Origin of the sequence: Xanthomonas sp. 3793, from assembly GCF_024806835.1 — a bacterium.
GTDB lineage: Bacteria > Pseudomonadota > Gammaproteobacteria > Xanthomonadales > Xanthomonadaceae > Xanthomonas > Xanthomonas arboricola_F.
Map to the genome: position 1 here is coordinate 1,324,487 of NZ_JANTYU010000001.1, position 108,014 is coordinate 1,432,500.

The following is a 108,014-nucleotide window of genomic DNA, read 5'->3' on the forward strand; positions in this document are numbered from 1 at the left end:
GCGCGCATCGTTGAACAGGCACCCGAGTGCATCGGCATCGCGTCCTGCCGGCACTCCAGATCGTCCAGCACCACGCGCCCATCGAGCGCATTAGTCGAGTCAACAACGGCGAAGGCCCCGGCAATTTCCGAGCGCACAAAAAAGGCGCCATCGGCGCCATCTCCATCTGACCTGCTGAATTAAGTGGTGGGCCGTGATGGATTCGAACCATCGACCAAAAGATTAAAAGTCTTCTGCTCTACCGACTGAGCTAACGGCCCACTGACCCGACTGCGCGTCGGGGTCCGCATTCTACCCTACACAGGCGTCAAGACGAAATCGTGTAATGCGTGGGGTCCTGAACGCCGGCATCGGCGAAGCCAGCGGCGCGCAGCCGGCAGGCGTCGCAATGGCCGCAGGCGCGGCCGGCGGCGTCGGCGCGGTAGCAGGACACGGTCAGGCCGAAGTCCACGCCCAGGCGCACGCCTTCGCGCACGATGTCGGCCTTGCTGAGGAACTGCAGCGGCGCGTGCACGCGCAGCCCGGCGCCCTCCACGCCAGCCTTGGTGGCGAGGTTGGCCAGCACTTCGAAGGCGCGTACGAACTCGGGGCGGCAGTCGGGATAGCCGGAGTAATCCACCGCATTGACGCCGCAGAACAGGTCGTTGGCGCCGACCACTTCGGCCCAGCCCAGCGCTAGCGACAGCATGATGGTGTTGCGGGCCGGTACATAGGTGACCGGGATGCCATCGCCGCCTGCGTCCGGCACCTCGATGTCGTCGGTGAGCGCCGAGCCGCCGATGCTGCGCAAATCCACGTCGACCACCTTGTGCGCGACCACGCCCTGCGCTGCGGCAACGCGTGCGGCGGCATCCAGCTCGGAGGTATGACGTTGACCGTAGCGCACGCTCAGCGCGTACACGGCAAAGCCCTGCTCCTGCGCGAGCGCAATGACGGCGGCGGAGTCCATGCCTCCGGACAACAGAACGACAGCTTTTTTCATTTCAGAAAGGCATCGACAACATCAAGACGCAAAGGCTAGCAGGGTCGGCGCCAGGCCGCGACGGCGCCGTCCATTCGGCATGCACATCGGCACGCGAGGTGCCGGCTGTTTGCCGCCCTTAGCGGCCCGGCTCGTCGTCCCAGAGGATCTTGTGCAGCTGCATCTGAAAGCGCACCGGCAGGCGATCGGCGACGATCCAGTCGGCCAGCTCCCGAGGCGTGATCTCGCCCTTGCTGGGCGAAAACCACACCGTGCAACGACGCTCGAGCGCATGCGTCGCGACGATGGCGCGCGACCACTCGTAATCTGCGCGGCTGCAGATCACGAACTTGATCTGGTCGCGTGCGGTCAGCAATGCCAGGTTGTCCCAGCGGTTACGCTGTGCTTCGCCGGAGGCGGGGGTCTTGATGTCGACCACACGCGAGACGCGCGCATCGACCTCGGAGACATCCAGTGCGCCGGAGGTTTCCAGCGAGACATCGAAGCCGGCATCGCAGAGCTTCTGCAGCAGTACCAGGCAGCGCTTTTGCGCCAGCGGCTCACCGCCGGTCACGCAGACGTGCCGCACGCCATGGCTGGTGACTTCGGCCACGATCGCGTCGATGTCATGCCACTGGCCGCCATGGAAGGCGTAGGCGGTGTCGCAGTAGGTGCACCGCAACGGGCAGCCGGTCAGGCGCACGAACACGGTGGGCCAGCCAGCCGCCTCGGCTTCGCCTTGCAGGGACAGGAAAATTTCGGTGATCTTCAATCGCGGCAATGGCGACTGGACGATCTCGCTGGGGACGGCGGCGGCGTTCATGGGCAAAGTATGCGCCGCGCCAACGGGCGGCGGCGCGCGGGCTCAGCGCAGTTGCTGGCCTAGGCGGATGGACTGCAAGCGTTCCTGGGCCACACGTGCTGCATCGGAGCCGGGATACTGCGAGACGACCTGCTGCAAGGTTTGCTGGGCTTCGTTGTTCTTGCCTTCGCCGTACTGCGACAGGCCGAGCTTCAACAGACCGCCAGCGGCCTTGTCATGCGTGGGATAGCGGCTGACGAGATCGCGGAACTGCGCCTCGGCAAGCTGGAAATTGCGTGTGGCGTAATAACTCTCACCCAGCCAATACAGCGCATTGGGGGTGTAGACACCATTGGGATAGAGCTCGAGAAAGCTCAGGAACAGCTGCGACGCGTCGTCGTACTTGCCGTTCTTCAATGCATCGAACGCGACGTTGTAGGCGGTGCGCTCATCGTTGCTGATGGCCAGCGTACCTGCATCACCGTGCACGGACGGCGGCTTCTCGGAAGTGGCCGCCGCTGCAGGCCGCACGGCCGGAGCCGGGGCTGGGGTGACGCTGCCGGTGGCAGAAGGCAGTGGAGGCGTTGCGCCACCTGCACCTTCCAGCCGGTTCAGACGTCCGTCCAGGTCCAGATACTGGTCCTTGGACTGTTGCTTGAGTTGCTCGTTGTCGTGCTGCAGCTGTTCGACGGTCGCACGCAATGCCTGCAGGTCCGAACGCGCCTGCTGCAGCTGATTGAGGAGATCGTTGTTGGCCTGACTGTTAGCCTGCTGCTGCTCGAGCACCGCCACACGATCAGCGAGACTGGCTCGCTGGGCGTATGCCGGCGCGGCGACCACAAGGGCCGCCGCGACGAACAGAGATGTCACTCGAAAGCGCATCGTTTCTTACTGAGCCGTGTACACGATTTCGACGCGGCGGTTCTGCGACCAGCAGCTTTCGCTGGTTTCGGTGCAGACCGGACGCTCTTCACCGTAGCTGACGACGGTCAGCTGGCTGGCCGAACCACCGGCAGCCTGCAGCGACGACGACACAGCGTTGCCGCGGCGCTCGCCCAGGCCCATGTTGTACTCGCGCGAACCGCGCTCGTCAGCATTGCCCTGCAGGGTGATGCGCGAGGAAGGACGGTCGCGCAGGTACTTGGCGTGGCACGCCATGATGGCCTGGAATTCCGGCTTCAGGGAGTCCTGGTCCAGATCGAAGTAGACCACGCGCTGGCGCAGGCAGGCATCGGTATCCAGGTCGCCCGGGCCGTACAGGCCGGAGGTGGACGGGCCGGTGGGAACGGAGGAACCGGCGGTGGTATCGGTTGCGGGAGGCGGAGTTTCCTTCACCTTCTTCGAGCAACCAGCCAGCACGGCAACGGACAGCAGGGAGACAAGCAAGACGCGGGTGGACTTGTTCATGGGATACCTATGGAGGCTCTGGGCCAATGAGTGGTTTAACGCAGCGAAATATTAACATTAATGCGCGGTTCGGTAAGGCCCCCAAGCGGGTTCTCTCACATCACCATCGGCCAGAACCAGACGCTGGCGGACCCGAGCGTCGGCGGATACGGCGTAAAGCACACCCCGGCCACCCTCACGTGCGGCGTACAACACCATGCTGGCGTTGGGCGCGAAGCTCGGCGATTCGTCCAGCGAACCCGGCGACAGCGTGCTCCAGCTAGGCGAACCCAGGCTGCGATCCATCATCGCAATGCGGTAGCTGTTGCCGCTGCCCTGCGCAACAGCAATCTTCTTGCCGTCGAACGAGACACTGGCGGTCGCGTTGTAATTGCCCTGAAAGGTCACCCGGTTGGCGCTGCCGCCGCTGGCAGCCACCTGGTAGATCTGCGGACGGCCGCCACGATCGGAGGTGAAATAGATGCTGCCGCCATCCGGCGCCCAGGTCGGCTCGGTGTCGATGCCGAAGTGGTTGGTCAACTGGGTCAGCTGCTTGCTGCCCAGGTCCATCACGTAGATCTCGGGGTTGCCGCTGCGCGACAGCGCCAGGGCAAGCCGGCGACCGTCCGGCGAGAACGACGGTGCACCGTTGATGCCGCGGAAGCTGGACACCAGCTCACGTGCGCCGGTGGCGATGTCCTGCAGGTAGATCGATGAATTGCCGCGCTCGAAGCTCACATAGGCCAGCTTCTTGCCGTCCGGGCTCCAGTTCGGCGACAGCAAGGGCTCGGCCGAGCGCACGATGGTCTGCGGGTTGTAGCCGTCCGAATCGGCGACCATCAGCGCATAACGCATCGCGCCGCCCTTGCCGCTGGCGGTCACGTAGGCGATCCGGGTCCAGAACGCGCCACGCACGCCGGTGATCTTTTCGTAGATCGCATCGGCCATCTGGTGCGAGACGTCGCGCATCGCATTGGCGCGCGCGGTCATCGCCAGACCGAGCATGCGCTCGCCCTTGGCCACGTCGAACAATTCGTACTCGACGCGGTACGCGCCCTCGCCCGCATCCATCACGCGGCCGACGACGATGTAGTTCTGCTTGAGGGTGCGCCAGGTCTGGAACTGCACCTCCGTGCCGCGGGTCGGCTTTTCGACGATCTGCGCAACTGGCAACGTGCGGAATTGCCCGGAGCGATCCAGGTCGGCACCGACGACGGCCGACACATCCGTCTGCGGCGCGGTGCCCGAGCCTTGGTAGGGCATGGGGACAACGGTGATCGGCGTCGCCGAGGCGCTACCGCCCACGATGTCGATGGTGAGCCCTTGCTGTTGCGCGAGTGCGCTCAGCGGCAACAACAGGGCGGTCAGGGCAGCTAGCCAACGCAGCGGTTTTTTCATGGACGGCTCGGATCGGGCAGGAAAAGTGTGCAAGGGATACCAATCAGCGAGTGAACATACTCGCAATCATGAACGAGACAACGTGAAAATGGGGCGAGCGGTCGAGCGGCCGGGCAACTCGGCCAGGCCCGGAGCCGGTCGGGCGCTGCCCTGCCGCAATCGAAGCCGGCATGGGGAGAGAGCGCATCGCCCGATTGTCATCGGACGCATCGCCCGCCCCGCTGCAGCGCTCGCACGCTGCCGCAGCGCAATCCATCACCGCACTACTGATCCTGCGCAGTGAACACGAAGGTCAGATTGCGCTGGAACACCGACTCGAAGCCGCGATACGGCAATGGCTGTGCGCTCAACACCGCAGCCTCGATCGAACGCTGGCCGGCCTCGTCGTACGGGCAACCCGGCGCGACCTTGGCCTCCATCACGCTGCCACCGGGCAGCTGACGGATGTTGATGGTGCACTTCTGCCCCGGCGGCACCGATGGCGGGCGCACCCACTGCGCCAGCACCTTTTGCTGGATCGCGGCGGCGTACTTGGCCGACAGGTCGGTACTGGTGCCGCCCTGGCCTGCCGTGGGCTGCGCGCTGGTCGCCGCAGCGGCAGAGGCCTGCTGGGCGCGTGCGGCGGCGACCTGGCGCAGCTTCTGTTCGGCCAGCGCGGCTTCCTTGGTGGCCTGTTCGCGCTGCCGGCGGATATCGGCGATCTTCTTCTGGCGCTCGGCGTCTGCAGCCTGCTCGGCAGCAGCCTGCTTCTTCTTGGCGTCTGCTTCTTCCTGCTGCTTGGCCAGGCGCAGCTTCTGCTCGGCCTCTTCCTGGCGCTTGCGCTCGGTCAGGTCGATCTGCTCCTGGCGACGCTTGGCTTCCTGTTCCGCCTTGGCCTTTTCAGCGGAAATGGCCAATGCATCGACCTTGTCCTGGTCGACCTTGTCCGGCTGGGCCACGCGCTCCTGCGCCTGCGCCTGCTGCGGGGTGGGCGCATCCTGCGGGTGCGGCTCGGGAATCGGCTGCGGTGGCGGCACGCTGTCTTCCGGGGCGGGCTCGGGCAACGGTGCCGGCGGCGCTTCCACCGGGGTGGCCTTCAGCGCCTGACGGGCGACACGCGCCTCGGCGGCGGAGACGTCCAGCGAGGCTTCCATGCTCGGGTCGCCCGCGGCCGGTTCGACCGAGCGTTCGGGCGACCACAGCCAGCCGGCAATGAACACCAGCGCGACCAGAATATGCACGACCAAGGCCAGCATGACCGGTCGCAGCCAGCCATCCTCGCGCGCGCCCTGGGTGGGGAGTGCGTCAGCGTGCATCGCTGCCTGCGGTGCCGCCGGAGTCGGAGATCAGGCCGACCTTCTCGACCTTGGCCTGCTTGAGCACGTCGATGGCATCCATGATCTTTTGATACGGCGCGGCGCGATCGCCGGCCACGACCACGCGCGCATCCTTGTCCTGCGCCACGATGGCAGCCAGCTGCGCCTGCAACGCATTGACGTCCATGGCCTGCGGCTTGCCCTTTGGCAGCTGCAAGGCCAGTTGGCCATCGGCCGCGACCACCACCACGATCGGGTCCTGCTTGCTCTCCAGCGCCTTGGCGCGCGAGCTCGGCAGACTGACGTCGGTGCTCAGGGTCAACAGCGGCGCGGTCACCATGAAGATGATCAGCAGCACCAGCATCACGTCGATGTACGGCACGACGTTGATGTCGGATTTGAGCTTGCGCTTCTTGCGGCGGGAAATACCGGAGATCATCGCGAAACGTTCCTAATTAATCCTCGGCGCCGGGCGGCAGCGGAGTCGCGCGGCGCCCGGGTGAGGGACAGCCGCGCATGACGCTGTGCATCGACGCGACTGGCTCGCCCGGCCACGTCCCGCATCAAATCGTGCGGGTGCATGCCGGGAGCGCGCATCACTCGTCCGCGCCAGCCTGGCGCTGCAGGATGGAGCTGAACTCGTCGGCGAAGGTTTCGTAACGCACCGACAGCCGTTCCACACGGGTGGTGAAGCGGTTGTAGGCCCACACCGCCGGAATCGCCACGAACAGGCCGATGGCGGTGGCGAACAGCGCTTCGGAAATACCGGGTGCGACCGCGGCGATACCGGCCTGCTCGCCGCTGCTGACCATGTCGTGCATGGTCACCATGATGCCGAACACGGTGCCGACCAGGCCGACGTACGGCGCGGTGGAACCGATGTTGGCCAGCAATTCGAGATTGCGCTCCAGCTGATCGACCTCACGGGTGAAGGCGGTGCGCATGGCGCGCTGTGCACCTTCGAGCTGCACCCGCGCATCCAGGCGACGGCGATCGCGCAGCCGCGAGAACTCGCGGAACCCGCTTTCGAACATCGATTCCAACCCACCGACGGTGCGGTTGCGGTCGGTCGCCGAGGCGTACAGCTTGGCCAGATCGGCGCCGGACCAGAAGCGGTTTTCGAACTCGTCGGCCTCGCGGTTGGCCTGCTTGAACGCACGCGCCTTGCGGAAAATGATCACCCAGCTGATGAACGAGCCGATCAGCAGCAACAGCACGATGATCTTGACCGGGATGCTGGCCCTCAGGATCAGGTCCACATAGTTGATGCTGCTGTTGTGCGCCGCCGTGGCGGTTTGCGCCGCGGCCGCGGTGACTTCCTGCGGTAGTGCTTCCACTACCGTGTCCTGCAGGGCCAGGAGCAATGCAATCGACATCCGTTCGTTCCTCAGTAATCGGAATCTGGGGTTTCTAGAGCTTTCAACACGTCGTACAGCGCATCGTCCATGCCGCGCGGGCGAAAGTCGCTGGTGCCGAGTGCGGCAATGCGCACCTCGGCAGTCAACAGCACTTCGCCCTCGCGACGGACCGACTGCGCAAACAGCAGGCTGGCCCGCCTGCATTTCAGCAGGACCGCCGACACTGACAGCGCGTCGTCGAGCCGGGCCGGCTTGAGGAAATCCAGTTGCATCGAGCGGACCGCAAACACCAGACCGTGGTCCTGGCGCATCAGATCCTGCCCGTAGCCGGCCGCGCGCATCCACTCTGTGCGCGCGCGCTCCATGAAGGCAACGTAGCGCGCGTGGTAGACCACCCCGCCGGCGTCGGTATCTTCCCAGTACACGCGTGTCGGCCAACTGAATACAGGCGGGGATTCGGGATTCGGGAATCGTGATTCGGTGGTCATGGGCACGGAATGTCGGTCGGGACGGCCCGGGTGGGCGACCAATGGAGCACCATCAGAACAGCTCTCCCGGTTCGCCGATGCCTGCGGCGCGGTCGCGTGGCGGCTTCAGGCCCAGGTGCAGGTAGGCCTTGGGGGTGACCATGCGGCCGCGCGCGGTGCGGATCAGAAAACCCTGCTGGATCAGATAGGGCTCGATCACGTCTTCCAGCGTGCCGCGCTCTTCCGACAGCGAAGCGGCCAGGGATTCCACGCCCACCGGGCCGCCGTCGAAATGTTCGACGATGGTGCGCAGCATGCGGCGGTCGAGCTCGTCAAAGCCCTCCGGATCCACTTTCAGCATCTGCATGGCGGCCTGCGCCACCGGCAGATCGATGTGCCCCGCCGCCTTGACCTGCGCAAAGTCGCGCACGCGGCGCAGCAGCCGGTTGGCGATACGCGGGGTACCACGCGCGCGACGCGCGATCTCGGCCGCACCTTCGGGCGTGCAGTCGATCCCCAGGATCGCGGCCGAGCGGATCACGATGCGGGTGAGCTCTGCGGGCGAATAGAACTCCAGCCGCTGCACGATGCCGAAGCGGTCGCGCAGCGGCGCGGTCAGCAGGCCGGCACGGGTGGTGGCGCCGATCAGCGTGAACGGCGGCAAATCGATCTTGATCGAGCGTGCGGCCGGGCCGTCGCCGATCATGATGTCGATCTGGAAGTCTTCCATGGCCGGATACAGCACTTCTTCCACCACCGGCGAGAGGCGATGGATCTCGTCGATGAACAGCACATCGTGCGGTTGCAGGTTGGTCAGCAGCGCGGCCAGATCGCCGGCCTTTTCGATCACCGGTCCGGAGGTGGAGCGCAGATTGACGCCCAACTCGTTGGCGATGACGTGGCTGAGCGTGGTCTTGCCCAGGCCGGGCGGGCCGAAGATCAGCACGTGATCCATCGCTTCGCCGCGCGCCTTGGCGGCCTGGATGTAGATCTCCATCTGCTCGCGCACCGGCTGCTGGCCGAGATAATCGGCCAGGCGCTTGGGGCGGATGCTCGCATCGGCGGCATCGTCTTCGCGGGTGGCGCTGCTGGCGATGATGCGCTGTTCGGTCATCCCGCCATCTTCGCATGCCGCGCGCGGATGGCCCAGGGTCTAGAAATCAAGCTCGGCCTGCCGCAGCACGCTGAAGAACGCATCGAAGCTCGGCGCGCGCCAGGTGGGCACCAGTTGCTCCCAAAGCTCGAAATAGACCACCTCCGGCTCGCATTGCGGGCCGTGTGCGCGGTAGTCCAGGCACAACAGGCTATCCACGTTGTGGCACGACAGCACCAGGACCTGATCCAGACCGGCATGCAGGCACGCCGCAGCGCGGAAGTCGTCCGGGTCTTCGAACGCGGCAGCCAGATCCAGCACGCTGCCGATGCTCGCCAACGGCGTCAGGTAGCGATCCACCAGCACGCATTCCCAATCCACGTAATGCTCGGACGGAAAACGGGTACGCGGCACCCAGCACCAGCCGGTATCTCCGCCGTCCTGGACACCGTAGAGACGCTTGAACAATGCCGGCAGGCGCACGCCCAGGCGTGCTTGGGCGGCAGCGAAGGCATCGGCGTCCGCCGCGGCTCTGCCGTCGTCGCGGCCCCCGGCGCCGCTCCAGAACGTGGTCAACGCGGGCGGCTGCGGCTGCCACTGCACCACCTCTGCGTCGTGCCTGGCCTGCAATGCGGGCGACCAATAGTGGACATCGACCAACTGCGCCAGCAGCTCGTCCACGTTGGCGAACACCGCCAGCCGGCGATTGTCGCCTGCATCGACGTAGACCAGGGTGGGCTCGGCATCCGATGCCGAATAGTCCAGGCACAGCGCCCGGCTTGGCGAACGGTCATCGGCGGCGATGACGATCAGATGGCGATCATCGCCACCGGCAGCAAGACCGGCAAACGCGTCGTCGCGGTACTCCTCGCGGGCACGGACCTCGGCGAAAGAAAACAGCTGCGCGCTGCCAAGCAGGCGCGCACGCGGGATCAGCCATTCGGCCTTGAGCCAGTTGTCCGGCTCCTCAAGCGACTGACCACGCGCCATCTGCACCGCGCCGCCGTCGTAACGTGCGTACAACTCGCACAGCCAGGCTGGCAGGCGGACACCGAGCCGCGCTTGCGCCGCAGCGATCGCTGCATCGGTGGCCGGCACGCGCCCGAGGTTGAGCGCTTCATCCCAGAAGGTCTCCAGGCTCGGCGAGCGCCCGTAGACCATCCACTTGAGCGCGGCCACGCTCAGATCTCCACTTGCGCGCCCAACTCGACCAGGCGGTTACCGGGGATGCGGAAGAAGCCGGTCGCCGGAGCGGCATTGCGATGCATCAGCGCAAACAGCTTGTCGCGCCAGATCGGCATGCCGCGGTTGGCGCTGGCCACGATGGTCTCGCGGCTGGCGAAGAAGGTGGTGTCCATCGGGTCGAAATGGATGCCGCCCTGGTCGCAGGAACGCATCAGCGCCAGCGGCACGTCGGGCGTTTCCATGAAGCCGAAGCGCACGTAGACGCGGTAGAACTCGTCGCCGATCGATTCGATCTGCAGGCGCTTGTCCACCGGCGCGTACGGGATCGGCAAGGTATCGACGTTGAGGAAGATGTTGCGTTCGTGCAGCACCTTGTTGTGCTTGAGGTTGTGCATCAACGCATGCGGCACCACCATCGGGTCGGCGGTCAGGAACACCGCCATGCCCGGCACGCGCGCCGGCGGTGCCAGCATCAGGCCCGGCAGGAAGCTGTCGATGCGGATGCCGTCCTTGCGGATTTCCTCGCGCAGCAGCGCGCGGCCGCGGCGCCAGGTACGCATCAGGGTAAACACCACGATGCCCAGCGCCAGCGGGAACCATGCACCCTGCAGCAACTTGGCGCCGTTGGCGATCACGAACGCCAGCTCGATGATGAAGAACACCACGCACAACGGCAGCACCCAGTTGCGCCAGCGCGGCCACAGCGAGCGCGCCACCAGGGCCAACAGCAAGGTGTCGATCAGCATGGTCATCGACACCGAGATGCCGTAGGCCACGGCCAGATTGGTGGAGCTGCGGAAGATCAGCACCAGCGCGATCACCATCACCATCAACAGCCAGTTGATGCCGGGCACGTAGATCTGGCCGATGGTGGTGCGCGAGGTGTGCTTGATCAGCATGCGCGGGATGTAGCCCAGCTGCATGGCCTGGCGGGCCACCGAATAGGCGCCGGTAATGACTGCCTGCGACGCGATCACTGCCGCCAGCGTGGCCAGGATGATCATCGGATACAGCGCCCAGCCCGGCACCGCCTCGAAGAACGGGTTCTTCAGCGCGGAGGGATGGTTGAGCACCAGCGCGCCCTGCCCCAGGTAGTTGAGCAGCAGCATCGGCAGCACGAAGAAATACCAGCCATGGCGGATCGGCTTGGCGCCGAAATGGCCCATGTCCGCGTACAGCGCCTCGCCGCCGGTCACCGCCAGCACTACCGCGCCGAGGATGAACACCCCGTGCCAGCCGTGCTCGATGAAGAAGCGGATCGCCCACCATGGATTGAAGGCCTTCATCACCTCCGGCGCATCGACGATGTTCCAGGCACCGATCGCTCCCAGCGACAGGAACCACAGACAGGTGATCGGGCCGAACACCTTGCCGACCTTTTCGGTGCCGAAGCGCTGCACCATGAACACGATCAGCAATACCACCACGGTGATCGGCACGATGAAGGGGTGCAGGCTGGGCGCGGCGATTTCCAGGCCTTCCACCGCGCCCATCACCGAGATGGCCGGCGTGATCACGCCGTCGCCGAAGAACAGCGAAGCGCCGAAGATGCCGAGGATGCCCACCACATACGCCGAGCGCGAGCCCTGCTTGAGGGTACGCTGGGTCAGCGCCATCAGCGCCATGATGCCGCCTTCGCCCTCGTTGTCGGCCCGCATGATGATGGTGACGTACTTGAGCGTGACGGTGATCATCAGCGCCCAGAACGCCAGCGACAGCACGCCCAGCACGGTGTCGTGATCGCTGGTCAACCCGTAGTGCGGCGAGAACGCCTCCTTGAGGGTGTACAGCGGACTGGTGCCGATATCGCCGAAGACGACGCCGATGGCGCCGACGACCAAGGCCATATGGCTATTGGCAGGCGCGTGGCCGTGGCCAGCTGCGGGAGTGGAGGTCTGTGACATGAGTGGGCAGGGTATCGCCGAAGGACGTGAAGAATGAGAAAGGCCGAGCCCGCTTAACGCAGCGCGGCCTGGAGTGCCTTGCGAATGACCGTAGCGACTTCGTCGCCTTCTGCCCCGGCCTCGCGTGCCATGCGCGCGGCCTCGGCCGGCTTGTAACCCAGTTGCTGCAAGGCGACAGTGGCTTCGGATACCGCATCCGGACCCAACTGGCCGGTGATCGGCGCGCCACTGCTGAAGTCGGCCGCCCGGTCGCGCAGCTCCACCACCATGCGCTCGGCGGTCTTCTTGCCGATACCCGGAATGCGCGTGAGCGCGGTGATGTCGCCGCTGGTGATCAGGCGGGCGAATTCATCCACACTGACCCCGGACAGCACCGCCAGCGCGATCTTGGCGCCGATGCCGGTGACCTTTTGCACGTCGCGGAACAGCCGCCGCTCGCCCTCGCGCAGGAAGCCGTACAGCGCAACGCTGTCTTCCTTCTGCGCGTAATGGGTGAACAGGATGACGTCGCGGCCGACATCGGGCAGGTCGTAGAAGGTGCTCATCGGCGCCTCCAGCTCGTAGCCCACCCCGCCCACGTCGATCACCAGCCACGGCGGCTGCTTGTAGGCCAGGATCCCGCGCAGACGGCCGATCATTGGGCACCTCCAAGGAGGTGCCGGGATTGGGCATTGGGGATTGGGGATTGGTTACTTCCCGTGCGGCCGTTGGCGACTGCCGCGTACAGCCCGATCAGCTCAGCACAGGCGGACCCGCTTTTTCGAATCCCCAATCCCGACTCCCGAATCCCGATACTCATTTCTTGCGGCTCCAGGCCTGTTGGGTATTGACGCCCAGGCGCTGCGCGGTGGCGCGCACGTGGGCGTGGGTGATGGCGACCGCCAGTGCATCGGCGGCGTCGGCCTGCAGCTTGCCTTTCAGGTTGAGCATGATGCCGACCATGTGCTGCACCTGCACCTTGTCCGCCCCACCCTTGCCGACCAGCGCGAGCTTGATTTCGGTGGCAGCGTACTCGTGCACCGGCAGGTCGCGCATGACGACCGCGCAGATCGCCGCGCCGCGCGCGTGGCCGAGCTTGAGCGCCGAATCGGCGCTCTTGCCCATGAAGACCTTTTCGATCGCCACTTCGTCCGGCCGGTAGGTCTCGATCAACTCGCCCAGCCCGTGCAGCAGGCGCTTGAGTCGCTGGGCAAAATCGCCCTCACCCAGCAGCAGCAGCGGTGCGTGATGCACATGCCGGCTGCGACCGCCCTCGTCGACGTCGATGATGCCGACCCCGGTGCGCTGGGAGCCGGGATCGATGCCCAGGATGCGGGTCATTGAAAGGCCGGGATCGGGGATTGGGGATTCGGGATTGGTGACGCACCTGCAGTGCGGCGATCGCATTGCTGTTGCGAATCCCGAATCACCAATCCCGCCATCCCGGCCATCATCAGGCGCCGAGCGCCGCTTGATCGACGTTCGAATACACGTCCTGGACATCGTCCAGGTCTTCGAGCATGTCGAGCAGCTTGCGGACCTGCACGGCGGTGTCGCCGTCGACGGCGATGTCGTTTTCGGCACGGAAGGTGATTTCGGCGTGGGCCGGTTCCAGGCCGGCGGCGGTCAGGGCGTCCTTGACCTGGGCGAAGGCATCCGGGGCGGTCAGCACGTCGATGGCGCCGTCTTCCGGGTACACCACCACGTCGTCGGCGCCGGCTTCGATGGCCGCGTCGGTGAGGGTGTCTTCATCGCTACCGGCGGCAAAGCTGAGCACGCCCAGGCGCTTGAACATGAAAGCCACCGAGCCCTCGGTGCCCATGTTGCCGCCGCATTTGCTGAAGGCATGGCGCACGTCGGCCACGGTACGCACGCGGTTGTCGGTCAGGCAGTCCACGATCACCGCCACGCCGCCGGGCGCGTAGCCCTCGTAGCGGATTTCTTCGTATTCCACGCCTTCCAGCTCGCCGGTGGACTTCTTGATGGCGCGTTCGATCACGTCCTTGGACATGTTCGCCGACAGGCCCTTGTCCATGGCCGTGCGCAGGCGCGGATTGTTGGACGGATCGCCACCGCCGGCGCGCGCGGCAACGCTGATCTCGCGGATGATCTTGGTGAACATCTTGCCGCGTTTGGCGTCGGAGGCGTTCTTGCGGCCTTCGATCGAGGGGCCTCTACCCATGAGTGGTTCCGGACTGGCTTGGATGACAGGGCGCGGATTTTACCTGATTGCTTGCACTCACCGGGGCCGCACCATCCGCCAGCGGATGTTCAAGCCGCAAATCGGCCGTTGCGCAGGAACACCAGCGCCTGCCGGGCGGCCTCGGGCGAGCGCAACAGCCCGCTGTGGCTGGCTTGCACCACGCAGTGGTCGCGCAGCCCGGGCAGGCGGGTTTCGGCCAGCGCCACCGTGCCGTCCGAGTCGCCGTCCAGCGGCGCCAGCCAGCGACCGACGCCGCGCGGCACGCACCCGGCCACCTGGCCGATCTCCGCCTGCCCGTCCCAGCGCGCAAACCCTTGCTGCAGCAGGGTGGCACTGCGGCCCATCGCCCAGACGCCGCCGCGCCGCGCCAGCCCGCGCGCGGCGGCACTGCCGCACAGGGGCGAGCCCAGGCAGACCACGCGGCGCACCGGCAGGTCGGGGGCCTCGCACAAGGCCTGCAAGGCCATCAGCCCACCCAGGCTGTGGCAGACCAGCAGTTGCGCGCGGCTGGCGCGCAGGCGTTCGATCAGGCGCGGCACCGCCTGCGCCGGCCCGCCGAGCACGCTGGCATAGCCGAACAACGCGGGCGCCAGCCCGGCGGCGCGCATCCGGCGCGCAAGCGGCAACAGCCAGTGCGCGGTATTCCAGATGCCATGCACCAGCAGCACGTCGGCGGTGGCGGCGACCGCGCGCTTGCGCAGACGGCGCCGGGGCATGACCGGGATGGCGGACGATGGGCTGGACAAAGGCGTGGTTACCAGGAGGAGAGGCGGAGGTCAGGCGCGTGTCTGACGCGCGCACGGCATGCCGGAGAGTGGCTGGTGCCGATAGCGCGCATGCGCTGTGCCGATCTTGCGGCAAGCGCCACGCACCACGGGCACACCGCCGCATCAGCTCGTGCGGGCGCCGGGCTTAGTCGGCCGCAGCAATCGGCTTGCGGCGCAGGATGAACTCCCGGTCGACGATCTTGCCGACCGGGAAGTCGTATTCGCCGACCTTTTCGAAGCCGTAGCGGGCGTAGAAGCGCTGCGCGCCGAAATTCTCCGACCACACACCGATCCACAGCGTGCGTGGGCCGTTTCGTTCGAGCCATTCCAGTGTGGTTTCGAACAGCCGGCTGCCCCAGCCGCTGCTCTGATAGTCCTTCAGCAGATACAGGCGCTTGAGTTCCCCGTCGCCGGGGCGGACCTCAGCGTGCGGCAGGCCGCACGGGCCGGCAGCGGCGTGGCCGACCAGCAGGTTGTCCAGCTCCAGCAGCCAGATCGCGTACTCCGGATGCGCCAGCACGATGCGCGCGCGCTCCACCGCATAGGTCTCTTCCAGAAAGCCACGCAGGTCTTCTTCCGGATACAGATGCCCGAAGGTTTCGGTAAAGGTCTGCGCGGCCAGAAGCGACAGCGCTTCGGCATCGTCCGGCGTGGCGCGGCGGATGCGGGTCATGCGGGACTCTCGTGCCGGGTGGACGTGGCAGCTTCTCGCATGCGGCGGCGGTTCTGCAAGATCGGGATTGGGGATTGGGGATTGGGGATTGGGGATTGGGGATTGGGGAATCGGGAATCGGGAATCGGGAATCGGGAATCGGGAATCGGGAAAGCATCCGCGCTGCGTGGATTCTCCCCAGGAAGTCGTATTCGCCGATGTGGGCAGGAGTCGGCATGGGCGCTGACGGGTTCGACCACGCACGCACGACCGGCTCGCATGGCACCGCGCAGGAAAGATGAACACTGCGAGGTCTGGCTAGCTGCTGGCGGAGCTGGGCGCGCTTGGGACGGACCTGCAGGACGCACCGCCGCCGGTGATCGGCGGCGGTTGGACGGCGGTAACCCGTGCCCTGGCACTGACGGTTCCACCAAAACACGCAGCGCTGGCCGTCTTGTACAGATGACCACGCACACCGCATGGCCATCTGCCGGCGCAGGTCAGACCTGCTTGGGGCGCACCTGCACGTGTACTTCGGCCAGTTGATCGGCGGCGATCGGCGACGGAGCGTCGGTCATCAAATCCTGCGCGCCGGTGGTCTTGGGGAACGGGATCACGTCGCGGATCGAGTCGGTGCCGGCCATCAGCGCGGCGATCCGGTCGATGCCGAAGGCGATGCCGCCATGCGGCGGTGCGCCGTAGTTCAACGCATCCAGCAGGAAGCCGAACTTGGCGCGCGCTTCTTCTGCGCCGATGCCCAGCAACTCGAACACCGCGCTCTGCATGTCCGGGCGGTGGATACGGATCGAACCGCCGCCGATCTCGTTGCCGTTGAGCACCATGTCGTAACCGCGCGATACCGCGGTGCGGGCGTTGGCGCGCAGGTCGGCGATGTCGTCCACCGCCGGCGCGGTAAAGGGATGATGCAGGGCCACGTAGCGCTGCGCCTCCTCGTCCCATTCGAACATCGGGAAGTCGGTGACCCACAGCGGCGCCCAGCCATCGGCGATCAGCTTGAAGTCCTTGCCGGCCTTCAGGCGCAGCGCGCCCATGAAATCGGACACCTTGTTGTAGCCGCCGGCGCCGAAGAACACGATGTCGCCGTTGCCTGCACCCACGTGCTTGAGCAGCGCGGCAAAGGCTTCTTCGCTGAAGAACTTGGCGATCGGCGAGCTGACTTCGCCGGTCTCCGACAACTTGATGTAGGCCAGGCCCTTGGCGCCGTACTTGGCGGCGTGCGCTGCGTACTCGTCGATCTGCTTGCGGCTCAGCGTTGCGCCACCGGGGATGCGCAACGCGGCCACGCGGCCATCGGCATCGTTGGCGGCGGCGGTGAACACCGGGAATTCGCTGGTCTTGACCAGTTCGGCCACGTCGACCAGTTCCAGCGCGATACGCAGGTCCGGCTTGTCCGACCCATAGCGACGCATCGCCTCGGCCCAGGTCATGCGCGGGAACTGCGCGGCCAGCTGGACATCGACCACTTCCTTGAAGATGGCGCGGATCATGTCTTCGACAAAATCCTGCACGTCGCGCTCGCGCACGAAGGCAAATTCCATGTCGAGCTGAGTGAATTCCAGCTGGCGGTCGGCGCGCAGCGCTTCGTCGCGGAAGCAGCGCGCGATCTGGTAGTAGCGGTCGAAGCCGGCCACCATCAGGATCTGCTTGAACAGCTGCGGGCTCTGCGGCAAGGCGTAGAACTCGCCCGGATGCATGCGCGCCGGCACCAGGAAGTCGCGCGCGCCTTCCGGGGTGGCCTTGGTCAGGATCGGGGTTTCGATGTCCTGGAAATCGCGTGCGTCCAGATGCCGGCGCAGCGCCTGCACCAGCTTGATGCGGGTGCGCTGCATGCGCTGCATTTCCGGACGGCGCAAATCGAGATAGCGATACTTCAGGCGGGTTTCTTCGCCCGGGTTCTCGTGCGCATGGAAGGGCAGCGGCGCGGCCTTGTTGAGGATGCTGATGCGGGTGGCGATCACTTCGACCTTGCCGCTGCGCAGTTTGTCGTTGACCGCATGCCGCGCACGCACCACGCCTTCGACCTGCAGCACGTCTTCGTAGCCCAGGCTGGCGGCCACCGGGAACACCTCTGCGTTCTCCGGCTCCACCGTCACCTGCACGATGCCCTCGTGGTCGCGCAGGTCGATGAAGCACACGCCGCCCAGGTTGCGGGCCACGTCGGTCCAGCCGGCGAGAGTGACGGTTTGGCCGATCAAGGTCTCGTCGACCAGGCCGCAGAAGTGGGTACGCATCGAAAGCTCCGCTGAAAACCCGACGCAGGCAGCGCCGGAAAGCCGGATATTCTGGGGCCGGCGGCCGGCAGGAGCAAATGCGGCGACGGTCACCGGCGCTTAAGTCAGCGCCCGGCTGAATAGGCGCCATGCCCCTCCCGTCACCAAGGACGTCACGATGCTGCGCACCGCCCTGCTGATCTCCGGCTTCAGTCTTGCCGCCCTCGCGGGCGCCCTGGCCAGCCACCCCGCCGCCGCGCAGGACCGCGGTTTCAACGGCCCCAGCATCACCTGCTCCAGCAACGACAACCGCCGCCGTGAGTGCGACACCCCGTTCCGTGGGCGCGCGGCCCTGGTGGAAAACATCTCCGGCACGCGTTGCATCGAAGGCCGCAACTGGGGCAGCGACCGCGGCCGGGTCTGGGTGGACAACGGCTGCCGTGGCCGCTTTGTCGAGGCGCGCGGCGGCTGGGGCGGTGGTGGCTGGAATGGCGGCGACGACCGCCCCGGCAATGCAGCCGCCGGCACCGTGCGTTGCGAAAGCCGCGACCAGCGCCAGGCCATCTGCAACACCGGCTGGCGGCGCGCGACGATCGTGCGCCAGCTCTCCGGCACGCCCTGCGTGGAGGGCCGCAACTGGCACCAGGAAAATGGCCGGATCTGGGTGGATGACGGCTGCCGCGCCGACTTTGCGCAGGCCCGTGGTGGTGGCTGGGATCGCGATGACGGCTACGGCGGCCGCGACGATCGCCCGCGTGGCGACTATTCGGTGACCTGCAGCAGCGACGACCGCCGCATGCGCACCTGCGATTGGGACGTACGCGCAGGCCGCCCGGTATTGACCCGCCAGTTGTCGGACACCCGTTGCGAGGAAGGCCGCACCTGGGGATTCGACCCGCGCCGCTCCGCAGTCTGGGTCAACGACGGCTGCCGCGCACGGTTCGACGCGCGCTGAGCCGGTTCGACGCCTGGCCGCGCTGTCGCCGGGCCCCAGGCGCGCTGCCATGCACAGACACTCAGCGCCGCATTGCCGCACCACGGACATCTGCCCGGTCACGCGGCCGGACAGATGCACAAGGCCGCGACGAAACCGGCGCGCAGCTGCGCCGACGATCGCCAGCTACCGGTCATCTGGCGCAACCTGGACTGCTGTCGATTCGCGGCGCCCGACGCTGGAAAGGCATCGCCTGAGTCTCCGCCAGATAGGTTGGGGCACATGCCGTGCTCACTCTCTGCCCAGCCCCAGCCCCAGCCATCGGGCCACGGGCCGGACCGGCGACTGCCGCACCCAGTCTTTCTCACACCGCGTGGCGCCGCATCCAGCGAACGGGCCGCTGATTTCGCGGGGTGGAAACCCGGCCATCGCAGCGGGCGCCCGGCGCGCAGTGCTCAACCGCCCCACGGCGCGGGCGGCATTGCGACCGGCCGGGTGAGATCGAATGCCTCCCGAAACAGCCGCCCATCCGGACGACTGAGCTCGTACGCCACGCGCCGGCCTGGCTCGACCTCGATGGTCAAGGCGTTCTTCGACGAGGCCGTGCCACCCGATCGCTTGCACACTGCAATCGAGTCGGCATCCACCGGGAATTCCTGACGACTGGCGCTGCTTGCACGCGTGCTGTCGCCACCGTAGCTGGACAGTGCATCTGCGTTGCCGTCGGCATGCCGATGGTCGTGCCTGAGCCGCACGAAGCCGGCGGACGGGGCAGCCGCCATGTGCGCGCCTGGTTGTCGCCCACATGGAAGGGCACCCGCAATGCGCGCACCGGCCCCTCGTTACCGCGCATGCATCATCAGTGTCTTGCCGGCAAACAGACCAGGCGTTGCCGATGCGGGCGCATCGACCAGCACGCAACCGGCGAAGACCTGCCCGCAGGAGGCGGCGAGCGCGGCCGGAAAGCGATCGGCCGGCGCGCCCGTGTGGCGTGCAGGAACTCCGTCGCGGTGGCGCAGCCGCTAAACGCAGCGATCTTTAGCTACGGCCAGCGACGCAATTCCAGGCTGGCGACACGGCCAGGCCTGGCGGTGCTCACGCCTTGTCGGATGCCGGCTTGGCCGCGGCTGGTGCGGCCGGCTTGCCGTCACTGGCGGCCGCGGGCTTGGCGTCGCCGCTGCTGCTGGTTTCGGTGAGGTTCTTTTTCCTTTCTCCGGCCGACTTGAAATCGGTCTCGTACCAACCGTTGCCCGACAACCGGAACGACGGTGCGGTGACCTGGCGCTTGATGGCGTTGGCGCTGCAGGCGGGGCAGCTCTCCGGCACCGGGTCGGACATTTTCAGCAGCCGATCGAACTGGTGATCGCAGGCGGTGCACTGGAAGGCATAGATAGGCATGGCACATCAAAAGGAAGGAACGCGAGGGCGCAGATTCTAGAGCCAGTTCCACGCCGGCGCGCAGCATTGCGCGCCATCGGGTGAAACAGGCCACTGCAATCAAGCTGGTACAATTGCAAACGTGACCGACGCGCCTTTCTCCCCACGAGGGCCGCATACGTGTTGCGGTTGACTGCGCTGTTGCTCGGCGTGGCCTTGCTGCTGACCGGCAGCGGGCTGCTGGGCACCCTGCTCGCCGTACGCGGTGGCCAAGCCGGCTTCGATGCACGCGCATTGGGGTTGATCATGTCCGGCTACTTCGCCGGCTTCTTTCTGGGCACATTCTTCGCACCGCCGCTGATCCGCCGGATCGGGCATATCCGCGCGTTCGCGTTTTACGCCGCACTGGCCGCGATCGCGGTGCTGCTGCATCCGATCTGGCTCAACCCGTGGGGCTGGGGCCTGCTGCGGCTCGTCACCGGCGCTGCGCTGGTCGGCCTGTACACTGTGATCGAAAGCTGGCTCAACGCCGAGCCGGACGCGCGCCGCCGCAGCCGGGTGTTTTCGGTCTACATGGCGATCAACCTGTCGGCATTGGCCCTGGGCCAGGTGTTGCTCAGCGCCGGCGACGCCACCGCGCCAGCGATGTTCACGCTCACCGCGATCCTGATCTGCGCGGCGGTGATGCCGGTGGTGACCACGCGGCTGATTCCGCCGGAGGTACCGCACGTGTCGCGGCTGCGGCTGGTGACGCTGTATGCGCTGGCGCCAGTGGCGACGATTGGCGCCGGCCTTTCCGGCCTTGCGATGGGCGCGTTCTGGGGCCTGCTGCCGGTGTACGCCAACCGCATCGGGCTGGATGCCGACGGCGTGGCGATGTTCATGCTCACTGCCATCGTGGGCGGTGCGGTACTGCAGTGGCCGATCGGGCGCATCAGCGATGGCCACGACCGTCGCATCGGCCTGGTCGCGGTCAGTGTGCTGGCCGCCGGCATCGCCATCGCCGCCGCGCTGCCGATGGTGCAGGCGCAGACGCAGGTGCTGTTCCTGCTGTTCTTCGTGTATGGCGGACTGGCGTTTTCGCTGTATCCGTTCGCAGTGGCGCACATGCTCGATTACCTGCCGCGCGAGGAGTTGCTGTCCGGCTGTAGCAGCCTGCTGCTGGTACACGGCGTGGGCGCGGCGATCGGCCCGGCGCTGGCGGGCGGAGCCATGCAGAAGTTCGGCCCGGCTGCGTTGCCGGTCTATTTCGCGGTGATGTTGCTGGCGCTGGCCGGCTTCACGCTGGCGCGCCTGCTGCGCTTCGAGCGCCTGCGCACCCACCCCATTGCATTCCGTCCGATGCTGCGCACCACCCCCTCGGCGCTGGAACTGATGCCGGAAACCGATTCACCCTCCCCTCCCCAAAAGGAAGCACATTGATCGATCAAACACGACTCTCGAACACCTCATCCCTGACCCACCCCCGCCCGGATCCGGCCGTGATCCTGGCCACCGACCTGGACGGCACCTTCCTGGCCGGCTCCGCCGAACACCGTCACCAGTTGTATCGCCTGGTCGACCAGCATCCCGAGATCCGCCTGATCTTCATCACCGGGCGCGGACTCGAAGCGGTGATGCCCCTGCTCACCGACCCCACCATTCCCCGACCCGACTATGTGGTGTGCGACGTCGGCGCCACCGTGGTGGACGGGCACACGCTGCAACCGCTGCAGCCCCTGCAATCGATGATCGACGCGCATTGGCCCGGCGAGCAGGTGGTGGCGAAGGCGATGCGCGCATTCCCGCAGCTGCAGCGCCAGGACGTGCCGCAGGAACGCCGCTGTTCGTATTTCTGCGACCCGGCCACGCTGGCGCCGCTGCGCGCGCAGATCGAGCAGGCCGCACGCGCGCTGGGCTGCGATGTGCTGTATTCGGCCGACCGCTATCTGGACATCCTGCCGCCGGACACCGACAAGGGCCGCACCCTGGGCGCACTGGCGCGCCAGCTGGAACTGCCGCGCCAGCGCATCCTGGTGGCCGGCGACACCCTCAACGACCTGTCCATGTATCTGGCCGGTTTTCGCGGCGTCTGCGTGGGAGACTCGGAAGCGGCGTTGACGCAGGCAACCGCACACCTGGACGCCACCTATCACGCCAATGCGCCCGGCTGTGGCGGCATCCTGGAGGCGATTGCGCACTTCGGCCTGCTTGCCGACGACGACCCGCATGTGCCGGCAGCGCAGGTCCCGCGCAAGGGCGGCGCGGACCTGGTGATGGTCTACCACCGGCTGCCGTATGACGAAGTGGTCGAACACGGCGAGCTGGTACGCCGCGCGCCGCGCTCGCCCAACGGCATCATTCCCTCGCTGCTGAGCTTCTTCCAAGGCGGCCAACGCGGATCGTGGGTGGCCTGGAGCGTGGACGACCCCAAGCGCAGGCCCTTCCAGACCCATACCGAAGTGGATGCGCAGCGCTACCCCACCCTCACCGCCGCGCGCGTGCCGCTGAGCAAGAACGAGGTGGATATCTTCTACAAGCGCTTTTCCAAGGAAGCGTTCTGGCCGATGCTGCATGCGTTCTGGGAACGCGCGCGCTTCCGCGAGGACGACTGGCAGGTTTTTCTCGGCGTCAACCGCAAGTTCGCGCAAGCCACCTCGGCCGAGGCCGCGCAGGGCGCCACGGTGTGGATCCACGACTACAACCTGTGGATGGTGCCGGCGTACCTGCGGGAGTTGCGCCCGGATCTGAAGATCGCCTTCTTCCATCACACCTACTTCCCGTCGGCCGACGTGTTCAACGTGGTCCCGTGGCGACGCGAGATCATCGGCAGCCTGATGTGCTGCGACTACATCGGCTTCCATATTCCACGGCAGGTGGAGAACTTCGTCGACGTGGTGCGTGGGGTGATGCCGGTGGAGCGCCTGGCGCAGGAAAGCTGCGCGCCGCGCTTTCTGACCTACGGCTGTGCGGTGGGCCTGGACACCATGACGACCTGCCTGCGCGTGGCAGATCGCGATGTCGCGCTGGGCGCGCATCCGGTGGGCACCGACCTGCGCCGCATCCGCGCGGCGCTGGGCAAACCGGACGTGCGCAACGATATCTTCAAACTGCGCCGCGAGATCGGTGCGCGCAAGCTGGTGTTGTCGGTGGAGCGGCTGGATTACACCAAGGGCACGCTGGCAAAGCTGGAAGCGTTCGAGCGCCTGCTCGACAGCCAGCCACAGCTGCTTGGCAAGGTTACCTTGCTGATGGTGTGCGTGCCGGCCGCACGCGAGATGACGGTTTATCGCACCTTGCAGACGCAGATCGAGCAGGCGGTGGGCCGCATCAACGGACGGTTCTCGCGGCTGGACTGGACCCCGGTGCGCTTCTTCGCCCAGGCGCTGCCATTCGAGCAGGTAGTGGCGCATTACGCCGCGGCGCAGCTGATGTGGATCACTCCGCTGCGCGATGGGCTGAACCTGGTGGCCAAGGAATTCGTCGCGGTGCAAGGCATCGAAGGCGGCAGCGGCGTGCTGGTGCTGAGCGAATTTGCCGGTGCTGCGGCAGAACTCAAAGGCGCGGTGCTGACCAACCCGCACGACCCAGCCGATCTGGCGGCCGGCCTGTTGCAGGGGCTCTCGATGCCCGACGACGAGGCGGCCGGGCGCCTGCGCCAGCTGTACGACAGCGTGGAGTACTACACCATCGATCACTGGGGGCGCGACTTCCTGGCGGCGGTGGCACGCAGCCGTGGCGCGCATGCGCGCCTGCCCGCGGCAGCAGCCAGCGCAGTGGCCGAGCCGGTCGACTAGCCACGCGCCGTTACGCGTTCGGCAATACCCGTAGTCACACGCAAACGCCTGGGCTCTCCGGGCGTTTGTGTACTTTAGGACAAGCGTGACGCTGGCCCATCGACGGCGCGGTCATGATCACGCAACGCAAGCGCGGCAGGCTGGGCGCTCTTCATCCTGCCCATGGATCGCAATGAATTCGTTGTCCTGCTCGCGCGCGCGGCGCCCGGCCACGCTGGTCCTGCTGCTGATTCCGATCGCCCTGCCCGCCTACGCGCAGCAGAGACCAGACGGCGCAGCGCCCTCGGCGCCGGTTGCCGACGGCAATGGCCAAGATGCACAGGTCTCCACGCTGGGTCAGGTGCAGGTGGTCGGCCAGGCGATGACGTACTCCAAGACGACCGTGAGCAAGGAAATGCTCGACCGCCAGTTCGTGCTGGGCAGCGTCAACGACGCGCTCAACGAACTCCCGGGCGTCGTCGTGACCGAAGCCGATGCGTTCGGCTCGTCGGATTGGGGCACGCAGATCAGCATGCGTGGATTTGTCAGCAACCGCGATACCCAGCAGATCGGTACCACCGTCGATGGCGTGCCCAACGGTGGCTCGGCCTATGGCGGCGGCTCCAAGGCCAATCGTTTCATCGACATGCCGGATCTGGAAACGGTGGAGGTGAGCCAGGGCACCGCCGATATCGCCTCGCGCTCGAACGAAGCGTTGGGCGGCACCCTGAACTACCTCACCGGCGAGCCGCTGGAAGAGCAGCGCGTGCGCGTGATCGGCGGCATCGGCGACAACCAGGCGCGCAAGTATTACGCGCGCTACGACACCGGCCTGCTCGGCGGCAACACGCGCGCCTGGGTCAGCGGCTCGTCGGCGCGCAACGATGACTGGATCGACGGCAGCGGCCACACCAGCCGCGATCATCTGGCCGGCAAGTTCGTCAGTGCGTTGAACAAGTGGACGCTCAGCGGCTATGCGTCCTACGACGATGCCGACGAATCCGAATACACCAGCGTGACACCGGAACAGTTCGCGCGCGATCCCGAACACGATCTGCTGACCGGCACGCTCACGGGTATTCCGTATCTGGATCAGAACTACCGCTCAGGCTCGCGCGCGCTGCGCAAGAACACTTTCGGCTATCTGCGCGGCGCCTTCGATGGTGGCAATGGGTTCAAGGCCACGCTGACCGGCTACGCGCACCGCATGCAGGGCCGTGGCGACTGGATTCCGCCGTATCTGGTGGATGTCAGCAACGATGGCGCCGGCGCAGCGGAATCCGAAGCGCGTGGCGGCAACACCGTGTATGCCGGCAGCGACCTGGGCAAGCTGTATTACCTCACGCCCGGCGGCGCGGCCGCGACCATGCTGGCCGGCTGCGCCGGCAGCGATGCGGTGCCGGCCGAATCCAACCCGGCCTGCTATCCGGCAGGCTCGGTACCGGTGCAGTCGTATCGCCATAGCCACTACGACAACCACCGCGCCGGCGCGATGGCCGATGTGGAATGGCGCGCCGATCTCGGCGCCATCGACAATACCGTGCGCGCCGGCGCCTGGCTGGAGCGCTATGACCGCAGCGTCACCCGCGACTGGCATCGCCTGCTCAACGTCGGCACCAACATCGGCTTCGATCATCAGCCGTACTGGGTGCAGTTCAAGGACGACTACCAGACCGACGAGCAGATGTACTACGTCGAGGATGTGATGCGCTACGGCGCATTCGCCTGGCGCGTGGGCGTCAAGCAGTTCTTCGTCGACCAGACCCGCGACCGCCGCATCGGCGACGCGCAGCATGTGGAATCGGATTCGCATTCAGACCCATTGCTCTCGGCCGGCCTGACCTGGACCACCCCGGTGCAGGGCCTGGAAGCCTTTGCCGGGTATTCGCAGAACTTCGCGGCGATTCCCTCCGGCGTCCTGGGCGAAACCGACCCGGTCGCACTCAGCCGCGTGCAACCGGAGACCGCCGACAACGTCGAGCTCGGCCTGCGCATCAGCCGCTGGCCATTGACCGGCAGCGTGACCTTGTACGACATCCGCTTCGACAACCGCATCGTGTATGTGCCTGCCAACTTCGTCAGCGGCATCGACTATCTGGGCGAGACCGACGGCGTGTACGAAAACTTCGGCGGCGTGCATGCACGCGGCGTGGAGGCGGCGCTGGGCTACGGTTGGGACAATGGCTGGCGCATCAATGGCGCCTACACCTACAACAAGGCCGATTACCTGGGCAGCGGCGATGCCGCGCGCGACACCGCCCTGGACATCACTCCCGGCGCGCAGGTGATCGGCCAGCCGCGCAACACCCTGGTGGTCTCGGCCGACTGGCGCGGGCAGGCCTGGCGCTTCGGTGTGTCCGGTCGTTATCTGGGCAAGCGCTATCTGGATGCATCCAACCGCGCCGCGCTCGATGGCGTGACCACCTTCAACGCCAATCTGGGCGTGGAGCTGTCGCAACTGTCGTCGCAGCTCAAGGGCCTGCAGCTGGCGCTCAATGTCAGCAACCTCACCGACAAGCGCTATCTGGAAGGGGTGGACGGCAGCGATAGCGCGTTCATCGCCGCACCGCGCACGTTGGGGCTGACGCTGACGCTGGATCTGTAACGGCGACCTGCCATGCTATGCGACGCCCGCAGCGCACACCGGTGCGGGCATCCCTTTCGATGCGATGCGAGCCCCCATGATCGACCTGCCCCGCCGCCGTTTGCTGCAAGCCGGCCTCACCAGCGGCGCGGCCGCACTCTCGCCCAGCATCGCGCGTGCCGCAGCCATCGCACCGGACCGGCGCAACGGTACGCTGGAGGATCTGCAGCATGTGGTGATCCTGATGCAGGAAAACCGCGCGTTCGATCATTACTTCGGTGCGCTGCCCGGCGTGCGCGGGTTTGGCGATCGCTTTCCGATTCCGGCCCCGCCGCTGCCGGGCGCGCCCTCGCGCACGGTGTGGCTGCAGCCCAGCGAAGACGGCATGCAATGGCTCACCCCGTTCGCGCTGGATACCGCCGCGCAATTCGGCTTCATGCGCGTCAAGGGTACGCCGCATAGCTGGCCCGATGCACAGCAGGCCTGGGATCAGGGCCGGCTCGGGCACTGGGCGGCGGCCAAACACAATCATGCGCTGGGCTACTACGGACGCACGGATATTCCCTTCCAGTACGCGCTCGCCGATGCGTTCACCCTCTGCGATGCGTACCACGCCTCGATCCAGACCGGCACCAACTCCAATCGCGTGTTCCTGTGGACCGGCGGCAACGATCCGCAGGCGCGCAATGGCGGGCCGGTGATCGGCAACTCGCACGACAACTTTCCGGAACTGGGCGGCTTTGCCGAGCCGTATCGCTGGACCACCTATGTCGAACAGCTGCAGCGCGCAGGCGTGTCCTGGCAGATCTATCAGGACATGGCCGACAACTTCACCGACAACCCGCTGGCCGGGTTCGAAGCGTTTCGGCAGGCCTACCGCAATGCGCCTGACCACGATGCGCAGTTACGCGCGCGTGGCATCAGCACGCGGGGCGTTGAGCAACTGCGCGCGGACGTGGTGGCCGGTCGGCTGCCATCGGTAAGTTTCGTCATCGCCGATGCTGCCGGCAGCGAACATCCGGATCCCTCCAGCCCTGCGCAGGGCGCGGCCTACACCGCACGCGTGCTGGATGCGCTGACCGCCGATCCAAAGGTATGGAGCCGCACTGCATTGCTGCTGATGTTCGATGAGAACGACGGCTTTTTCGACCACATGCCGCCGCCGGCACCGCCATCGCCGGACCCGCGCGCCGCAGGCGGGTTTGCCGGCGCCTCCAGCATCCCCACCGACGACGATTACCATCGCCACCCGGCACCGGGCGAGCAGAAAGTGGATCTGCCCGAACTGCGCGGCCGTCCCTACGGCCTTGGTCCGCGCGTGCCGCTGTATGTGGTTTCGCCGTGGAGCCGTGGCGGCTGGGTGGATTCGCAGGTGTACGACCACACCTCGGTGTTGCGCCTGCTGGAACGCCGGTTTGGCGTGCCCGCACCGGAGATCACGCCATGGCGGCGTGCAGTGTGTGGCGACCTGACCAATGCGTTTGACTTCCGCAACGCCGATGCACGCCCATTCGTCGCCGCGTTGCCCGATGTGGGCGATGCGGCAACGCGTGCAGCAGCCTTGCGGGAGCACACGCTGCCGCCGCTGCCGGCCACCTTGCAGCCGCCCGTGCAACCGTTCGGCGTGCGCCGTTCGCGCACCGTGCCGTACCGCCCGAGCGTGCAACTGGCGCATGTGCCCGAGCGTGGCGAGGTGCGGCTACGCATGACCAACAGCGGCGCGGCGGCAGTACTGCATGTCTATGACCGCTACGACCTGGCGGCGATCCCGCGCCGCTACACGGTGGGCAACGGCGCCACACTGGACGCCGACTGGACCACCTACGACGGCCGTTACGATCTGTGGCTGGTCGGCCCCAACGGATTCCATCGTCACTACCGTGGCGACCTGAGCGCCCCGTTACTGGTGGCTGAGATCGCACAGGATCCGAACGACGCCACATCCGTGTTGCTATCGCTGCACAATGGCGGCGGCGCTGCCGTGCAGGCGGAGCTAAAACCGGGTGCCTATGCAGCCGCGCAGCCGCACGAGCGCCTCAGCATTGCGCCCGGTGCGACCGAGCAGCGCCGTTGGAAAGCGGCAGGAACCGGCGGCTGGTACGACCTGTGGGTGCACCACGACGGCGCGGCCCAGCGCCTGGCTGGTCGTATCGAAACCGGCGCCGACAGCGTCAGCGATCCCGCCATGGGTGGGCCGGCGCGACTGCAACAGGACAGACCTGTCGTGATCCGCGCGCTGGGTTGAGTGACCGTGCCAGGTTGAATGTTGCTCCTGGCCAGCGACAACCATCGCTTTGCATCACCGCCACTGCGTGGGAGAAAGTCGCAAACTCCGTCACCGCGCCTGCCGAATCGACATGCGCCGCTATCGCCACGTGTCGCTTCGGCAGGCTCACCTTCCAAACGATTCCCGCACCGCGACCGCCACCGCCTTCAACGCCGCATCGCGTGCAGCGTCGTCGACCTTGGCACCATTCAAGTACGTGGTCAGCAACAGTGGCGACCGGCCCTTCGGCGGCCAGAGGATGGCGATGTCGTTGCGGGTATCGGTGCCGTTGCTACCGGTCTTGTCGCCGATCTTCCAGCCGGCCGTGAGCCCCGCGCGCAGGCAATCGTCGCCGGTGCGGTTGTCGATCATCCAGTCGGTCAGCTGCGTGCGCGAGGCAGGCTGCAGGGCATCGCCAAGCAGCAGCGTGCGCAGCGTCGACGCCATGGCCGCCGGGGTGGTGGTGTCGCGCGGCTCGCCAGGGGCGAACCCGTTCATCTCCGGCTCGTAGCGGTCACTGCGGGTCTTGGCATCGCCGATGCTGCGCAGGAAGGCGGTCACGCCGGGCGGGCCGCCGACCAGCGGGAACAACAGGTTGGCGGCCGGGTTGTCGCTATAGATCATCGTGGCCCGGCACAGTTCGCCGACACTCAGCGTGCCGCCGACATGGCGCTCGGTGACCGGCGCATGCGACAGCATGTCCGAGGCACGGATGTTGACCGGTTGCGCCAACGACAGCTTGCCCCGGTCCACTTGCTGCAATACTGCGGCAGCCAATACAAATTTGAAGGTGCTGCACATCGGAAAGCGCTCGTTCTCGCGCTGCCCGAGACGCCAGCCGGTGGCGCTGTCGAGCAGGCTGATGCCCAGGCGACCACCGGTGCCACGTTCGATTTCCGCCCATTGTGCCCGTAGCAGATCGTCCATATTGACCGCCGGACTGAGGGCCAGTGCGGGTCTGGACGCCGCAAACAGCATGCCCGCGCCGGTTGCGCACAAGAACTCTCGCCGATTCAACATGTGTTTGCCTCCTTGAGGGAGCCCGCAGTATCGATGCGCACGGCGCAACCGACCATCGCGATGTTTCGATCACAGGCATGAATTGAACTAATCTCTCACGATGCCCCGCCCCCGCCTCCCGCTCAATGCCCTGCGCGCTTTCGAAGCGGCCGCGCGCCATCAAAATCTGACCCGGGCGGCGAACGAGCTGTGCGTGAGCCAGGCCGCGCTCAGCCACCAGATCAAGGCGCTGGAGCAACAGCTGGGCACCAGCCTGTTCCACCGTCTGCCACGCGGCGTGGCACTGACCGACGAGGGCGCGGCGTTGGCGCCAGTGCTGGGCGAGGCCTTCGACCGCATCGCCGCCACCCTGGAGCGCTTTGCCGACGGGCGCTATCGCGAGGTGCTCAACGTCGGCGTGGTGGGCACCTTCGCCACCGGCTGGCTGCTGCCGCGATTGCCGGCCTTTCATGCCGCGCATCCGGATATCGAATTGCGCCTGTCCACCCACAACAACCGGGTCGATCTGGCCGGCGAAGGGCTGGATCTGGCGATCCGGTTCGGCGATGGCGACTGGCAGGGCCAGATCGCGCATGCGCTGATGGAGGCGCCGTTTGCGCCGGTGTGCGCGCCCAGCATGGCGCGCGGCCTGCGCACGCCGGCCGATCTGGCGCAGCTGCCGTTATTGCGCTCCTACCGCCTGGACGAATGGCCGCAATGGTTTCGCGCGGCAGGCGTGGCCGAGGTTGCCGCGCGCGGGACGATGTTCGATTCGTCGTTGACGCTGGCCAGCGCGGCGGCGGCCGGTGCCGGCGTGGCGTTGTTGCCGTTGCCGATGTTTCGCCAGGATCTCGACGCAGGGCGGCTGGTGTGCCCCTTCCCGATACAGATCGATGCCGGACGCTATTGGCTCACCCGGCTGCGCTCGCGCCCGGAAGGCGATGCCGATGCGCGACTGCGCGACTGGCTGGTAGCGGAGCAACAGCGCTCCGGCTAAACGAGCGCGTTGCTGCGCTCAGCGGCGCGCGGACGCCGCGATCCCCTGCACCGCCACGCGGCGAAACGCCTCGTAGTGCGCCTGATCGGCGAACCAGTGCGGGGCGAACAGCTCGAACAAGCGGTCGTTGTGATACAGCAGCAGCACCCGCTCGTTCTCGCGGTAGCGGATGTAATCGGACCAGGGCCGGCGCAGTCGCCCGTCCGCCCAGGTGATTTCCAGCCCGGTCTCGTCCCATGCGAAGGTGTAGGTATGCCGCAGCGCGGCCTGCTGGGCGTGCAGGCGCCTGATCTTTCGTGGCAAGCCCCAGAGGTGCAGCACCGCCAGGCCGATCAAGCCGCCGCCCCCGGCGCCGATCAGCATCGGGCCGATGATTTCGCCGGCCCCAATCAGTTGAAGCAACCCCGCACCGATCAACAGCAGGACCACCAGGATCACGATCAACAGCTTGGCCGTCTGTCGCGCATGCAGGCGCTGCGCGGCCAGATGGTCTTCCAGACTGATGGTGGCGCTGATCATGTTCGCTACCTCCTTGTGCTCGGCCCGACGCGCATCGTAACGCCTGCGCGTTAAGCCCCGTCGATCAACTCCATCCACGCAGCTTCCGCTGCGGCCAGCTGCTGCGCCGTCGCCTCGCGGTCGCGGCCCAGCACCGCCATCTTATCGGTGTCGGCATAGTTCCCCGGGTTGGCCAGCTGGCGGTCGAGCTCTGCCAGCGCGGCTTCCAGTTCGCCGACGCGCTTTTCGGCGCTGGCCAGCTTGTGCGGGTTGACGGCCTTTTTCGGCGGCAGCGGCTTGGTCGGCGGTGGCGGGGTCGGTGCCACTTCGGCCATCTTCTGCTTGGTGCCCTGCGCGGCCGGGCGGCTGCGCAACCAGGCGGCGTATTCGTCCAGATCGCCATCGAACGGCTCGACCACGCCATCGGCGACGCGCCAGAAACTGTCGCAGACCAGGCCGATCAGATGGCGATCGTGCGAAACCATCACGATGGCGCCTTCGAAGTCGCTCAGCGCCTCGGCCAGCGCCTCGCGCATTTCCAGGTCCAGGTGATTGGTGGGTTCGTCGAGCAGCAGCACGTTCGGCTGCTGCCAGGCGATCAACGCCAATGCCAGGCGCGCGCGCTCGCCACCGGAGAAGCCGTCCACCACTTCGAATGCGCGGTCGCCGGCGAAATTCCATTTACCGAGGAAATCGCGGAACGCCTGATTGGAACCGTCCGGCGACAGATCGCGGAAGTGATCCATCGGCGACTGGCCCTCGTGCAACGATTCCACCGTGTGCTGGGCGAAATAGCCGATCCGCAGGTCCGGATGCGCACTGCGCTCGCCAGACAGCGGCGCCAGCTCGCCCACCAACGTCTTCACCAGGGTGGACTTACCCGCGCCATTGGGACCCAACAACCCGATGCGGTCGCCTGCTTCCAGGCCGAAACCGACATCGTGCAGGATGACCGTGGCAGCGTCTCCCCCATCCGCCCTTCGGGCACCTTCCCCCGCACGCGGGGGAAGGGAGGTCGGAGCCGGATAGCCGGCCTGTAGATGATTCAGCCGGATCAACGAAAACGGCAGCCGATTGGGCTGGGCGAACTGGATGCGGAACTCGCGCTCGGCGCGCACTGCCTCGGTGCCGGCCATCTTGGCCAGGCGCTTCATGCGGCTCTGCGCCTGGGTAGCCTTGCTGGCCTGCGCCTTGAAGCGGTCGATGAAGCTCTGCAGATGCGCGCGCTCGGCCTGTTCCTTGTCGTGCGCGATCTGCTGCTGGCGCAGGTGCTCGATGCGCTGGCGCTCGAAATCGGTATAGCCGCCGACGTACAGCTTGGCGGTGCCGCCGTGCAGATGCAGCGTGTGCGTGGCCACGTTGTCCAGGAACTCGCGGTCGTGCGAAATCAGCAGCAAGGTGCCCGGGTACTTGAGCAACCACTGCTCCAGCCACAGCACCGCATCCATGTCCAAATGGTTGGTCGGTTCGTCCAGCAGCAGCAGGTCGCTGGGCATCATCAGCGCGCGCGCCAGGTTCAGGCGCACCCGCCAGCCGCCGGAGAACGAGGACACCGCGCGGTGATGGGTGTCGGCCGGGAAGCCCAGGCCGTGCAGCAGCTTGCCGGCGCGCGCCTCGGCGTCGTAGGCGCCGAGTTCGGCCATCTTCTGGTGCGCGTTGGCGACCGCTTCCCAGTCCTCGCGCGCGGTGGCCGCGGCCTCTTCCTGCAGGATCGCCGAGACCTCGATGTCGCCGCCGAGCACGAACGACAGCGCCGGATCGGGCAGCGACGGGGTTTCCTGCGAGACGCTGGCGGTGCGCACCTTGCCGGGTAGATCCACGTCGCCCTTGTCGGCTTCCAGCTCGCCCTTCACCGCGGCGAACAGGCTGGACTTACCGGTACCGTTGCGACCCACCACGCCGACGCGGTAGCCAGCATGCATGGTCAGGTCGACGTTGGACAACAGCAGACGCTCGCCGCGTCGCATGGAGAAGTTGCGCAGGGAAATCATTGATGGACAGTCCGATAGAACGAAAAGGAATGAGCAGATGAGCAGCATTCCTGCGACGCCATTCTAGCGTTAACGAATAATTAGCGCCTTCAGGTTGGACGACACGTGCGCTTCGCACGGCCGTGATCGCCACCCGCCCAGTCTAGTTGGCCCCGCTCGGGCTGCCGTTTTCGGAGTTGTCATGAACATCCCCCTGTCCTGCCTTGCGACCGCCGTGGTCGCTGCACTGCTTGCCTCTCCCGCCCTGGCGCAGGATGCGGCGCCCGCCACCGCCAATACCCTGGATACGGTGATCGTCACCGGCACCCGCGTGTCCGACCGCACCGTGGCCGAGTCGCAGTCGCCGATCGACATCATCAGCGCCGAGTCGCTGCAGGCTACCGGCACCCCGGAACTGGCCACCGCCCTGGCGCGCGCGCTGCCCTCGCTGAACTTCCCGCGCCCGGCGCTGAGCGATGGCACCAGCGCGATCCGCCCGGCCCAGCTGCGCGGCCTGTCGCCGGACCAGGTGCTGGTACTGGTCAACGGCAAGCGCCGCCACACCTCCTCGCTGCTCAACCTCAACGGCACGATCGGCCGTGGCGCGGCAGCGGTGGACCTGAACACCATCCCGGTGGCGGCGATCGCGCGGGTGGAAGTGCTGCGCGACGGCGCCTCGGCGCAGTACGGCTCCGACGCCATCGCCGGCGTGGTCAACATCGTGCTCAAGGGCGCGGAAAAGGGCGGCAGCCTGCAGGCCGGCTTCGGCCAGTATTCGGCCGGCGACGGCAGCAACTACGAGCTGTCCGGCGACACCGGCGTGGCCTATGGTGGCGACCGCGGCTGGCTGCATGTGGCCGCCCAGCTCAACCAGCAGGACCCGACCGACCGCGCACGCGGCTATGCCGGCGCGCCCAGCGCCTCGCAGCCGGCCGTCGGCCAGAAGGCGTTCAAGATCGGCGACCCCGACGTCAACGCGCAGGCCGCCTCGCTCAACACCGAATACCAGTTCAGCGACAGCATCACCGGCTACGCGTTCGCCACCGCCAGCAATCGCGACATCACCTCGTTCGCGTTCTTCCGCGCGCCGGGCAGCAGCCAGAACCTCCTGTCGATCTACCCGCAGGGCTTTTTGCCGGAGATCCAGAGCTATGCCAAGGACCGCTCGCTGGTGGCCGGCGTGCGCGGCTCCACCGCCAGCGGCTGGGACTGGGATGCCAGCTACAACTACGGCTACAACAGGATCGATTTCCACACCCGCAACACGCTCAACGTCAGCCTGGGGCCGACCTCGCCGACCTCCTTCTACGACGGCGCGCTGGAGACCACGCAGAACATCGTCAACCTGGACGTCAAGCGCGGCTTCGACTGGGGCCTGGCATATCCGGTGACGGTGGCCTTCGGCGCCGAATACCGCAACGAGAAGTGGAACCAGTCGCCGGGCGAAGTGGGCTCCTACTTCCAAGCCGGCACGCTGGCCGGCGGCGCGCAGGGCTACGGCGGATTCGCCCCCAGCGTATCGGGCCAGTATTCGCGCAACAGCTACGCGCTGTACGCTGACCTGGAAGCCGACTTCACCGACAAGTTCTCCGCCGGCCTGGCCGGCCGTTACGAAGATTATGACGACTTCGGTAGCCAGGCCTCGGGCAAGTTGTCCGGCCGCTATGCGTTCACCGACAAGATTGCGCTGCGTGGCACGGTAGCCTCGGGCTTCCGTGCGCCGTCGCTGGCGCAGCAGTATTTCCAGTCCACCAGCACCACCTTCCTGGCCGGCAACCCCAATCCGTTCGAGATCCGCACCTTCCCGGCCGACAGCAACGTGGCGCGCGCCTTCGGTGCCGAACCGCTGGATGCGGAAACCTCGCTGTCCTACAGCCTGGGCCTGGTGCTGCAGCCGACCGATGCGCTCTACCTCACCATCGATGCCTACCAGATCGACGTGGACGACCGCATCGTACTGTCGTCCAACCTCACCGGCACCGGCGTGCGCAGCCTGCTGGAAGCACAGGGCATCTTCGGCATCAACGGCGGGCGCTACTTCACCAATGCGGTGGATACGCGCACGCGCGGCGTGGACGTGGTCGGCAGCTACCGCTGGCAGCTCGCCGCCAGCAGCGTGGACCTGACCGCCGGCTACAACTATTCGGAAACCGAAGTGCGCAGCGTGGCGGCCAACCCGGCGGCGCTGTCGGCCAACGGGCTTAGCCTGGAGCGCATCGACCGCACCGAACGCGGCCGCATCGAAGAAGGCTTCCCGCGCGACAAGTTCCTGATCAACGGCAGCTGGAATTCCGATCACTGGACGCTTGCGCTGGGCGCCACGCGCTATGGCAAGTACAGCACGCGCCCGGCGGCGGCGATCAACGACCAGACCTTCGGCGCCAAGTGGGTGGTGGATGCATCGGCCAGCTACAAGGTGGACCGTTGGACGCTGACGCTGGGCGCGGACAACCTGCTGGACGAGTACCCGGACGAAAACAACTTCGCCAACTCCACCAGTGGCCAGTTTCCGTACAGCAATCTATCGCCGTTCGGCTTCAATGGTGCCTATGTCTATGGTCGTATCAACTACCGTTGGTAAATGCAGCCGACGCCGCTAGCTGCGGCCGACACGGGATCGCGACTGCACGCTGATGGCGTGCAGCGCTGCAGCGTCGATCTCTAATACCGGCTGACAAAACGTAGCGAACAGTTGTCAGGTGGGGGACGGCGCGGAGGAACCGGAATGTAGCGAGTGGTACATGCCGCACCGAGCACCGGCCGCGCCCGCCTGGCGGTGAACACAGTCGTTTTTGTCAGCCGCTCCAGGTTCGATCACACGCTCCGGCCAGTCCGGGGCGTGTGCGTTCTTGCGACTGCACGGTTGCAACAGACGCGCAAGCAGGCGCAACCGCTCCGCGAGTGCCGCTCTCCATGCGTGATCCGTGCAGGACGCGCACTGCACATGTGCCACGTGCCTGCCATGAAGCGGTGGTGCGCAGGCCTGGCTGCCAGGCTTCCACTCATGCGGTGAAACGCAACGCAACGCGATGACGAGGCATACGCCCGGCTCGTGCTATGACCGGTGCTCCTGTCCTTGCCGGAGTACGCCAATGGAAGCATCGCAGCTGAGTCGGGGCCGCCTGATCGATCACCTGCATCTGGTGGTGCACGACCTGCCGGCAAGCAGACGCTTTTATCAGGCCGTGCTCGAGGTCCTTGGCATTCCCATCGGCGGCGAAGGCGATGGCTACTTCTGGGCCGACGAACTGTTCGTCTCCGACCGCGACACGGTGGCGCAAGGCGTGTTGACCGGCCGCCATCATCTGGCCTTTCAGGCGCACGACGCTGCGATGGTGCAGGCGTTTCATCGTGCCGCGCTGGCCAATGGCGGGCGCGACAATGGCGCGCCGGGGTTGCGGCCCTATCACCCGGGTTATTACGCCGCATTCGTCCTCGACCCGGATGGCAACAACATCGAGGCGGTCTTCCACGGTCCTGCGCAACGCAGTGCCGATGCGGTGCAGATCATCTATTGATGCACAAGTTTCATAACAGGTATCGATGCCCAAAATGGGGCGTCGTAATCCGTTATGCAGCGTGGGGGACTGCAATCGACGCCTCACTTTGGTGCACGATGACAACGTTGGCATGAGCATATGTTCGATGACGGTTGCATGCGCAACGTAACCAAAATTTGACATGTGGTTACGCGTGGTTAATGGTTGAGAACGCACCGCAGCTGCCGCAACGGACGCGGCCTGGGAGGGGGCCCACTGCGTGCATCCGTTCCCCACTCGGAGTTGTTACCGCATGAATTGCAAGTCCAGTCCACTCGCAGTCGCTGTTGTTGTTGCCTTGTCGTTTTCCGCTTCAACCGCAGTTGCGCAGTCGCAAGCTCCCACCCAGAAAACCCTCGACACGCTGATCGTGACCGGTACGCGCGTGGCCGACCGCACCGTGGCCGAATCGGCATCGCCGATCGACATCATCTCGCCACAGGCACTGGAATCGACCGGCACCACCGAGTTGGCTACCGCGCTGTCCCGCGCGATCCCCTCGCTCAATTTCCCACGCCCCGCCATCTCCGACGGCTCGGACGCGGTACGCCCTGCGCAGCTGCGCGGCCTGTCGCCCGATCAGGTGCTGGTGCTGGTCAACGGCAAGCGCTATCACAGCACCGCGCTGATCAACCTCAACGACACCCAGGGCCGCGGCTCGTCGCCGGCCGACCTCAACACCATTCCGATCGCGGCGGTGGAGCGCATCGAAGTGCTGCGCGACGGTGCATCGGCGCAATACGGCTCGGATGCGATTGCCGGCGTGATCAACATCGTGCTCAAGGGCAGCGGCGAAGGCGGCAGCGTCAATGGCCGCTACGGCAAGTACAGCGCCGGCGACGGCGAGCAGTATCAGCTGTCCGGCGATGCCGGCTTCAGCTTCGCCGGCACCGGCAAGGTGCATCTGGCTGCACAGGCCGGACACTCGGACCAGACCAACCGCGCACTGCCGTTTGGCGGCCGCGTGGAGCAGCGTTACGGCGACCCGGAGATCGACCAGGGCGCGATCTCGTTCAACGGCGAATACAGCCCCACCGATTACCTGACCTTCTACTCGTTCGGCATGGTCAGCCGCCGCGAGGTGCTGTCCAACGGCTATTTCCGCTTTGCCGGCGACAACCGCAATCGCCCGGAAATCTATCCGGACGGCTTCCTGCCGCAGATCTACAACGTCAGCAAGGACGTGTCCTGGGTCGGTGGCTTGAAGACCTCCACCGAAGGCGGCTTGAACATCGATCTGAGCTACAACTACGGCCAGAACAATCTCACCTTCGATGTGCGCAACAGCTTGAACAACAGCTTGGGGCTGGCCAGCCCCACCGACTTCCACGCCGGTACGCTGGAAGTGACCCAGAACGTGCTAAACGCCGACTTCACCAAGACGCTCGACTGGGGCCTGGCGTATCCGGTCACGCTGGCCTTCGGTGCGGAATGGCGCGGCGAGAAGTTCAACCAGTCGCCCGGCGATGCGGCGTCGTCGGCCAACGGCGGCATTCCGTCGGCGGCCGGTACGCTGATCCCGGGCGCACAGGTATTTCCGGGCTTCAAGCTCTCCGATGCCGGTTACTACAACCGCAACAGCCACTCGGCCTATGTGGACCTGGAAGCGGATCTGACCGAAAAATTCTCCGCAGGCCTGGCCGGGCGCTACGAGAAGTACAGCGACTTCGGCGACACCGCCACTGGCAAGCTGTCGTTGCGTTATGCGTTCACCGACAAGATCGCAGTGCGTGCCACCGCCTCCACCGGCTTCCGCGCACCGTCGTTGCAGCAGCAGAACTTCCAGTCGATCGCCACGCAGTTCCTCAACGTGGCCCAGCCCAACGGCACGACCTCCGCGATTCCGTTCGAGATCGGCACCTTCCGCACCGACAACCCGGCCGCCATCGCACTGGGCGCCGAGCCGTTGAAGGCCGAGGAATCCAACAACTACGGGCTTGGCGTGGTGCTGCAGCCGGTCGAAAACCTGTACATCACGGTCGATGCGTATCGCATCGATATCGACGACCGCATCGTGCTGTCGGAGAACCTGACCTCTGACCGAGTCCGCGGCTACCTGCAGGCCAATGGTTTTCCCGGTATCGGCGGCGGGCGCTACTTCACCAATGCGGTGGATACCAAGACCCAGGGCGTGGATGCAGTCGGTACCTATCGCTGGAACCTGGACGGCGGCAGCGTCGAGCTGACCTCCGGCTACAACTACAACAAGACCGAGGTGGAACGGGTCGCCGACAACCCCGCCGCGCTGGAAGCGATCGCCCCGGGCACCGTGCGCATCGGCCGCGCGGAGCTGGGCCGGATCACCGAAGGCACGCCGCGCGACAAGTTCTTCCTGGGTGGTACCTGGTCGCCGGGCAACTGGTCGTTCACCGGCACCGCCACGCGCTGGGGCGAGTTCACCACCTTCGGCACCAACGCCGGCAGCGACCAGACCTATGCGGCCAAGTGGACGCTGGACCTGGCCGCGTCCTACAAGCTGGGTGCGTGGAACTTCACCGTCGGCGGCGACAATGTGCTCAACGAATATCCGGACCGCCAGGAAGCCGGCCTGGGCACGCGCAACTACCTGCCGTACAGCAGCGCCTCGCCGTTCGGTTTCAACGGTGCGCTGGTGTATGCCAACGTGAACTACAAGTGGTAGTCGCGGGCGCCGGCCGGTAGCGATCGGCGCTCGTCATGTAAGGCGACGCAGCACAGTGCGTTGCCGACCACTGCGTTGTGCGCCCGCACTCTCGTCAACGGGAGTGCGGGCGCTCAGCCCTTGGTTTCGCCGCTTTCGCAAGGACGCCCGGCAAGGATGCACAACGCGCTGCATGGCGCGTTGCAGATCGCCGGCATTGCCGCGGCTGCCGCTTTGCAGCTGCAAAGACCCGGCATGCATGCGCGATCACCCCACGCAGTTGTCTTCCCCCGCTTACACGCACTTCACCGCTGCGTCCTTCATCCCCTTTGAGCCTCGATTCCCATGCACACCTCCAACGCACTCTCGCTGGCGATTTCAGTCGCACTCACCGTCTGTTCCTTCGCTGCCAGTGCGCAGTCGCAACCGACCCAGCCGCAGAAAACCCTGGACACCCTGATCGTCACCGGTACGCGCGTCAGCGACCGCACCGTGGCCGAATCCGAATCGCCGATCGACATCATCACCGAGCAATCGTTGCAGGCCACCGGCGCCACCGACATCGCCACGGCGCTGGGCAAGCTGCTGCCGTCGCTGAATTTCCCGCGTCCGGCCATCTCCGACGGCAATGACGCCGCACGCCCGGCCACGCTGCGCGGGCTGTCGCCGGACGCGGTGCTGGTGCTGGTCGATGGCAAGCGCTACCACACCTCTTCGCTGATCAACTACAACCCGTACGTGGGTCGCGGCTCGGCGCCGGCCGATCTGAACTCGCTGCCGATGTCGGCGATCGCGCGGATCGAAGTGCTGCGCGATGGCGCCTCGGCCCAATACGGCTCAGATGCGATCGCCGGCGTGGTCAATATCGTGCTCAAGCACGGCGCCGCTGCGGGCAGCAACAGCATCTCGGTCAACGGCGGCATCATGGACAAGGGCGATGGCGAGCAGAACGGCATCGACGGGTCGGTCGGCCTGGCCTTCGGCGGCAGCGGCGGCGACACCGCGCCGGGCTGGGTGCGGCTGTCGTGGAACTACCAGAACACCATGAGCACCAATCGCGGCGAAAACACCAACCGCGCCACCACCGTGCCCGGCACACCCAATCCGGGCGGGGTGCCGTACCAGCGCCACGGCGACCCGGCGTCCAACTTCTATCAGGGCCTGGCCGCATTCGGCTACGAGTTCTCGCCCAATGTGGAGCTGTACGGCCACCTGAGCATGAGCCGTCGCGAAGTCACCTCCAACGGCTACTACCGCGCCGCCGACAACACCGCGCGCAACGTGCAGGCGATCTATCCCAACGGCTTCCTGCCGCAGATCTACAACCCCACCAACGACCGCTCGGCCGTGTTGGGCCTCAAGGGCAGCACCGAAAGCGAGTGGAACTGGGACGTGTCGGCCACCTATGGCAAGAACGACATGACCTTCAACATCCTCAACAGCATCAACACCAATCTGTACTACAGCACCGGCAGCTCGCCGACCGACTTCAACTCCGGCGGCTTCGAGACCGAGCAGGGCACGGTCAATGTCGACATCAACAAGTCCTTCGACTGGGGCCTGGCGTATCCGGTCAATGTGGCCTTCGGCGCCGAGCACCGCCAGGACCGCTACGAGATCACCGCCGGCTCGCCGGCCTCGTACTTCTTCGACCCCAACACCATCAATCCCGACACCGGCGCGCCCTACCCCGGCGGCGCGCAGGTGTTCTCCGGCCTGGAGCCGTCGGTTGCCGGCGGGTTCGGCCGTCATAGCAACGCGGTCTACGCCAACCTGGAAGCGGACATCACCGACAAGCTCTCCGGCGGCATCGCCGGGCGCTTCGAAAACTACAGCGATGCCGGCTCCACGCGCTCGGGCAAGCTGTCGGCGCGTTACGCCTTCACCGATACGTTCGCGTTGCGCGGCACCATCTCCAACGGCTTCCGCGCCCCGTCGCTGGCGCAGCAGAACTACGCCTCGGTGGTGACGCTGATCCAGGACGGCGAGCTGGTGCAGGTCGGTACCTACCGCACCTCCGACCCGGTGGCCGTCGCCTTGGGCGCGCGCCCGCTGAGCCCGGAGAAATCCACCAACTACGGCCTGGGCGGCGTGTGGCAGCCGACTGCCAACTTCACCTCCAGCCTGGACGTCTACCAGATCCGCATCTGGGACCAGATCCTGTATTCGGACCAGCTGCAGCTGGCGCAGCCGATCGGCCAGGTGGCGGCGGTGCAGTTCTTCGTCAACGGCGCCACCAGCCGCACCCGTGGCGTGGACTGGATCAACAGCTACCTCGCCGATCTGGGCAGCTACGGCAAGCTCAACCTCAGCGCCAGCGCCAACTACAACAAGACCACCATTCTGGAACTGTCCAACCCCAACTTCGGCCGCGCCAGCCAGGGCCTGCTCACCGATGCCACGCCGCGCACCAAGTACATGGCCGCTGCGGACTGGTCGATCGGCGGATTTGCGCTGAACTTCAACGCCACCCGCTACGGATCGATCAAGCGCATCAGCGACCCGGCCGATGGCAGCCAGGACCAGACCTACGACGCGCGCTGGCTGTTGAACCTGGCCGCAAGCCAGACCTGGGACGCGTTCACCTTCACCGTGGGTGCGGACAACATCACCAACCAGTACCCGACCAAGGCGCAGCTGACCACCGCCTACGACGACCGCGCCGGCGGCCTGCAGTATTCGTCGTTGTCGCCGTTCGGCTTCAACGGCCGCTACTGGTATGGCCGGGTGACCTACCGGTTCTGATGGCCGAGGTGCGTTGACTGGTGGGCGCCTGCGCTGATCGAAGACGAGGATCAGCGCAGGCGTGGTGCAGGTAGCGTCGCTCGGCCGGCGCTGCCTGTTGCCGTGTTTGCGACGATGCGTGTCTGGGTTTTGGCCGTGTGGCGCATGCAGGGCGACATCCGTCGCATCACCAGGACGCCGGCAAGGCATCCACGCCGCGTAGATTGGCGCGGTCGTTCCAGGTGAGCGTCTCACGCTGCTCCAGGCGCAATGCCGGCAGCTGTTCCAGCAGTGCGGCAAGCGCTGCCTCCATCTCGATCAAGGCCAGCCGGTTGCCCAGGCAGTGGTGGATCCCACCACCGAACGACAGCGCGCGGCCCTGCTGCCGGCGGATATCCAGTACCTGCGGGTCGTTGAACTGCACCGGGTCGTGATTGGCCGCACCCAGCATCAGATACACCATCTCGCCTTCGTGCAACACGCTCCCGGCGATCTCGAAATCCTGCAAGACCGTGCGCGTGGCCATCTGCACCGAGCTGTCGTAGCGCAGGCATTCGAGCACTGCATTCGGCAGCAACGCTGGGTTCCCCTGCAGCAGCGCCAACTGCTCGGGATGCCGATGCAGGGCGACCAGGGCATTGCAGATCATGTTGGAAGTGGTTTCGTGGCCGGCGAAGAACAGCAGGATCACATTGGAGACGATCTCATCGCTGCTCAGCCGGTGACATTCGTCTTCTGCGCGGATGAAGCGGGAGATCAGATCGTCGCCGTCGCTGCTTCGACGCGCCTCGATCACGGCATGGAAATAGCGTTCCAGCTGTAGGTACGCCGCGCTGGTGGCCTCCAGCTCGTCGCGCGTCATCATCGGGTCGAACACCTTGGCCAGCGCGCTGGTCGCAGCGCCGACCGTGGTGGCATCGGCAGGGTCGATGTCCAGCATGCGGCAGATGATGCGGATGGGCAGCGGAAAGGCGAAGTCACGCAGCACATCGCAGTGCCCGTGTGCGCGAAAGGTCGCAATCAACGCCGCCGCGGTGTCGCTGGCCACCTGGCGCATGGACTCCATCTGCCGCGCACCGAATGCCTGGGTCATCAGCCCGCGCAGGCGCGTGTGCATTGGCGGATTGACCAGCAGGAACATGCGGCTCATGCCTTGAAACAGCGGCATCTCCACGGCGGCCTCGCCGTAGCGCAAACGGATGCTCTGCAGATAGTCGCGGCCGACGCGCCGGTCGCTGAGCAGGCTGTCGACCACTGCGTAGTGGCCGCTCATCAAGCGACGTTCTGCAACCTCCACCAGCGGCCCTTCGGCGCGCAGGCGTGCGTAGGTCGGATACGGATCCTGGCGAAACTGTTCTGTTGCGAAGTCGCTGAGGCGCATGACCGGGGCTCGTGGGCTTGATCGCGGGATGCGCGATGGGGGCGTAGGGAAAAAGTGCCGACCGCTTGCATGAAGCGACGCCCGAATTGTCGGTTGTCGTCGCTCACCCGCCTTGCGCAGGCACGAAGCCTTGTCGTCAAACGACAAGCGCTCTGCATCGGCGTAGCTGCGTCAGCGGCTGCGCAGGCCGATGACAGTGCGTCACCGCTTGCGTTCTCGCCTGCGCACCGGTACGCGCATCGCGCAGTGCGAAAAACGAGCACAGCCATGTGGCGCTTCATCGCGTGCGCTGCAGCGGGAAACCGCAGATGGCGTACACACGCAGACCGTCGCCAGCGCCGGTCACTCGGCAACATGCCGCACGGCATGGCCATGCGGCGGTGCCCCTCTCCAATGCCATTTCGCCCTGCAGCGCCGTCGCAGTGTGCCGTCGATGGCAGCCACTTGGGCTGCCATGCCGCGGGATGTCGCAACCGTCCAAGTCTGTCAGTCGGCATTGCTGACGCATCGCGGCGACCTGCACGCAACCGCCTACGGCTTGCCCAACCTGCCTGCATGCGCTGCGTGTCGCATCGCGTTAATCATGCGCTGTGTACTATGGGCGTCCGGCCAACCGGACCGCCTTGCGGCCCTGTTCTCCCGCGCCGGATTCCAGCACTTCATTCGCGATGCCCGCAGGCGCTGCCCGGCGCAGTTCGCTTGGCTGGTCACGCCGTTTCATCACCTCGGACACTCACACAACGGATTGGAATGCACCACGACACCAGCCTCATCGACATCATCGCCGTCGGCCTCGCGGTCGCCTTCATCCTTGGCACGCTCGCGCAGAAGGTGAAGCTCTCGCCGCTGGTCGGCTACTTGTTGGCTGGCGTGTGCGTTGGGCCGTTTACACCGGGATTCGTGGCCGATCAGACCATGGCCAATCAGCTGTCCGAGCTGGGTGTGATGTTGCTGATGTTCGGGGTGGGCCTGCACTTCTCGCTCGAAGACCTGATGGAAGTGAAGTGGATCGCGGTGCCCGGTGCGCTGGCGCAGATCGTGGTGGCGACGCTGCTCGGCTGGGCATTGGCCTGGAGCATGGGCTGGCCGTTGATTCATGGCCTGGTGTTCGGGCTGGCACTGTCGGTGGCCAGTACCGTGGTGCTGTTGCGCGCCCTGGAAGAACGTCGCTTGCTGGACACCCAGCGCGGCCGTATCGCAGTGGGCTGGCTGATCGTCGAAGACCTGGTGATGGTGTTGGCCCTGGTGTTGCTGCCGGCGCTGGCGGATGCGCTCGGTACCGGTACGCCAACCGCGCATGCAGGCGAGTCCAGCTCTTTACTGGCAGCGCTCGGGCTGACCTTGCTGAAGATGGTGGCGTTTGTCGCCGCGATGCTGGTGATCGGCCGGCGGGTGATCCCGTGGTCGCTGGAAAAAGTGGCCGCCACCGGCTCGCGCGAGCTGTTCACCCTGGCCGTGCTCGGCATCGCACTCGGTGTGGCCTTCGTGTCGGCCACCCTGTTCGGCGTGTCGTTTGCACTGGGCGCGTTCTTTGCCGGCATGCTGCTCAAGGAATCGGAACTCAGCCACAAGGCCGCCAGCGACTCGCTGCCATTGCGCGATGCGTTTGCGGTGCTGTTCTTCGTGTCGGTGGGCATGTTGTTCGACCCGATGATCCTGATCGCGCATCCGTGGCAGGTGCTGGCCACCTTCCTGACCATCACCTTGGGCAAGTCGCTGGCGGCGTTTGTGATCGTGCGCGCATTCGGCCACCCCACCGGGACGGCGCTGACCATTTCCACCAGCCTGGCGCAGATTGGTGAATTTTCTTTCATCCTGGCCGGGCTGGGCGTCCAGTTGGCGATCCTGCCGGAGACCGGGCGCGATCTGATCCTGGCCGGCGCGTTGTTGTCGATCGTGGCCAACCCGTTCCTGTTCTCGTGGCTGGACCGTTGGCAGGCCAGACAGGCGCAGGACGCACCGGCCGCCGTGGAGCCGGAACTGCCGCCTGGCCCGCCATTGCCGGCGGATGGGCATGCCATCGTCATCGGCTACGGCCGCGTGGGCAGCGCGCTGGCGCAGCTGCTGCGCAGCCGCGGCGTCCCGGTGCTGGTGATCGACGATAACGGCGACCACGTGGCCAAGGCGCATGCGGCCGGCATCCCGGGCATCCGCGGCAGTGCGGCGGCAGACCGGGTGCTGGCCGAGGCACGGCCCGAGCACGCCAAGATCGCGATCCTGGCGATCCCGCAACCGCTGGAGGCCGGCGAAGCGCTGGCCAAGCTACGCGCGATCAATCCGTCGCTGACCCTGCTGGCGCGCGCGCATAGCGATACCGAGGTCAAACATCTGCTCGAACACGGCGCCGACGGCGCGGTACTGGCCGAGCGTGAACTGGCCTACTCGCTGGCCGAAATGGTGATGTCCACGCCGCCGTACCGTGCGTTGAACGTGCCGGCGTCGTAACTGCAAGGCGGGGTGACGCAGCGCTGCAAGACACGAACCCGCCGGCAGTGCCTGCGGGTTTTTTGTTGCCCGCAGGTGGTTTAGGGCGGAACGGCTCGCACCCGTGCATTGATCAAACTGCGACCAGGGCACGGAAAACTGCCCACTAAACCCACTTGATAATCATTCCCATCCGGAGCAGGATGAGCGCCCGTTCCCTTGGCGGCCTCATCCATGGCGTTTGCGGTTGGCGTTCTCAATGCGTTGCCCAGCGTGCAGTTGTGCGAACTGCTGGGCCGCATCGGCTACGGCTTTGTGATGCTCGATCTGGAACACGCGCTGCGCGCGCCGGACGAACTGGAACACGCCATCCGCGCCTGCGAGCTGTCCGGCTGCGAGGCCTGGGTGCGGGTGCCGGAGGTGGACGAAAAACTGATCGGCCGGGTGCTGGATGCCGGCGCGCGCGGCATCGTGGTGCCGCGTGCCGAATCGGCGCAGCAGATCGCGCGTGCCGTCGCCGCCGCGCGCTTCCCACCGCTTGGTCGGCGCGGGATCACCGGTGGCCGCGTCACCGGCTTCGGCAACCTCGATCTGCCCAGCTACATCGCCCAGGCCAATCGCGATATCCGCATCGTGCCAATGATCGAAAGCGCGGCCGGCGTCGCTGCGCTACCCGAGATTCTCGCTGAGCCGGGCGTGGCCCTGGTGATGGAAGGCGCGCTGGACCTGGCGCTGGATCTGGGCCTGGGCCCGCAGCCCACCCATGCGCAGGTGTGGGAGTCGCTGCTGCAACTGCACGCGCACTGCCGCGCCGCCGATGTGCCGTTCTGCCCCAATCCACGCACCGATGCGCAACGCGCGTACTGGCTGCAACAACCGGATCTGCGCTGGCTGCTCGCCGGCGAAGACCGCGCCCTGATTCAACGCGCGCTGCGCGGCCATCTGGCCAGCTTCGACGCGCCCGCCCCCCTACCCGCCTGCAGGAGCACGCCGTAGATGTCGCCGATCCGTTTGCACACCCTGACCCTCGCCATCGCTGCGGCCTGTTGCGGCCTGTCGCAGGTGGCGCTTGCCAGCGATCCTCCGGCTGACACTGAGACCACTGTCGCCGAGGGCGATACACCGATCCGTGCACTGGATGCGATCCAGGTGCAGGGCAGCCTGCTCGGGCGTTCCAAACCCGACGATGTGCAGCGTTATGCCGGTAGCCGCCAGGTGATCGATCGCGAGCAGCTGCGCACTGGCGGCAACCGCTCGCTCGACGATGCGCTGCAACGTGTGCCCGGTATCAAGATCTTCGATGAAACCGGCACCGGCGCGTTGCCGCAGCTCATGTTGCGCGGCCTGTACGAAAGCCGCAGCGGCCGCGTACAGGTGCTGGAAGACGGCATCCCGCTGGCGCTGGCCCCCTATGGGCAGACCAGCCTGTCGTTATTCCCGGTAGGGCTGAACCAGATCGATCGCATCGACATCGTGCGCGGCGGCGCGGCCGTGCAATACGGGCCGAACAACGTGGGCGGGGTGATCAATCTGGTCAGCAAGGAGATTCCCAGCGACTGGAGCACTACGCTGGCGCACAAGGTCACCGCCGGCGGCCAGGGCCAGTTCCTGCAGGACAGCGCGCTGAGCAGCGGCGGCTATCTCTCCGACAACTTCGGCATGCAGGTCGATGCCAATCGCACCTGGGGCGAGTACTGGCGCGCGCACAGCGATACCGACATCAGCAATCTGCGCATGCGTGCGGAGTGGTGGCTGGACGACACCAAGCTGCTCAAGGCCAGCGTGCAGCGGTATCTGGTGGACATGGATCTGGCCGGCGCGCTCAGCCCGGACGATTACCGGCGCGACCCGCGTCAGTCCACGCGCCCGCTGGATACCTTCAACGGCCGTACCACGCGTGCATCGTTGAGCTATGAGCAGTTGTTTGGAGACTGGGGCCCGCTGAAGGATGTTCGGTTGTCTTGGACCAATTTCAGCGCGCGCAGCAGCCGCAACTTCATCGTCGGCATGCGCCAGGCCACCACCGAAACCTGGCGTTCGGATCTGCCGCCGCAATTGCGCCAGACCGCACCGCGCGACTTCCGTGTGGCAGGCAGCGAGCCACGCCTGACCTGGAGCATGGGCGATGCCGGCGGGGTGCGTCAGCAGTGGACCGCCGGCGTGCGCGCGGTGCGCGAGGACATCGATTTTCTGGTGGGCAATCTACGCCTGCGCGATGGCTTGTTCACCAGCGTGCGCGATTGGCAGTTCGAAGACCGCGCACTGGCCGCCTACGTCAGCAATGCGATCACCTTGCCGGACGAGCGCATCACCATCACCCCCGGGTTGCGCTACGAGCGCCTGGATTCGCGCTATTTCAACCGTACCACCGGAATGAGCACGCTCAACCAGACGCGCGATGTGCTGCCCGGCCTGACGGTCGGCTTCCAGGCCAACGCGCAATGGTTCTTCTATGCGGACGGGCAGCGCTCGATGCGCGCGCCGCAGGTCACCCAGATCATCTTCGGCAACAATCTGGATGCCGAGCTGGCGTGGAATTACGAAGCCGGCACGCGCTACCAACCCAACGACCGTACCCGCATCCAGGTCGGTGGCTACCTGATCGACTTCGATCAGCAGATCCAGCTGGACAACACCACCCGCGTGTTCCGCAATCTGGGCAAGACCCGTCATCAAGGTGGCGAGGTGGAGCTGCAATGGAGCCCGGAACAGCTGCGTGCGCTGACCCTCAACGCGGGCTACGCGTATCTGGATGCCAGCCAGGAATCAGGCGCGTTCCGCGGCTTCCGCGTACCGTACACCTCGCGCAATCAGATCACCCTGGGCGGCAACTACGCGCTCGGTCATACCACTGTCGCGCTCTCCGGCTACTACTTCAGCAAGGCCTTCAGCGATGCGGCCAACACCGTGCAGGAGAACGCCATCGCCTCGGTGGGCCAGTTGCCGGCCTACATGGTCTGGAACACCCAGGTGAGCCATACCTTGTTCGAACGCGATGGACAGAAATTCAGCGCATCGCTGGCGATCAACAATCTGTTCGACCGGCAGTACTGGTTCCGCGGCGTGGACACCAGCCCGTGGGGCCGCCAGGCCGCACCCGGACGGACCTTCACTGCAGGCCTGGAGTACACGTTCTAAGCGCGTTTCGCGTTTGGCGGTAGCAACCAGCAATGCAACCAGTGCAATCGGGATTGCTCGCCACCACCACGCGCACCCGATCAAGGCTTGCACCGTTTTCCCAGCGTCATGCTGCACGGAGCAGCAGCGCCACACGACCGATGGACAGGGGCATCGGTCGCCCACGGCGGCAACGGCGCTCACGCCGTTGCCGGCGCCGGAACCATTGCGTGCATGAGGCACGCATCAGCGCCGCAGCACGCGGCATTGCGATCGATGCATCGCAGGCCACCCAACGCCGATCGCGGCGCCAGGCAGCCCGTTTCAGTACCGGTTTTCCCACCGCCCTGTCGAACGAGAGCTGCCATGACTGCGACATCCGCTGCACCGTTGGTGATCCTCACCCATGTCTGCCACCCGGCCATCACCGACGGCTTCCTGCCGGCCGCGCACGCGCAAGGCGTCCCGGTGTGGCTGCTGACCGACCATCGCCTCGATCACCTTGCCTACTTCCACGACCATCCGGCGCATGCGCCACAGCGGGTGATCGAATGCGACGTGTTCAATCCGCTGGGGGTGCTCGATGCGCTGCACGACACCGGCGTGCAACCGCGCGCGGTGTTCAGCAACAGCGATCATCTGCAGACCAGCACTGCGCTGGTCGCCGCGGGTCTTGGCCTGCCCGGCAAGGATTGGCAGGTCTGCTACGCGGCCAAGAACAAGGCGGCGATGCGTCAGCGCCTGCGCGCGCGCGCACTGCCATCGCCGTGGTTCTGCACGCTGGCGCCGGGCGCTGCATTGCCAGCAGACATTCCGTGGCCGGTGGTGGCAAAACCGCGCGAGGGCGTGGCCAGTCTGGACGTGCGCCACTGCGCCGATGACGCGCAGTTGCAGGCCTATCTGCACGATCTATGGCAGCGCAACCCACAGCGCACCGTGCTGCTGGAAGGCATGTTGCACGGCCCGCTGTTCACCCTGGAGACCCTTGGCGACGGCAACGCGCTGCACGCCATCGGTGGCTTCAAGGTGCGGCTGTCGCCGCCGCCGCACTTCGTCGAATGCGAGGCGCAGTGGGATGCGCAGGTGCATACCCCGGTGATTGCACAGGCCCTGCAGCAGCTGCGCGCCTTCGGTGTCGGGTTCGGGCTGTGCCATAGCGAATTCGTCCTCACCGCCGACGGCCCGGTGCTGGTGGAGATCAACTATCGCAGCATCGGCGACCGCCGCGAATTCCTGCTCGATGGCATGTTCGGCGGGCAATGGTTTTCCGCCGCGCTGGCGCCGCACCTGGGCCAGCCGTTGCCGCAGCTGCGCAGCGACCGCGCGCATGCGCTGCTGCGCTACTACGTGGCCGAGCGCGACGGCGAGCTGGTCACCGCCAGCGAAGACCGCCGTCATCACGATGCGCACAGCGATGTGCACTACCGGCGCATGCGTGCACCGGGCGAGCGCATCCAGCTGAGCCATTCCAACAAGGATTACCTGGGCGTGTTGAGCGCCGTGGCCAGCGATGCGCAGACGCTGCAACAGGCCGTGGTGCATGCCGAAGCGGGCCTGCACTGGCGCATCGACAGCGCGCAGGTGCGCGCATGAGCAGCGCCGCCGATCAGCGCTACATCACCACCCGCATCATCGATGCCTGCCTGCGCGAGGACCTGCGCGCGATCGTCAGCCGTGGCACGCCCGCCACGCCCGCCCCCGGCGTGTTGGCCGCGTGGAGCGACCCCACCCCGGTGGAAGGCTGGTGGCGCATCGCGCATCTGCCAAACGGAACGCTATGGCTGCCGATCCATCGACACGGCGTGCTGCAGTACATCAGCGCCTGCGGCGATCGCTGGATCGTGCAGACCGCCGACGCTGCGCAGGTCGAACACGGCGCGCATGCGTGGCTGCACCGCATGAGTGCCGAGTTGGATGCGCAAACCCGGCAACTGCATCGCGCCTATGCCGACGAAGCCGACTGCGCCGCCGCGCACCGCGGTCTTGCGCAACAGGCGTATGCCGCGCAGGCACCGGCCTTGGCGCATGCGCTACAGCACGAAGAGGCGGCCGAGCGCGCATACCGCTGCGACCAGCTGGCCAGCTACCGCGATCATCCGTTCTACCCCACTGCACGCGCAAAGGCAGGGCTGGAAGCAGACGAACTGCGCCACTATGCACCGGAATTTGCGCCCACCTTCGCGCTGCGTTGGCTGGCGATTCCGCGCACACTGGCCAGTTGCACCAGCGCGCCGCCGGACGCGTTATGGCCGGACTTGGCCACCCTGGGGCTGCCGCCCGCGCTTGCCACGACGCACATCGCCTGGCCGGTGCATCCGCTGGTCTGGGAACGCCTGGAGCAACCAGGCTTTGCGCTTCCACCCGGCACGCTGCGCGCACCGCAGGCCTGGCTGGAAGTCCGCCCCACCTTGTCGGTGCGCACGCTGGTGCCGCTGCGGCATCCGCACCTGCATCTCAAGCTGCCGATCCCGATGCGCACGCTGGGCGCATTGAACCTGCGCCTGATCAAACCCTCCACGTTGTACGACGGGCACTGGCTGGAGCGCGCGCTACGCCGTATCGACGCGCACGATGGCGCATTGCAGGGACGTTGCGTGTTCGTGGACGAGTCGCATGGCGGGCATGTCGGCGACACCCGGCACCTGGCCTATCTGGTGCGACGCTATCCCCCGCTGGATGACACCACGCTGGTCCCGGTGGCCGCGCTGTGCGCGCCGATGCCCGATGGCCGGCCGATGGCGCTGCATCTGGCCGAACGCTTCGCGCACGGCGACGTGCAGGCCTGGTGGCGCGAGTACACCGAGTTGCTGCTCGCGGTGCATCTGCGGCTGTGGCTGCGCTACGGCATTGCGCTGGAAGCCAATCAACAGAACAGCGTGCTGGTCTATGCGCACGGTCAACGCACGCGTCTGTTGATGAAGGACAACGACGCCGCGCGCATCGCCATGCCGCAATTGCGTGCGCAGCTGCCGGATATCGACACGCTGGGTGCGCTGCAGGACCCACGGATCGCAGTGGACGATGCACACGCGCTGGCGCAGATGTTCTGCACCATCGTGCTGCAGCTGGACCTGCAGGCGGTCCTGGACGGCCTGGCCGACTGGCAACCAGCCTTGCGCGCGCCGCTGGCGGCGCAACTGCAGGACCAGGTCGCGCCGACGCTGGCAGCGCTGGATGCCGATGGCATCGATACCGCGCCCGCGCGGCGCCTGCTGGCCGCGCCGCGGTTGCCGGTGAAATACCTGCTCAGCGCCGGCAGCCTGCTCAGCAAGCAGCTCACCGGCGCCTCCGACATCAACAAATTCTACGGCGACAGTGCGCCCAATCCGTTCGGCACGGCGTTTGTCCAGGCACAGACACAACCGCAGCCGCGTCGCCACGCCGGTGGTCAGCGATGAAGCGCGTCCTCGGCCCGGTGCTGGCCGCCCACTATCTGGCGGCCTTCACCGCCCTGGGCATGCCGCTGTTCTTGCCGCAGGTCTTGGCGGAGCTGGCGCCGAGCGCAGCAATCGGCTGGAGCGGCGTGCTCTACGTCTTGCCCACCTTGTGCACTGCGTTGACGGCAAGCAGCTGGGGCAGGCTGGCCGATCGCTATGGACGCAAACGCTCGCTGCTGCGCGCGCAACTGGGGCTGGCGCTGGGCTTTGCGATTGCCGGCTTTGCACCGTCGCTGAGCTGGCTGGTGCTCGGCCTGATCGTGCAAGGTACCTGCGGCGGCTCGCTGGCGGCGGCCAATGCGTATCTGGCCAGCCAACCGCAGGCCGGCCCGCTGGCGCGCGCGCTGGACTGGACGCAGTATTCGGCGCGGCTGGCGATGGTCAGCGCACCGGCGTTGCTGGGGCTGGCGCTTACCCTGGGCCCGGCGCAATCGCTTTACCGCGCGCTCGCACTCCTGCCATTACTGGCCTTCGCGTTGACGTGGCGGTTGCCGGCGGATCAGCCCATCAGACGTCCAGGCCCGAAAGCGCAATCGTCGTCGGGCACCGAACCTGCAACACGTCCACCGGCCTCCACCGCATCGTTGTGGCCGGCCTTGTTGATCGCGCAGTTTCTGTTCTGCTTTGCGATGGTGGTGACGTTTCCGTATTTCATTCCCTACGCACTCGAACGCGGTGCCGGGCACGACGCGCTGGCCGGCCTGCTCTACAGCCTGCCGCATCTGGTCTACCTGGTGGTATTGCCGTGGTGGCGGCGCGGCGCTGGCGAGGCGTGGCTGATCCCGGGGTTGCTGATGTTTGCGCTGGCCTGCCTGTGGCAGGCGCTGTTGCACGACGCCATCGGGCTGGCGGTGGCGCGGCTGTTGTTCGGCGTCGGCATGTTGTTCGGCCTGCGCGGGCTCAATCGCAGCCTGGCCCTGGCCGCCAGCGGCCACGATGCCGGCCGCCTGTTCGGCCGTTTCGATGCCTGCGGCAAGTGGGCCGGCGTGGCCGCTGGCGCCGCCGCCGGTGCGCTGGCCCAGGCGGCCGGCCCCGCACTCCCTTTCCTGGCCGCCGCCGTCGCTGCGGCTGGCGCTGCGCTCACCGTTGCGGTGCGCTTTCCCTCGAGGAGAACTGCCGATGTCGCTGCACACGATGCATGACCCCTGGTACGACAGCATGGCCGACGCGCAGGCCTGCAGTTGCTGGTTGAACTGCTACCTGCGCGAGTTCGCCATCCCGCAACGCGCAGTCGATTTCGATTACCGCGGGCTGGATCGCCCCGGGCCGCGCGTGGCCGAGCAGCGTTGGCTGCGCATCGATCTCGGCGATAGCGGCGCGATCTGCGTGCGCATCGCCTACGCAGACCGCTTGGGACGTTGCCGCTTCGCCTCCACGCCGTTTCTCAAAGGCGCCGGGCAAGCGTGGCAGGCGCTCGATGCGCATGCGCTGGCGCGCTGCCTGTTGCAGTCGCTGGGCAGCACGCAGGCGGTCAACCCGGAGTTGCTTACGCAAAGCGCCAACAGCGTGGCAATCACCGCAGCGATCCTGCGCAAGGCGCAGCGCGGCGCACCCACCGGCGATGCGATGATCGATGCCGAGCAATCGATGCTGTGGGGTCATGCCCTGCACCCCACACCGAAGAGCCGCGAAGGCATCGCGCTCGAGCACGTACTCGCCTGCGCACCGGAAGCGCGTGCGGCGTTCCAGTTGTTCTGGTTCCGCATCGACCCACGGCTGCTGCGCGTGCAAGGCAAGGACGTGCGCGCCAGCCTGAGGCAGCTGTCCGGCAGCGACGATCTCTACCCCTGCCATCCGTGGGAGGCGCAACGGCTGCTCGACGATCCGCTGCTGCGCACCTTGCAGGCACGCGGTTGGATCACGCCGGTCGGCCTGCGCGGCGATGCACTGCGGCCCACCTCATCGGTGCGGACGCTGTACCACCCGCAGCTGGATTACTTTCTCAAATGTTCCGTGCATGTGCGGCTGACCAATTGCGTCCGCAAGAATGCCTGGTACGAACTGGAAAGTGCGGTGGCGCTCACCAACCTGCTGGCGCCGAGCTGGCAGGCACTGGCAGCGCAGGTCCCTGGCTTCGACGTGATGCTGGAGCCGGCGGCCACCTCGCTGGACGTCGCGCAGGTCGACCGCGCCCTGCACGATGCCGATCCGCAGGCAGCACGCGCATTGTCCGAAAGCTTCGGCATCCTGTATCGCACGACCATTCCTGCCACGCAACGCGCACGTTGGCAGCCACAGGTGGCCGCCGCCCTGTTTACCTGCGATGCACAGGGCAACAGCGTCTGCGCCCAGCGATTGCAGAGGCTGGGCAGCATGCAGCTGGACCGCCACACGACCACGTTACGGTGGTTCCGCGCCTATGCGGGCCTGTTGCTGGATGGGGTGTGGAGCGCGCTGTTCCAGCATGGCATCGCGCTGGAGCCGCATCTGCAGAACACCGTGATCGGCTTTGCCGACGGCTGGCCGACTCGCGTATGGATCCGCGATCTGGAAGGCACCAAATTGCTGGCCCACCACTGGCCGGAAGCTCGCCTGCGCGGCGTGGGCGAACGTGCGCGACAATCGCTGTACTACACGCCGGAGCAGGGCTGGAACCGCGTCGCCTACTGCGCCCTGGTGAACAACCTGGCCGAAGCCATCTTCCATCTGACCGAAGGCGACGGCGTGCTGGAAATGCGGCTGTGGCAGTGCGTGGGCGAGCTCGCCGCCGGTTGGCAACAACGCCACAGCGCACAACCGGCGCTGCAGGGCCTGATCGACGGCGCCCCGCTGCCGGGCAAGAACAATCTCGGTACGCGCCTGCTGCAACGGGCCGATCGTCAATCCGACTACACGCCATTGCCCAACCCGATTGCGCACATCACCACGGCACGACAGGTGGCCGCATGAGCCTGCGTATCGACACCGCCGCGGTCATCCACGCATTGCCGCAGCTGCGTGCGGGCAGCGATGGCCCGCTCTGTGCGTATCTCTACGATCTGGAGGCACTGCACGCGCATGCGGCATGGATGCGCGCGCAGCTGCCGGCGCAGTGCGAGCTGTTCTATGCGGCCAAAGCCAATGCGGAACCGCAGATCCTGCAGACGCTTGCGCCGCACGTGGATGGATTTGAAGCCGCCTCCGGCGGCGAACTGGCCTGGCTGCATGCGCAGCAACCGCAGGCAGCGCTGCTGTTCGGCGGGCCGGGAAAACTCGACAGCGAGCTGGCCCAGGCCGCCGCGCTGCCCGACTGCACCGTGCACGTGGAAAGCATCGGCGAGCTGCAACGGCTGGCCACCATTGCGGCACACGCCGGCCGCCGCGTCCCGGTGTTCTTGCGCATGAACATCGACGTGCCCGGCGCACAGAGCACGCGATTGATGATGGGCGGGCAGCCCTCGCCGTTCGGTCTGGACCCGCAGGACCTGGACGCTGCCATGCAGCTGCTGCGTGCCAGCCCGTCGCTGCGGCTGGAGGGATTTCATTTCCATCTGATGTCGCATCAACGCGATGCCGGTGCGCAGCTGCATCTGGTTGCCGCGTACCTGCGCATCGTCCAGCAATGGCGGCAGACCTATGCGCTTGGGCCGCTGTGGGTCAATGCGGGCGGTGGCTTCGGCGTGGACTATCTGGCGCCGCAGTCCTCGTTCGACTGGGCCGGCTTCTGCGCCGGGTTGCCAGCGCTGCTGCGCGAGCACGGCAGTGCGTTGCGCCTGCGGCTGGAGCCCGGCCGCTATGTCAGCGCCAGCTGCGGCTGGTACCTGATGGAGGTGCTGGATATCAAGCGCAGCCACGGCCAGTGGTTCGCGATCGCACGCGGCGGCACCCACCATTTCCGCACCCCGGCCGCGCAGGCCCACGACCACCCCTTCCGCGTGCTGCGCGGCACCTGCGCTCCGGTGATCACCGACACGCAGGTCACCCTGGTCGGCCAGCTGTGTACGCCCAAGGACGTGCTGTCACGCCAGCAACCGGTGGCCGCGCTCGCACCCGGCGATTGTCTGGCCTTCCCGCTGGCCGGCGCCTATGCGTGGAATATTTCGCACCAGCAGTTCCTGATGCACCCGCCGCCGCAGCGGGTGTTTCTAAAGGAGGGGCATTGACTTACCGATTGCGGACGAACAAAGCTTAAGCCTGGGTCAGCAGGCTCACATGCAGATGTGCTGTTGCCGTAAATTCCTGAGGTGACTTGAATTAGCTGTGGAGAAATTTCGTAGAAGTTAGCCAAGCGGATCTCTGCCCATTGGCAATTCTCCTAGGGAAGGTCTGAATAACCCACCAAACCTCTCAAATTCCAGACTTTGCATGTCAGTGACGAGCAACATGTCGCGTTTGGGGCGATTTCTGCCACTTTCTAGCGGCTTTAGCTGCCGCCAGGCAGCATTACCCCGGGCCGGCAGCAGTTGCCGGCGCACCATCCATCAGTTGGCCTCTGGCTCGGCTCTTGCCTGTGCCCTCAGACCCCGGCCAAGGATGAGATCGCGGCATGACTGAGTTAGACCCGCACCATCGTATAGGTCTGACCGGCCCTCGGGCCGGTTCTATTTCCTCGGTGATCGCCTGATCACTCCCCGAAGGTTGCGAGCTGCTCCCGGAAGATTTGGCCTGGCTGTCGCTCACCGCCTGCCAAGCGCAGGAATGGCGCCGGATGCCGGAAGCTGCACGCTCGGAACCGTTGCTCAACCGCGCCGCGCTTGAACTCGGCACTGAACTTCCTATGCTTTGACACGAATACTCATCATGGCCTGAATCGACCTTCTTGTCAGTTTCCGTGAAAACGGGGTAGAACCCCACTGCAATCCTGGAAGGCTAAGCTATGGCCCGTAGCCGCTTGCATAGGGTCACGACAAGAATTGCACGAAACCGTATGTCAAGGACCAACGAATGGAGAACGATTTCAGATGAAGAATTGGCTGATCGGCTTAGTAGTCACCATGGCATGGACTAGCCCCTGCGTTGCTCAAATCGCCCCTGAGTTGCTCGGAGGCGCGGATCCGGATAAGCCGATGTTCAGCGAATCCTTCTACAAAGGGGTTGAGGGTAATTGGGTGCTGGTACGCGAACCCGTCAACACCGGTTACCACTGCTCGGTTAATTTCATCACGCCAGATTCCACCTTGTCGCTTCGCGGTCCCGCCGACGCCGGGATGGCGAAAAAGGGTCATGGCAGTCTTTGGCTCATCAGCGAGGCAATCCCCCCGGTGACAAAGGCCGAGATCGCTCCGATCACGTTGTTATCTACCAACCACCCTACGCAGAATGTTCAGGCCGCCCATGTGAGCATGCCTGGCCAGAGCAATGGGGCGTTACTGCTGACCATCGACGTGCAGAAATCGGTGCAGGAAAAGCCGGACAGTAATGAGCTCGCCATCCAGCTTCAGGGGAAAGAGGTATTCCGGTCAAAAGTTGTCCAGTTGCAACTGGCGTATCGCCAGCTTTCGGCTTGCATGAGCGCGGCTCGAAAATAGACCATGGTTTCAGCCGTTTGGCACGTTCAAGATGTCGGTGCAGGCGCGACGCATCCCTCTTGTGTCGCCACTTGACTCAACGAAGATATTCACATCGGCAACCCTCAGCATCCCGGCGCTGTCCGGGATCAGCACATAGCGGACGTTGCAACTTTTATAACCGCCGCCATCGTAAGTCGCGCCGGTCACGAGATTCTGCCACATGACGCGATTGTCAAAAGCCTGCCCATAAGAGAGCGTCCGCGCGATCCCGGCCTGACGGACAGCCGGGTTGCCGTTCGCGGCGACGACCTCTTGCTCAGTCTTACCCACCCACACCTGGATCAGGAGCGATTCACTACGCGTTAAACGCCTTTTTTCACGGTATTCAGCGGCGATCTGAATAAAATCCTGATCGGCCTTCATCGCCGCCAGATTGCCCTGCACCGTCCCCTGCGCTTCGGTTACTTGTTGCTGCATTTGGGCCAATTTTGCCGTGAGCGCTGCCGATTCTGCTGGCGTCAGCTTGCGGCCGCCATTGATCGCGGGCTTCGGCACGTCAGACCACAGCGTTTCCCAGGTAAAATCGGCAAGCGAACTCATCGACAGTCCGGCGGGGACCAGTTCCAGTCCATTCAAGCCACTGGCTGCCAGTTTCGCTCGCAATGTATCGGACTTAACCACACGATCGACCGCCGCAGCTTGTTTGGCATCGCCAATGCTGGCACTGTTGCAGGCTACATTCCATGCCTGTCGCATCGTGTAGCTGGTCGTGCTTTGCCAATCGGTGGGCTGGAGATCAATGATCGCCGGATCCTGTTTCATGGTCTTTGCGCCGCTGGCCACCCGGAATTCTACGGAATCCGGCGTGTCCAATATGCCGGTTGAATCAGCCTTGTGCTTTGGTGCGCCACGGCCGCGCCGAATCGACTTGGGGCATTTGAACTGAAGTTGATATTCCAACCATAGGGGTTGGTCGACCGCTTCATAGACCATCGTCAAATCAATCTGAATGACACGGTTTGAGTCAGGATTTGCGAGATCATCATTGATCGGTGTGTAGTCCATAATTGCGTCACTGGCGTAGACGTTGACACGCTTTCCGGCTGCACCTTGCATATCGATCAGAAACTTGCTGGCCCCGACTTGCGTTGCGATGGCCATAATGCCCGCGCCGATTACGAGTTTTGTGATTTGTCGTGTCATGAGCGCTTCCTTACCCGTTATGTCAACTCGCGCTCTACCGCGCACGTATGTTACTGATATCAAGACGTTCTCAAAATTTGAGTACGCAATTTTGAAGCTTCTTCCGGAACCAGCCGCCTCCAGGTCGATTGTGCTGCAGCGACATCGGAAATGCTAAGCCTTGTTGCGGAACGCCCTCGTTAGGCTTGTGGACCAAGCGCGGAACGTCTCTAACTGCCGGGAAGCCACGAGCGACACCGGTGTTGCACCTGCGCCGGAGAACGCAGCAGGCAACGCACGCTGGCGGATGCCGATGGTCGCAGCGCCCACGGCCGCTGCGCAGGCGCAGACGATGCGCGGGCCGGGGTCCATCCGTCGGGAGGACGATTGCGTCAGCTGCAGCGCCTGCCTGTTCAACCCGACCACAGCGCCAGAGCCACCAGCAGCGCAGCTTCGGTCAGTTCCACTAGTGCGCCGCAGGTATCGCCCGTCATGCCGCCCAGCCGCTGCAGGCAGGCGCGGCGCCAGAGTGCGAACACCAGTGCGGAGATGCCGACGCACAACGCCGCGGTGGCCAGCCCGGCAACGATGCACGCTGCATCTGGTTGCCGCGTACCTGCGCATCGTCCAGCAATGGCGGCAGACCTATGCGCTTGGGCCGCTGCGGGTAAACGCGGGCGGCGGCTTCGGCGTGGATTATCTGGCGCCGCAGTCCTCGTTCGACTGGGCCGCCTTCTGCGCCGGGCTGCCCGCGCTGCTGCGCGAGCACGGCAGTGCGTTACGCCTGCGCCTGGAGCCGGGCCGCTACGTCAGCGCCAGCTGCGGCTGGTACCTGATGGAGGTGCTGGATATCAAGCGCAGCCACGGCCAGTGGTTCGCGATCGCACGCGGCGGCACCCACCATTTCCGCACCCCGGCCGCGCAGGCCCACGACCACCCCTTCCGCGTGCTGCGCGGCACCCGCGCTCCGGTGATCAGCGACACGCCGGTGACGCTGGTCGGCCAGTTATGCACCCCCAAGGACGTGCTGGCGCGCAACCAGCCCGTCGCCGCACTGGCAGCAGGCGACTGCATCGCCTTCCCGCTGGCCGGTGCGTACGCATGGAATATTTCGCACCAGCAGTTTTTGATGCATCCGCCGCCGCAGAAGATGTTTTTGCCGGTGATCGACTGAAGACGACCTCACGAAGGCATCGATGTTGCGCTTGCAGCTGTTCCACGCGCAGGCAACAGCTTGCACAACCGCTCCGCACGCTCGCAGATCAGCCGCGCGCGGCGCGGCATGCGTACCCTCAACCACGCGTTTCGATCGCCACTACCGGCACCCGGATATCGGCGCGCAGGATCGCCTCGGGCGTTTCTTCCGGGTCGTCCAGATACAGGTAATGCAGCGGTGCATCGCGCAGCACATAACCGCTGTCGGGCAGCCAGGCGGCCAGCAGCTGGTCCAGCGCATCTTCCAGCCCGGCATACGAACCGACATGGCGCAGGACGGCGTGCGGCCCGCCATCCAGACGACGCAGCTGCAAGGGCGCTGCGGGCGTGACCGCCACGTCGAAGCCCACGCCGCATTCGAACAGATGCGCGTGCGCGGGAACGTCACGGTGATCGCTCAGCGGCAATCCCACCAGGGACTGCAGGCTGTCGACGATGCCGGTGTGCGCCGCCCAGGCTACGATCCGGCCGAAGCCGCGATCCAGATCGTCGAACGCGCCGCGCTTGTGCAGTACCACCAGTTCGAACGGCTCCAGCGTCTGCACGCTGACCTGCAGCGGCGCTGACGGACGCTGTGCCCCGGCTGCCGGCGCAGATAACTGCTGCAACTTGCTGGCCCGCAATGCCGGTGTCGAGCGCAAGACGGTGGGACTGGCCTGCAGCGCGCTGCGGCAGGCACGCGCCAGCGCCTGTGGCGTCTGGTAACCGACCGCGAGTGCAACCGCAGTCACCGACGCCTCTGCGCTGCCCAACAAATGCAGGGCCTGGCTCAACCGCAAGCGCGCCACGGTCTGGCCCACGGTCTCACCGGTCAGGGCGCGATAGACCCGATGAAAGTGATACGGCGATTGATGCGCGATGGCGGCCAACTCGGCCAGATCCGGCAAGGCAGCGCCGTTGCGAATGCTGGCCTGCAGATGCGCAATGACGCGCTCCACGCCCCGTTGCCAACTGGTGACTGCTGAGTCTGCTGCATGCATGGTCTTGGCTCCCTGGTGACGGCATCAGCATCGCCTGCATCGGCTGCCGGCGCGGTCCCGATCTTGCGCAATGGTGCATCCATTGCACCGCGTGCGACTCAGCCCGGCCACACCGCCAACGTCACCAGCAGCGCAGCTTCGGTCAGTTCCACCAGTGCGCCGCAGGTATCGCCCGTCATGCCGTCCAGGCGCTGCATGCAGGCGCGGCGCCACAGAACGAACACCACTGCGGCACTGCCGAGGCAGGCAGCCGCGATCGTGGTGCCGGCAGCCATGCAGACCACGACCGCCAGTAACAACGCCAGCCACAAGCCCCCACGCGGTGCGGCGACCAGCGCGCTGCCGATGCCGGCGGGGCGCACATATGGCGTGGTCAAAAAGGCCGCCACCACCGCGGCGCGTGCCAGCAAGGGCGCCAGCCACAACGCACCCGCTGCATGCGGCAGCAGCGTGGCCAATGCAGCGCATTTGAGCAGCAACACCAGCACCAGCGCAGTCACCGCCATCGGGCCGCTGCTGGGGTCTTGCATGATCGCCAGCGTGCGTGCGCGGTCGCCCATGCCGCCGACCCAGGCGTCGGTCGTGTCGGCCAGCCCATCCAGGTGCAGGGCGCCGGTCAGCCAGGTCCATGCGCCCAGCAGCACTGCCGCGCCAAGCAGTGGCGCCACATCGCGCAGGCACCATGCCAGGCCACACAGTAGCGCACCGAGCAGCAGGCCGACCGCCGGATACCACGGCAGCGAACGCGCCTGCGCGCCCGGCCGGGCGAACACCGCGCCGGGCACCGGAATGCGGGTCAGGAAGCCGATCGCCGCGAGCAGCCCATCGATCATCCGGCGTCGCGTGCCGACTGCGGCTCCGACGGCAGCGCCGCGGCGACGCCGTTGGCCGGCGGCCAGGCCAGCGGATGCAGCGAGGCATGCGGCACCGCCAGTTCGGTCATGCGGGCAAATCCCTTGCCTGCCACCATGCAGCGCAGCGCGCGGATCGCACCGCCGTGGGTGACCACCAGGACACGTCGGTTCGGATGGGCGCCAACGATAGCGTCGAGCGCGGCCGACAGGCGCGCGCAGAAATCGGCAAACGGCTCGGCCTGCGGCGGCGGGTAGCGCAGCGGGTCGGCCCAGAAGCGACCGAGCGCCTCGCCTTCATCGCGATCGATCTCGGCCACCGGCACGCCCTGCCAGCGGCCGAAGTGATATTCGCGCAGCCGTGCGTCCAGCTGCAGCGGCAACCCACGCGCGCCGGCCAGTTCGGTGGCGAAGGCCGCGCAGCGCTGCAAGCTGGACGACACCACCACGTCCCATTCGCCTGCGGCGGTGGCTGCGCGCAATTGCTGCCAACCCAACGCGGTGAGCGGGTCGTCGAGCTGGCCGCGGTAGCTGCGCTGGCCGGTGTCGCCATGCCGCAACAAGCTGATCTGCGCGCTCATGCGTCCGACACCCCGGCTTCAGCAAAGGTGGCCATGCCGTTGTGCAACGCGCACGCGCTACGCAACAAGGGAATCGCCACCGCCGCGCCGCTGGCTTCGCCCAGGCGCAGGTCCAGTTGCAGCAGCGGCTCGGCATCCAGGGCGCGCAACAACGCGGCGTGGCCGCGCTCCTGCGAGCGGTGCCCGAACAACAGCCATTCGCGCACGCCGGGATTCAGGCGGGTGGCCACCAGCGCTGCAGCGGTGGTGATGAAGCCATCCACCAGCACCGGAATGCCGGCCTGCGCGGCGGCGATATACGCCCCGACCAGGGCGGCGATCTCGAACCCGCCGAGCCGGCGCAGCCGTTCCAGCGGGGTGGCGGCATCGGCATGCAAGGCCAGCGCGCGGCTGATCACCGTCGCCTTGTGCGCGATGCCCTCGGCGTCCAGCCCGGTGCCGGCGCCGGCCATCGCCTGCGGAAACTGCGACAACAGCGCGCAGCCCAGTGCGGCGGCGGCGGTGGTGTTGCCGATGCCCATCTCGCCGCCGACGAACAGCTGCGTGTCGCAACTCCTGGCCTGCGCGATGCTCTGCGCGCCGGCGGCCAGTGCGTCGCGCAACTGGCCGGGCGTCATCGCCGGCTGTTCGCAGATGTTGGCGCTGGACGGGGCGATCCAGGCGCGACGCACGCGCGGCAGATCGCCGGGGTCGTTGACCACGCCCAGGTTCACCACTTCCAGCCGCGCGCCCAGTTCGCGCGCCAGCACTGCGATGGCCGCACCGCCGCGTGCGAAGTTGCGCACCATCTCACCGGTGACCGCCTGCGGAAACGCCGACACGCCTTCGGCGGCGACGCCATGATCGGCGGCATACACCGCAATCCAGACGCGCTGCACTGTCGGCTGCTCATTGCGTTGCCAGGCCGCCAACTGCACGGCCAGCTGCTCCAGCCGGCCCAACGCGCCGGGGGGTTTGGTCAGTTGTTCCTGCCGTGCCAGCGCAGCCGCGCGCACGCGCGCATCCGGCACCGCGCATGCGGCAAAGATCCAGTCGCTACTCACAGCCGTTCTCCCTTCAGCACCATCGGCAAACCTGCCACGACAAACACCACACGCTCGCACTGTAGCGCCAATGCCTGATGCAGCCGGCCGGCCTCGTCCACAAACCGACGCGTGAGTTTGCCCAACGGCACGATGCCCTGCCCCACCTCGTTGCTGACCAGCACGATCTGCCCGGGCAACTGCGGCAGCGTTGCGAGCAGTGCGTCGCGTTCGCGCGCAAATGCACCCGCATCCGGGTGGCCGAGCAGGTTGCTCAGCCACAGCGTCAGGCAATCGACCAACACGCAGCGATCGGGCGCGGCCTGCGCCTGCAGCGTGGCGGCCAGCGCGACGGGTTCTTCCACGCAGTGCCAGTGCGGCGGGCGCTGGCTGCGGTGATGCGCGATGCGCTGGCGCATCTCGTCATCGAATGCCTGCGCGGTGGCCACATAGTGCACCTGCCCTGCCGCGTCGGCGGCGAGGCGTTCGGCCAGTGCGCTCTTGCCCGAGCGCGCGCCCCCCAGGATCAACTGCCGCATGCCGGCTCCTTGCTGGTGAGCCGCAGCAGCGCAGCGGTATCCAGATGCGTGTGCACTGCATCGGCAAGACGGTCGAATGTGGCCTCGCGCAACGCCGCCAGATCCAGCGGCGTTGCCTGCGCCAGGCCGGCCCATGCAAGCAGCGCGGCCAGTGCCTGCGGGTGATCGAAGATGCCGTGCAGATAGGTGCCCAGCACCTGGCCGTCGTCGGACATGGCGCCATCGCTGCGGCCATCGTCCAGCTGCAGCAGCGGCCGCGCCAGGGCATCGCCGGTGCTGATGCCGCAGTGGATTTCATAGCCGACGGCCACCGCATCGCCCAGCGCCAGGCGCCCTTGCACGCGATGCAACTGCTTGTGCGGATGCAGCTGCGTTTCCAGCGCCAGCCAGCCCAACCCGGTACTGCTGCCGGCAGGGCCTTCGATGCCATCGGGGTCGTGGATCTGCTCGCCCAGCATCTGCAGGCCGCCGCAGATCCCGAGCAGCTTGCCGCCGTAACGCAGATGACGTGCGATGGCGGTGTCCCAGCCGTGCGTGCGCAGCCACTGCAGATCCTGGCGCGTCGCCTTGCTGCCCGGCAGCACGATCAGCTCGCAGGCCGGCGGTGTCTGGCCCGGGACGACCAGGTGCACATCCACCTGCGGATGCGCCCGCAAGGCATCGACATCGGTGTGATTGCTGATCCGCGGCAGCACAGGCACCACCACGCGCAGCTGCGCCTGCGGCTTGTGCAGCGCCTGCCGCGGCAGCGCGTCTTCGGCTTCCAGCTGCAGGCCATGCAGATACGGCAACACACCGAGCACCGGCTTGCCGGTCTCGCGTTCCAGCCAGTCCAGGCCCGGTTGCAACAACGCCAGATCGCCACGAAACCGGTTGATCACAAACCCGGCGATCCGTGCGCGTTCGCTCTCCGACAGCAAGGCCAAGGTGCCGACCAGATGCGCGAACACGCCGCCGCGGTCGATGTCGGCGATCAGGATCACCGCGCAATCCACCGCCTCGGCATAGCCCATGTTGGCGATATCGTTGGCGCGCAGGTTGATCTCCGCCGGGCTGCCGGCGCCTTCCACCAGCACGACATCGAAACGCTCGACCAGCCGTGCGTGCGAGGCCAGCACCGCAGTGCGCGCAGTGGCCTTGTAGGCGTGATAGCCCACCGCATCCAGCGTGGCGACCGGGTGACCATGCACGATCACCTGCGCCCCGGTGTCGCTGGCGGGCTTGAGCAGCACCGGGTTGAAATCGACCTGCGGCTCCAGCCCGCAGGCCTGCGCCTGCACCGCCTGCGCGCGGCCGATCTCGCCACCGTCGACGGTGACGGCCGAGTTCAGCGCCATGTTCTGCGGCTTGAACGGCGCCACTGCCACGCCCCGGCGATGCAGCCAGCGGCACAGCGCGGCCACCAGCGTGCTCTTGCCGGCGTCGGAGGTGCAGCCCTGCACCATCAACACGCGTGCGCTCATGCCACCACCTCGCCCAACGCGACATCCAGGCGCGCTTCGGCGGTCGCATCGGGCGGCAGACCGAAGCGCAGACTGGCCGGGGTATCGAACAGGCGGGTCAGGATGCCGCGTTGCGCCAGCGCTGCATGCAACGCCGCCGCATCGTCGCGCCGACACCACTGGAAAAACGCAGTGCCTGCGGTGGGCGCAATCGCATGGCGGCGCAACAGCTGCGCAAGCCGTTGCGATGCCGCGTGCAGGCGTTCGCGCGCCTGCGCGTGCCACTGGGTATCTGCCAATGCCTGCTGCAGCGCCCAGCGGGTGGGGCCGCTCACGGCCCATGGCCCCAACTGCTCGCGCAGCGCGTCCAGCAGCTGCGGCTGCGCGCAGACGAACCCGGCCCGCGCACCGGCCATACCGAAGAACTTGCCGACCGAACGCAGCACGATCAAGCCCGGCTGTGGCGTCTGCGCGCACACGCTATCGGAGGGCGTGGCATCCATGAAGGCTTCGTCGATCACCAACCAACCGCCGCGTGCCGCAAGACGCGCATGCAGCTGCAACAGGACTTCGCGATCGAACCTGTCTGCACCCGGGTTATTGGGATGGATCAGCACCACCGCGTCGAAAGTGTCCGCCGCCTGCAACAACGGACCGGCCGGCAGCGGCACGACGGTATGGCCGGCACGTCGCCACGCGTGCGCGTGTTCGGCATAGCCCGGCACCAGCACGCCCACACGGCTGCGGCTGCGCAACAGCGGCAAGGCCTGAATCGCCGCCTGCGAACCGGCGACCGGCAAGACGTGCGGCGCGCCGTAATAGGCCGCAGCGCTGTCGGCCAGGCCATCGTCGTCTTCCGGCAGGCGCTGCCACACCTGCCCGGGGATGGCAGGCACCGGCCAGGCGAACGGGCTCACCCCGGTGGACAGATCCAGCCAGTGCGGCAGCGCAATGCCGTAGGCCTGCGCGGCGCGGCGCAAGCGGCCTCCGTGTTCAAGCATGAGCGGCTCCAGATGATGCTGCGTGACTGCACGCAGGTTGCCGATGGTCGGCGCAGCGCCTGCGCGCGAAGGGGGTGCGGCCCGTCATGGGGTCGGCAGCGCCAATGCCAGTGCGCCGAGCAATACCCACAGCAGCACCCCGGCACGTACCAGCACCAGCGCGCGACGCACGCTGCCAGCGCTGGCCGGCAAGCCCTCGCCCAGCGGCGGCCGTATCTGCCAGTGGCCGTGGTACGGCGCCGGCCCACCCAGCTGCACCTGCAGCGCGCCGGCACCGGCCGCCATCACCGGACCGGCGTTGGGGCTCTTCCAGCCGCGTCCCTGCCGCCAGGCGCAGCGCATGCCGGCACGGCTGTGGCCGAGCAGCGCATAGGTCGCGGCGGTGCAGCGCGCGGGCAGCCAATTGAGCACATCGTCGATGCGCGCAGCAGCCCAGCCGAAGTTGGCGTAGCGCGGCGTGCGATAGCCCCACATCGCATCCAGCGTATTGGACAGTCGATACAGCACCGCACCCGGCGCGCCAAGCAGCACGCCCCAGAACAGCGCGGCGAACACCGCATCGCTGCCGTTTTCCAGTACCGACTCGGTGGCCGCGGCGGCGACCTGGGTGGCATCGAGCGCAGCGGTGTCGCGGCTGACGATGCGACCCACGGCCAGACGCGCCGCGGCCAGGTCGTCGGCCTGCAACGCGTCGATCACCGGCTGCGCATGCTCGCCCAGGCTGCGCAATCCCAGTGCCAGATACAACAGCACGGCGGCAAAGGCGGTTGCCGCCCATACCGACCACCACCACAGCAGTGTTTGCAGCGCTGCGGCCAGCAGCGTCCATGGCACCACCGTCGCGCACCATGCGTACATTCCTGCGCCGCGATGATCGCGGTACAGGCGCGCTTCCACGCGCTGCGCCCACTGGCCGAACAGCACCAACGGGTGCGCGCGTCGCGGCTCGCCCAGCAGCAGGTCCAGCAGCACGGCGGCAACGGCAATCACCAGCGTCATGGCACGCAGCCCTGGATCATTGCAGGCAACACGCCGATGCAATTGCAAGCCCTGGCAGGTGCGTGGCCATGCCTACAACTCGATACCGAGCTGCGCCTTGATGCCGGCGTCGAAGGCATGCTTGATCAGGCGCATCTCGGTGACGGTGTCGGCGACGTCGATCAACCCGGCCGGCGCACCGCGCCCGGTGATCACCACATGCTGCCCCGGCGGACGCGCGGCCACTGCCGCAAGCACCTCATCCAGCGCGATGTAATCCTTGACCAGGGCAATATTGAGTTCGTCCAGCAGCACGAAGTCGTAGCGCGGATCGGCCAGCATGCCGCGCGCCAGTTGCCACGCCGCCTGTGCAGCGGCGATATCGCGTGCGCGGTCCTGGGTTTCCCAGGTAAAGCCTTCGCCCATCACGTGATAGTCGAGCAGATCCGGAAAGCGGCGGAAGAAGGCTTCTTCGCCGGTGGAAAAGGTGCCCTTGATGAATTGCACCACGCCGCAGTACAGGCCATGTCCGAGCGAGCGCGCCAGCATCCCGAAGCCGGACGAGCTCTTGCCCTTGCCGTTGCCGGTATTGACCAGCAGCACGCCGCGATCGATGACCGCCCGCGCGATGCGCCGGTCCACCAGTTCCTTCTTGCGCTGCGCGCGTTGCCGGTAATGCGCGTCGTCGTGTTCGGGGGGGCTCATGCACGTGCTCCGATCGGTGGACGCGCGGCGATGCCACGCAGTGCTGCCAGCAGCACGAAGGCGATGCCGACATAGCCTGACAGCGTGCCGAGTGCATGCGGATAATAGTCCGGCACGCGAGCGACAAAACCGCTCAGCGTGGCCAGCGGATAACGGCCGGAGAGGAAGTAGAAGCCGCCCTTGGAGAGCAGATACGCCAGGCTGCCGCTGAGCAGCACGGCGCACAGCAGGCGGGCTGCATCGCGCCAGGCGTCGGCATGCAACTGCAGGGCGTACACGCGCCCACCCAGCCACAGGACCGCATACGCCAACGCCAGCGCCCAGTAGGCCGGCGACAGGCACCAATCGCTGATGCTGCCAGAGACCAGCCCAATCAGATCCAGCGCAGATGCCACCCCGAACAGCAGCGGCAGCATCCATCGCGGGCGCAGCAAGGCCCCGGCCAGAAAGAACACCGCCCAGGATGCGCTGGGCAATGCATCCACGCTGGCGAAATGCTCGCCGCGGGTGCACACCATCAGCAACACCAACGCGCTACCGCAGACCCATGCTGCAGCGCCTTGCAGTGGCGCACGCGCCGGCGTGCCGGTTCGTCGCGCAACCGTCACGACAGCTCCAGCGGGGCCGACAGCGGCGCCGCAGCGCGCGCGGTACGCCAGCGCACCACGCACCACGCAGCGGCAAGCGCAACCGCCAGATACAGCGCGGTGGTGCGCACGAACAATGGACCCCACTGCGCTGCGCGCTGCAGATACTGCGCCCAATGCGGCTCGGCATAGCGCCCACCCCACCAGTAGAACGCGCCATTGGAGATCAGGAACGACATCACCGCGGCCAGGCTGCCCAGCCCCCACGCAAGCCACAGCGACCTGGCGTCCGGGCGCAGGCGCGCGTGATACGCACGGCCGGCGTACCACAGCACCCCGTAGGCCAGCGGCAGCGCCGCATAGGCGGCGGTGATGCAGAAGTCGCTGACGCCGGCCAGCGTGACCGCGGCCCAATCGATGGCCACCGACAACCCCAGCAGGGCAACGAAGAACACGTGCCGTCGCACTGCCAGACCGCCCAGAAAAAACACCGCCATCGATGCATCCGGCAGATGCAGCCAGTCGCTGACGTGATGAAAGCGGGTGGCGGTCATCACCAGCATCAAGGCGATGAAGACCGTGCGTTGGGCGGGACGGGAGAGTGGGGTCATCGGTGTTCCCTTGAAGACAGACGCAGACGCGCTAGCAATGGAGACAGTTAACCGGGTCGATGCTGCAGTGTACGAGTAGCGCATGACTGCCGATGTTGCCGGGCCGCTGGCAGCACCGCTGCAGCGGTCTGCTCACTGGTGCTACAGGACAACCCATTGCCGCCGGTACGGGGAACTGCGCGATGTTGCCACCGGCGGCGTGCATCCCACCATCGCACAGTTCATCGGCTACCTCCGCGTTACTGCGCCGCCTGGTAGCGGAAGGTCAGCAGATAATTGCGCCCCGGCTGCGCGTACCAGCGTGCGGTCTCGTACTGGCGGTCGAAGACGTTGTTTGCGGTGAACTGCACCTTCCAGTCTGCGGTGATCGCATAGCTCACGCGCAGATCCAGCAGGCCATAGCCGGCCAGCCGCTCGGTGTTGGCAAGATCGTCGTAACGCTTGCCGGAACCGAACAGGCTGGCCCCGACACCGAAGGCGCCGAAACTGCGGTCGGCATCGATGCGCCCGCTCTGCCGCGCCCGGCGCGGCAACCAGTTGCCATGGTTGACCTCTCCATCGGCCTGCGGCTGCAGCCAGGTCAGCGCGCTGCGCAGGGTCCAGCCGGCCAGGTCGGTGTCGTAGCCGGCTTCCACGCCGCGGATGCGCGCCTTGTCGATGTTGTTCGGCTGGCCGAAGGGGTGCGCCGCATCCACCAGCGCAGCGTCGTAGGCGATCAGATCGTCGATGCGGGTCTGGAAGGCGCTGAGCGTCCAGGTCCCCCAGGCGTAGGTGCCGCGCAGGCCCAGCTCGGCACTCTTGGAGGTCTCCGGTCCCAGCAGCGGGTTGCCGTAATCCGGGTAGTACAGCTCGTTGAAGGTGGGCGCCTTGAACGCGGTACCGTAGCTGGCGGTCAGCCGCAGATGCTCGGCAACATCCCAGCCCCACAGCAGGCTGCCGGTGGTCTTGCCGCCGAACTGGCTGTTGTCGTTGCGGCGCAGGCTGGCCTGCAACGACTGGCTGCCGAAGCCCTGCTGCCACTGCGCGAAGGCGGCGCGGTCGATGCGGCTGTCGGCGTCGTAGGTGTCGCTGCTGGCGATGGCGTCGCGCTGCCAGTCGAAGCCGACCGTAAGCAGGCCCGGCCCGGTGTTGACGTCGGCCTGCAGCGAGCCCTGCTTGCGACGCGTGTCGTAGCTGGACAGGTACGCACCCTCGTAATACGCATCGCTGAAATCGGCGCTGCTGCCCAGGCTGGCGGTGAATTTCAGCGCATCGCTCGGCGCATAGCGCACGCGGCCGCCCACGGCCTGCTGCACCCCCTTGGACAGATTGCCGCCGAAGGCCGAGCCGTCGTATTCGTTGCGGCTCTGCGCACGCAAGGCGTGCACATCGGCATCCCACTGGCGATTGAAGCGCCATCCGCCCTGCATGCTCAACGAATCGTTGCGATAGCCGTCGCGGTCCGGGTCGTAGGCGCTGGAACTGGTATCCAGATACGCATTGATGCCATCGGTTTCGTCGTGCACCGCGTTCACTGCGTACCAGCCGCCGGCCTCGCTCAGATCGCCCTGGCTGCGCCCGGCGACACCGGCGCCATAACGGCGCGCATTGTCGCTGCCGGCCGCCACGCTCAGCGTGGGCACGAAGCTGCCTTGCGGGCGACGGGTGAAGATCTGGATCACCCCGCCCAGCGCCTCGGAGCCGTACAGGCTGGAAAACGGCCCGCGCACGATCTCGATGCGCTCGATCTGCTCGATCGGCAGATCCTGCAGTGCCGCGCCGCCGGCAGTAGCCGATCCGATGCGCACGCCGTCGATCAATATCACCAGATGATCCGATTCGGTGCCGCGCAGGAACAGCGAGGTCTGCTTGCCGGGACCTCCGTTATTGGCCAGCGACACACCGGCCTCGCCACGCAGCAGGTCCTGCAACGAATTGACCTGGCGGCGCTCGATCTGCGCGCGGTCGATCACGGTGACCGGCGCCAGTGTCTGGTCCTGAGTCTGCGCGGTGCGCGAGGCGGTCACCACCACTTCGTCCAGATCGATGGCGGCCTCGGCCTGGGCCAGGTTGGCCAGGCACAGCGACAATCCCGCGGCCAACACGGCGCGACATGGCAAAACGGAAGAAACGGACATCGACTGCTGCTCCTGGAACCGCGCCTACCCGCGCGGGGGCAATGGGGGTCGGCAGGCAGCAACGGGCCAGGCATCCGGCGCGCAAGCACCAGATGCACAGGGCCACGCCCACCGCGTGCCGGATCAATCCCTCAGGCCGGTCTCCGGGCTTGCGAGCGGAAGCGGTCGCTTCCCGGATCCACGCCTTCCCATGCACAGCACAGTGGCTTTACCTGCGGACCCTTGTCTCGCCCACCGTTGCGGGGGCAGCTCCGGACTTGCGCATCGCCCAAGGCGATGCGCGCACCGGATTCCCGTTTAAACCACCGGCCAGCCGGCAGTCACCTCAGGGGCGCGCATGGTAGCAGGCGCCTCCACGGTCTGCGACCACCGGCCAAGCCAAGCCAAGCGCGTCGCCACGCGCCGGAATGGTGAATGCCGATGCCTTCTCCCCGGACATTGCCCTGTTTCATGAGCAACAAGCTGCCCCGAAGGATCGGATGAGGGGACGGAGCGCAGCCTCATGCAGCGTAGGGAAGTAGCAGGTCGGGCAGATCCGCTGACGAGCTTCATCGCGCACAGACGTATGCGCTTTGTCCCCGTACCCTCACCCCAACCCCTCGCTCCGCGCCCCCGCCCGCGCCGGCGGCGCTCCGAGGCACGCGCGCCAATGGCGCGCAAGCCATACCTCATCGCCCCGCGGGGAGAGGGGCTTGTTCCCTTCTCATATCGAAAGCCTGTTCCTTCTCCCATCGGGAGAAGCTGGCGCGCAGCGCCGGATGAGGATGCGAGCGAAGCCTTATGTGCATCTCACGCTCCCTGCAGCGCCTGCTCCAGATCGGCCAGCAGATCATCGATATGCTCGATCCCGATCGACAGCCGCACGGTGTCTTCGCTCACGCCGGCATGCTCCAGTTCGGCTGGACCGAGCTGGCGATGGGTGGTGGACGCCGGGTGCGTCGCCAGTGACTTGGCATCGCCGATATTCACCAGCCGGGTGAACAGCTGCAACGCATCCAGAAACCGCGCACCGGCCGCGCGTCCGCCCGGCAAGCCGAAGGTCAGCACGCCCGAACCATGCCCGCCCAGATACTTCTGCGCCAACGCATGTTCCGGATGGTCCGGCAGCGCGGCGTAATTGACCCAGGCAACGCGCGCATGCTGCTGCAGGTAGCGAGCAATCGCCAACGTGTTGGCGTTGATGCGCTCCATGCGCAGCGGCAAGGTTTCAATCCCTTGCAGTATCAGAAACGCATTGAACGGCGACAACGCCGCGCCGGTATTGCGCAGCGGCACCACGCGCGCGCGGCCGATGTAGGCGGCCTCGCCCAGCGCGTCGGTATATACCACGCCGTGGTAGCTGACATCCGGCTCGTTGAGGCGCGGGAAGCGCGCCTTGTGTGCGGCCCACGGAAAGCGCCCGCTGTCCACGATCGCACCACCGATGCTGTTGCCGTGACCACCCAGGTACTTGGTCAACGAATGCACCACGATGTCGGCACCGAAGTCGATTGGCCGCAGTAGCGACGGCGTGGCCACGGTGTTGTCCACGATCAACGGCACGCCGTGCGCATGCGCTACCGCGGCAACAGCTTCGATGTCGGTGATGTTGCCGCGCGGATTGCCGATCGACTCGACGAACACCGCCTTGGTGCGCTCATCGATCAATCCGGCAAACGCCTGCGGATCGCGATAATCGGCAAAGCGCGTGCCGATGCCGAACTGCGGCAAGGTATGCGCGAACAGATTGTAGGTGCCGCCATACAAGGCACTGGAGGAGACGATGTTGTCGCCAGCCTCGGCGATGGTCTGGATCGCATAGGTCACCGCCGCCTGCCCCGACGCCAGCGCCAACGCGCCGATGCCGCCTTCCAGCGCCGCCACGCGCTGCTCCAGCACGTCGTTGGTCGGGTTCATGATGCGACTGTAGATATTGCCCTGCACCTTGAGGTCGAACAGGTCCGCGCCATGCTGGGTATCGTCGAAGGCATAGGCAACGGTCTGGTAGATCGGCACCGCCACCGCGCGCGTGGTCGGATCGGGACGATAGCCCCCGTGCACGGCGATGGTTTCGGGCTTCCACTGCGGATCGGTCATGGCGCGGCTCGCTCTCGGAAAGAGTGCCGACCATAGCCGGGACTGCAGGTGCGTTTGCAAACCAGCGGGAATGACCTCATGCCGCCGCGTTGTGAGCGCCAACGAATGCCCCGCATGCGCCATCCATTTACGCAAACGGGCACTGCCTGCGCAGTGCCCGTTGCTTGCTTCAAGTTCTACCAGCGCTGCGGCCGGCGCCGCGTCTCAGCCCTTGGTGAACAGCAGCCGCCCACCTTCTGCACGCACGCGCACGGTGTCGCCGCTGAGATAGTGGCCGGAGAGGATCTGCTGGGCCAGCGGGTTCTCCACCTGCGACTGGATCGCGCGCTTGAGCGGGCGCGCGCCGTACACCGGATCGAAACCAACATTGCCGAGCAATTCCAGCGCTGCATCGTCCAGGTCCAGCTTGAGGCCGCGCTCGGACAGGCGTTTTTCCAGCCCATGCAACTGGATGCGCGCGATCGACTTGATCTGCGCCTTGTCCAGCGGGTGGAACACAACGATGTCATCCAGCCGGTTGATGAACTCCGGGCGGAAATGCGCCTGCACCACGCCCATCACCGCCGCCTTCATCTGCGTATAGGCCTCGGCGCTGCCGTCGCCGGACAGCTCCTGGATCTGGTGCGAGCCCAGGTTGGAGGTCATCACGATGACGGTGTTGCGGAAGTCCACCGTGCGGCCCTGGCCATCGGTGAGGCGGCCGTCGTCGAGCACCTGCAGCAGGATGTTGAAGACATCGGCGTGCGCCTTTTCCACCTCGTCCAGCAGGATCAGCGAATACGGACGACGACGCACCGCCTCGGTCAGATAGCCGCCCTCCTCGTAGCCCACATAACCCGGAGGCGCACCGATCAGCCGCGAGACCGAATGCTTCTCCATGAACTCGCTCATGTCGATGCGGATCATCGCCTCGGTGCTGTCGAACAGGAAGTCCGCCAGCGCCTTGCACAACTCGGTCTTGCCCACGCCGGTGGGACCCAGGAATAGGAACGAACCGCTCGGACGATTGGGATCGGACAGGCCGGCGCGCGAACGCCGCACCGCATCGGAGACGACTTTGATCGCCTCGTTCTGGCCGACCACGCGCTGGTGCAGCTCGTCTTCCATGCGCAACAATTTGTCGCGCTCGCCTTCGAGCATCTTGTTGACCGGGATGCCGGTCCAGCGCGACACCACCTCGGCGATTTCCTCGGCGGTCACGCGGTCCTGCACCAGCTTGAAGTCGTGATGTTCGACCTCGTTGGCCAGCAGCATCTGCTTTTCCAGCTGCGGCAGCACGCCGTACTGGATCTCGCTCATCTTGGCGTAGTCCTGGCGCCGTTGCGCGGCTTCCAGTTCCAGCTTGGCGTGCTCGATCTGCTCCTTGACCTTGGTGGTGCCCTGCAGCGCAGCCTTCTCCGACGTCCACAACTCGTTGAGGTCGTAGAACTCGCGTTCGAGCTTGTCGATGTCGGTTTCCAGATCGGCCAGGCGCTGACGCGAGGCCTCGTCCTTTTCCTTCTTCAGCATCTCGCGCTGGATCTTGAGCTGGATCAGGCGGCGCTCCAGGCGATCGAGTTCCTCCGGCTTGGAGTCGATCTCCATGCGGATGCGCGATGCCGCCTCGTCTATCAGATCGATCGCCTTGTCCGGCAGCTGGCGGTCGGTGATGTAGCGGTTGGACAAGGTAGCGGCGGCGACGATGGCCGGGTCGGTGATCTCCACGCCGTGATGCACCGCGTAGCGTTCCTTCAATCCGCGCAGGATCGCGATGGTGTCTTCCACCGTCGGCTCGCCCACGAATACCTTCTGGAAGCGACGCTCCAGCGCGGCGTCCTTTTCGATGTACTTGCGGTATTCGTCCAGCGTGGTGGCGCCGATGCAGTGCAGCTCGCCACGCGCCAGCGCCGGCTTGAGCATGTTGCCGGCGTCCATCGCGCCATCGGCCTTGCCGGCGCCCACCATGGTGTGCAGCTCGTCGATGAACAGGATGATCTGGCCTTCGTTCTTGGACAGGTCGCTGAGCACGGCTTTGAGGCGTTCTTCGAACTCGCCGCGGAACTTGGCACCGGCGATCAGCGCGCCCATGTCCAGCGACAGCACGCGCTTGCCGCGCAGGCCTTCGGGCACTTCGCCGTTGATGATGCGCTGGGCCAGGCCCTCGACAATGGCAGTCTTGCCCACGCCGGGTTCGCCGATCAGCACCGGGTTGTTCTTGGTGCGCCGCTGCAACACCTGGATGGTGCGGCGGATTTCTTCGTCGCGGCCGATCACCGGATCGAGCTTGCCGCTCTCCGCACGCGCGGTCAGGTCGATGGTGTATTTCTCCAGCGCCTGGCGTTGTTCCTCGGCGTTTTCCGATTGCACGGTCTCGCCGCCGCGCAGCTTGTCGATGGCCGCTTCGATCTTCTTCTTGTCGCCGCCGGCCGCGCGCAGGGCCACACCCAGCGGGCTGGCATCGTCAGCGGCCGCCAGTACGAACCACTCGCTGGCGATGAAGGCATCGCCGTGCTGCTGGGCCAGCTTGTCGGTCTGGTTGAGCAGGCGGTTGAGATCGTTGCCGATCGACAGGTTGCCTTCCTGCCCCGACACCTTGGGCAGCGTGTCCAGCGCCTCGCCCAGCCGCTCGCGCAGCAGCGGCACGTTGACGCCGGCCTGCGACAGCAGCGGGCGCGTGCTGCCACCGCTCTGGTCGAGCAGCGCGGCCAGCACGTGCACCGGCTCGATGATGTTGTGGTCGCGGCCCACGGCCAGCGACTGTGCGTCGGCCAGTGCCTGCTGGAACCGCGAGGTGAGCTTGTCCATCCGCATGGGAAATCCTCTGAACGGGTGGCCGGCAACGCCGGCGATACCGTGCAGATGCGGTTGCTGTGCGGGGTTTCAAGGTGTGGCCGATGCCGCAAGTGCAGATGCGGGGCACCAAGCCCGGCGCACGCTGCCTGCTGTGGGGCTGCGCAATGTTGGCTTTGCGCGTTGGCTCTGCGCGTTGGCTCTGCGCGTTGGCATTGGCATTGGCTTGGGGGCGGACCCAGGCCGACGACCCGCCCGCTAGACGATCCGCCGCAGCGGCACAGTGGCGTGCGTCGCACCGCCCTGCCCCGCACCGGCGTCCTCTGCGTCCTCGGCATCTTCAGTGGCCGCCGGCGCCGGCAGCTGTGCGGTCCCCAGCAGACGCGACAGCACCTGCCCCTGGATCGCGGCGAGCGCCGGCAAGCCGGGAGTGCGCGGGTGCGCTACCGGCACTGCCACATCCAGGCCGACCTGGCCGTGCTCGATCACCACGATGCGGTCGGCCAGCGCGCTGGCTTCGGCGACGTCATGGGTGACCAGCACCAGGGTGAAGCCATGCTGCCGCCACAGCTGCACGATCAGCTGCTGCATCTCGATGCGGGTCAGCGCATCCAGTGCGCCCAGCGGCTCGTCCAGCAGCAACAGCCGCGGCCGATGCACCAATGCGCGCGCCAGCGCCACGCGTTGCCGCTGCCCGCCGGACAGCGCCGCAGGCCAGTCACCGCCGCGCGTGCCCAGCCCCACCGCATCCAGCGCTGCCTGTGCCTGCGCGCGCCCGGCACGGCCCAGGCCGAGCGCCACATTGTCGATCACCCGTTTCCATGGCAGCAGCCGCGCATCCTGAAACATCAGCCGCACCGCATCGCGCCGGCGCGCCAGCGGCGCATCGCCACTGTCCAGGCGTCCGGCATCGGCACTTTCGAGACCGGCGATGACTCGCAACAGCGTGCTCTTGCCGCAGCCGCTGCGACCGACCACGGCCACGCAGCTGCCTGCTGCAATCTCCAGATCGATGCCGCGCAATACATCGCTGCCGCCATAGCGCTTGACGATGCCACGCAGGCTCAGCGGCAGGCCGTTGCCTGGTGTGGTCATCGCGACACCTGCGCGCGCCGTTGCTGAGCCGGATGCCAGCCCAGCCACCAGGCCTCGAGCCCGCGTGCGGCCAGATCGGCAAGCTTGCCGAGCAGTGCATACAGCACGATCGCCACCACCACGATGTCGGTCTGCAGGAACTCGCGCGCATTGGTTGCCAGGTAGCCGATGCCGGAACTGGCCGAGATGGTTTCGGCCACGATCAAGGTCAGCCACATCAGTCCCAAGGCAAAGCGCAGCCCGACCAGAATCGATGGCAGTGCGCCGGGCAGCAAGACATCGATGAACAACTGCGGCCCACGCAATCCGTAATTGCGCGCCATCTCGATCAACGCCGGGTCCACGCTGCGGATGCCGTGGTAGGTATTGAGATAGATCGGAAAAAAGGTACCCAGCGCCACCAGAAACAACTTGGCGCCCTCATCGATGCCGAACCACAGGATCACCAGCGGAATCAACGCCAGGTGCGGCACGTTGCGCAGCATCTGCAGGCTGCTGTCGAGTACGCGTTCGGCCACGCGCGACACGCCGGTCAACAGGCCCAACACCAGGCCGAGGCTGCCGCCGATGACCAGGCCCACGGCGGCGCGCCAACTGCTGATTGCCAGGTGCTGCCACAGCTCTCCGCTTTGCACGAGCGTGGCCGCCGCACGCAGCACCGCGTCCGGCGCCGGCAGGATGCGCTGCGGCAGCCAACCGATCGATGCCGCGCCCTGCCATGCGGCCAGCACCGTCAATGGCAACAGCCACGGCAACAGCCGGTTGCCCCACCGCCATGCACGGGCGCTCATTGCATCGCCCCCGTGGTGGCGGTGCGCATCTGCGACGCAGCCACCCGCATCACTTGCGTGCCGCTTGCGCGGCAACCGCGGCCGGCGCACGCCACACCGCCGGTGCCACCAGCACGCGCCTGGGCAATAATCGCTGCGCGTAGAACAGATCGGCAGTGGCCTGCTGCGCCTTGATGACCTCGGCGCTGAGCGGCTGCACGCTGGCAGGCGGGCGATGCGCCAAGGTGCGCTCGACCACCGCAGGCGACAGCCCGCTCACCTGCGCCAGCACCTTGATGCTGCCGGCGCGGTCGCGTTCCAGCAGGCCGTCGGCCTGGTTGAGCGTGCCCATCACTTGCTGCACGAACGGACCCCACGCCGTGGCATAGCGGCGCGAGGACAGAAAGAACCCGCCGGTCAACCCCAACCCCTCGCCGTTGGCGAGCAGGCGCGCACTGCCATCCAGCGTCAAGGCCGAATACCACGGGTCCCAGATCGCCCACGCGTCCACCTGGCCGGCTGCAAACGCGGCGCGCGCATTGGCCGGCGACAGGTACAGCGGCGTGATGTCGCGCAGACTCAGGCCGGACCTGGCCAACAACCGCAACAGCAGATTATGCGCGCTGGACCCTTTTTGAAACGCGACCCGCTTGCCCTTGAGATCGGCCACGCGCCGCAGCGTGCTCTTGGCCGGCACCAGAACGGTCTCGGCCTTCGGCGTCGGCGGCACCCAGCCCACGTACAGCAGGTCGGCACCGGCCGCCTGCGCGAACAACGGCGGAATATCGCCAGCCCCGCCCAGATCGACGCTGCCCACGTTCAGGGCTTCCAGCAGTTGCGGCCCTGCGGGAAACTCCACCCAGCTGATCTTGGTGCGCGGGAAGCGCTGCTCCAGCAGGCGATGCTGCTTGGCCAGCACCATGCTCGACACCGCTTTTTGGTAGCCGATGCGCAACTGTGCAGGCTCGGCCGCAGACGCGCACGGCAACCACGCGACACTCATCATCAGCATCAGCGCCCAGGCAATCAGCATGCGCATCGACGATCTCCTCATTGCCAATCGGTTGACGGTTTTTCCCAAAGGTTGATGCCGCCCTCGACCGCAAAACGATCGATCTCGGCCAACTCTTCCGGGCTGAAACTCAGGTTCTGCAGTGCCGCGACGTTCTCGACCAATTGCTCCGGCCGGCTGGCACCCAGCAACGCCGAACTCACGCGCGCATCGCGCAGCACCCAGGCCAGTGCCAGCTGTGCAAGGCTTTGCCCGCGCTTCCGTGCAATGGCATGCAACCCACGTGCGCGTTGCAGGTTGTCGTCGGACAGATGCTCTGGCCGCAGCGATTGCCCACCGGGGCGATTGACGCGCGCATCGGCCGGCACGCCATCGAGATACTTGCCGGTGAGCAGACCCTGCGCCAGCGGCGTGAATGCAATCACGCCGGCACCGATGTCTGCGGTAGTCTCCAGCAGCTCCTGCTCCGGCCAACGGTTGAACAAGTTGTAGGCCGGTTGATGGATCAACAACGGCACCTTCCACTCGCGCAGCAGTGCCGCGATCTCGCGGGTGCGCGCCGCCGAATACGACGACACGCCCACGTACAGCGCCTTGCCCTGCTGCACCGCACTGGCCAGTGCGCCGGCGGTTTCTTCCAGCGGCGTGTCCGCATCGAAACGGTGCGAGTAGAAGATGTCCACATAGTCCACGCCCAGCCGTTGCAGGCTCTGGTCCAGGCTGGACAACAGGTATTTGCGCGAGCTGCCGCCCTGCCCGTACGGGCCCGGCCACATGTCCCAGCCGGCCTTGGTGGAAATGATCAATTCATCGCGATACGGTTTGAAATCCTCGCGCAGCAAGCGGCCGAAGTTCAGCTCAGCGCTGCCATACGGCGGGCCGTAGTTGTTGGCCAGATCGAAATGGGTGATGCCCAGATCGAAGGCGGTGCGCAGCAAGTCGCGCTGCGTCTGGATCGGCGTGCTGTCGCCGAAGTTGTGCCACAGGCCCAGCGACAGCGCCGGCAGCACAAGGCCGCTGCGGCCGACACGGCGGTAGGCGATACGGTCGTAACGATCGGGATGTGCGAGATAAGTCATGGGTCTGTCCGGTAGATCAGCGGGCGCTGAAGCGATTGACGGGGCGTGCCAGCCCCAGATGATCGCGCAAGGTACGCCCTGCATAGTCACGTCGGAACAGGCCGCGTCGCTGCAGCTCCGGCACCACGTGCGTCGCCACATCGACCAGGCCGCCGGGCAGGTGCGGTACCAGCACGTTGAAGCCATCGGCGGCGCCCTGCTCGAACCACGCCTGCAACTCGTCGGCGATCTGGGTTGGCGTGCCGATCAGGCTGTAATGGCCGCGCCCACCGGCGATGCGGCGGCCGAGCTGGGCAATGCTCAACTGCTCCTGCCCGGCCAGTTCGGTGAACAACTGCTGGCGGCTGCGCTGCCCGGTTTCGGTGAGCGGCAACTCCGGCAACGGGCCATCGGGCGGATAGCCGGACAGGTCGAAGTTTCCCAGCATGCGCGACAGCAGCGCGATACCCACCTCCGGCTCCACCAACTGCTGGAACTGCTCGAATTTGTCCTGCGCTTCGGCCTGGCTTTGCCCCACCACGATGAACACGCCAGGCAGTACCTTCAGCGCATCGCGCGAGCGGCCAAACTGCTCCAGCCGCCCCTTGATGTCTGCATAGAACGCCTGTGCCTTGGCCAGCGACGATTGCGCGGTGAACACTACCTCGGCCGTTTCCGCCGCCAGCGCACGCCCGGGCTCGGACGAGCCGGCCTGCACCAGCACCGGGTGCCCTTGCGGCGCGCGCGCGATATTGAGCGGCCCGCGCACCTGGAAATGCGTCCCGCGATGATCGAGCACATGCGCACGCGCCGGGTCGTGATGCAGGCCGGCGGCCTTGTCGACGATGAACGCGTCGTCGTCCCAACTGTCCCACAGGCCGGCGACCACCTGCTGGAACTCGCGCGCTCGCGCATAGCGCTCGGCGTGCACGTAATGCGCATCGCGATTGAAGTTGAGCGCCTCGTCGGCGGCGTCGGAGGTGACCAGATTCCACCCGGCCCGGCCGCCGGACAGATGGTCCAGCGAGGCGAACTTGCGCGCCACGTGATACGGCTCGTTATAGCTGGTGGTCATGGTGGCGATCAGGCCGATGCGCTCGCTGACCGCCGCCAATGCGCTGAGCAGCGTCAGCGGCTCGAACAGGCTGGAACGCGCCATCCGCGGTGCGATCGGCCCACCGGCTGCGGCCAAACTGTCGGCGACGAAGACTGCATCGAACTTGGCGGCCTCGGCGATGCGCACCATTTCGCGGTAGTGCGCAAAGTCCAGCGTGTCCGCGCTCGCCTGCGGGTGCCGCCAGGCCGCGACGTGGTGGCCGGTCGCCATCAGGAACGCGCCCAGCGACAGCTGCCGTGGCGCGCTCATCGCCTAACACCCGACATGATGCCCTGGCGGTCCTTGCACCCACTGTTGAAACCCATCGACTGCATCCTCAAAAATCCTTGTGCACTTGCAGGCCGAGATAGCGGCGATCATCGCGCGGTACCAGCCGGTAGACGTTGCCGGTGGCATTGGCCAACAACGGCGCATACGCGCGGTCGCCGAGATTGCGGCCCAGCACCGCCACCCGCCAGCCGTGCACGTCATCGGCCAGCGCGATGCTGGCATTCCAGATCGCATATGGGCCCTGGAGGGTTTGCGCGGTCTGGCTGAGGTCGTACTGCACGCTGTCCTGCCAGCTCACGTCGCCGTTGAACTCCAGCGCCAGGCTGCCAAGTAGCGGCACGCGGTAGCCGGCACGCAGGTTACCCTTCCAGTCCGGCGAAAACGGCAACGGCTTGCCGTCGACATTGCAGTTGGCCGCCGCTGCCGCCGGGCACGCGAAGCGCTGGATACGCGCCTGCGTATACGCCAGCGATGCGGCCAGACTAAGTCGCTCGGTCGGCCGGTAATCCAGGTCCAGCTCCAAGCCCTGCGTACGCACCTGTCCGGCATTGATCAGGCGTGTCACCACCTGCCCAGCCACGGTGTCGAAGAAGTTGGCCTGGTAATCGGAATAGTCGGTATGGAACAGCGCCACGTTCGCACTGAGCCGGTCGTCCAGCGCGCGTGTCTTCAGCCCCAGCTCCCAGGCGTTGGAGGTCTCCGGCTTCAACGCCGGCGTGTCGCGCGGCTGCATGTTGAAGAACACGTTATAGGCCGGGCCTTTGTAACCGCGCGAATAGGTCAGGTAGCCGGTGGTCTGCGCATCGATGTCGTATTGCAGGCCGGTGCGGCCGGACACGCCGTTTTCCGCAGTGCTGCCACTGCTTGCGGTGGACGGCTGAATACCGGTGACCGGTGCGGCCGAGCTGGATACGCGCTGATGCCGATACTCGAGCGTGTCGCGGGTAAAGCGCGCACCCAGCAGCGCACGCAGATCCGGGCGCCAATGCCAGGTGGCCTCGCCGAACACCGCATAGGTCTGCGCGCGGGTGGCGTAATCGGCCACGCCCACGTTGCTGGCGGTGGGCGTCGTCACCGTGCGGCGATAGGTTTCGTCGCTGCGGGCATGCAGGTAATACAGACCGGCGACCGCTTCCACCGCGCGGTCGCGTGGGGTCTGCACGCGCAATTCCTGCGAATACTGCGTGTAACCCAGCTCGCCGCGATCATGCGATGCGGGAAACGTCGCGCTGCGTTGCGCGGTGCGGTCGCCATCCTGGAATTGGGTGTTGTCCCACTGCCGCCATGCGCTGATCGAGGTCAACAGCGCATCGCCGAGGTGCTGATCCAGCTGCAGCGAGGCGCCCTTGTTGATGTCGTCCAGATGCGTGTGGTAATCGCTGTTGATCTGCCGGTTGTCGGCACTGGCAACCACTGGTGCCAGCGCCGCAGCGAAGTCCGCACGTGTGCTGGCCACGACCACGCCGCTGGGCGCGTCGCTGCTCGATTGCAGGTAGTCGGCGAGCAGCGTTGCGTTCAAGCTGGGGTTCGGCGTGAGATCCAGCCGCAGCCGCGCGCCGGCGCGCCGGTAGCCATTGACGGTCTGCCCGTCGGCCACATTGCGCACGTTGCCGCCATATTCGGCCCACAACGCAGACACGCTGGCCTTGAGCACCTCGGGCACCAGCGCACCGCCGATGCTGGCACGCATGCGGTCTTCGTCGCCGCCGCCGAAGTGGGAATAATCCACATAGCCGCCGAACACCTCAGGCGCCGGCTTGCTGACGATACTGAGCACGCCGGCCGAGGCGTTCTTGCCGAACAAGGTGCCCTGCGGCCCGCGCAGCACTTCGATGCGTTCGACATCGAGCAGGTCCAGCGTGGCCTGGCCCGGACGCCCCAGCACCACCCCGTCGATCACCGTGGCCACGCTGGGCTCGACCCCTGGCGAGGTGGAGATGGTGCCCACGCCACGCAGGAACAATGAGGTGTCCTTGTTGGAGGCACCGTTGCGAAAGGTCAGGCTGGGCACCAGCGCCGGCAGGTCGGCCACGCTGTTGCGGTTTTCGCGCTCCAGTGTCTCGCCCTGCACCACCGACACCGCCACCGGCACTTGCTGCAAGGTGGTTTCGCGACGCGTAGCGGTCACCGTCACTGCGCCCAGGGTCTGCGCGGCACGCTCCGGCGTGGCAGCAGTCTCGCCTACTTCATCGGCCAGCGCTGGCGTACATGCCCACGCCAGGCTCCACGCCAAGACCTGCGGTTTGGCCAACCATCTGGAAGCAGCAAAGATCCCCGCCGGGGTCCGGTGTTGCGCAGGCATGTACGTCCTTTCGTGGCGTCGGCTGTCGTGTAGCAGCGTTGGTGAAGTTGGTTGTCCGGCAGCGCGATCAACGCGCAGCGAAGCTGGCGCAGCGCAGGCCGGGAAGGCGGTGCAGTGCAATAGCGCATGCTGTTTGCAGCTGCCACGAGCGTCAAATAACCAATGTTTAGGTGGTTATTCACTCACGCCCTGCAGCGCCTGCAGACCACCGGTGAGCGCTGTGGAAGAGGCCCAATGCACAACGCCGGCCCTGTGGCGATAATGGCGACATGGATGTATCCACCAAGCCCTGGCACCTCTACCTGCTGCTGTGTCGCAACGGCAGCTATTACGCCGGCATCACCAACGATCTGGAGCGCCGCTTTCACGCGCATGTGCGTGGCACCGGCGCGCGCTACACACGCGCAAATCCGCCACTAAAAGTGCTCGCCAGTCACCCGTATCCCGACCGCGCCGCTGCCTCGCGTGCCGAGTGGCAGCTCAAGCAGCAACCCCGCACGCGCAAGCTGGCCTGGCTGCTGGCGCAGCCGCCCTGCAGCGCCGGGTCACACCCTTCTGACACCCCGATCACGCCCGCCTAGCCGCCCGCTTCCTACGCTGCGCCATTCCGACACCGGAGCAGCGCATGCACTATCAGCTCTATTACTGGACCGGCCTGCAGGGTCGCGGCGAATTCGTCCGCCTGGCACTGGAAGACGCCGGCGCCAGCTACACCGACGTGGCGCGCATCGACGGCGACGAGGTCATGACCGCCTTCCTGGAAGGCAAGCACGCGGGTGCACACCCATTCGCACCGCCGTTTCTGCGTGCGGGCGAGGTGGTGATCGCGCAGGTGGCAGCCATCCTGCATGCGATTGGCCCGCAATTGCAGCTGGTGCCCGCCGCCGAGGCGCAGCGCCTGCAGGCACTGCAGTTGCAGCTGACCATCGCCGACCTGGTGGCCGAAGTGCACGACACCCATCACCCCATCGGCGTGGGGCTGTACTACGAAGATCAGACAGCCGAAGCGGCCAAACGTGCCCAGGATCTGCGCGACAACCGGCTACCCAAGTTCCTCGGCTATTTCGAGCATGTACTGCAGCAGGCAGGCGGTACGCACGCGCTTGGCACCCATTCGTACGTGGATCTGTCGCTGTTTCAGCTGGTCAGTGGATTGGAATACATGTTCCCCAAGCGCATGACGACGTTGTCCAAGGAGTTGCCGGGGCTGAAGTCGCTGCAGCAGCGCGTGGCCGGGCGCCCGCGCATTGCCGCTTACCTCGCATCCGAGCGCCGCGTGGCGTTCAACACCAACGGCATCTTCCGCCACTACCCGGAGCTTGATGCGGCGTAGGCGCCGTACCGGCATCAGACGGCGGGCGGCGGGCGCCTAGTGATACGACGTGCTCACTGCGCAGCTGATGCTTGCGATTGGCCTGTGCTGCGCGTTCGATCCTGTCGTTACCGTTCCCGCGTGATCGGGCACCGCCATATGTTGCCTGATATCGCAAGTGCAAGGCCGCACGGATGCGGCCTTTACTCTTGATGCAGCCGAACCGACAGCCTCAGCCGCCCTGCAACAACGCCGCACGGATGGCCTGCAGTTGCACCTTTACTGCGGCGGCCTGGGTCGGCCCCAGCCGCAGCAATGCCTTCTGCCCGACCGACGCAGATTCCAGCGCAGGATCGGCAAAGAGATAACGGCCACGCGCGTCGCGCACGACGGCGATCGGCTGGCTTGGCTCCGGCGTGCGCAGCAGATGGTCGATCACATCGATCACGCGGTCGTTGAAGTAACGGTCCGGCGCGCCCAGGTTCGCATAGGCCTGCTGAAACAATGGGTAGAAGCGCACATAGCTCCGCACCAGGGCGTGCGCATCCACGTTGGTGAACGCGGCGACGTAGGGCGCATAGCGCGCAGCGTTGGCCTGGTCGATCACGCTGCGCTCGGCGGCGTTGGACACCTGCAGCTCGCCCGGCACCGGCTGCAGCACCGATGCGCGACGACTCATGCTGGGCTGGGTGAGGTTGTCCACCATCACCACCACGCGTTCGATCAGATGCGCGCGCAGCACGATCGACAGCGCGTCGTCGTGTTGCACAAGGTCCAGCAACGCCTGCCATGCGGCATCGTCGCTCTGTGCCAACGCAGGAATCGCTGCATCGGCTGCATCGGCCGATGGCGTCTGCACCGGATGACGCGGCGCGGCCGGCGCTGGCGGTGACGGGGTAACAGCGGCAGCCACCGCGCTCGCGGTCTGGCTGATCGGCGCGGGCAACGCGCCCGATGGATCGGAGGGCCCGCGGAACAGCCACCAGGCGGCGCCGGCAATGAGCGGCACGGCCAACAGCCACGGCCAGCGCGAGGACTTGGTTTGCATCATGGAACTCCTGACATCGACAACATCCAGGGTGTGACCATGAGATGGTGCGGTGGTTCCATCGATGTGAGGTGGCCGCGCATTCATCAATTGCGCGCATACATGGCCAGGCGAGGCTTTGGCATGCGCACGCAGCGCGAACACGCTATCTGCGCGTCATGCACCAGGCGGTCGACGCGAGGTCGGGCGCGAACGACCAACGACGAACCGCCGACGCCAAAAACGAGGCGTCATGCGCGACAAACCGCGTTCAATTGGCGAAGTTCAACCGCGCATTCACCCAGGCCGCCACGATTGCCGCTGCCACCTGATCGGCCTGTCTTGCAGGCAGCTGTTTTTCACGCACCAGCCACGCAGCGGTGTCTGCGCGCACCTTGGGCAACAGTGCGCGCACCGCCTTGCGATCTGCCGCCGGCCACTGGCTGCCATCGCCGTCCCAGGCCGCAATCGCCTTGTCCGGATCGTCGCCATAGCGCTTGCGCAATGCCGGTTGCAGGTACAGCAGCGGCGACACCGATGCGCGCAGCGCAATCACGCCCCACTCGGCGTAGCTGGCATAGCGGATGGTGCCGGCGTCCTTGCTCAGGGCGTCGATCAGGGGATCGAACCCATCGTCCAGCTGCTTCCAGCTGGCCAGCGCAAACAAGCCGCCCGGCGGCTTGCACACCGGCGCGAACGAGTCGCGTGTGGAAGCATACAGCGGCCCGAATGCCTCGTACGCTGGCTCACCTACCGCCGCGAAAATGAAGCAATGCACATAGGGCCGGTTCCCGCTGTCGTCTCGCTCGATCCACATGCGCAGCAGCATGAGCACGCGTTCGTGCTGCGGCGTTGCAGGCGTGCCGGCAGCGTCATCCAGCAACGATGCCGCAAAGTCATCGGTCTTGCGCAGGGCCTTGCGCGCACTCTCGAACCGCGTATTCGCCAATGCGGCGTCCACACCGGCGGCAGGGACGAACTGATGCAGATACGCCAGCCATGCCGATGCCAGCGGTGCGTCGTACGTCTGCAGCTGCCGCGCAGCCTCGGCAGGCTTGCCGGGGATGCTGGCGATGATGCGGTCCAGCGCCTGCTGCTGCACGGTGAGTGTCTTGGCCAGCACATCGGCCCTGGCGGTGAGGCTGTGCCGCAGGCAGTCGTCCGGCCTGGCGTCCTGCGCGCAGGCGTTGCGCTGCCGTAGCCACGCACGTTGTTGCTCGCGCACGCCGGCCACCGCAGCGCGCGGCGTCGTTTGCACCAGCGCCTGGTAGCTTGCGTCCAGCTGCTCGTCCAGCGCACCGAGTGCGGGCACTGCACAGAGGCGCTTTTCGACCGGCGTACCGGCCTGTTTGCAGTCGAACGAGGCCGCCCACGCACCGCCGGCGCTCAGCACCAGCGCGCTGCCAAGCAGCAATCGGGCCACACGCGTGTGGTGTTTCACTGCATCGCCTCCTTGCGTGCCGGCAGCAGCGACAACAACAGCAACGTCACCGCCAGCGCCACATAGGCCCCGACGAACTGCCAGCTGATCACCCGTGCCAGACCCTGCAGCGACCAGGGCAGGTAGATGCCGCCGCGCGGGTCCACCGAGTGGATCAGGCCGAACAGCGTCAGGCCCGCAGCGACCAGCAAGAACACCGCACCGCGACGCAGCCGGCCATCGATCATCGCCGCCACCGTGGCGATCCACAGCATCGCAGTGATGATGAAGCCATTGCCGAGCGCAAAGATCACCGCCAGTTCCGGCAGGCCGTGGCCATCCACCTTCGTGGTCAGCGCAACCAGTTGCTCCGGCGCGAGCCAACCCGGCGCCTTGATCGTCAGCAGGTACGCCACCGATGGCAGAAACCCCAGCACCATCGCGCCGGCATGTTGTTTGGGCGTGGCCTGGAACGCCTGCTTGGTGATGTCGATCGACACGTACACGATGATCGGCGCCAGCACCGCCAGCGGCAGCCACTGCACCAACCCGGAGATCACACCCAGCATGCCGCCGATGCCGACGAACACGCCGGTCAACAACGTGTAACCGGAGCGCGCGCCCATGTGCTTGTAGGCCGGCTGGCCGATGTACGGCGTGGTCTGCGCCACCCCGCCGCAGACGCCGGCCACCAGCGTGGCCAGGGCCTCCACCAGCAGGATGTCGCGGGTGCGGTAGTCATCGCCAGCGGCACGTGCGCTCTCGCTGACATTGATGCCGCCCACCACCATCAACAAGCCGAACGGCAGCAGCAATGGCAGGTACGCCACCGTGGCCGGCAATCCTTCGATAAAGCCCAGGTTCGGTAGCGGCAGCACGATCTGCGGTGGAGTCCACGCCGGCACGCTGAAGCCCGGCGCGCCCAACCCGGCCAGCCCCAGCCCGTAGTACAGCGCCGTGCCGATCACGAACGCCACCAGCACGCCCGGCAATTTGGTCGGCAGGCGGCCCTTGGCCAGCAGCACATACAGCAGCAGGCCCAACGTGACGAATCCAGCCACCGGCGAACGCAGGGTTTCCAGCAGCGGCAGCAGGCCCATCAGCACCAGCGCGATGCCGGCGATGGAACCGAGCAAAGCTGCGCGCGGCAGCGCGCGCGTGACCGCCTCGCCAACGAACGACAGCACCAGCTTGAGCAGGCCCATCACCACCAGCGAGGCCATGCCGAGTTTCCAGGTGGCGATGGCGGCCGCCTGCGGGTCCAGCCCCTGCGCCTTGAAGCCGACGAATGCCGGGCCCAGCACCAACAGCGCCATGCCGATGCTGGTCGGCGCATCCAGGCCCAGCGGCATCGCGGTGACGTCGTCGCGCCCGCTGCGTGCGGCCAGCCGCCGCGCCATCAAGGTGTAGAGCAGGTTGCCCACCAGCACGCCGAACGCGGTGCCGGGAAACATGCGCCCGAACACCACCTCGGCCGGGAACTGGAACATCCCGACCAACGCCATCGCGATGAAGCCGAGGATGGAGAGATTGTCGACGACCAGGCCGAAGAAGCCATTGAGGTCGCCGGCGACGAACCAGCGCGGCGATGCCGCAGTACGCGAGGAAGGGGCCGACATGGGAGCCAGGAAGCGTGGGGATCGGCCGATGGTAGCCGCTGCTCATCACGCGCGACAGCGCCGCGGTGGATCAGACCGTGTCGCCGCGACTGCGCCCGCCAGTCCTGCGTGCGGCGACCTTGAGGTGGCGACGCTACGCTACTTCATCGCCGCCTCGACCTCGATCCAGCCGACGATGTGGCCACGGTTGGCGCTGCGCTAGCGCACCGGCACCGGCGTGGTATCGGTGCCGACATCCAGCGCGGTGGCACGCCGGTGCGTGCCGATCGTCACCTCGCACTGGTATCTCGGGCCACCACCGCGCATGACAGCCCGCCAAGTGCGGCAGACAACGCCACGCGTGCAGCGCTCACGCGCATTCGGTGCAGCGTTTCAACGCGCATGCTCACCAGAGCCGGCAGATGACCCTGCACAGCGTTGCTCGCTGGATGGGCGCAACTGAGGCGTATCACTGCAACGTACGCGCAGCACAGACAGATGCCGATTCGAGCGCCGCCTGTGCACGCGCTACCGACACACAACCGCGCTGGCAGCTGCTCCGATCGACACCTCTCAGAACGACACCTCCACCGCCTGCCGCGACCACAGCACCGACTGGTGGCCGGTGGCCTGCTTCCAGGCCAGCCGGATCGCTTCGATGTCGCGGCGCCGCTGCGGGGTGTCCTCGTGCAAGATCACCAGCACCTTGGTACCCAGGCGGTTCGGCTCCTTGGCGCCGCGGAACAGCCACTGGCCGTAGGCATCCAACACGGTCAGCCCATCGGGGAAGCGCGGGGTCACTTCCTTGTCCAGAAACGCGCGCCATTGCGTCTGGTCGATGGTGCGGGTCTGCGGGCGATCGGCCGGGCCGGTCTCCTCGCCCACGCCAAAGTAGAGCTCGCTGCGTATCCAGCCATGCGCATCGCCGGGACGTTGCGTATCGCCCTGCATGCTGGCGGTGGCCGCCGCCGCGGGCGCCTTGCCCGGTGTGGTGGCGCAACCAGACAACGCCAGCACGGCGGCGATCAACACGGATGGCAGCAACTTCATCGATTTCTCCAACGTTTTCGGGGGCTAAGAACGCCGATGCACACCGGCGCGGCCAGCGCGTACAAACGACCGGCGCAAGGGCGCAAGTGTACGAGCGGCACTGCTGCAGCGTTATGCCAGTCGTGCCAGCGCTCATGCGGCCGCACCATCAGCTCATGCACGCGTGCGCACCGCGTCATCTCGCGCAGGCCTGAACAACGCGATAATATCTCTCCATCCGGATGAATGTAGGACAGTCCGACCCTTGCGCACCAGCCGGCCGGACGCCGACCCCGCTGCGCGTTTGCAGTTGCAGGAGAGAGAGCATGACCCGCCCCACCCTTTCGGCCATCGGCCTGGCCGTCGCCGCCGTGTTGAGCGCCACTGCACAGGCCCAGCAGGCCGCCCCCGGCGCCACCACGCTGGACACCGTGATCGTCACCGGCACCCGCGCCAGCGACCGCACCGTGCTGGAATCGACCGTGCCGGTGGACGTGCTCACCGCCGAAGACATCCGCAAGGCCGGCGTGGTCAATGGTGAGCTGGGCAGCGCGCTGCAGGCGCTGCTGCCCTCGTTCAACTTCCCGCGTCAGTCCAACTCCGGCGGCGCCGACCATATCCGCGCCGCGCAGCTGCGTGGGCTCTCGCCCGACCAGGTGCTGGTGCTGGTCAACGGCAAGCGCCGCCACACCTCGGCGCTGGTCAATACCGACAGCAAGATCGGCAAGGGCACCACGCCGGTGGATTTCAATTCCATCCCGATCAATGCGATCAAGCGCATCGAAGTGCTGCGTGACGGCGCCGGCGCGCAGTACGGCTCGGACGCGATCGCCGGCGTCATCAACGTGATCCTGGACGACAACCCCGAGCGCGGCGAGCTGGAAGCCAGCTTCGGCGCCTACAACACCGACGTGGAGCCGATCGATCGCCGTGTCACCGATGGCCAGACCAGCTATGCCAGCGCCAAGGTCGGCTCGCTGCTCGGCGATGACGGCGGCTTTTTCAAGGTCGGCCTGGAGCTGAAGAATCGCGAAGCGACCAATCGCGCCGGCTTCGACCAGATTCCATCGTTCGAAGAACAGACCCCGGCCAACCTGGCCCTGGCCGGCCGGCGCAACTACGTGCTCGGCGACGGCGCCACCAAGGGCCTGAACGCCTGGCTCAACACCAAGATTCCGTTCAGCGCCAACGGCGAGTTCTACGCCTTCGGCACCTACAACCAGCGCGACACCGAAGGCGCCAACTACTTCCGCTACCCGGACGGCAGCGCCAACTGGCGCGAGATCTACCCCAACGGCTACCGGCCTATTTCCGAAGGCGAGAATCGCGACCTGCAACTCGTCGCCGGCGCGCGTGGACAGCTCGGCGACTGGGACTACGACGCCAGCGTCAACTACGGCCGCAACGACTTCACCTACCGCCTGCGCAACTCGCTCAATGCCTCGCTTGGGCCGGGCAGCACCACGCGCTTCAAGACCGGCGATTTCGCGTTTGCGCAGACCGTGGGCAATCTGGATCTGACCCGCGTGTTCGATGCGGCCGGCGCCACCCATACCTTCGGCACCGGTGCCGAGTTCCGCCGCGAGCAATACCGCACCCATGCCGGCGACCCGGCCAGCTATGCGGCCGGACCGTTCACCGATCGCCCCACCGGCTCGCAGGCCGGCGGCGGGCTCACTCCGCAGGATGAGGCCGACCTGTCGCGCAATGTGGCCAGCGCCTATGCCAACGTCTCCAGCCAGTTCGGCGACAAGTTCTCCACCGACCTGGCCGGCCGCTACGAGCATTACCAGGATTTCGGCAGCCAGTGGACCGGCAAGCTTGCCGCACGCTACGCGTTCGCGCCGGCATTCGCGCTGCGTGGCGCCATCTCCAACAACGTGCGTGCGCCCTCGCTGAGCCAGATCGGTTACGAAGCCACGTCCACCGGTTACGACGCCGCCGGCCGGCTGACCCAGGGCCGCCTGCTGTCGGTCAACAACCCGATCGCCCGCGCGCTCGGCGCCACCGATCTGAAGCCGGAGAAGTCGGTCAACTACAGCCTGGGTTTCACCAGCAAGCTGGGCGACCACTTCGACCTGTCGCTGGATTTCTTCCAGATCGACATCGACGACCGCATCGCCTTGTCCGAAGACATCACCGGCGACACGCTGACCGATTTTGTGCAGCAGAACTTCGGCGTCGCCGGCGTGCAGAGCGCCAGCTATTTCCTCAACGCCGCCGACACCCGCACCCGCGGCGCCGAGCTGGTGGCCAACTGGCGCCAATACGCCTTCGGTGGCGATCTGCTGCTGACCGGCACCTACAGCTACGCCAAGACCGAGCTGGAGAACATCATCGCAACGCCCGGGCAGTTGCTGGCATTGAACCCGGACTACGTGCTGTTCGGCGTGGAAGAGAGCAATACGCTCACCGACGCCGCACCGCGCACGCGTGCCGCACTGGCCGCCAACTGGACCAACGAACGCTGGAACCTGCAGACGCGCGTGAACCGCTACGGCAGCGCCACCCGCGTGTTCGACTTCGGCAGCGGCTTCGTGCCACGCCAGACCTATGGCGCCGAGTGGCAGCTGGATCTGGAAGCCGAGTATCACCTGGGCACGCAGTGGACGCTGGCCATCGGCGGCCAGAACATCCTGGACAATTACTCCGATCGCTCCATCGACGACATCGCCTACTTCGGCAACCTGCCCTACGACGTGCTGTCGCCGATCGGCAGCAACGGCGCGTATTGGTATGGACGGGTGCGGTATTCGTTTTAAGCCGGGATCGGGAAATCGGGGGTTGGGATTTGCAAGAGCAGCATCGCTGCGAATCCCGGACCCAGATTCGCCTTGTCCGCACTACCTCATCGTCTAGCCAGTCGGCAGTTGTCGGAACTGGGGATGTGGGATTGGCAAGCGCGGCTGCAGCGAATCCCTAATCCCGACTCCCCAATCCCCGCCGTTCCATAACCTGAATCTCACACCGGTTTGCGCACACTAGCGCAATGGCAGACGCGCATTCCCCCCTTCCGTCGCCGCCATTGCTGGACGATGCCTGCGCATTGTTCCTGGACGTGGACGGCACCCTGATCGACTTTGCCCACAGCCCCGAGGCCGTGCGGCTCCTGCCCGAGGTACGCGAGGCCATTGGTCGCCTCAGCGATCGCCTGCAGGGCGCCATCGCATTGGTGAGCGGGCGCCCGCTCGCACAGCTCGATGCATTGTTCGCGCCGCTGCTGCTGCCGGCCGCCGGCCTGCACGGGCACGAACTCCGCAGCGACATCGCCGCACGCGCCGCCATGCCGCAGGACACCTCTGACTTCCTGCATGGCCTGCATCAGCGCGCTGCGGCACTGACGCACAAACACGCAGGCGTACTGGTCGAAGACAAGGGCGTCGGCGTGGCGCTGCACTGGCGCGCCCAACCGGACGCCGGACCGGACGTGTTGGCCTTCGCCCAGGATGAAATCGCCCAGCTCCCCGGCTATCGCCTGCAACCGGGCGACCATGTGGTCGAATTCGTCCCCGAAGGCAGCAACAAGGGGCTGGCCGTCGAGCAGCTGATGCAGACCGCCGCGTTTGCAGGCCGCACGCCGGTGTTCGTCGGTGACGACCTCACCGACGAATTCGGTTTCGACGCGGCCAATCGTTTGGGCGGCTGGAGCATCCTGGTCGGCGATCGCGCGCAGACCAGCGCACGTTTTCGCCTCGACGGCACCGCCGCTGTGCATGCGTGGCTCCACCACAACGCGCGCAACGCATCACCGTAGGCGCGCCTCCTCTCGTTACTTACAGGATCGTTTGCACCTCATGACCGAGCCAAACCTGGATCTGGGCGTCATCGGCAATTGCAGCTTTGGCGCACTGGTCGATCGACAGGCACGCGTAGTGTGGAGCTGTCTGCCCGCCTTCGACGGCGACCCGGCTTTTTGCAGCCTGCTATCGCCCAAGACCGAAGGCGGCGACTTTGCCGTCGAGCTGGAAGACTTCGTCAGCAGCGAGCAGCATTACCTGCCCAACACGGCCGTGCTGCGCACCGTATTGCGCGATAGCCACGGCGGCGAGGTGGAAGTCATCGACTTCGCACCGCGCTGGCGCAATAACGGCCGCTTTTATCGGCCTGTCAGCATCATCCGCCAGATCCGCCCGCTCGCCGGCAACCCGCGCATCATCGTGCGTGCGCGCCCGCTGGCCGACTGGGGTGGCCGCACCCCCGATACCACCTGGGGCAGCAACCATATCCGCTGGGTGTTGCCGGAATTCACCTTGCGCCTGACCACCGACGTGCCGGTGCGCTTCGTGCGCGACGGCTTGCCGTTCGTGCTCAGCCATCCGGTGAGCCTGGTGCTGGGCGTGGACGAATCGCTGACCCGCTCGCTCACCGGCTATGTGCAGGAAGCGCAGGAACGCACCGAGGAATATTGGCGCGAGTGGGTGCGTTATCTGTCCATTCCGCTCGACTGGCAGGAGGCGGTGATCCGCAGCGCGATCACGCTCAAGCTGTGCCAGTACGAAGACAGCGGCGCCATCATCGCCGCGATGACCACCTCGATTCCGGAAGCGCCCAATACCCCGCGCAACTGGGACTACCGCTACTGCTGGCTGCGCGACGCCGCCTTCGTGGTGCGCGCGCTCAACCGGCTTGGCGCCACCCGCACGATGGAGCAGTTCATCGGCTACATCTTCAACATCGCCACCAGCGACGGCACCCTGCAGCCGCTGTACGGCATCGGCTTCGAGTCGCAGCTGGAAGAGCATGAAGTCGACACGATGGAAGGCTACCGCGGCATGGGTCCGGTGCGGCGCGGCAATCTGGCGTGGATTCAAAAACAGCACGATGTCTATGGCAGCGTCGTGCTGGCCTCGACGCAACTGTTCTTCGACCTGCGCCTGAAGGATCAGGGCGACGCCGATACGTTCCGCCGTCTCGAACCGCTGGGCGAGCGCGCTTACGCGCTGCACAACGTGCCCGACGCCGGCCTGTGGGAGTTCCGCGGCCGCGCCGAGGTGCACACCTATACCGCCGCAATGTGCTGGGCCGCCTGCGATCGCCTGTCCAAGATCGCCGATCGCCTGGCATTGCCCGAGCGCAGCGTGTATTGGCGACAGCGCGCCGACAGCATCCGCGAGCGCGTCCTGCACGAAGCCTGGAGCGAAGAACGCGGCTACTTCACCGACACGCTCGGCGGCCACCGTCTGGATGCGTCGCTGCTCTTGCTGGCCGACATCGGCATCGTGGATGCCGACGACAGCCGGTTCGTACGCACGGTCGAGGCAGTCGGCCGCGTGCTCAAGCATGGCGATGCACTGTATCGCTACATCGCGCCTGACGACTTCGGCGAGCCGGAAACCAGCTTCACCATCTGCACGTTCTGGTACATCGACGCGCTGGCCGCCATCGGCCGCAAGGACGAAGCGCGGGAATTGTTCGAGCGCATCCTGGCGCGTCGCAATCACCTGGGCTTGCTCTCGGAAGACCTATCGTTCGAAGACGGCGAAGCCTGGGGGAATTTCCCGCAGACCTATTCGCACGTCGGTTTGATCATCGCAGCGATGCGCTTGTCGCGGAGCTGGCAGGAGGCGTCATGAGTCGTTTGGTGGTGGTATCCAATCGTGTTGCAGTGCCCGGCGAAACCCGGGCCGGCGGCCTGGCGGTCGGGTTGCTGGCGGCGCTCAAGGAGCGCGGCGGCATGTGGTTCGGCTGGAGCGGAAAGACCGCGCGCGGCGAGAGCGGCGGCATGCACGAGCAGACCGAAGGCGACATCACCTTCGTCACCATGGACCTCAACAAGCGCGATATCGATTCGTACTACAACGGCTTCGCCAATCGCACGTTGTGGCCGTTGCTGCACTTCCGCCTGGACCTGGTCGATTACGACCGCGCCAAGCGCGAAGGCTATCTGCGCGTCAATCGCCTGTTCGCGGAAAAGCTCGCACCGTTGCTGAAAGACAGCGACACCTTGTGGATCCACGATTACCACATGATCCCGCTGGGCGCGATGCTGCGCGAGCTGGGGGTGGGCTGCAAGATGGGCTTCTTTCTGCACGTGCCGATGCCCTCGGCCGATCTGGTGCAGGCAATGCCCGATCACGCGCGCCTGTTCAGTACCTTCTACGCCTACGATCTGGTGGGCTTCCAGACCCAACGCGACGCCGAACGTTTCAAGGCATATGTGCGCCTGTTCGGTGGCGGCCGCATTCTCGAAGGCGATCTGGTCGAAGGTCCGGGCGGGCGGCGCTTCACGGCTTCCTCGTTCCCCATCGGCATCGACACCGATCTGATTGCCAACCAGGCAAAGGCGTCTGTCAGCAAGCAGGCGGTACGCGATCTGCGCGAGAGTCTGCGCGGGCGGCAGCTGGCGATCGGTGTGGACCGTCTGGATTATTCCAAGGGCCTGCCGGAACGTTTCCAGGGGTTCGAGCGCTATCTGGAGCGTTACCCGGATCAATCCGGCAGCCTCACCTATCTGCAGATCGCCCCGGTATCGCGCGGCGATGTCACCGAATACCGTCAATTGCGCGGGCAGCTGGAGCAGATCGCCGGCCATATCAATGGTGGGCATGCGGGGCCGGACTGGACGCCGTTGCGCTATGTCAACCAGAACTTCAGCCACGCAACCTTGACCGGTTTCTATCGCGCTGCATCGGTGGGCCTGGTGACGCCGCTGCGCGATGGCATGAACCTGGTCGCCAAGGAATTCGTCGCCGCGCAGGACCCTGAAAATCCGGGAGTACTGGTGCTTTCATTGCTGGCCGGCGCGGCCGACGAAATGAAGGAGGCGCTGCTGGTCAATCCGCATGATCTGGACGGCGTGGCCGATGCAATCGCAACGGCAGCGAGCATGCCGCTGGCAACGCGCATTGAGCGGTGGCGGGCAATGATGGATCACCTGCGCAAGAACAACGTCAATCACTGGCGCCAGCGCTATCTGCAGGCACTTGCAGACGTCTGATCCTGCTCCGGTTCGGAGAAGGCGCCCGAACTCGCTGCAAGCTTTTCCTTCTCCTTCCCAACGAACAAGCCTTTCTTTCTCCCTCCGAAAGAAGATGCCCAAGCGGGCCGCGAGCTTTTCCTTCTCCCTCCGGGAGAAGGTGCCCGAAGGGCGGATGAGGGTACGGCTGCCAGCGCTTTCCAACAGGTGCCTGCACGTGGCTGCGGTGCTCGGCTTGCTGTAAGGCAAATGAGCGAGACCAAGGCAAGCGCCAAGCGAAGCAAGGCACACAGCAATTCGACAGCGACAGCGATTCTTGCCTGCACACCCTTCAGCTGTCATCGCGCATCAGCTCACGTGCCATCGCCCTTCACCGCGCTGCTCGACTTCTCCGTAGATTCGGCGCATCCGAGCGGCAGGTTGGAACGGTGGTTCCTATTCCGTCACGGACAGGCGGTGCTCAGAGGTCTAAAATATTCGCATGATTAGCGCTGAGGACCCTGGGAGGGGCTGCGCGTTCATATCCAAGGTCGCCGGCAGCCTGTGCCAACGGGCGACCTCTCTCCCTCCACGACTTGTCGCCCATGGCGGCCCCAAGTCCTTCCTGATATCTCAAAATGACTGATCAATCCTCAAAACGTGGGCTAGGCACCTGGTTGCTGGTGGCCTATGCAGCGGTGATCGCCGTGCTCGGCGCGGTGCTCGCCTATGAAGGCGGCCGCCTGGTGGCCGTTGGTGGTTCCTGGTACTACCTGCTCGCAGGTATCGCGCTGCTGCTTGCCGGCGTGTTGCTGGCGCTGGGCAAGCGTGCCGGCCTGTGGCTGTTTGGCGCCACGCTGGCCGCCACGATCGCCTGGGCACTGTGGGAAGTGGGCCTGGATGGCTGGGGCCTGGTCCCGCGTCTGGCCTGGATCTCCGTGTTGGGCCTGGTGCTGCTGCCGTTCTGGGGCGTGGCGCGTCGGCGCATGCAGCCGCTGTCCGGCGCCGGCTATGTCGTGGTGACCGGCGTGCTGCCGATCCTGGGCGCCGCCCTGATCCTGTGGCCGCTGTTTGTGCCGCGCAACGTGGAACTGGCCGATGCATCCACGCAGCCGGCCGCCAACGCTGCCGCCTTCAGCCGCGCCACTGTGCCCAGCCCTGACGGCAACGTCGCTGCCAATCACGACGCCAGCAACTGGACCGCCTATGCCGGCTCCAACCTGTCCAACCACTACACGCCCGGTGCGCAGATCACCCCGGACAACGTCAAGAACCTCAAGGTGGCCTGGGAATTCCATACCGGCGATCTGAAACCGGCCGGCTCCAAGCTGGGCTACGCCTTCCAGAACACCCCGCTCAAGGTCGGCGAGCTGCTCTACATCTGCACGCCTACCCAGAAGGTGATCGCGGTGGAAGCGGCCAACGGCAAGGAGCGCTGGCGCTTCGACCCGCAGACCAACCCGAAGGCGATGGCCGGCGTTGCCGCCACCACCTGCCGCGGCGTGTCGTACTACCAGGCGCCGGAAGGCACCGCCGAGTGCCCGACCCGAATCTTCTGGCCGATGGTCGACGGCCGCCTCGGCGCGCTGGACGCGCAGACCGGCAAGCTGTGCGCCAGCTTCGGCAATAACGGCTACGTGGACCTCAATGCCGGTACCGGCAACACCAAGCCGGGCTTCGTCGGCCCGACCTCGCCGCCGGTGGTGATGCGCGGCGTGGTGATCCAGCCCACCGGCCAGGTCCGCGATGGCCAGGAAGGCGATGCGCCGTCCGGCGTGGTGCGCGGTTTCGATGCGCTCACCGGCCAGCTGCGTTGGGCCTGGGACCTGGGCAACCCGGCGATCACCGCCGAGCCGCCGGCCGGGCAGACCTATACCCGTTCGACCCCGAACGTGTGGTCGCTGATGGCTGCAGACGATGAGCTGGGGCTGGTCTATCTGCCCACCGGCAATGCCTCGGGCGACTTCTTCGGCAAGGGCCGCACCCCGCAGGATGAGGAATACACCGCAGCGCTGGTCGCCGTGGATGCGGCCACCGGCAAGGAGCGTTGGCACTTCCGCACCGTCAACCACGACCTGTGGGATTACGACATCGGCCCGCAGCCGAACCTGGTCGATTGGCCGGTGGCTGGTGGCGGCACGCGTCCTGCGGTGATCCAGGCCACCAAGTCCGGCCAGGTGTTCGTGCTGGATCGCGCCACTGGCGCACCGCTGATGCCGGTCAAGCAGATCGCCGTGCCGCAGGGCACCGATCATGGCGACTGGACCGCTGCCACCCAGCCGATCTCGCCGGGCATGCCCAATACCGTGGGCGCACCGAGCCGCGAATACGAGACCATCATCGAATCCGATGCCTGGGGCATGACCCCGTTCGACCAGCTGGCCTGCCGCATCCAGTTCAAGCAGCTGCGCTACGAAGGCATGTTCACCCCGCCGACCCTGCAAGGCTCGCTGGCCTTCACCGGCAACCACGGCGGCATCAACTGGGGCGGCGTCTCTGTCGATCTGCAGCGCGGCATCATGGTGATGAACAGCAATCGCCTGCCCTACACCCTGCAGGTCTATACCCGCGAAAAGATGAATGAGCTGGGCGTGGTGTCGGTGTTCGACGGCAAGAGCAAGACGCCCGGCTACATGGCGCAGAAGGGCCTGGCCTACGGCGCCCGCAAGGAGCCGTGGATGTCGCCGCTCAACACGCCGTGCGTGGCACCGCCGTGGGGCTACATCTCCGGCGTGGACCTGCGCACCCAGCAGGTACTCTGGCGCCGTCCGCTGGGCACCGGCTACGACCAGGGCCCGATGGGTATCCCGTCCAAGACCAAGTTCGAGATCGGCACGCCCAACAACAGCGGCTCGCTGGCCACCGCCGGCGGCGTGACCTTCATCGGCGCGACCCTGGACGACTTCATGCGCGGCTTCGACACCCGCACCGGCAAGCAGGTCTGGGAGACCCGCGTGCCGGCCGGCCCGCAGGCCGCCCCGCTGAGCTACACCATCGACGGCAAGCAGTACATCGTGGCCGCCGTGGGCGGACACGACCGCATGGAAACCAAGTCGGGCGACAGCGTGATCGCCTGGGCACTGCCGGACGATGCGCAGGCCACGCCGGCGAAGTAATCGCCGGCGCGCTCGCGCAGTGACACAACAGACCGGCCGTCGCGAGACGGCCGGTTTTTTTTGTGGGCGCGGCCTGCCGATTGAGCAGAGTGACGCTGCGCGGCTGGGGTGGAGCCATGGCGTGCGGTCGGACTCCGTGGCTGCAGCAGCAGGTCTCAACTGCACATCGTTGCGCCCGCCGATGACAGCTGTGCCGGAACCGCGGCTTGACGGCCGGGGCATCTGCATCGCCCTGACCTCTCCTCGGATTGCCGTTTTTTCCGACGGTCCTGGATCACCGCGCGCGACGTTCTGCTGCTGCGATTTCCCGATGCCCAGGGCAACGTCATGGCGTCGCTGTGTACCGACGCTGACGTCAGCGCGGAACCTGGCGACCGGCAGACCTGCACAGCGAACCGGTCACCGCTACCAGGCCGCTGAGAGACAGGCCGCCCAGGTGCAGTCCATCGGAGTGCGGACTGCCTCAACCGCGGCGCCCGAAATTCACACGGAATTTACAAATACAGGTATCGATTTCGCACGCCGGCCGACCGCTGGGAGCTTGCACACGCTCACTGAAACCGCTTCCAAATCAACCACATCGGCTGTTTCCCGGCTCGGCGGCACGCATTCCGACAAACGGTCCGTTCACACCATCATGATTCAGACCCAGCCGCCGATACCCCATTGCAGCCTACTCCTGCTGCACACCGTTCCCCCTTTCCCAGAACACACGTTGGACTCAGCCTATGTTGCCTTCACACGATGCCGCACCCGTTACCCGCCCAACAGCGGGCGCAAACGTTGCGCGTACGACTTGGACTGCATGGATGCCCGCTGCCGCACACCTCGGGCTGCTGGCCTTGCTGACGTTCTACGCCGCCACGCTGATGCCCGGCGGCGTCGGTAGCGCCCTTGCGAAGCTGTTCCCGGCCCTGCTGGTGCTCGGCGCGGCCAGTGTCGGCCTGTGGTGGTGGGCGCGTCATCGCAACAGTGCGCAGCTGCAGCAGGCGATGAATGCGGTCGCTGCGCTGGGCGAAGGCCGCTTTGAGCGCCTGGACCTGCGCAACGTTTCCGGTGAACTCGCACCGCTGCTGAAGACCTTGCAGGCGAGCCAGGACAAGCTGGCCATCCGCATCGACGTGATGGAGCAAGGCCTGCGCCATGGGCAGTTCGTGATCAAGGCACTCGACGATCTGGACACCATGATCCGCATCGCCGACGACGACGGCCAGGTGCTGTTCGCCAACCGCAAACTGCTGGCGATGCTCAAGCTGATCGAGCCGGATGTGCAGAGCTTCCGCCCCAGCTTCCATGCCGAAGGCTTCGTCGGCGGCAGCATCGGCGACATCTATCCGGACAGCCAGGCCGCCATCGACCGCATGCGCGCGTTGAATGCCTCCAAGGCCGTGCGCGCCCCGTTCTTCGGCCGCCAGATCGACTTCGTCTACAGCCCGATCATCGCCGCCGACGGCACCAAGCTGGGCACCATCGCGCAGTGGGTCGACGTCACCGCGCAGGTCAACGCCGAGCAGGCGCTGATCCAGATCATCGACGCCGCATCGGCCGGAGATTTCAGCCGCCGCATGCAGCTCGACGGCATGGACGGCGTGCTGCTGTCGTTGGCACAAGGCATCAACCGCATCTACGACTCGGTGGAGACCCACCTTGCCGCACTGGCGCGCGTGATCGGCGCACTGGCCGAAGGCGACCTCACCCAGCGCGTGGACGGCGATGCGCACGGCATCTTTGCGCGTCTGCGCGACGACACCAACCAGACCGTGGACCGCCTGACCGAAATCATCGGCGGCATCCAGACCGCCTCCGACACCATTCGCCAGGCAGCAGTGGAAATCGCTGCCGGCAATACCGATCTGTCCGAGCGCACCGAGCAGCAGGCCGCCAACCTGGAAGAAACCGCAAGCTCGATGGAAGAACTCACCTCCACCGTGAAGCAGAACGCCGACAGCGCACTGCAGGCCAACCGTCTGGTGGTGGGCACCGGCGAAGTGGCGCAGAGCGGCGGCCAGGTCATGGACGACGTGGTCGCCACCATGAGCCAGATCAGCACCGCCTCGCGCAAGATCGGCGAGATCATCGGCGTCATCGACGGCATCGCCTTCCAGACCAATATCCTGGCGCTCAACGCCGCGGTGGAAGCCGCGCGCGCCGGCGAACAGGGCCGCGGTTTTGCGGTGGTGGCCTCGGAGGTGCGCGCACTGGCGCGCCGCTCGGCCGACGCCGCCAAGGAGATCAAGACGCTGATCGCCGATTCGACCGACAAGGTGGAACTGGGCTCGGGGCTGGTGCACCGCGCCGGCGCGACCATGCGCGAGATCGTCGGCTCGGTGAAGCATGTCACCGACATCATGAGCGAGATCACCTCGGCCAGCGCCGAGCAATCCAGCGGCATCGAACAGGTCAATCGCACTGTCGCGCAGCTGGACGAGGTCACCCAGCGCAACGCCGCGCTGGTGGAAGAAGCCACCGCCGCCGCACGCAGCCTGGAAGAACAGGCGGTGGAACTGGCCGATGCGGTATCGATCTTCCGCCTGCAGCCTGCGCACGGCGGCAACGCGAATGTCGTGCGCGCAAGTTTCAACAGCGCGGCGGCCTAAGCCGCCAGCACAGCGCATCGCACAATCACCGTAGGAGCGCCCTCGGGCGCGACCGAGCATTGCCGGTAACGCCACCTCGCGCCCAGGTGCGCTCCTACGCAGAGCAAGCGTGCCTGCCCGCCATGCTGATTTGAAACACGCCGCAGAACGACAAGCCGCACCGCAGGCCATCGCGCAAATCCCCGGATCACCGTAGGAGCGCACCCGGGCGCAACCAAGCATTGCCGGTAACGCCACCTCGCGCCCAGGTGCGCTCCTACGCGGAGCAAGCGTGCCTGCCCGCCATGCTTGATCCGAAACACGCCGCAGAACGACAAGCCGTACCGCAGGCCATCGCGCAAATCCCCGGACCACCGTAGGAGCGCACCCGGGCGCGACCAAGCATTGCCGGTAACGCCACCGCGCCCAGGTGCGCTCCTACGCGGATCAAGCGTGCCTGCCCGCCATGCTTGATCCGAAACACGCCGCAGAACGACAAGCCGCACCGCAGGCCATCGCGCAAATCCCCGGATCACCGTAGGAGCGCACCCGGGCGCGACCGAGCATTGCCGGTAACGCCACCTCGCGCCCGGGTGCGCTCCTACGCGGAGATGGCTTGCCGGGAGTGGGGGTTAATCCAGAAACCGCGTGCGCTGCTCGGGTGTGGGCAGCATGCAGTGCTCGGTCCGGCCGAACCAGCGATAGCGGTTGCGTGCGATCAGGCGGTAACCGATATCGCGCAGGCCACGTGGCACCACGCGCAACACGGTGACCAGGTGCCACAAGCCACCCAATCCTGCCAGCACACGCACGATGGCATCGCTGTCGGTCCAGGCTCCGGTGTCGTCCACCAGCAGAAACGACAACGGATCATCCGGATCCAGCCCATGCTGCTGCAGCAGCGTGCGCCCGGCTTGCCCCTGCATCGCGGCAAAGCGATAACGCCCGCGCCGATCGTGGCGCAGCAGGAACGTGACCCAGCCATTGCACAGCAGGCACACGCCATCGAACACGATGGTTGCCGACGCACTGCGCGTATCAACCTGCGGCGATTCAACCTGGCTCAAGCCAACCCTCGTAGCGAATGAACGGCCCCACCAGCGGCAGGTGCACGTCGACGAAAAATCCATAGCGGCCGGTGTCGGCATGTTCCCGGCAACGCACCTGCTCGAACCAGCGCGCGGGTAGCGGAATCACGCCGAACGCCCATACGCGCGTGGCCTGCCAGTACAACGCGTCGGCATCGGCACGTAGCGCGAATTCGAAACGCACCGCCCCCAGGTGCTCGCGCAGTGCGCCCCCCTGCCGCCACAACCGCGAATACATCGGCAACCCAGCAAACCGCCGATGCCAACGTTCGCCGTGCGCATCGACCAGAAATTCCACCTCGACATCCACCTCGCCACTGCGCGGCAACCGGCTCAACAGCGCCAGCAACGGCACCAATGCGTGGCGGCCGCGCTGGATCTGCGCCCTTCCGACGAAGGTCTGCCGCTGCTGCACCGAATGCAGCGCGCGCACCGGCGCGGGCAGCTGCGCAAACGCAGCCTGGCCCACTATTTGCGCAAACAGCGGCGTGCTCAGGGCGCGATCCAGGCCAGCGTGGCCACGCGTCCGCTGCGACGATCGCGGCGATGCGAAAAAAAGCGTTGCGGATCGGAAATGGTGCACAGCCCGCCGCCATGGATCGCGTGGGCCAGCACGCCGGCACGCTGCAGGCGCTGGCGCGCCAGCGCATACAGATCCACCCGCCAATGCCCCGGCCGCGTGGCGCTGAAGGCGGCCTGCGCCTGCGCGTCATCGGCGAGGAAGGCGTCGAACACGTCCTGACCGATTTCATATGCCTGCGGTCCGGCTGCCGGCCCCAGCCATGCGACCAGCCGCGACGCCGGCGTGCGCATGGCGGCCACGCTGCGCTCCAGCATGCCGTCGGCCAGCCCACGCCAGCCGGCGTGCGCTGCGGCCACTTCGCTGCCGTCTACAGCCGCCAGCACCACCGGCAGGCAATCGGCAGTCAGGATCGCCAGCACCACGCCAGGCACGGCAGTGACCGCCGCATCGGCCGCGGGCTCGGACGCAGCGGGCGCGTGATCGCCTGCTGGAGCCGACTGCGCACCCGGTGCAAGCGGCGGCGCTTCGACGCGCACGACCTCGACGCCGTGCACCTGCCGCAACCAGTGCGGCGCGCTCGGCAACGCCAGCGCCTGGGCCAGCTGTGCCCGGTTGCGCTCCACCTGCTCGGGCGTATCGCCATCGGCACTGTTGCGATTGCCGAGGTTGAGCGTGTCGAACGGTGCCAGCGAGCCGCCCAGGCCGTAACGCAAGGTGGTCAGCGCCTGGATACGCGGTGGCGCCGGCCAGTCGGCCGGCAGCACGAACGGTGCAGCCACTGCCATATCAACGGCGCGCCAGCTCGGCCGCGCGTGCACTGTCGTCGCGCAGCGCGGTCATCAGCCGCTGCAGGTCGGCCGGCACCGGCGCGCTGGCGCGCACCGGCTCGCCGCTGACCGGGTGCAGGAATTCCAGGGTTTCGGCATGCAGCGCCTGGCGCTTGAAGGTGCGCAGCTCGTGCACCAGTTCGTCGGTGGCGCCCTTGGGCAGCTTGAGCGCGCCGCCGTACAGCGGGTCGCCGACGATGGGCGATTTCAGGTGCGCCATGTGCACGCGGATCTGGTGCGTACGCCCGGTTTCCAGCCGGCACTCCAGCGCGGTGTGCGCGCGGAAGCGCTCGCGTAAGCGGTAATGGGTGACCGCATCGCGGCCGTCGTCGCGCACCGCCATCTTCAGGCGATCGCGCGGATGGCGGTCGATCGGCGCATTGGCGGTGCCGCCGGAGACCAGCGCACCGACCACCACCGCCAGATACTGGCGATGCACATCACGCGCAGACAGCTGCTCCACCAGGGCGGTCTGCGCCTGCACGGTGCGGGCGACCACCATCACGCCGCTGGTGTCCTTGTCCAGCCGATGCACCACGCCGGCGCGCGGCACCGCCGACAGCGCCGGGTCGCGGAACAGCAGCGCATTGACCAGGGTGCCGTCCGGGTTGCCGGCGCCCGGGTGCACCACCAGGCCGGCCGGCTTGTCGATCACCAGCACCTGATCGTCTTCGTACAACACGTTCAGCGGGATGTCCTGCGGCGCCGCATGGGTCTGGGTTTCCAGCACCACCTGCAGCTGCACGCTCTCGCCGCCGCGCAAGGTGTCGCGCGGACGCGCCATTTCGCCATCCAGCAGCGCATCGCCGGACTTGATCCATTCCGACAGCCGCGAGCGCGAGAATTCGGGGAACAGCTCGGCCAACACCGCGTCGAAACGGCGCCCTGCGGCGTTATCGGGCACGATGGCCTGACGGATGGACGGGTCGATGGGGTCGGCAGATGGGTCAGACATGGACACTGGCACTCGGGCAAAAACGGGAATTTGGGGGTCCGCGCGGCAGGAGTCAGTCGCCGGACAGGCCACTAGGCTATCATCGCGCTTTCGTTTTCCTGACGCGTCCTGCCCAGACCCATGATCCGACGGTCCACGTTTTCCGCGCCTGCGCGCCTGATTGCCCTCATGCTGGTCATGGCGTTCGTCGTCACCGGCTGCCACCGCGGCGCCAAGGACAAGAATCCCGACGAGGGCATGCCGGTCGAGCAGCTCTACGGCAAAGGCCACGGCCTGATGGAGAAAGGCAACTGGGCCGGCGCCGAAGCCAGCTACAAGCGCCTGATCGCCCAGTACCCGTATGGCCCGTACACCGAGCAGGCGATGATCGAAACCGCCTACGCGCAGTACAAGGCCGGCAAGCACGACGATACGGTGTCCAGCGTCGACCGCTTCATCCGCACCTATCCCACGCACCGTAATATCGCGTACCTGTACTACCTGCGCGGGCTGGCCAACAGCAACCGCGACACGGTGTTCCTGCGCCGGGTGTGGTCGCTGGATCCGAGCCGTCGCGACCTGTCCTCGCCGCAGCAGGCCTACAACGACTTCAACACGGTCACCGACCGTTATCCCAACAGCCGCTACGCACCGGACGCGCGCAAGCGGATGATCGAGCTGCGTGACGTGTTCGCCCAGCACGAACTGGACAACGCGCTGTACTACCTGCGCCGCAACGCCTGGGTGTCCGCAGCCGGTCGTGCCAACTATCTGCTGGAAACCTACCCGCAGAGCGCCTATCAATACGATGCCGTTGCGGTCCTGGCCGAGGCCTATACGCACCTGGGCAACAAGACCCTGGCCGCAGACGCGCGCCGCGTGCTGGAGCTCAACAGCCCGCAGCACCCATGGCTGACCGGCGACTGGCCGAAGTACCCCTGGGCGATCCGCAAGCTCAACCCGTTCGCCGGCGAGAAGTCCGCCGCTACCGGTCAGCGCAATGCACAGATGAATCGCGACTGAGATCATCAGTCGCCGGTGTCATGAGAAAGGGGCCGCAAGGCCCCTTTTCTATTGCGGCGACGCGGATGCAGCCACACGCCTGCGGACGGCGCGCTGATTGCCGCAGGCGCTTGTGGGGTCTGACGACGGCGACGCCTGATCGACCGGGAGATTGCCTGTCCAGCATCGCGCGTCTGCGCCCCCCCTGCCCCGTAGCGCGGGTCGCAGCGACCTGCGACAGCTGCGGGCACGTCGCAAGACCCGGCACCAGATCACCGAACCGCTCCTGCGCGCTGCCTATACTCGGTTTGAACAAGATCCGACTCCCCGCTGGCGTCAGCTCAGGAGGCCGCATGTCTCGCCACATCGCCCCGTTCGTGCTCGCCCTGTTGCTGGCAGCAATAGCCACGTCTACTACCGCCGCGCCCATCGTCTACGGCGTCAACGCCCACGACAACCGCCCTGGCTATCCCATGAGCCAGGCCGAGGCACGCTTCAAGCTGCTGGCGGCACGCAATCTGCGCAGCTACCGATTCGATGTGGATCCGCGCGACTACGCAACGCTCGATGCGCTGGTCCCACTGGCGCGCAAGTACGGCATCACCCTGCGCCCGATGGTCTATCCGATGTCGCGCGAGATCGGGTATCAACTGGC

The 108,014-nt window shown here is 66.4% G+C and carries 82 protein-coding genes, 1 tRNA gene, 1 other RNA gene, 2 pseudogenes and 1 riboswitch (1 of these 87 cut by a window edge); of the genes and pseudogenes, 30 read left to right on the plus strand and 56 right to left on the minus strand.

The features are described 5' to 3' along the window. Positions 1-184: 184 nt before the first annotated feature. The 19 genes from FHY18_RS05500 to aspS all read right to left on the minus strand — a co-directional run bounded on the left by FHY18_RS05500 (position 185) and on the right by aspS (position 17,702). Positions 185-260 (minus strand) — tRNA-Lys (locus FHY18_RS05500). Between the two features lie 47 nt (positions 261-307). After that, positions 308-982, minus strand: coding sequence for a 7-cyano-7-deazaguanine synthase QueC (gene queC, locus FHY18_RS05505; RefSeq protein ID WP_259152238.1), 675 nt, complete (start codon positions 980-982; stop codon positions 308-310). A gap of 118 nt (positions 983-1,100) precedes the next feature. Then, positions 1,101-1,784, minus strand: coding sequence for a 7-carboxy-7-deazaguanine synthase QueE (queE, locus tag FHY18_RS05510; RefSeq protein ID WP_259152239.1), 684 nt, complete (start codon positions 1,782-1,784; stop codon positions 1,101-1,103). Positions 1,785-1,826: 42 nt separating this feature from the next. Then, positions 1,827-2,645, minus strand: coding sequence for a tol-pal system protein YbgF (ybgF, locus tag FHY18_RS05515; protein ID WP_259152240.1), 819 nt, complete (start codon positions 2,643-2,645; stop codon positions 1,827-1,829). A 6-nt stretch (positions 2,646-2,651) separates the two neighbouring features. Next, entirely contained in the window at positions 2,652-3,170 is a 519-nt protein-coding gene (gene pal, locus FHY18_RS05520; RefSeq protein ID WP_016904129.1) for a peptidoglycan-associated lipoprotein Pal, read from the minus strand. A gap of 57 nt (positions 3,171-3,227) precedes the next feature. Then, positions 3,228-4,547, minus strand: coding sequence for a Tol-Pal system beta propeller repeat protein TolB (gene tolB, locus FHY18_RS05525; RefSeq protein ID WP_039423448.1), 1,320 nt, complete (start codon positions 4,545-4,547; stop codon positions 3,228-3,230). 263 nt (positions 4,548-4,810) lie between these two features. Then, positions 4,811-5,842 (minus strand): cell envelope integrity protein TolA, encoded by a 1,032-nt coding sequence (gene tolA, locus FHY18_RS05530; RefSeq protein ID WP_259152255.1) that lies wholly within the window; start codon positions 5,840-5,842, stop codon positions 4,811-4,813. Continuing rightward, a complete protein-coding gene (gene tolR / locus FHY18_RS05535; RefSeq protein WP_005996094.1) occupies positions 5,832-6,281 on the minus strand; it encodes a protein TolR in 450 nt (149 codons plus the stop codon). Before tolR ends, tolA begins: the two co-directional genes overlap by 11 nt. A gap of 157 nt (positions 6,282-6,438) precedes the next feature. Beyond that, positions 6,439-7,218: a protein TolQ gene (gene tolQ / locus FHY18_RS05540; protein ID WP_005996093.1), complete on the minus strand. Its 780-nt coding sequence runs from the start codon at positions 7,216-7,218 to the stop codon at positions 6,439-6,441. Positions 7,219-7,229: 11 nt separating this feature from the next. After that, positions 7,230-7,688, minus strand: coding sequence for a tol-pal system-associated acyl-CoA thioesterase (gene ybgC / locus FHY18_RS05545; protein ID WP_259152557.1), 459 nt, complete (start codon positions 7,686-7,688; stop codon positions 7,230-7,232). Between the two features lie 52 nt (positions 7,689-7,740). Next, complete coding sequence (gene ruvB, locus FHY18_RS05550) at positions 7,741-8,781, minus strand: Holliday junction branch migration DNA helicase RuvB (RefSeq protein ID WP_259152258.1); 1,041 nt, start codon at positions 8,779-8,781, stop codon at positions 7,741-7,743. A gap of 39 nt (positions 8,782-8,820) precedes the next feature. Continuing rightward, complete coding sequence (locus tag FHY18_RS05555; RefSeq protein WP_259152259.1) at positions 8,821-9,939, minus strand: SMI1/KNR4 family protein; 1,119 nt, start codon at positions 9,937-9,939, stop codon at positions 8,821-8,823. A 2-nt stretch (positions 9,940-9,941) separates the two neighbouring features. Then, complete coding sequence (locus tag FHY18_RS05560; protein WP_259152261.1) at positions 9,942-11,849, minus strand: potassium transporter Kup; 1,908 nt, start codon at positions 11,847-11,849, stop codon at positions 9,942-9,944. Positions 11,850-11,902: 53 nt separating this feature from the next. Beyond that, a complete protein-coding gene (gene ruvA, locus FHY18_RS05565; protein WP_046965300.1) occupies positions 11,903-12,487 on the minus strand; it encodes a Holliday junction branch migration protein RuvA in 585 nt (194 codons plus the stop codon). 157 nt (positions 12,488-12,644) lie between these two features. Further along, positions 12,645-13,169 (minus strand): crossover junction endodeoxyribonuclease RuvC, encoded by a 525-nt coding sequence (gene ruvC, locus FHY18_RS05570; protein ID WP_005996087.1) that lies wholly within the window; start codon positions 13,167-13,169, stop codon positions 12,645-12,647. Positions 13,170-13,281: 112 nt separating this feature from the next. Next, positions 13,282-14,010 (minus strand): YebC/PmpR family DNA-binding transcriptional regulator, encoded by a 729-nt coding sequence (locus FHY18_RS05575; protein WP_259152266.1) that lies wholly within the window; start codon positions 14,008-14,010, stop codon positions 13,282-13,284. An 89-nt stretch (positions 14,011-14,099) separates the two neighbouring features. Continuing rightward, positions 14,100-14,747 carry an alpha/beta hydrolase gene (locus FHY18_RS05580; RefSeq protein ID WP_259152267.1) on the minus strand — a complete coding sequence of 216 codons (648 nt, stop codon included), beginning with the start codon at positions 14,745-14,747 and terminating at the stop codon, positions 14,100-14,102. A 196-nt stretch (positions 14,748-14,943) separates the two neighbouring features. After that, positions 14,944-15,471 (minus strand): N-acetyltransferase, encoded by a 528-nt coding sequence (locus tag FHY18_RS05585; protein WP_259152268.1) that lies wholly within the window; start codon positions 15,469-15,471, stop codon positions 14,944-14,946. A gap of 479 nt (positions 15,472-15,950) precedes the next feature. Beyond that, positions 15,951-17,702: an aspartate--tRNA ligase gene (gene aspS / locus FHY18_RS05590; RefSeq protein ID WP_259152271.1), complete on the minus strand. Its 1,752-nt coding sequence runs from the start codon at positions 17,700-17,702 to the stop codon at positions 15,951-15,953. A 157-nt stretch (positions 17,703-17,859) separates the two neighbouring features. Between aspS and FHY18_RS05595 the strand changes: the two genes are divergently transcribed. After that, the gene (locus tag FHY18_RS05595; RefSeq protein WP_259152272.1) at positions 17,860-18,636 is read left to right on the plus strand and encodes a DUF3011 domain-containing protein; all 777 of its coding nucleotides are present in this window, start codon (positions 17,860-17,862) and stop codon (positions 18,634-18,636) included. A 434-nt stretch (positions 18,637-19,070) separates the two neighbouring features. On the opposite strand, the gene FHY18_RS05600 is transcribed toward FHY18_RS05595, so the two are convergent. Together FHY18_RS05600 and FHY18_RS05605 are read right to left on the minus strand one after the other, a co-directional pair. Beyond that, entirely contained in the window at positions 19,071-19,397 is a 327-nt protein-coding gene (locus tag FHY18_RS05600; protein WP_259152273.1) for a hypothetical protein, read from the minus strand. A gap of 313 nt (positions 19,398-19,710) precedes the next feature. Beyond that, entirely contained in the window at positions 19,711-20,013 is a 303-nt protein-coding gene (locus FHY18_RS05605; RefSeq protein WP_259152274.1) for a zinc ribbon domain-containing protein, read from the minus strand. Between the two features lie 159 nt (positions 20,014-20,172). On the opposite strand from FHY18_RS05605, the gene FHY18_RS05610 reads away from it, so the two are divergent. The 4 genes from FHY18_RS05610 (at position 20,173) to FHY18_RS05625 (ending at position 28,576) form a co-directional block, all read left to right on the plus strand. Further along, complete coding sequence (locus FHY18_RS05610) at positions 20,173-21,414, plus strand: MFS transporter (protein WP_259152275.1); 1,242 nt, start codon at positions 20,173-20,175, stop codon at positions 21,412-21,414. Positions 21,415-21,473: 59 nt separating this feature from the next. After that, positions 21,474-23,768 carry a glucosylglycerol-phosphate synthase gene (gene ggpS / locus FHY18_RS05615; protein WP_259152276.1) on the plus strand — a complete coding sequence of 765 codons (2,295 nt, stop codon included), beginning with the start codon at positions 21,474-21,476 and terminating at the stop codon, positions 23,766-23,768. A gap of 172 nt (positions 23,769-23,940) precedes the next feature. Then, on the plus strand, positions 23,941-26,352 hold the full coding sequence (locus FHY18_RS05620; protein WP_259152277.1) for a TonB-dependent receptor: 2,412 nt from the start codon (positions 23,941-23,943) through the stop codon (positions 26,350-26,352). A 76-nt stretch (positions 26,353-26,428) separates the two neighbouring features. After that, positions 26,429-28,576, plus strand: coding sequence for a phospholipase C, phosphocholine-specific (locus FHY18_RS05625; protein ID WP_259152278.1), 2,148 nt, complete (start codon positions 26,429-26,431; stop codon positions 28,574-28,576). 147 nt (positions 28,577-28,723) lie between these two features. On the opposite strand, the gene bla is transcribed toward FHY18_RS05625, so the two are convergent. Further along, positions 28,724-29,617 carry a class A beta-lactamase gene (bla, locus tag FHY18_RS05630; protein WP_259152279.1) on the minus strand — a complete coding sequence of 298 codons (894 nt, stop codon included), beginning with the start codon at positions 29,615-29,617 and terminating at the stop codon, positions 28,724-28,726. Positions 29,618-29,717: 100 nt separating this feature from the next. Between bla and ampR the strand changes: the two genes are divergently transcribed. Next, on the plus strand, positions 29,718-30,593 hold the full coding sequence (gene ampR, locus FHY18_RS05635; protein ID WP_259152280.1) for a LysR family transcriptional regulator AmpR: 876 nt from the start codon (positions 29,718-29,720) through the stop codon (positions 30,591-30,593). Positions 30,594-30,611: 18 nt separating this feature from the next. Here the strand turns inward: ampR and FHY18_RS05640 are convergent, their stop codons facing one another. Next, positions 30,612-31,112: a YcxB family protein gene (locus FHY18_RS05640; protein WP_259152281.1), complete on the minus strand. Its 501-nt coding sequence runs from the start codon at positions 31,110-31,112 to the stop codon at positions 30,612-30,614. Between the two features lie 50 nt (positions 31,113-31,162). Continuing rightward, a complete protein-coding gene (locus FHY18_RS05645) occupies positions 31,163-33,082 on the minus strand; it encodes an ABC-F family ATP-binding cassette domain-containing protein (protein ID WP_259152282.1) in 1,920 nt (639 codons plus the stop codon). A 181-nt stretch (positions 33,083-33,263) separates the two neighbouring features. Here FHY18_RS05645 and FHY18_RS05650 point away from each other — a divergent pair, with 181 nt between their 5' ends. Further along, positions 33,264-35,642: a TonB-dependent receptor gene (locus FHY18_RS05650; RefSeq protein ID WP_259152283.1), complete on the plus strand. Its 2,379-nt coding sequence runs from the start codon at positions 33,264-33,266 to the stop codon at positions 35,640-35,642. A gap of 88 nt (positions 35,643-35,730) precedes the next feature. Here the strand turns inward: FHY18_RS05650 and FHY18_RS05655 are convergent. Beyond that, positions 35,731-35,804, minus strand: a non-coding RNA gene (locus FHY18_RS05655) — sX9 sRNA. 349 nt (positions 35,805-36,153) lie between these two features. Here FHY18_RS05655 and FHY18_RS05660 point away from each other — a divergent pair. The 3 genes from FHY18_RS05660 (at position 36,154) to FHY18_RS05670 (ending at position 41,965) form a co-directional block, all read left to right on the plus strand. Beyond that, entirely contained in the window at positions 36,154-36,579 is a 426-nt protein-coding gene (locus FHY18_RS05660) for a VOC family protein (RefSeq protein WP_259152284.1), read from the plus strand. 274 nt (positions 36,580-36,853) lie between these two features. Next, positions 36,854-39,241: a TonB-dependent receptor gene (locus FHY18_RS05665; RefSeq protein WP_259152286.1), complete on the plus strand. Its 2,388-nt coding sequence runs from the start codon at positions 36,854-36,856 to the stop codon at positions 39,239-39,241. Between the two features lie 324 nt (positions 39,242-39,565). Further along, positions 39,566-41,965 (plus strand): TonB-dependent receptor, encoded by a 2,400-nt coding sequence (locus FHY18_RS05670; protein WP_259152289.1) that lies wholly within the window; start codon positions 39,566-39,568, stop codon positions 41,963-41,965. Positions 41,966-42,131: 166 nt separating this feature from the next. Here FHY18_RS05670 and FHY18_RS05675 read toward each other — a convergent pair whose 3' ends face one another. Then, on the minus strand, positions 42,132-43,325 hold the full coding sequence (locus FHY18_RS05675; RefSeq protein ID WP_259152291.1) for a cytochrome P450: 1,194 nt from the start codon (positions 43,323-43,325) through the stop codon (positions 42,132-42,134). 750 nt (positions 43,326-44,075) lie between these two features. On the opposite strand from FHY18_RS05675, the gene ybaL reads away from it, so the two are divergent. The 9 genes from ybaL to FHY18_RS05720 all read left to right on the plus strand — a co-directional run bounded on the left by ybaL (position 44,076) and on the right by FHY18_RS05720 (position 57,750). Beyond that, positions 44,076-45,770 carry a YbaL family putative K(+) efflux transporter gene (gene ybaL / locus FHY18_RS05680; protein ID WP_259152293.1) on the plus strand — a complete coding sequence of 565 codons (1,695 nt, stop codon included), beginning with the start codon at positions 44,076-44,078 and terminating at the stop codon, positions 45,768-45,770. A gap of 213 nt (positions 45,771-45,983) precedes the next feature. Then, the gene (locus tag FHY18_RS05685) at positions 45,984-46,745 is read left to right on the plus strand and encodes an aldolase/citrate lyase family protein (RefSeq protein ID WP_259152296.1); all 762 of its coding nucleotides are present in this window, start codon (positions 45,984-45,986) and stop codon (positions 46,743-46,745) included. Continuing rightward, positions 46,746-48,887: a TonB-dependent siderophore receptor gene (locus FHY18_RS05690; protein ID WP_259152297.1), complete on the plus strand. Its 2,142-nt coding sequence runs from the start codon at positions 46,746-46,748 to the stop codon at positions 48,885-48,887. 345 nt (positions 48,888-49,232) lie between these two features. Continuing rightward, a complete protein-coding gene (locus tag FHY18_RS05695; protein WP_259152298.1) occupies positions 49,233-50,459 on the plus strand; it encodes a siderophore biosynthesis protein PvsA in 1,227 nt (408 codons plus the stop codon). Then, entirely contained in the window at positions 50,456-52,264 is a 1,809-nt protein-coding gene (locus FHY18_RS05700) for an IucA/IucC family protein (protein ID WP_259152299.1), read from the plus strand. The genes FHY18_RS05695 and FHY18_RS05700 overlap by 4 nt, the downstream gene beginning before the upstream one ends. Next, positions 52,261-53,445, plus strand: a complete 1,185-nt coding sequence (locus FHY18_RS05705; protein WP_259152300.1) for an MFS transporter — start codon at positions 52,261-52,263, stop codon at positions 53,443-53,445. The genes FHY18_RS05700 and FHY18_RS05705 overlap by 4 nt, the downstream gene beginning before the upstream one ends. Next, positions 53,423-55,192: an IucA/IucC family protein gene (locus FHY18_RS05710; RefSeq protein WP_259152302.1), complete on the plus strand. Its 1,770-nt coding sequence runs from the start codon at positions 53,423-53,425 to the stop codon at positions 55,190-55,192. The genes FHY18_RS05705 and FHY18_RS05710 overlap by 23 nt, the downstream gene beginning before the upstream one ends. Then, complete coding sequence (locus FHY18_RS05715; protein WP_259152304.1) at positions 55,189-56,385, plus strand: type III PLP-dependent enzyme; 1,197 nt, start codon at positions 55,189-55,191, stop codon at positions 56,383-56,385. Before FHY18_RS05710 ends, FHY18_RS05715 begins: the two co-directional genes overlap by 4 nt. Before the next feature lie 798 nt (positions 56,386-57,183). Beyond that, positions 57,184-57,750, plus strand: a complete 567-nt coding sequence (locus FHY18_RS05720) for a hypothetical protein (protein ID WP_259152306.1) — start codon at positions 57,184-57,186, stop codon at positions 57,748-57,750. A 9-nt stretch (positions 57,751-57,759) separates the two neighbouring features. On the opposite strand, the gene FHY18_RS05725 is transcribed toward FHY18_RS05720, so the two are convergent. Together FHY18_RS05725 and FHY18_RS05730 are read right to left on the minus strand one after the other, a co-directional pair. Next, complete coding sequence (locus FHY18_RS05725) at positions 57,760-58,896, minus strand: hypothetical protein (protein WP_259152558.1); 1,137 nt, start codon at positions 58,894-58,896, stop codon at positions 57,760-57,762. Positions 58,897-59,327: 431 nt separating this feature from the next. Further along, positions 59,328-59,507, minus strand: a pseudogene (locus FHY18_RS05730) (adenosylcobinamide-GDP ribazoletransferase); the annotation flags it as partial. Between the two features lie 2 nt (positions 59,508-59,509). Between FHY18_RS05730 and FHY18_RS05735 the strand changes: the two are divergent. Beyond that, positions 59,510-60,088 (plus strand): annotated as a pseudogene (locus FHY18_RS05735) (siderophore biosynthesis PLP-dependent protein); the annotation flags it as partial. A 118-nt stretch (positions 60,089-60,206) separates the two neighbouring features. Here the strand turns inward: FHY18_RS05735 and FHY18_RS05740 are convergent. The 20 genes from FHY18_RS05740 to FHY18_RS05835 all read right to left on the minus strand — a co-directional run bounded on the left by FHY18_RS05740 (position 60,207) and on the right by FHY18_RS05835 (position 84,012). Continuing rightward, positions 60,207-61,109 (minus strand): AraC family transcriptional regulator, encoded by a 903-nt coding sequence (locus tag FHY18_RS05740; RefSeq protein ID WP_259152307.1) that lies wholly within the window; start codon positions 61,107-61,109, stop codon positions 60,207-60,209. Positions 61,110-61,207: 98 nt separating this feature from the next. Next, on the minus strand, positions 61,208-61,942 hold the full coding sequence (locus FHY18_RS05745; RefSeq protein WP_259152309.1) for an adenosylcobinamide-GDP ribazoletransferase: 735 nt from the start codon (positions 61,940-61,942) through the stop codon (positions 61,208-61,210). Further along, entirely contained in the window at positions 61,939-62,541 is a 603-nt protein-coding gene (locus FHY18_RS05750; RefSeq protein ID WP_259152310.1) for a histidine phosphatase family protein, read from the minus strand. The genes FHY18_RS05745 and FHY18_RS05750 overlap by 4 nt, the downstream gene beginning before the upstream one ends. Continuing rightward, positions 62,538-63,584 (minus strand): nicotinate-nucleotide--dimethylbenzimidazole phosphoribosyltransferase, encoded by a 1,047-nt coding sequence (cobT, locus tag FHY18_RS05755; protein WP_259152311.1) that lies wholly within the window; start codon positions 63,582-63,584, stop codon positions 62,538-62,540. The genes FHY18_RS05750 and cobT overlap by 4 nt, the downstream gene beginning before the upstream one ends. Then, positions 63,581-64,102 carry a bifunctional adenosylcobinamide kinase/adenosylcobinamide-phosphate guanylyltransferase gene (gene cobU / locus FHY18_RS05760; RefSeq protein WP_259152312.1) on the minus strand — a complete coding sequence of 174 codons (522 nt, stop codon included), beginning with the start codon at positions 64,100-64,102 and terminating at the stop codon, positions 63,581-63,583. The genes cobT and cobU overlap by 4 nt, the downstream gene beginning before the upstream one ends. Continuing rightward, positions 64,090-65,565 carry a cobyric acid synthase gene (locus tag FHY18_RS05765; protein ID WP_259152313.1) on the minus strand — a complete coding sequence of 492 codons (1,476 nt, stop codon included), beginning with the start codon at positions 65,563-65,565 and terminating at the stop codon, positions 64,090-64,092. The genes cobU and FHY18_RS05765 overlap by 13 nt, the downstream gene beginning before the upstream one ends. Then, on the minus strand, positions 65,562-66,545 hold the full coding sequence (cobD, locus tag FHY18_RS05770) for a threonine-phosphate decarboxylase CobD (RefSeq protein WP_259152315.1): 984 nt from the start codon (positions 66,543-66,545) through the stop codon (positions 65,562-65,564). The genes FHY18_RS05765 and cobD overlap by 4 nt, the downstream gene beginning before the upstream one ends. Before the next feature lie 84 nt (positions 66,546-66,629). Next, positions 66,630-67,544, minus strand: coding sequence for an adenosylcobinamide-phosphate synthase CbiB (gene cbiB, locus FHY18_RS05775; RefSeq protein WP_259152316.1), 915 nt, complete (start codon positions 67,542-67,544; stop codon positions 66,630-66,632). A 72-nt stretch (positions 67,545-67,616) separates the two neighbouring features. Beyond that, positions 67,617-68,228, minus strand: a complete 612-nt coding sequence (gene cobO, locus FHY18_RS05780) for a cob(I)yrinic acid a,c-diamide adenosyltransferase (protein WP_259152317.1) — start codon at positions 68,226-68,228, stop codon at positions 67,617-67,619. Further along, on the minus strand, positions 68,225-68,746 hold the full coding sequence (locus tag FHY18_RS05785; protein WP_259152560.1) for a hypothetical protein: 522 nt from the start codon (positions 68,744-68,746) through the stop codon (positions 68,225-68,227). Before FHY18_RS05785 ends, cobO begins: the two co-directional genes overlap by 4 nt. Positions 68,747-68,832: 86 nt before the next feature. Continuing rightward, a complete protein-coding gene (locus tag FHY18_RS05790) occupies positions 68,833-69,426 on the minus strand; it encodes a hypothetical protein (RefSeq protein WP_259152318.1) in 594 nt (197 codons plus the stop codon). A gap of 239 nt (positions 69,427-69,665) precedes the next feature. Further along, positions 69,666-71,543, minus strand: coding sequence for a TonB-dependent vitamin B12 receptor (gene btuB / locus FHY18_RS05795; protein ID WP_259152320.1), 1,878 nt, complete (start codon positions 71,541-71,543; stop codon positions 69,666-69,668). A gap of 116 nt (positions 71,544-71,659) precedes the next feature. Further along, a riboswitch (cobalamin riboswitch) is annotated at positions 71,660-71,886 on the minus strand. Between the two features lie 446 nt (positions 71,887-72,332). Then, positions 72,333-73,619: an aminotransferase class I/II-fold pyridoxal phosphate-dependent enzyme gene (locus tag FHY18_RS05800; RefSeq protein ID WP_259152322.1), complete on the minus strand. Its 1,287-nt coding sequence runs from the start codon at positions 73,617-73,619 to the stop codon at positions 72,333-72,335. 204 nt (positions 73,620-73,823) lie between these two features. Continuing rightward, positions 73,824-76,409 carry an ATP-dependent chaperone ClpB gene (gene clpB / locus FHY18_RS05805; RefSeq protein WP_259152323.1) on the minus strand — a complete coding sequence of 862 codons (2,586 nt, stop codon included), beginning with the start codon at positions 76,407-76,409 and terminating at the stop codon, positions 73,824-73,826. Between the two features lie 237 nt (positions 76,410-76,646). After that, entirely contained in the window at positions 76,647-77,483 is an 837-nt protein-coding gene (locus FHY18_RS05810) for an ATP-binding cassette domain-containing protein (protein WP_259152324.1), read from the minus strand. Continuing rightward, positions 77,480-78,274: an aliphatic sulfonate ABC transporter permease SsuC gene (gene ssuC, locus FHY18_RS05815; protein WP_259152325.1), complete on the minus strand. Its 795-nt coding sequence runs from the start codon at positions 78,272-78,274 to the stop codon at positions 77,480-77,482. The genes FHY18_RS05810 and ssuC overlap by 4 nt, the downstream gene beginning before the upstream one ends. Before the next feature lie 49 nt (positions 78,275-78,323). Then, on the minus strand, positions 78,324-79,286 hold the full coding sequence (locus FHY18_RS05820) for an aliphatic sulfonate ABC transporter substrate-binding protein (RefSeq protein WP_276577177.1): 963 nt from the start codon (positions 79,284-79,286) through the stop codon (positions 78,324-78,326). Between the two features lie 17 nt (positions 79,287-79,303). Then, the gene (mgrA, locus tag FHY18_RS05825; RefSeq protein WP_259152328.1) at positions 79,304-80,344 is read right to left on the minus strand and encodes an L-glyceraldehyde 3-phosphate reductase; all 1,041 of its coding nucleotides are present in this window, start codon (positions 80,342-80,344) and stop codon (positions 79,304-79,306) included. 16 nt (positions 80,345-80,360) lie between these two features. After that, positions 80,361-81,689 (minus strand): LLM class flavin-dependent oxidoreductase, encoded by a 1,329-nt coding sequence (locus tag FHY18_RS05830; RefSeq protein ID WP_259152329.1) that lies wholly within the window; start codon positions 81,687-81,689, stop codon positions 80,361-80,363. Between the two features lie 67 nt (positions 81,690-81,756). Next, positions 81,757-84,012: a TonB-dependent receptor gene (locus tag FHY18_RS05835; RefSeq protein WP_259152330.1), complete on the minus strand. Its 2,256-nt coding sequence runs from the start codon at positions 84,010-84,012 to the stop codon at positions 81,757-81,759. A 269-nt stretch (positions 84,013-84,281) separates the two neighbouring features. Here FHY18_RS05835 and FHY18_RS05840 point away from each other — a divergent pair, with 269 nt between their 5' ends. Then, complete coding sequence (locus tag FHY18_RS05840) at positions 84,282-84,593, plus strand: GIY-YIG nuclease family protein (protein WP_259152331.1); 312 nt, start codon at positions 84,282-84,284, stop codon at positions 84,591-84,593. A 44-nt stretch (positions 84,594-84,637) separates the two neighbouring features. After that, the gene (locus tag FHY18_RS05845; protein WP_259152332.1) at positions 84,638-85,345 is read left to right on the plus strand and encodes a glutathione S-transferase; all 708 of its coding nucleotides are present in this window, start codon (positions 84,638-84,640) and stop codon (positions 85,343-85,345) included. 211 nt (positions 85,346-85,556) lie between these two features. On the opposite strand, the gene FHY18_RS05850 is transcribed toward FHY18_RS05845, so the two are convergent. The 4 genes from FHY18_RS05850 to FHY18_RS05865 form a co-directional block, all read right to left on the minus strand. After that, positions 85,557-86,372 carry a DUF3014 domain-containing protein gene (locus FHY18_RS05850; protein ID WP_259152333.1) on the minus strand — a complete coding sequence of 272 codons (816 nt, stop codon included), beginning with the start codon at positions 86,370-86,372 and terminating at the stop codon, positions 85,557-85,559. 250 nt (positions 86,373-86,622) lie between these two features. After that, the gene (locus tag FHY18_RS05855) at positions 86,623-87,792 is read right to left on the minus strand and encodes a lysozyme inhibitor LprI family protein (protein WP_259152334.1); all 1,170 of its coding nucleotides are present in this window, start codon (positions 87,790-87,792) and stop codon (positions 86,623-86,625) included. Beyond that, the gene (locus FHY18_RS05860; protein WP_259152336.1) at positions 87,789-89,390 is read right to left on the minus strand and encodes a hypothetical protein; all 1,602 of its coding nucleotides are present in this window, start codon (positions 89,388-89,390) and stop codon (positions 87,789-87,791) included. Before FHY18_RS05860 ends, FHY18_RS05855 begins: the two co-directional genes overlap by 4 nt. A 552-nt stretch (positions 89,391-89,942) precedes the next feature. Then, positions 89,943-90,419: a DUF3574 domain-containing protein gene (locus tag FHY18_RS05865; RefSeq protein WP_259152337.1), complete on the minus strand. Its 477-nt coding sequence runs from the start codon at positions 90,417-90,419 to the stop codon at positions 89,943-89,945. Positions 90,420-90,724: 305 nt separating this feature from the next. Here FHY18_RS05865 and FHY18_RS05870 point away from each other — a divergent pair, with 305 nt between their 5' ends. From FHY18_RS05870 to FHY18_RS05895, 6 genes are all read left to right on the plus strand, one after another. Continuing rightward, positions 90,725-93,160, plus strand: a complete 2,436-nt coding sequence (locus FHY18_RS05870; protein ID WP_259152338.1) for a TonB-dependent receptor — start codon at positions 90,725-90,727, stop codon at positions 93,158-93,160. 227 nt (positions 93,161-93,387) lie between these two features. Beyond that, a complete protein-coding gene (otsB, locus tag FHY18_RS05875; RefSeq protein WP_259152339.1) occupies positions 93,388-94,152 on the plus strand; it encodes a trehalose-phosphatase in 765 nt (254 codons plus the stop codon). A 40-nt stretch (positions 94,153-94,192) separates the two neighbouring features. Further along, complete coding sequence (locus FHY18_RS05880) at positions 94,193-95,971, plus strand: glycoside hydrolase family 15 protein (RefSeq protein ID WP_259152340.1); 1,779 nt, start codon at positions 94,193-94,195, stop codon at positions 95,969-95,971. Continuing rightward, a complete protein-coding gene (gene otsA / locus FHY18_RS05885; RefSeq protein ID WP_259152341.1) occupies positions 95,968-97,335 on the plus strand; it encodes an alpha,alpha-trehalose-phosphate synthase (UDP-forming) in 1,368 nt (455 codons plus the stop codon). Before FHY18_RS05880 ends, otsA begins: the two co-directional genes overlap by 4 nt. Before the next feature lie 635 nt (positions 97,336-97,970). Further along, the gene (locus FHY18_RS05890) at positions 97,971-100,409 is read left to right on the plus strand and encodes a membrane-bound PQQ-dependent dehydrogenase, glucose/quinate/shikimate family (RefSeq protein WP_259152561.1); all 2,439 of its coding nucleotides are present in this window, start codon (positions 97,971-97,973) and stop codon (positions 100,407-100,409) included. Positions 100,410-101,137: 728 nt separating this feature from the next. Continuing rightward, positions 101,138-103,006, plus strand: coding sequence for a methyl-accepting chemotaxis protein (locus FHY18_RS05895; RefSeq protein WP_259152343.1), 1,869 nt, complete (start codon positions 101,138-101,140; stop codon positions 103,004-103,006). A gap of 611 nt (positions 103,007-103,617) precedes the next feature. On the opposite strand, the gene FHY18_RS05900 is transcribed toward FHY18_RS05895, so the two are convergent. From FHY18_RS05900 to rluD, 4 genes are read right to left on the minus strand one after another with little or no spacing between them, the layout of a single operon-like run. Continuing rightward, positions 103,618-104,052 (minus strand): thiol-disulfide oxidoreductase DCC family protein, encoded by a 435-nt coding sequence (locus FHY18_RS05900; protein ID WP_259152344.1) that lies wholly within the window; start codon positions 104,050-104,052, stop codon positions 103,618-103,620. After that, positions 104,039-104,545 carry a DUF4166 domain-containing protein gene (locus FHY18_RS05905; RefSeq protein WP_259152562.1) on the minus strand — a complete coding sequence of 169 codons (507 nt, stop codon included), beginning with the start codon at positions 104,543-104,545 and terminating at the stop codon, positions 104,039-104,041. The genes FHY18_RS05900 and FHY18_RS05905 overlap by 14 nt, the downstream gene beginning before the upstream one ends. Before the next feature lie 20 nt (positions 104,546-104,565). Then, complete coding sequence (gene pgeF / locus FHY18_RS05910) at positions 104,566-105,381, minus strand: peptidoglycan editing factor PgeF (protein ID WP_259152345.1); 816 nt, start codon at positions 105,379-105,381, stop codon at positions 104,566-104,568. A gap of 1 nt (position 105,382) precedes the next feature. Continuing rightward, positions 105,383-106,378: a 23S rRNA pseudouridine(1911/1915/1917) synthase RluD gene (gene rluD, locus FHY18_RS05915; protein WP_259152347.1), complete on the minus strand. Its 996-nt coding sequence runs from the start codon at positions 106,376-106,378 to the stop codon at positions 105,383-105,385. A gap of 120 nt (positions 106,379-106,498) precedes the next feature. Between rluD and FHY18_RS05920 the strand changes: the two genes are divergently transcribed. Both FHY18_RS05920 and FHY18_RS05925 read left to right on the plus strand, forming a co-directional pair. Beyond that, positions 106,499-107,380, plus strand: a complete 882-nt coding sequence (locus tag FHY18_RS05920) for an outer membrane protein assembly factor BamD (protein ID WP_259152348.1) — start codon at positions 106,499-106,501, stop codon at positions 107,378-107,380. Between the two features lie 332 nt (positions 107,381-107,712). Continuing rightward, positions 107,713-108,014: the 5' portion of a hypothetical protein gene (locus tag FHY18_RS05925; protein WP_259152350.1), read on the plus strand. Its footprint extends 685 nt past the window's final position; the window shows 302 of its 987 coding nt (coding positions 1-302); the start codon lies at positions 107,713-107,715; its stop codon lies off the right edge, out of view.

Excerpts from the sequence above, each read along its gene's own strand:
- queC (WP_259152238.1), bottom strand. The coding sequence starts at position 982 with ATGAAAAAAGCTGTCGTTCTGTTGTCCGGAGGCATGGACTCCGCCGCC.
- queE (WP_259152239.1), bottom strand. The coding sequence starts at position 1,784 with ATGAACGCCGCCGCCGTCCCCAGCGAGATCGTCCAGTCGCCATTGCCG.
- ybgF (WP_259152240.1), bottom strand. The coding sequence starts at position 2,645 with ATGCGCTTTCGAGTGACATCTCTGTTCGTCGCGGCGGCCCTTGTGGTC.
- pal (WP_016904129.1), bottom strand. The coding sequence starts at position 3,170 with ATGAACAAGTCCACCCGCGTCTTGCTTGTCTCCCTGCTGTCCGTTGCC.
- tolB (WP_039423448.1), bottom strand. The coding sequence starts at position 4,547 with ATGAAAAAACCGCTGCGTTGGCTAGCTGCCCTGACCGCCCTGTTGTTG.
- tolA (WP_259152255.1), bottom strand. The coding sequence starts at position 5,842 with ATGCACGCTGACGCACTCCCCACCCAGGGCGCGCGCGAGGATGGCTGG.
- tolR (WP_005996094.1), bottom strand. The coding sequence starts at position 6,281 with ATGATCTCCGGTATTTCCCGCCGCAAGAAGCGCAAGCTCAAATCCGAC.
- tolQ (WP_005996093.1), bottom strand. The coding sequence starts at position 7,218 with ATGTCGATTGCATTGCTCCTGGCCCTGCAGGACACGGTAGTGGAAGCA.
- ybgC (WP_259152557.1), bottom strand. The coding sequence starts at position 7,688 with ATGACCACCGAATCACGATTCCCGAATCCCGAATCCCCGCCTGTATTC.
- ruvB (WP_259152258.1), bottom strand. The coding sequence starts at position 8,781 with ATGACCGAACAGCGCATCATCGCCAGCAGCGCCACCCGCGAAGACGAT.
- FHY18_RS05560 (WP_259152261.1), bottom strand. The coding sequence starts at position 11,849 with ATGTCACAGACCTCCACTCCCGCAGCTGGCCACGGCCACGCGCCTGCC.
- ruvA (WP_046965300.1), bottom strand. The coding sequence starts at position 12,487 with ATGATCGGCCGTCTGCGCGGGATCCTGGCCTACAAGCAGCCGCCGTGG.
- ruvC (WP_005996087.1), bottom strand. The coding sequence starts at position 13,169 with ATGACCCGCATCCTGGGCATCGATCCCGGCTCCCAGCGCACCGGGGTC.
- FHY18_RS05575 (WP_259152266.1), bottom strand. The coding sequence starts at position 14,010 with ATGGGTAGAGGCCCCTCGATCGAAGGCCGCAAGAACGCCTCCGACGCC.
- FHY18_RS05580 (WP_259152267.1), bottom strand. The coding sequence starts at position 14,747 with ATGCCCCGGCGCCGTCTGCGCAAGCGCGCGGTCGCCGCCACCGCCGAC.
- FHY18_RS05585 (WP_259152268.1), bottom strand. The coding sequence starts at position 15,471 with ATGACCCGCATCCGCCGCGCCACGCCGGACGATGCCGAAGCGCTGTCG.
- aspS (WP_259152271.1), bottom strand. The coding sequence starts at position 17,702 with ATGCGTACCCACTTCTGCGGCCTGGTCGACGAGACCTTGATCGGCCAA.
- FHY18_RS05595 (WP_259152272.1), top strand. The coding sequence starts at position 17,860 with ATGCTGCGCACCGCCCTGCTGATCTCCGGCTTCAGTCTTGCCGCCCTC.
- FHY18_RS05600 (WP_259152273.1), bottom strand. The coding sequence starts at position 19,397 with ATGGCGGCTGCCCCGTCCGCCGGCTTCGTGCGGCTCAGGCACGACCAT.
- FHY18_RS05605 (WP_259152274.1), bottom strand. The coding sequence starts at position 20,013 with ATGCCTATCTATGCCTTCCAGTGCACCGCCTGCGATCACCAGTTCGAT.
- FHY18_RS05620 (WP_259152277.1), top strand. The coding sequence starts at position 23,941 with ATGAATTCGTTGTCCTGCTCGCGCGCGCGGCGCCCGGCCACGCTGGTC.
- FHY18_RS05625 (WP_259152278.1), top strand. The coding sequence starts at position 26,429 with ATGATCGACCTGCCCCGCCGCCGTTTGCTGCAAGCCGGCCTCACCAGC.
- bla (WP_259152279.1), bottom strand. The coding sequence starts at position 29,617 with ATGTTGAATCGGCGAGAGTTCTTGTGCGCAACCGGCGCGGGCATGCTG.
- ampR (WP_259152280.1), top strand. The coding sequence starts at position 29,718 with ATGCCCCGCCCCCGCCTCCCGCTCAATGCCCTGCGCGCTTTCGAAGCG.
- FHY18_RS05640 (WP_259152281.1), bottom strand. The coding sequence starts at position 31,112 with ATGATCAGCGCCACCATCAGTCTGGAAGACCATCTGGCCGCGCAGCGC.
- FHY18_RS05645 (WP_259152282.1), bottom strand. The coding sequence starts at position 33,082 with ATGATTTCCCTGCGCAACTTCTCCATGCGACGCGGCGAGCGTCTGCTG.
- FHY18_RS05650 (WP_259152283.1), top strand. The coding sequence starts at position 33,264 with ATGAACATCCCCCTGTCCTGCCTTGCGACCGCCGTGGTCGCTGCACTG.
- FHY18_RS05660 (WP_259152284.1), top strand. The coding sequence starts at position 36,154 with ATGGAAGCATCGCAGCTGAGTCGGGGCCGCCTGATCGATCACCTGCAT.
- FHY18_RS05665 (WP_259152286.1), top strand. The coding sequence starts at position 36,854 with ATGAATTGCAAGTCCAGTCCACTCGCAGTCGCTGTTGTTGTTGCCTTG.
- FHY18_RS05670 (WP_259152289.1), top strand. The coding sequence starts at position 39,566 with ATGCACACCTCCAACGCACTCTCGCTGGCGATTTCAGTCGCACTCACC.
- FHY18_RS05675 (WP_259152291.1), bottom strand. The coding sequence starts at position 43,325 with ATGCGCCTCAGCGACTTCGCAACAGAACAGTTTCGCCAGGATCCGTAT.
- ybaL (WP_259152293.1), top strand. The coding sequence starts at position 44,076 with ATGCACCACGACACCAGCCTCATCGACATCATCGCCGTCGGCCTCGCG.
- FHY18_RS05685 (WP_259152296.1), top strand. The coding sequence starts at position 45,984 with ATGGCGTTTGCGGTTGGCGTTCTCAATGCGTTGCCCAGCGTGCAGTTG.
- FHY18_RS05690 (WP_259152297.1), top strand. The coding sequence starts at position 46,746 with ATGTCGCCGATCCGTTTGCACACCCTGACCCTCGCCATCGCTGCGGCC.
- FHY18_RS05695 (WP_259152298.1), top strand. The coding sequence starts at position 49,233 with ATGACTGCGACATCCGCTGCACCGTTGGTGATCCTCACCCATGTCTGC.
- FHY18_RS05700 (WP_259152299.1), top strand. The coding sequence starts at position 50,456 with ATGAGCAGCGCCGCCGATCAGCGCTACATCACCACCCGCATCATCGAT.
- FHY18_RS05705 (WP_259152300.1), top strand. The coding sequence starts at position 52,261 with ATGAAGCGCGTCCTCGGCCCGGTGCTGGCCGCCCACTATCTGGCGGCC.
- FHY18_RS05710 (WP_259152302.1), top strand. The coding sequence starts at position 53,423 with ATGTCGCTGCACACGATGCATGACCCCTGGTACGACAGCATGGCCGAC.
- FHY18_RS05715 (WP_259152304.1), top strand. The coding sequence starts at position 55,189 with ATGAGCCTGCGTATCGACACCGCCGCGGTCATCCACGCATTGCCGCAG.
- FHY18_RS05720 (WP_259152306.1), top strand. The coding sequence starts at position 57,184 with ATGAAGAATTGGCTGATCGGCTTAGTAGTCACCATGGCATGGACTAGC.
- FHY18_RS05740 (WP_259152307.1), bottom strand. The coding sequence starts at position 61,109 with ATGCATGCAGCAGACTCAGCAGTCACCAGTTGGCAACGGGGCGTGGAG.
- FHY18_RS05745 (WP_259152309.1), bottom strand. The coding sequence starts at position 61,942 with ATGATCGATGGGCTGCTCGCGGCGATCGGCTTCCTGACCCGCATTCCG.
- FHY18_RS05750 (WP_259152310.1), bottom strand. The coding sequence starts at position 62,541 with ATGAGCGCGCAGATCAGCTTGTTGCGGCATGGCGACACCGGCCAGCGC.
- cobU (WP_259152312.1), bottom strand. The coding sequence starts at position 64,102 with ATGCGGCAGTTGATCCTGGGGGGCGCGCGCTCGGGCAAGAGCGCACTG.
- FHY18_RS05765 (WP_259152313.1), bottom strand. The coding sequence starts at position 65,565 with ATGAGCGCACGCGTGTTGATGGTGCAGGGCTGCACCTCCGACGCCGGC.
- cobD (WP_259152315.1), bottom strand. The coding sequence starts at position 66,545 with ATGCTTGAACACGGAGGCCGCTTGCGCCGCGCCGCGCAGGCCTACGGC.
- cbiB (WP_259152316.1), bottom strand. The coding sequence starts at position 67,544 with ATGACGCTGGTGATTGCCGTTGCCGCCGTGCTGCTGGACCTGCTGCTG.
- cobO (WP_259152317.1), bottom strand. The coding sequence starts at position 68,228 with ATGAGCCCCCCCGAACACGACGACGCGCATTACCGGCAACGCGCGCAG.
- FHY18_RS05785 (WP_259152560.1), bottom strand. The coding sequence starts at position 68,746 with ATGGTGTGCACCCGCGGCGAGCATTTCGCCAGCGTGGATGCATTGCCC.
- FHY18_RS05790 (WP_259152318.1), bottom strand. The coding sequence starts at position 69,426 with ATGACCCCACTCTCCCGTCCCGCCCAACGCACGGTCTTCATCGCCTTG.
- btuB (WP_259152320.1), bottom strand. The coding sequence starts at position 71,543 with ATGTCCGTTTCTTCCGTTTTGCCATGTCGCGCCGTGTTGGCCGCGGGA.
- FHY18_RS05800 (WP_259152322.1), bottom strand. The coding sequence starts at position 73,619 with ATGACCGATCCGCAGTGGAAGCCCGAAACCATCGCCGTGCACGGGGGC.
- clpB (WP_259152323.1), bottom strand. The coding sequence starts at position 76,409 with ATGCGGATGGACAAGCTCACCTCGCGGTTCCAGCAGGCACTGGCCGAC.
- FHY18_RS05810 (WP_259152324.1), bottom strand. The coding sequence starts at position 77,483 with ATGACCACACCAGGCAACGGCCTGCCGCTGAGCCTGCGTGGCATCGTC.
- ssuC (WP_259152325.1), bottom strand. The coding sequence starts at position 78,274 with ATGAGCGCCCGTGCATGGCGGTGGGGCAACCGGCTGTTGCCGTGGCTG.
- FHY18_RS05820 (WP_276577177.1), bottom strand. The coding sequence starts at position 79,286 with ATGCTGATTGCCTGGGCGCTGATGCTGATGATGAGTGTCGCGTGGTTG.
- mgrA (WP_259152328.1), bottom strand. The coding sequence starts at position 80,344 with ATGACTTATCTCGCACATCCCGATCGTTACGACCGTATCGCCTACCGC.
- FHY18_RS05830 (WP_259152329.1), bottom strand. The coding sequence starts at position 81,689 with ATGAGCGCGCCACGGCAGCTGTCGCTGGGCGCGTTCCTGATGGCGACC.
- FHY18_RS05835 (WP_259152330.1), bottom strand. The coding sequence starts at position 84,012 with ATGCCTGCGCAACACCGGACCCCGGCGGGGATCTTTGCTGCTTCCAGA.
- FHY18_RS05840 (WP_259152331.1), top strand. The coding sequence starts at position 84,282 with ATGGATGTATCCACCAAGCCCTGGCACCTCTACCTGCTGCTGTGTCGC.
- FHY18_RS05845 (WP_259152332.1), top strand. The coding sequence starts at position 84,638 with ATGCACTATCAGCTCTATTACTGGACCGGCCTGCAGGGTCGCGGCGAA.
- FHY18_RS05850 (WP_259152333.1), bottom strand. The coding sequence starts at position 86,372 with ATGCAAACCAAGTCCTCGCGCTGGCCGTGGCTGTTGGCCGTGCCGCTC.
- FHY18_RS05860 (WP_259152336.1), bottom strand. The coding sequence starts at position 89,390 with ATGTCGGCCCCTTCCTCGCGTACTGCGGCATCGCCGCGCTGGTTCGTC.
- FHY18_RS05865 (WP_259152337.1), bottom strand. The coding sequence starts at position 90,419 with ATGAAGTTGCTGCCATCCGTGTTGATCGCCGCCGTGCTGGCGTTGTCT.
- FHY18_RS05870 (WP_259152338.1), top strand. The coding sequence starts at position 90,725 with ATGACCCGCCCCACCCTTTCGGCCATCGGCCTGGCCGTCGCCGCCGTG.
- otsB (WP_259152339.1), top strand. The coding sequence starts at position 93,388 with ATGGCAGACGCGCATTCCCCCCTTCCGTCGCCGCCATTGCTGGACGAT.
- FHY18_RS05880 (WP_259152340.1), top strand. The coding sequence starts at position 94,193 with ATGACCGAGCCAAACCTGGATCTGGGCGTCATCGGCAATTGCAGCTTT.
- otsA (WP_259152341.1), top strand. The coding sequence starts at position 95,968 with ATGAGTCGTTTGGTGGTGGTATCCAATCGTGTTGCAGTGCCCGGCGAA.
- FHY18_RS05895 (WP_259152343.1), top strand. The coding sequence starts at position 101,138 with ATGTTGCCTTCACACGATGCCGCACCCGTTACCCGCCCAACAGCGGGC.
- pgeF (WP_259152345.1), bottom strand. The coding sequence starts at position 105,381 with ATGGCAGTGGCTGCACCGTTCGTGCTGCCGGCCGACTGGCCGGCGCCA.
- rluD (WP_259152347.1), bottom strand. The coding sequence starts at position 106,378 with ATGTCTGACCCATCTGCCGACCCCATCGACCCGTCCATCCGTCAGGCC.
- FHY18_RS05920 (WP_259152348.1), top strand. The coding sequence starts at position 106,499 with ATGATCCGACGGTCCACGTTTTCCGCGCCTGCGCGCCTGATTGCCCTC.